We start from the raw sequence: 115,343 nt of genomic DNA, 5'->3' as shown, positions 1-115,343 counted from the left end.
CCCTGCGTTTCATCCCTCCGGAAAGAGTGATGATCGGTTGGTCTTTCTTTTCCCAAAGGGTTAAGGAGCGCAGGATTTTTTCCACATACTCGCTGTTCGGCGCCTTTCCGAACAGACCGCGGCTGAAATTGACGGTAGCAATCACCGTTTCGAAGGAATGCACAGCCAGTTCCTGGGGGACCAGTCCGATCATGGATCTGGTCCGACGGTAATTCTTCAGAATATCGTAGCCGCCTACCGTAACGGAACCTTCGCTCGCATTCACTAATCCGCAGACCAAGGAGATCAAAGTGGTTTTACCGGCCCCGTTCGGGCCTAGGAGGGCGATAATCTCTCCTTCTTTGATTTCAAGACTTACGTTTTTCAACGCCTGAAAACCGGTCGCGTAGGTTTTGGAAACGTTTTGGACGGATACGATCGATGGGTCGGACATGTATTTTACCTGTTATTACGGAAGCGTATATTAGAATTCCAAAGGTATCATTTTTCAATCGGCCCGGAGTTACGCGAGCGGATTTTTCCGTCTTCCGATCATTTGTTTTCCTTTCTGGAACTTTCGAGGATAGCCCGGAGTAGACCTGGAAATTTTTTTTCAAGATCTCGGTTGCGTAGGGATAGAAACTTCTGCGTTCCTTCCAATCTGGTTTTGGTAAGTCCCGCCTCTCTCAATTTTCCTATATGATAGGAAAGATTCGTTTTGGAAGCATATTCCAAAAACGCGGAACAGTTCGCTTCCTCCACTTCCAACAATTTCAGAAGGATTTTTCTTCGGATAGGATCGCTGACCGCCTCGAAAATCGTGGAGAGCTGGATTTGGTCTAAGGTCGGGTGCGGAGGGGTTTTTGACATAGGGAACTCTATTCTTTTTTGACGTAATAGTATAAAAATTCAAGAACTATTGAACTATTTATCGACCTGGACCGTCGGATTTTTTGAAGTTCAATAGTTCTTGAACTATAAAACTAAGAGGAACCGCCCTTTGGGGGGCGGTGGACTGAATTGTTTAGGAGACGACAATGAATCTAAATGCCAGAAGTATCCCGTTCAAACGGGTTTTTTCCGTTTTATTCCTTTCGATTTCTCTTCCGCTACAATTGGATGCGGACGAGGTTGTGTTGCGGTCCGGAAGAAGGCTTTCGGACCTGACTTTGGAAAAAGAAGGAACCGACGATTTTATTTTCAGTTTTTCGGAGGGGATTCCCATTCGGATTCCTAAGTCCGAAATTGTCCAGCATATCCGGAGTCAGAACGTTCCGACAAAAGAAGAGAAGTCCTCCGAAATGTTAACCAAAGATCAAATCATCAGTAAAATTTCCGTCTCTACGGGTCCGGAAAAAAAGAGGGATTTCGATCTGACCTGGAGCCAATCTTTGACCAACGACGTATTCATTAACGGAAATAGTTTCTTCGGAAACGCCTACGTAAGACGAGGAGACCTGAAATATTCCAGCCTTCCCAGATCGCTGATCCTGGACACTGCGGTCAATATCCCCACGAATCTAGAAGGATTGAATCTGACCATTCGGGAATTGTCTCCGCTGAACGGCCGTACGAATCGGGACGTGGATGGAGGATTCCAGGCCGCCCCGTTTGCACCCGACGTAAGCCTAAGCCAAGCTCTGCAGAATCCCGGTGTTTACAAAAAGAGAACGGAAATGAACGGCTTGAGAGACGCTCTGGCGGCGGTCTTAATGTACAGATGGAGAACGAACAGGCTCGGAGATTTCAGCACGGGAATGATCTATTATGCGAACACGCAACCCGATTTCGCTTTAGGGTTATTTACCGCGGGATGGAATTTTCCGTTCTTGACTTATCTAAATCCTTCCTATTTTTTTAATATTCGATTCACTTCCGAAAGGATCGGCGGAGCGTCGATAGGCGGCCAAAACGATATGGATTCGGGTTATCCTACGAACGCGTTCAACGGCAGCACGTTTCATCGGTTTTCGATCCATCATGAATACGATATAACCAAGGACTTCAAGGTGCAACCAGGGATCGATTTGGGTTACCAATATTATAACGATAATATAGACAGAAGATCCGGATTCAAGAATTTGGACTTCAAACTGATGGTACGTTATTTATCGTTTTTCGCGTCCTTGACCGACGTATATCGTCCGAACACTTATATGATAGATAACAACTATTATTATCCGAATATAGTCGGGGGACAGACGGTCGGAGTGGTTCCCGGAGCGAGTACTGTCCAACCTCTCACCGCCAATTCCAACGACGGGTTGACCGTAAATCCTTCCAAAAGTTACGGAACATCCAACGAGATCGTGCTCAATTCCATCACGAATTCGAATTTGGATCCGAACATCAAGCAAGCGCTAGTCAATCATCATCTAGCCCAAAGAATACCGCTTCACAGCGTGGTATGGTCCTTCGGTTACTCCATCCGTCTTTGATTCATTCCGAGAAGAAATGAGGAACTCCGTTCGTTGGCGGAGTTCCGAAATGCGCTATTTTTCCTGAGGAGACGGTGCCGAATTCCGCTTCTCGGAAATTTCCAATAGGAGCCCTTTCACCGTAGAAAAATTTTTCCAAGGTAGAAAATGGCCTTCTTCCGGTAAGTAAATTTCCCTTAGGATCGATCGCGACGGGAACATGCGCCGCGCGAAATCCAGATTTTCCGGAGAAACGAGGGTATCCTGTCCCCCTTGTACGATATAGACTTCCGCCTTCAATTTTTTCCAATCGGATTCGATAGCGAGCAACTGTTCCTTCATCGGAAGCATTTCCATATTGCTGGTAAGAAGATCGGCGGGTAGAATCGATCTTGCAAGTCCGGTATTCGCCGCACGATTGTACCATTTGAGTTCCTCTTTTTCCGGATCCAGCGCGGCGGCGAGAAGCACCAGATGAGTCACGCCGTTTTCTTCCAGTGCGGCGATCCTGGCGGCCACCGGTCCGCCGTAGGAATGCCCTACAAGTACGAGTTTTCTTTTAGGGGTTTTGGAAAGAATGGAATATAAGGAATTTAAAATACGCTTCGCCTGACCGTCGACGTCGGGTAATGGCCCCGGAGAAGATCCGAATCCGGGTCTGTCCAATCCGATCATGCAAAATGTGGAAAGTAGATCCGGATCCTTCATATATCTCCAGAAATGAATCCAGTTCCCCGGAGAACCGTGGATAAAAACCAGCACGTCCTTTTCGGTGTTTCCGGGACATCCTACCGAAACGGAATGGATTGCCGCCTCGCTCCCCTTGTTCGTATCGATTTCTTTGTAAGCCACGCCGGCTCGGGAAAAATCCTGAAGAGCTTCCGCTTCCGTCATTTTCCATTCGGGAAAGGAAGTGCAACCCGTAAGGAAACATAAGGATAGAACTAGAGGGAAGTGTTTAGTGTGCATCATAAAAAAATCCGAAAATTGCTTAACTTTTTCCAAAATAGATCGTTCTTAATAGAAGAGAGTAGGAGGATCGCATGGACCTGTCCAGACTTCCTAAAGGTTCCTGGAACGGAACGTTTCGAAACCATGTTTTGCTGTTGGAGAATTTTCTCAGTCCTCTATCTTCGAAACCGGAAGGGGAAATCTGCGTTTACCTCGCCGGTTTAGTCGCGAGAAGATTGGATGAAACCTATTCCAACGCCTGCCTTTCTTTTATCTTAGAAGATCCCTCCGAAATCGACGGCATTGTCCGTTCTCACCAACCGTACATCGGTCAAAACGCTCCCATCGTTACGATTTCAAAAATAAACGCGGAATTCCTTTCCTTTGCTCTGGCAGTCAAGGGAGACCAAGCTTGGCGAAGTTTAGAGATTCTCGCTCCCAAAAAATTATTCTCTCTCGCCTCCGTATTCTCGTACAGATGCGGCAACGCCGCGCTCGGAAATATTTTCGGAATCTTTTCCACGGAGTTAGACCTCCTTTTAAATATTCTAGGCGCTTATCTTCGTTACATCGAGGAGAATCCTGATCGCTTTCCGCCGGCTACTCTTTCCGAGAATGTATCGGAACGATTTTCGGAAGAGATTAACGAAAGAAACGAATACAAAGAAAGGAATCCCGGGGCCGAGGAATCGGTTCCGTACGACGCTCAGGTCGAACCTTCCCGGATATTAGGAGGCTGGAACCTTCCTAACTGATCCCTTGTTCCTCCTTTCCTTCAAGCGTGGAATAGAGATGCCAGAAGGAATGACTAGGAGTGTCCTTGGTTCCGGGATCCACCAGGTCCGGTCGGATTCCTTTGACCAGATACATCTCTATTTCTCCCTTGTTTTTCGCTTTGACTAGACCTCTCGGTTCGCAATCGAAAAAGCCCTTTACCAATTCGTACGTCTGTTTGGATATATTGACTTCTCCCGGGAGTCCGGAACTTTCCATTCTGCTCGCGGTATTTACGGTGTCGCCCCAAATGTCGTACGCGAACTTTTCGGTTCCGATCACTCCCGCGACCACGCTGCCGCTATGGATCCCTAGTCGCAGAGACCAGGACGGAAGTCCCGCTTGCTCCCTTTCGATCTTATTTTTCAACATGAACTCCTGAAATTCCAATCCGCACAGGACGGCATCCACCGCGTGGGTCGAGTTCGGGACGGGAAGACCTCCCGCCGCCATGTAGGAATCTCCTATCGTTTTGATTTTCTCCAGACCGTAACGTTTGGAGACGCGATCGAAGTATTTGAAAAAAAGATCCAGTTCTCCCACGAGTTCCTCCGGAGTCATACTTTCGGATATTTGGGTGAAGCCGGCCATATCTGTAAAAAGAACCGAAACGTTTTCATAACGTATAGGAGCCACTCGTTCGTTCTTTTTCAATTCGTCCGCGATCGTTTCGGGTAGAATGTTCCGGAGAAGATTCTCCGATTTGCCTCTTTCCACGTTCAGGTTTCTGGCCATGATAAAGATCAGGATTCCGGTCAGGATCTGCACGAACAAATAATTCCCGGCGAGATCGCTGTATCTCAGTTCTCTGGTATCGTTAGTCTGAACGATGAAGTTCGGATGGAGATACTCCAGTCCGTAGAGAGTCATCGTGAAAAGAGCATAAAGTCCGTACACCAGGAAAACGTTCTGGTCGCGGAGTAGAACCGTCGCTATCACTAAGGCGGGAATGAAATAATAATGATTTCCTCCTTGCGATCCTCCGTTCAGAAACCAAACGGAAGAGAGATAAATCAGAATCGTCAGATTGAAGGGCCAGTATAAGGAATAGTATATACTCTTTACCCGGGAAAGGTAATACATGGCCAAAAGCGCGATTCCCGAAACGGAATTTAAAAGCAGAATTCTTAAGTAATATTCGCTTGGGGGAAGAAAAACGGATCCGATGATATTCAGCAATCCGTTGATCAAGGCGACGGAATTAAAAAGCCTATGCTCCAAGGAGTTCTTCTTAGGATCCCCTACAAGGAAGAAGACGAAATTTAAAAACCTGAATTTCACGAGGTCGACCTCCTTACGATCGAAAGGTGTTTATATTCCCATATGCGCCCGGCGGAAGAAAGGACTTTTCCCCGGATTTTAAACGGAAAGATCGGAAATTTTTCTTCCTCCTTTATAAAAATTCCATAATGCCGCTATTATAGGAATTAGCCCTGCCTTTTTTCCTTTCGATTCGCGGCCGATTCGGAACAAAATCCCCCATTGCCTGAAAAGGATCGCGTATCGTTCCCGGACGCTGAATCTAGGATCGTATAAATTCGTGGACTCCGAAGTCACTCCGTTCAATTCCACGATCTTAAATCCTTTTCCTTGTTTCAGTTCCTGCGGAGAGGTAAAACGGACGTCGTATCTTCCGAAGTAAAAATCTTCGAAAGGGGCGGTGGCTTTCCGTATCGCGTCCTCCAAGTCCGGACTCATCCATTCTTTTCCGTCCAGGAAAAGGGTCCCTTGGCAATGGTTTCCGGCTTCGGCGAGAGGAAGAATTTCTCCGGAAGGGACCACCCGTTTCCAAATTTCGGGGAATCTTTTCCGAAATACATCCTTTTGGATTCGGAATCGCGGATGGGACAATATGAGATTTTCGAGAGTGGATTTGCCGTCTCCGGTCACTCTAGGAAATACCTTGCGGGTGATGGAAAAAATTTTTCCGGATTTTTGATTAGGGTATCTATAGTAAAAAATCCCGGCCTCGTACGGTCCCGGATGAAATTCCTGTACGAGTAAAGGAACGTTCGATTCCGCAAGGAGACTTCGGAGATCCTCCTTTGCGCGAGCGATCCGGACTCCTTGTCCGCGTTGGCCGGCATCCGGTTTTAAAATGACCGGAAATTCCAAACCCAGCCTCCGCATTTCGTTTTCTATACTTTCTTCGTTACGAGAATCCCCTTCTATTCGGAAATTTTTCAGGACGTATTCAGGAGAAAGTCTGGAAAGAATGTCGAACTTCGATTCGCCGACTAGCCCTCCCAAAGGAATTCCCGGATTTGCCGCGGCAATCGTTCCGAAGCCCAAAGAGGAAAAGGATCCCGGCCTTAGAGAACGAAAGCTCAGGAAGGCGATCCAAGGAACGACGGGAAGGTACAATTTCCAGGCGGGCCAGAACTCCATAGGATCGAAAAGTCTTAAAAGAGAAGTCTCGTTCGGGTCTTCGGGCTTCATTCCGGTCCTAAATCACCGGATCCCAGCCTATAGATAAGGCTCTCGAACGTTCGAACTGGATCGTGGAGAATGCGAATCCGAAGGCGCTAGGAATATTAGAAAAACCTAATCCATATTCCAGGCCGATCCGAATCATCGCGTCGTGATGTATGGTATGCTCCTGCACGTACAGTAGTTCCCTTTCCCAATACGTATCCGTCGATCCTTCCTGCGCCGTAAAGGGATCAGCGACGTAAGAAAGAGATGCCGGGCCGTTCCACGTCCAAATTCGTATCACGGAAGCCAAATCGCCGAGCCGATCGGAAGCGGCGGAAGGGGAGTCCTCATACAACGGGTTTCTTTCTCTCCGATCGTAAGAAATCGTTTCGTTTTCCCGTCCACTTAAAAGCGCTTCGACGAATTCTATGGAATGCCTAACGTGTTTGCCTACGGAAGAGCCGGAAAGGATGGGCAGCGGCCTAGTATAGGATTCGACGGGTACTTTCGAGACAATGTCCGCTAGTTGTACCAGGACTCCCGAGAGGGACTCGACTAAATGTGAAGATTCTATCAGCATCGAAACAAGATTCGTCCGAGCTAATTTATAGGTTACACAGCGCCGGTTGAAAAGCGATTTTCGTTCCGGTTCCGGAATAAAATTTAAAGGAATACGATCAGCCGAATTTTCCCGAAATGTAGTCTTCGGTCTCTTTTTTGGAAGGGTTGTTGAAGATCTTTTTGGTGGTGTCGAACTCCAACAGTTTTCCCATATAGAACAATCCGGTATAATCGCTGATCCTGGCCGCCTGTTGCATGTTATGGGTTACGATGACGATGGTGTAGGAATCCTTGAATTCGGATATGAATTCCTCCACTTTTTTGGTGGAAATCGGATCCAGAGCCGAACAAGGTTCGTCCATCAGGATCACTTCGGGATTCATCGCTATGGCTCTCGCAATACAAAGCCTTTGTTGTTGTCCCCCGGAAAGTCCCAAGGCGCTGTCGTTCAAGCGATCCTTGACTTCCTTCCAGATCGCGGCTTTTTTTAGGCTTTCCTCTATTACGCCGTCCATCTCGCTTTTGGAAAGTTTGAAATTCATTTTCAATCCGAACGCGATGTTTTCGTAAATGGATTTCGGAAACGGGAAGGATTTCTGAAATACCATACCGACGCGTTTGCGCAATTCCACGACGTTCATTAACGGATCGTAGATATTGATCCCGTCGATCTCCAGTTTTCCGCCGACGCTGGTTCCGTCGATGACGTCGTTCATCCTATTGATGGATCTTAAGAACGTTGACTTTCCGCAACCGGAAGGTCCGATAAAGGCGGTTACTTTTTTGGCGTGGATGTCCAGGGATATTTCATGCAGGGCCTGATTGTCTCCGTAGAAAAAATCGAAGTGGCGGGATTTTATTTTTACTTTATGACTGTCTTTCACCTGCGAATTTCTCCTCGCGTCGTCGTTCTTCTTTATATGATCGTTAAGCGCCCAGACGGCCCTTATTTTTTCGGATTCTGAATCGTATATAGGTCGCGAAAAAACTCATTCCGAACGTGAGAGCCAAAAGTACCAAAGTAGTGGCGTACTGCTTCGGTAGAGCTTTGTCCACGTCGGGTGATTGGGTGGCGAGCACGAATAAGTGGTAACCCAAATGCATAAATTGGTCCGTCAATTTCGCGGGCAGGTCGGGGAGGGAATAAACCACTCCCACGAACATGATGGGAGCGACTTCTCCGGCTCCTCTTCCGATTGCGAGTATGGCGCCGGTCAAGATCCCGGTAACCGAATTCGGAAGAACCAGGTGCCAGATCGTCTGCCATTTGGTGGCCCCTAACGCCAGACTTGCTTCACGCATCTCGCGAGGAATGCTTCTCATGGTTTCTTCCACGGAAATGATGATGACCGGTAGGGTCAGTATGGCGAGGGTCGCCGCGGACCAAAGAATGGCGGGTTTTCCCCAAACCGGAGCGGTGTGTCCCGTCACGGAATCGAGCCCTTTACCGACGAACTGGATGAAAAAGCCTACGCCGAATAGCCCGAATACGATGGAAGGTACCCCTGCGAGCGTGTTGATCGCAAACCTCAGAGTCGAGGTAAACCTGGAGTCGCGATCCGTGTATTCCGCCAAAAAGATTCCCGTCGCAGTTCCGATCGGAATGCTGAAAAGAATCATTATAAAAACAAGATATACCGTTCCGTAGATCGCTGGGAATATACCTCCTTCGAGGTTGTTGTTTTTCGGAGCCGCGCTCAGGAATTCCCAGGTTACGTTTAATAACCCGCGGAATATGAAATTGCCGAGCATGAGAAGGATCAGGGAAACGATCAGAATCGTCGAAAGCATCGGAATGCCTTCGGCTACGACCGTGGCGATTCTATCTTTCAGTCTTCGTTTGCGGTTTAAGCGGACTTTTTTCCATTTCAATGGGGTAACCGGATTCGTTCAGGATTTTCGTCAGGAGCCGTGGAATTTTTTCATTAACCGCTTTTTGACGTACAGTTCGGTGACTGCATTCAGCGAAAAAGTGAATACGAACAAAAGGACGCCTAATAAAAACAGAATATTATAATGATTTGATCCCCAGATGACTTCTCCCATTTCCGCTCCGATCGTTGCGGCGAAGGTTCTGGACGGATCAAAAACTCCGAAAGACATCAGCGGAGCGTTTCCGGTAGCCATAAGGGCAATCATGGTCTCCCCGAAGGCGCGGCCTATGCCTAAAAGAATCGCAGCAAAAACTCCGGGAAGGGCGGCGGGGAGCATGACCCTGTAAGCGGTCTGCCACTCGGTAGCCCCTAAAGCCAAAGAGGCTTGTCTATAGGATTGGGGTACGGTATTTAAAGCGTCTTCGGCTACGGTGAATATGATCGGGATCACGGCTATGGATAGACCGATTCCCCCCGTGATCGCATTCAGCCGAAAGTCCAAATCGAACACCGATTTTACCACCGTCGCCACGTCCATGAGGCAGAAAAATCCGATCACCACGGAAGGAAAACTGGCTAACAACTCAATTGTGGGCTTTATGAATTCGCGGATCCGCATGGGCAAAAAGAACGTTACGTTTAACGCGGCCAAAATTGCCAGGGGAGCACCGATTAAGATCGCAATAAAAGTTGTCTTGGCGGTTCCGACGATCAGAGGAAGGATCCCGTATTTCGGAATGGTGGAGATCGGCTGCCAAACGGTTCCGATCAGATTTTCCCATAGAGAAGGTTCTTCGCTAGGAGTCTCTTCTTTTGCGGAAGTTTTAGGGCCCAGGTGGATCTGTCCACCCCCGTCCGGATTGTATTCGCTCGGAGCATCCGATCCATAAGAGGTCGGGGCTTCTCCATAGGAAGAGGGCGCCTGGGGCTCGCTTGAGATTTTTGCTTTAGAAGGAGAAAAGAAGAGGGAAGAAGCTTCCTTAAAAACGAACAAGAAGATCAGAAAAATGAGCAAAATCGAAGTCGCGGCCACGGCCTTGATCGTAAATTCCGCAAAGATATCCACTCTTCGCTTTTGAGGATGGAGTAGATATCTCAAAAGAGATTCGAATTTGCTCATTAAACCTAACGACTATCTTATTTCTTTTTCAAAGGAAAGTAGCCGACATTGTGAACCACTTTCTGGCCCTCTTTGCCGATTACCCAATCCACGAACTTCTTGATATCGTCTTTCGGTACTTCTCTCAGATAAAAATATAGGTATCTGGAAATCGGATATTTGTTGGAGAGGATATTCCCTTCGGTAGGAAGTTCCGGCTTGGATTTATCATCCAACGCAACGGCGACTTCTTTTACTTCGGAAGCATAAGCCGCTCCGCCGTATCCGATTCCCCATTTGTCCTTACCGACAGCATTTACTAGAGCTGCGGTTCCTACCATATGCTGGGCAGCCGGATCGAAATCCTTCTTCTCCAGAACGTGTTCCTTAAAGTATTCGTATGTTCCGGAGTTGTTTTCTCTACTGTAGAGTATGATTTTATGATCTTCTCCGCCTACATCCTTCCAATTCGTCACCTTTCCGGTGAAAATATCCCGGATTTGGGCTAGGGTCAGATGGGAAACCGGGTTCTTTTTATTGATATAGAGGGACAATCCGTCTACAGCTACTTTGATTTCCACTCCGTTGGAGTTGTATTTTTCCTTCAATTGGTGGATTTCTTGGGGCTTTAAAGGACGGGAAGAGGAGCAGATGTCGGTGGTTCCGTTGATCAAAGCTGCGATTCCGGTTCCGGATCCGCCTCCGGTTACTTGGAACTGAACTTTTTTATCCGGATACGTTTCGGCCCATTTCTGGACGAGGATGACCATAGTGTCAGATCCCTTGATGGTGATCGTTTTTTTCTCTTCGGCAAACACTGAGCCCGAGACTAGGATTGCGGTGATTGCTACTATTTTTTGGAAGATATTTTTCATTTAAAAAAAGGGCTCTCCTTGATGGCAGTTAAACTTACATCGATTTTATTACAAACTGATTTCCGAGGAATTAAGATGATATTACGCACCGGAATTCTCGCAGAAATCGGCATTTCTTGCGGTTTTAAAGGAAAGGACGCTCGGGAGTACACCCGTTATCCGATCCGGTTTGACGTCAATCCGAAAAAGCAGGATCGACAAGAGTGGGCCAAAAATCGAGCCCCGAAGGGCTCTAAGTTTGGTCAGAAAATGAATCTGTTTTTTTTTCGGACTCCGAGAGCGCCCAATGGCGATTTTCAGGGAAATCCGGCCGCTCTCCATTGCGCCTGTTTGCAAGCGGAATAGTTCGGGTCGCAGTAATATACTTTAAACGCGAAATCGGATCCGATTGCAGGAATTCCTCCTCCCGTAAATCCGAGGTTGGAGGTTCCGGAAGCGCAGGTGCTAGAGCTCGTATTCTGTTTGTGGAAGTCGTTGTTTGCCGCGCTTCCTCCCAGGACGATATTGAAGTATGCGGTGGGAGAAATCGCAGGTCCGCTGGCTCCCCCAGCCGTAAAGGTATCGTAGCATTTTCCGGTGTACGAAATTCCGTCCGTGGTATCGAATACGACAAGGGAGTTTTTTCCGTCGGCAGTCTGCGCTCCCGCTAGGGCGAGCAAAAGTGAGCTGGTGTCCTCCTGGTGGCTTTTGCAAAAGGAGCTAGAAGCGAGAACCAGGGTCAACATTAGCAATTTAAGATATTTCATAAGTGTAAACCTTTCCATCTATTCTAAACGGGTGTCCAAATGATCGGGAGACGTGACGCCGGTCCAGAACGTAGCTTGTAGTTGAAAATAGACCGTCTGGTTGTTGATCCGGGCCGCAGAGCCGTTGTTCGGATTCACGCCCAATTCCAATACCGGGATCTGGTAAAAGAGTTGCGCCTTGAACAAATGCTTGTCGCCGAAAAAGTTCAACCCCGCCCAATAGTATCTTCTGTAATCGCTCGGATCCATGTGGCCGTTTCGGTTAAAATCTCCCTGCATGTAATCGTAACGGAAGACGGGCATGAGCCAAAAACGTTCCGTGATCGGGATATTGTAACCTATCGTTTGCTGCCATCCGATCATATTGTTAGAAGCGGCTCCGGTAAATTTCGTATATGCCCCGCTGAGATAAAAGCCTCTCCAGCTGAAAGTATAATCGACCGTATTTCCCGTCAGGTCCAGTCTACACCGACCGGGGGTGGTCTGGTTGCTTTGGACGTTGTAGTTTCCGTTGGTCCCGCAATCCGGAGTGGTTTGAGGAGTCAGCATGGTGACGTTTCCGTACCCGCGAGGAACCCCGCTGTCGATGGCGAGAGTGGATCCGGGGGAACTGCTGAAGCCCACGTTTTTGGTCTGCATCCTGGCCGCTCCGATGGAAAGCTTGGCATCTCTCACGAAGATTTCTTCGCCTTCCTGCCAACCCACGTTAGCTCCGTTCGGTTTCATTAATCCGCCGAAGACGTTCCATTGAGCCCTGGCATAATAAGTCGGCGAGGTGATCAACTGCTGGTTTCCGTCGAACGTATAGGTAAGATCTTGGCGGCGTCCGTTTCCGAAGTCCCCGCCGGCTCCTTTTCCGTTTCCTACCATTAAGTTAACGGTCAGGTGTTTCTCATACTTTCCGTCGAAATAATCCTTTAAAGGGGAGAGTTGGATTCCGACTCCATCGTCGAACTGTGGATAGGCCTGGGTAGTATAGGAACGCTCCAGCGCTATGAAGTTCGCCGAAGACATTAGGTATTCCCGTTGGAATTGCGTCGGCAATTGCCCAAGGCTGACTCTCGCTCCCCAGAAGGGTAGGTTGAAAAAGATGGCCGCCTCTTGGATAAATCCTCTGGCGTCTTTTAACGAAACGGAAGTGACCTGTCCAGCCGCGTTTGTGGAGCTGTTCAACTGAGGGTTGTTCAGCATGTTTTCTCCGCGGATGTTCAGGACGGCTCCCCACCAGGAACTTCCTTGGTACTGCATACCCAAGCGCAAGCGCCGGAAGTTCCAATCCACGGAACTGAAATCTGAATGCCCGTTGTTGAAATTCGATCCTTCCTGAGCGGAAACGCCTCGGAACTGGATCCGACCCGTGATGGTCAGTTTTTCCTTTTGAGGATCGACAGGTCTACTAGTCAGGTGGTTCGGGTACGGATTGAATTTAGGATCATGCTTGTTGATTCCCTTATTCAGCTTACTCGGAGTCCGTCCCACTCCCGGTTTCGTAAATAACTGTCCGTCCTGGTCTTCGTAGATCGTAAATTCTTCCTTTTCTTTCGGCTTCTCTTCGGGAGGTTTTGTCGGGGCAGGAACTGCCTGTCCCTCGGCCGCTGGAACTGGGGTCCCTTGGCTGAAGAGAGAGGAAAATCCTACAAAAACGGATCCTAAGAGAAGGAAATGGAGAAAGGAACGACTAAAAGACGGGAGGTTTCCTCCAGCGCTTCTTTTGTTTTTCATGTAGAGTTACCATTTGCTTTTTTTTTGCACTCCGTTTGGGAGGCGGTCTTTGATAAAAGGAGAATGGAAGCAAAGGGTTACGCTTGGATTACGAATGAGCTAGCATTCCATCACGAAGTCCAATTTTTTCGGAAAAAAATTCCAAATCTTGGACTTTTTTAATTTTCCAATATTTTTAGCCGATTAAAAACGGGAATTTTTAGAATTCCAAAAATAAAAGATGGAATCCTAAAAATACACAGAATTCCAAAAATCTTGGAATCCTTTATAAAATGCGCCGCCAAATAGGCTGGTTTTACCGTAAATTTTTGTTTGCTAAGAAAATGTAGATCGAAAAACTTTCTCTTGTCCCTGCCAGTCTTCCAAAATGGTTCCGCTCTGTGCTTCCAGACGGTGGAAATTGCCGTCGAAATGTGCCATTTAGAATATGAAAAATATTTATAAAATAGTTGTATGATTTTTTCTTTTTCCAAGTATGGCAAAAAAATGCGATCTATGGAACGGTTGGGTCTTTCCGAAAACCCGGCTGAAATTACGAAAAGATCCTGTAGATCCCGAGAAGGCGTTTGTTGGAATCGAAAAAATTTCTGGTATCTCTTTGCTTGGCGTCTTTTTCCGCTCTGACGGCGGAGGAAGGATCCTTCTTTGATAAAACGGGAGCGGTCGGATTTAGAATTACGGAAAATACAGTACATTCCGCGACAGCGGCCAACGCATTGGCAATGACAGCCAATAGCAGCCCTTGGGCAATCGCAACTAGAAATTATAGCGTAACGATGCCCACTTCCACCTCGTTTCGAGGGAAGGGGCTAGAGTGGGAAACTTCGGTTCGGCATACGGGGCTCTTACGGAGCAATTACCTGCTCTCGTATTCTACGCTCGGTTCTGAACATATACAATCTCCAGCTTACAGTTCCTCCAGATCAGGAGGTACTTTGTTCAGTCCCGGGACTCCAACGCTCTTTCAAGATTTAACGGTTTCTGACTATTCTAAAAATAGGCTAGATAGTATGAGAGCGAGTTGGGGAGGGGACTTCTTGATTTTTAACGATTCTAGAAACAGATTTTTGGAAAATTTCGCACTCCGGTTCGGATTGGAAGCGTACCAAAATCAAACACGCTTGGTTTCGAGTTTTAGTATGTCCTACGATTCCTTAACTATCGCAAAAAATCCTCCTATTCCTTCCGGCGGGGTGGATCCGGTTACGCGGGACCGGATCGACTATCGGGAATTCTTCGGTAGCGTCCTTGCAGGATTGAACTACGCGATCGTATTCGGGAATAGCAGAATCGATGTCGGAGCAGAATATTTTTCCAGCTTCTACGGAGACAATCGTTTCGACGATCATACTCGTACGTTTGCAGCAATCGGATCGAACTATTTGCCTCTTGGCGGTCACATCAAAGTGGTTTCCCAAGGAAAAATAGAAGGGAACAGATTCCAACTCGGCTATTTGTGGAATTTCAACGAATCTTCGTTTGTGCGTCTTTCCGGGGTAGTTAGTAGCGCAACCCATTCGACTACGCATGGGACGGCAACCCTGGATCCTTTTCTCTACTCAATAAATTTCCTGTCAGGCAATTTTATTTCAAATGTAGGGACTAAGACGAGCGCTAAAGATACGAGGTCTCAGATCGGGATCGAATTCGGTTTCAGGTACTGACTTAGGAGAGAAAGCATGAAAACAGGACCCAATATAAGCTATTTTGCAAGCGCATCCGCATTTATTTTTTTGATAGCGACATTCAACTGTGCGACCGTTCCCAGATACGACGAGGTCCATACATCGGCAAAATCTTCGTTGAACGATGCGGACGTATTTTTATCCCAGAAAAAAAACGCAGAGGCCGCGGAGCTGATCCGGGCGGTGCTGAAGATCTATCCCGAAAACGAGAGGGCCAAGGCCTTGTATGAAAAATTGCCCCCTCAGTACAAGGAAGCGGTTTCGGAAATCTACTATCTCGGGCCGAACCGAGGGAAACGAGAAGCGGAGGAAAGCGGTCTTTTGGCCAAGTTCGCCTGGTATCTTCCGGATAGAATTTTAGATTTTCTGGACATCTTCAGCGTGAATGTGAAAGTAGGGCCCCAGTTCGGAGTGAGCGCCTGGGTAACAAGAGGGTTTCAGGTCTCTCTTTACGCCGGAAATACGGTCCAACTAGGTTGGTTTCAAAAAAGAAATCTAGGTTATACGGAGGAATTGTCCGCAGAAGCTGGGCTTGGACCGATCGTTCCGATTTCCATTTCCGGCAGGTCTATGGGAACGGGAAATAAGGACGCGTACGAGTCTTTCGTCTTCCACAGTCCTCGCAAAAAGATCTATCAGAACTACAGAGATTATTGGGGCACGGGAGTAAAAGCCGGTGCAGTCGTAGCCGGATTGGAAGCGGAAGTGCATTGGGTGGAATTCTTCGATTTCCTTGCAGGGATCTTCACCTTCGACGTACTAGACGATGATATGGCAAAAACTCGTCCCCTGAATATAACCTCGGAACAGGAAAGGAAATTGTATCTCTTAAATACTGCGGATAGGATCCTGCATCCGGCGGAAATCCGAGAGATTCGCAGGGAATTTCCGGATTTGAAAGATTCTGAAAAGAAGGAGTTTCTCTCTCCGGAAAATCAGGTAGAGAAAGGTCCGGACAAAAATACGAAGAGAAGGTAATAAGTGTCTCGCCCTGCGGGACCGATAAGAGTTTTACTCTTGTTTGAATGATGATAGGGTTTCCAAAAGGTCGGGCTCTTTTTTTCCTATTTGTATTTGCGGGATGTACGTACCGATCCGTACAAAGCTCCGGCCAAATCCGAAAAGATTCCCCGGTGGGGAAGAAAAAGACGGAATTGGTCCTGCTCTTGAAAGGGGAGTATTGCTCGGAATTCTGCGGACAAACGGAGAGGTCCGACTTGTGTACTGAGTCTTCCGATTGCAAGCGAGCGGTCACGGGTTGGTTCCGAGCAGAGCAGTTCGAGGATCGGGTTCGGTTTTCCTTCCTCCGATATTATCCTAAGCGGAAGTGGGAATTTTTATCGGGTATATCGGGACGTTTAGCCGAATTTTGCCGGGAGGAAAGTAATGGCTGCTTGTATGGGACTTCGAAAAATTCTAGCGGGTTCGAAAAGGTTTCGAGCAAGGTGGAAATCAAAATAGACGGGTTCGATCGTGAGATGCATTGGTCCTTGGTTCTTTCCTCGTTTAGTCTTCTGGTACTTCCCGGTTATTTTCAGGAGAGGCTCGATTTCCGGGTCTTTAAAATGATGGACGAAAACGGAAAGATGCTCCTTCCTGCGGTCGACCGCGGGGATAGTCTAAGGCATTGGTTCGGTTGGATTTTCTTTGTATGGGGTCCTATGGTTTCGGACTCGGTCGAGGATCTCTTTTTTTCGGAATTGAAAAAGATCCTATCCGATCATTGATTCGCGAATTCTATCAAATTTTCGAAGGAGATCGGACGACTAAAATAGAACCCTTGGACCTCGTCGCAACCAAGATCCCGAACTTTTCGCAGCTGCTCCTCCGTTTCGACCCCTTCCGCAGTGATTCTTAATCCCAAACTTTTTCCTAGGGCTACGATGGTTCTGGAAATCGCAAGGGAGTTGGAATCCAAGAGGATCCTTTTTACGAAAGACTGGTCGATTTTTAAGGTCCTAAGAGGGAGCCGGCTTAAGTAAGCCAAGTTGGAGTAGCCTGTACCGAAATCGTCCAAAGAGATCGCTATGCCCCAGGAATGCAGTTCGGTAAGTAGTTCCATAGCGGAAGTCATATTCGTGATCAAGCTAGACTCCGTGATTTCCAATTCTACATCGTCCACTTCCAATCCGAATTTATCGATGGAACGCAGGACTTTTTTAGGGATCTGAGGGTCTTCCAGCTGTTTGGCGGAAAGATTGATGGAGATCCGAAGAGGGGAATATTTGGCCTTTCTCCATCTGGACAGATCCTCCAGGGCCTTTTCCAACACGAATTCTCCGATCTCCATAACGAACCCGGATTCTTCCGCGATCGGAATGAAGACCGACGGGGAAACGATTCCGAGATCTGGGTGCTGCCATCGTACCAAGGCTTCCGCGGAAACGGTTCTTCCGGTTTGCAGGTCGATCCTAGGTTGGTAATTCAGGAAGAGTTGTCCTTTCGAGATCGACTGCACTAGATCCTTTTCCATGAGATATTTTTCCTTCATCCTCGTTTTCCATTCCGAGGAGTAGGATTGTACTTTTGCGATTCCGGATTGTTTTGCTTGGTTGAGCGCCGCTTCGGATTTGAAAAGAAGTTGGTCCGATGACTTGCCGTCGAACGGAAAAACCGCGATACCGGCTTTGGTTTCGGAAGAAATCGTTTGGTTCAGGATTTGGATTCCGGTGGATGCGGTTTCTTGGATTTTTTTCGCCCATTCCTCTGCATCCAGCAGACTCTTGCAATCCGGAAGTACAGGGTAAAAGGAAAATCCTCCGTCGCCCGTTCTGCCGATCACCGTGTCTTGCCCGAGAAGTACTTCCAACTTTTGAGCAAGGGCTCGCAAGTATAGGTCTCCCGTATGAAGACCGAAATTGAATCGGATCTCTTTGATCCGTGTGACTTCCAGGGAAAGTACGGGAAGGCTCACGGCGTTTTCCCTTTCCGAGAGTTCCTTTAGCGCGACGGAAAAACGTTCCAGGAAAAGGTTCCTGTTCGGAAGTCCCGTTAGACCGTCGTAGTCCGTAAGATAATGTACGAGCTCGTCCAATTTCTTTACCGTTCTGCCGGTGTCCTTCATTAGGATTCCCAATTCGTCCTTGTATTGATTGGGGAGCTCCGGCAATATTTTTTCGGTTATGTACCGATTCAAAGAACGGGAAGTGTAAGCGATCGGTTCCAGCAATTTATTCAAAAGGAAGAGTACGACCAAGGTTCCGAGGAAGGTGGAAAAAAAAGTGGTAAGGAGCATCCGAACCGCTTCTTCCTCGTTAGAGGATCGGTACATCGCCGCGAATAGGATCAATGCGAATAACGGTACGTGCATGCCTAAAAAGGCGACGGACAGGATCTTGCTGGAATAGGATTTTAAAAAACGGATTCGACTTAAAAAAGAATAAAGACTGAAATCCCGAAAATGATTCACAAATACCTCGAGCGATTTGGTTTTGATTTTCGAATCGATTTTCTGGCTTTTTCGTTTGGCGGAACCGAACCGGTTCCGAAGCCATCGTTTTCGGATTTGATTCGATCACAAGATAAAAAATTTCCTGACCCGTCGAGTATGGCTTCCGGCGTACTCTCTTTGTGCTAGTCCGATCCGGGATTCTAAAAGTTAGAAGGCGTTCAAACCGTTCTTTCCCCCGGGGAGCGTTTCCGAGAAGGATGCCAAAATGACGGAATCATTTTAAAACTCGGACACACCTCTGATTGGGCCGGAGAGAATCTTCGAAAAATTCCGTGAAATTCCTTCCTCCTTGGATTTTTTTCTTGCGGGAGCTTGGGTTTTTAGATATAAATATCAAACGTTCGAAATAAAATAAATCCGCCCTGCTGCGGATCTTAGCGAATTGAGGTAGAGTGTATGAGTATCTGGAAGAGGTTTACGTTCCTTGTGGCGTTTACGGTGCCGGCGATGACTGTCGTCGGCTATTACTTGGGGGGAGGTTGGAACTTTCTCACCTTCGGGGTGGTATTCGGTGCTCTACCCATTTTGGACGTACTGCTGGGTTCCGACCCTTCGAATCCGGACGAAGCCGACGTTCCGGAATTGCAACAGGAATCTTATTTTCGTTGGATTACCTATGTCTGGGCTTGGGCTCAGATTGCATTGGTTCTTTGGGCCTTGTGGGAAGTCCAAACCAAAAGTCTTTCCGATTTGGAGTGGTTCGCTTTCGTTCTTTCGATCGGTCTCAATACCGGGGGGATAGGAATTACCGTGGCCCACGAGTTGGGGCACAAGAATACCAGGATAGAGCAATGGTATTCCAAATTCATTCTGATGACGGTATGCTATATGCACTTCTTTATAGAGCATAACCGCGGTCATCATGTGAACGTCTCCACCGACGGGGATCCCGCCAGCAGCAGAAAGGGAGAATCCTTTTATTCGTTTTATCCTCGTACGCTTTGGGGGAGCCTAAAGGACGCCTGGCTACTGGAAAAGAAACGTCTGGAAAAAAAGGGGAAATCCGTTTGGGTTTTGGAAAACGAAATGATCACTTCCATGATCGTTCCCGTTCTGTTCATCTGCTCCGTGATGGGGATTTTTTATGTCGTTACCGGCGAACTTCGCTGGAGTGTTTTGGCTTTCTTTTTGGTGCAGAGCTGGATCGCTTTTTCCCTGCTAGAGCTCGTGAATTATATAGAACATTACGGTTTGAAAAGAAAGGAGCTTTCCCCCGGGAAATTCGAAAAGGTGCTGCCGATCCATTCTTGGAACCAGAACTTCGCGGTTTCCAATGCGTTCCTATTCCAATTGCAGAGGCACTCGGACCATCACGCAAACGCAGGCCGTCGTTACCAAAGTCTGAGACACTTCGAGGAAAGTCCGCAGCTTCCGTACGGGTACGAAGTGATGGTATTGATCGCTTTGGTGCCGGCGCTTTGGTATAAGATCATGGATTGGAGATTGGAGGAGTGGGAGAATAAACATTACGCCGCAAAGGAAGTAGGTAAGGAAAACGGAAAAGCGACAGGGAGAAAGGCGGTTATCGCTTAAACGAATTCGTTTTTTATAATCCCGCCGAAAGGGCGAACGGCCCGAAATGAGGTCCGGAGAGGACCTCTTTTATTTCGCGAATTTTTCCAATATCCTAAGAGTCCGTACGAGGTCGTCCCGTTGTTGTTGCAGGTCCTTTTTCAGCAACTCCGGGAGTTTCGGGTGGGAGTCTAAAAAATCTCCGGTCTTGCGCAACAAGGCAGGATCGGGTTCGAAAGAGGGAAATAGATTGTGACCGAAGGCGCCCGAAAAATGGGGATCCCGCTTTTCATAAATCGAAATTACGGAACGAAAATATTCCTCCACGTAAGGTACTAACAAGTCCTTCTGGTGGTCCCACTGGAATCCTCTCATTCCGAAACGCAGAAAATCGGTGGAGTCACCTTCCTGCGGAGACAGAAATCTTTCCCAGGCTTCTTTTTTCGTTTTCGGATCCGGAAACGAAACCCTGGCTAGAAACGCCTTTTTGCTCCCTAGATCGGAACCGTCCTTTTTTTCCTCCTCCGAAAGTAGTTCGAAGGCCTCTCTGTCCCCGAATGCACTGAGCCTTGCTAGGATTCCCCATCTTCTTTCTTGGTCTATGGGTAAGCCCGGGAACCTTTCCTTACCGTTGAACAGAGATTTTAATGTGTCCAATTGGGAAGGGTTTCGGGAGGTTCCTTCCAGAATCCGGTACCAAAGGATCTGTTCCTGTTCCGAATTGGAGGTTTTGGCCAATTCTCCTTTGGCCACAGAATTCAATTTTTCCGACCAATTTCTTTTTTCCGTTTCCGGAAGATAATTCGAAATTACGGTCATCGCTTTGGTAAGTATATGACTGTTCCGCACCGAAAGATCCGGTTCCTTCAACCCTTGCTCGAAGACCAGATCCAGGAATTCTCTCGGAGATAGTTCCGCGTCCCGGACCATCTGCCAGAGACTCCCCCAAACGATCCTGCGGGAAAAACGATCGGGCAACGTGCTTAAACTTCTTTTGAGTAAAGGGAGAGACTCTCGCGGAAGGTAGGTCTTAGCGTACGCGAAATCTTCGGTGTTTAAAAGAAGTAGATCCTCCTTTGCAGGTAGGAGATCCTCCTCCATTACGGTTTCCTTTCCTTTGATCAGGATGCGTTTGCGTTTTAATTCCGTTAGCTTGCCGTTACTTTCGCGATAAAGGGCTGCTTGCAGTGCGTGGGTTCGGAAGAGTCCGTTCCCTTCCGAAGGGCTTTGTAGTAAAAACGCCTTTCCGGATTTTGCGGAGGGGATCAGAGTATTGACTCCAGTCGTTTCCAACCATTCCCGACTCCACCCTCGGACATCGATTCCGCTGACCTCCGACATGCAATTCAAGAAGTCCTCTAGTACGGTGTTTTTTTCCGCGTGCCGTTTGAAATACAATCTCATGGCGTCCCGGAATTTGTCCTCGCCCACATAGTACATCAGTTGTCTCAAAACGGACGCTCCCTTGGAATAGGAAATCCCGTCGAAATTACTGATCGCTTCCAGAGTATTTTCCGCTTTGCCGGCGATCGGGTGGGTCGTGGATAACTGGTCTTCCCTGTAGGCCCATTCCTCCCGTACATAAAAATGTTCCAGCGCATCCGAAAAAAGTTTTCCGTGGGACATGGAATAATAGGAAAGATAGTCCGCAAAACTTTCGTTCAGCCAAAGGTCGTTCCACCATTTCATCGTGACCAGATTTCCGAACCACATGTGCACCATCTCGTGGTAAATCGTGTTGGCTCGATTCAGGTATTCGGAATAGATTCTAGGACCTCTGAAAATGTAACTCTCCGAAAAAGTAACGGCTCCCACGTTTTCCATCGCGCCCATGTTGAATTCGGGAACGAAGATCTGGTCGTATTTTCCGTACGGGTAGGGGACGCCGAAATAATTCTGCAAAAAGGAGAAGGCCTCCTTCGTGATCGCGAAGACGTTCTGGGCATCCATGTATTTGGCGAGAGACTTTCTGCAGAAGATCCGGAGAGGAATATCTCCCGCCTTGTCTTCCCAGACCGCGTAAGGTCCGACGATCAATGCGAAGAGGTAGGTGGAAAATCTCTTCGTGGGAGCAAAGCGGATCTTCTTTCTTCCTTCTCCTAAAGTCTCCTCCTGCAAGGGAAGAGTGTTATGAATGTAAGTCCATTCGGAAGGGCCCGTCACTTCCAGGTCGTAAGTGGCTTTTAAGTCGGGCTGGTCGAAGGAAGGAAAAAGTCTATGGGCTTCGAAAGGTTCGAAATCAGTGTGCATGTATTCCGAGGAATCGGCGGGATCCTTGAATTTGTGAAATCCGGATCCGGTGTGGTCGAAGGAGTTTCGGTATTTGATCCTGAGTTCGTTCTTTCCCGACTGTAAAAGTTCGAAAGGGAAGACGAGACTGGATTCCTGTTTTTCGTAACCTGTTTCTTCCCGGCCGTTCAACCAAAGGACTTCGATCTTCTTGGAAACGAAATCGACTTTGAGTCTTCCTTTTTTTCCTCCGGAATATACGAAGCGAAGAACCGAGTCTCCGCCGTATTCCTGGGACCGGGACTCCAGTTCGAGTTTGAGGGAATAGGAAACTTCGGAGATCTGACTGGAGCGGAGAAGCGCTTCCTGCTGGGTCAATACGTTATCCATAAATTATCCCCTTTTTGATTTTCGTCCGGATGGAACTTTATCGTGTCTTTGCCTTAGCCGGTCACGTCTTTTAAATCCAGTTTTCGGAGCCTAGGCGCGATCGCGGCAACCAACCCCACGGTGAGAAGCGTCATGGTTCCTCCGAACACGACGGAAGGTGCAAGGCCCATCCATTTTGCCATGACCCCGGATTCGAACGCTCCGATTTCGTTCGAGGAGCCGATGAAGATGCTGTTCACTGCGGAAACCCTTCCTCTCATGTGTTCCGGAGTATATAATTGCACGATGGTTTGTCGGATGACTACGCTGACCATGTCGAAAGCTCCGCTAGCGACCAGTGCCAAAGCGGAAAGATAAAAATTCCGAGAAATCGCAAACACGATCATACTCAGTCCGAATCCGAACACGCAGGCCAAGAGCAGGATTCCGGAATCTTTTTGGGGAGGTTTTGCCGCGATGAATAATGCGCAGAGTACCGCTCCGACCGCCGGAGACATTCTCAGAATTCCGTATCCTTCCGGGCCGAGGGAGAGTATGTTTTCCGCAAATGCGGGAAGAAGGGCTACGGCTCCTCCGAACAAAACCGCGAAAAGATCCAAAGAGATGGCTCCGAGAATGATCTGGTGGCTGAAGACGAATTTCCAACCTCCTGCGAGGGAAGCCAAAATCGATTCTTTGGGGCCGCTTTCCGGTAAGGGCTTGGAAGGAATGAACAGTAGTAGACCCAAGGCCAGGAACATCAGGGCCATGTCCGTAAAATAGGCGATCTGGATTCCGCTGAATCCGATCAGGAGTCCTCCCAAAAACGGTCCCAATACGGAGGAAGTCTGCCAAGCGATTCCGCTCCAAGTCGCCGCGTTAGGAAAGACTGCTTTGGGTACCAATTGGGTTTGGAATGCGGCCACGCTAGGACTCAAGAAACCTCTGGAGATGCCCGAGATGAAGATGACTCCGTAGATAGGCAAGGTTCCGAATTTCGAAATCACCCATTCGAATTCTCCTAACGTGAAAGCGAACAGGAGCACGGAACAAAGAGTCAGAAGGAGAAGGGACCAAACGATCACTTTTTTGCGGGGAACCTTGTCCACGACCAGACCGGAAAAAAAGGAAACCGAAATGGAGGGAATGGCTTCCGTGAGTCCGATCAGGCCAAGGCTGAGTGCGTCTCCGGTGATTTTGTAGATTTGCCAGAATACGATCGTAGATTGTAGGATAAACGAAGTGGTGATCAGGAATTTTCCCAGTACGAAATTCCTGAAATCGGAAATCAGCAAGGATTCGAAAGGAGATTTAGAGAAGAGCTTTTTTTTCATATGCGATCCGTTTTATTTTTTGGGAGGGTTTTTGATGAAGAACATTCCGAGGGCGGCGACCATCATTCCGTGGTGGAGGATATTTCGTTCTATCAGTTCGGGAATCTTTTCCAAAGAATATTCAAAAACTTCGATGCGTTCGCTTTCGTCCAATTCCTGGCCGTGACCGTCCGGGTGGACGTTTTTTGCCAGAAAGGTATGGCACCAGTTGTCGAATACCGCGGGATTTCCGGAGACTTTTCCCAGATATTCCCATTCTTCCGAAACATGGCCGGTTTCCTCGCGGAGTTCCGCTTGGGCCGATTCCAATAAGGTTTTTTTTTCCGCGATTCCTCCCGGGATTTCCAAAGAGTAACGGTTCAGTCCGTGTCTGTATTGGTCTATCAGCAGGATTTTATTTTCCGGAGTCAGTGCGATGATGTTTACCCAATCTTTCGAAACCAAATGGAAGAAATCGCGGGAAACTTTCCCATCTAGAGATTCCGTATGACAGGAGACTAAATCGAAAATAGGGGTGTGAACCAAAGATTTAGGCCGGTCTCGCTTCCAAAGGTTTTGATCCGGGCGGTACAGGTCGGGTTGAAATTCTTGCATAGATTGGCGTTTCTTCCAGGATTCGGGAAACCCGTTTGATTCGCAACCTTTGCCTGTACGAGGTTGACAAGAAGCGAAACTCCCGAATTATGTCCCATGATTCCATGAAGCTGAACTCTGAACAGGAAAAAGCGGTACGGACCGTACAAGGCCCTCTCCTCATCTTTGCAGGAGCAGGCTCCGGAAAAACCAGGGTCATCTCGAACCGGATCTCCCACATGATCCAGGACCATTCCATTCCGGCTTCCAAGATCGTCGCCTTATCCTTCACGAATAAAAGCGCTAAGGAAATGGGGGAAAGGGTCAGAAAGCTCGTGCCTAGGAGCCTTCTCAAAGGAATCGCGCTTTCCACATTTCACTCCCTCGGTTTGGGAATCCTAAAAAAGCATATCGAAAAATTAGGATACAAACTTCCATTTCTATTATTGAACCAAGCCGACCAGGAAGGCCTCATCACCGGGATGTTAGTGGCTCAGAAAATCGAACCGAAACGCGCCCAGGTAAGCGAGATTTTGGGGAAGATTTCCCGGATCAAAAACACCGGACCGGAGTTGCTGGAGACCTTTCAAGGCTCGATTAACGAAGGGGATCTTTCCGCCGCTTCGCTTTTTCAACAGTACCAAGATGCGCTAAAAGAACAGAATTGTATCGATTTCGACGATCTGATTCTTCTTCCTTCGAGACTTCTGAAAGACTTCGAGGAAGTCAGGGAGGAATATCACAAGAAGTTCCAGTATTTTCTCGTCGATGAGTTTCAGGACACTAACCGGACTCAGTACGAATTCCTACGAGCACTGATGGGATCCTCCGACAATCTCTGCGTAGTCGGAGACGACGACCAGTCCATCTATGCATTTCGAGGTTCCGATGTGAGCCTGATCCTAGGATTCGAAAAGGATTTTCCCGGAGCTACCGTGATCCGCCTTTTAGAGAATTATCGTTCAACGGACATCATCGTTTCCGCAGCGAATTCCCTGATCCGGAATAACTCCTCGCGCAGAGAAAAGGAACTTTATTCCAGAGTTCCCGGAGCCAGGAAAGTGAAATACGTGGAGCGCTCGGATGAAAAGGACGAAGCCGAGTGGGTGGTGGAGAATATCCGGGAAGAGATCGTCAAGGAAGCTCGTAAAGGCAGTCAAATCGCGATCCTTTTCCGGACGAATTTTCAATCCAGACCTTTCGAAGAGGCTCTCCGCGCTAGAGACATGGCCTACAAGGTGGTAGGGGGCTATAACTTCTTCGACAGAAAGGAAGTTCGGGATTTGATTTCCTATATCCGTTTGATTGCAAACCAAAAAGATGACGCGTCTCTATTGCGTATCATCAATTATCCGAAACGGGGGATCGGTCCCGGATCCATTTCGCTGGTTCACGAAAAGGCGGGACAGAACAAGGAATCCCTCTACGAGACCTTGTTTAAAGTCTGCGAGACCCCGGATTTTCTTCCGGATCTGAATCGCAAGGTAGCCTCCGAAATCTATAATTTCGTGAATCTTATCGAAAAATCCAAAAAGAAATTTTCCACCTCTCCGCGTCTCTTCTTCGCCTTGCGGGAATTAATCGGAGATTTAGGACTGGAAAAGGAAATCATCCTTGAGGAGAAGGAGGAAAAAGTCGCCAAAGCTAGAATTTACAACATGTCGGAACTGGTGAATATGCTCGCATTTTTCGAGGAAAACAACGAAACGGGCGAAAAACCGACGCTTTTCGACTTTATCAACCGTTTGGCGATGTTGATGGAAGACGAGCCTTCGGACGAAAAAGAAGATAACCGGATACAACTGCTTACGATCCACCAATCCAAAGGTTTGGAATTCGAGTCGGTGTATGTGGTCGGATTGGAAGAAGGGATCCTGCCCAACGGCCGAATTTCTTCCGAAGAAAACTCCGTTGACGAGGAAAGACGCCTCATGTACGTGGCCATGACCCGGGCCAAGGTCCATTTATGCTTGACAGGGGCCGCAAATCGACGCAAATTTGGGGAGCAATTGAGTTCGGAGCCTTCCCGGTTCTTAAAAGAGATCTCTCCCGAGACCCTAGACTGGCTTTCCAACGAGGAAACAAGACAACAAGAGACGGAAGATTTCCTCCAAGAACTCGAAAAATTGAAAACGGGATAATAAAATGAAGAGATATCTCGCTATACTGGTGCTGGGGAGCATAGCTTCTTTTTCGTGTGCAACGACTCAAAGAGAAAGTGCAGTGTCTGCAAACCTTGAGTCCCAGGTCAGAGCAGAAATCAAAATCATCGATTCGCAACTACCAGGGATCGGTATGGAGGACAAAAGGCGTTCCGAACTCCTCCTCCAGAAAGCAAAGTTATTACTTAAAATCGAATCCTTTAAGGAAGCCTCCCTCGTTCTGAAAGAGCTCCAAAGTTCCAAGGAAGGTAAGAATCTTCTCCATTTGGACCATTACCTCGGATCCGCTTACCTGGGAATCAACGATTACGGAAATGCGATCGTTCACTTTCGTAAATCCGACAATATAGATAGGGATTTCGAATCTACGAACCGCAGAAAGATGTGGGCTAAAGCGTATTTCGAAGACGAGAAATACGGCCAAGCTCTCGGGATTCTCGGACGTGCGGCAAGAGATAAGAATTTCGAGAAGGATCTATTCTATTACGAAACCGTCGTCGTCAGCTTCTATCGGATTAAGGAATACAAAAGATGCCAGATGGTTCTGGAAGAAGGATTGCAGAAATATCCAGAGAGCGCCGTTCTACGGGAGACCTCGGAAAAGATCGCGCAACTCCTGCCGCGATAATCCGATTTTCTTTTCCGTTTCCTAAAAATCCGTTTATCAAAAGGGACCGAATCGAGTTTCAGATTCCGGTCCCATTTTACATTTATAAACATTCTAGATTATCGTATCTCCGTGCAAAGACGGTCGTGGAGCAGCCGTATTTCCGCAAGATATCCGCTTTGATCGTGACGCTTCTTCTTTTATCCGTGGCCGTTAAGGAAGGAGCGGAATGGTATTTTGTGCACCGGGTTTTGGATTTGAGAGGAATCAAGGAACTGTCCCGAAATTTCATCAACGGGGAACTCGGACGAGCCGTGGCTTTAGGTGTCGTGGAGTTCGAATTTCCGAACCATGTTTTTATAGAAGACCTCAAGATCTCGAGCGAGGGCGATTTTGCCGCGCAACATTTGATCTTAAGGGCGAATAAGATCGAATTGGTCCTGCGCGGGCTTTGGAAAGGAACTCCTTCGGTGAAGGCGATCCGAGTTAGAAACGCGCAGATTTACTTGGATTTGGAAGATCGTATTTCGGGAGAAATCCTAGGATATATCCATAAGATCAATATTCCGGAAATTCTGCTCGAAAACACCACCGTGACTTTGGTCAAAGGAGGAAAGGTGCTCCTGGAGGAGGTGAGGGGAGTGGACTTTTCGATACGGAAGGACGGAAATCGGATCAACGTCGGAATTTCGGACTCCGTATTTCCTTGGCCCGGGTTGCGTTACGTAAACGGTACCTTTTCCACCGACGTCGGATCCAAAGGGATGTCTTTGGCTTTGGATTTTAGGAACGCAAGAGCGAAAGCGATCGGCGGATTATATTCCGAGCTGTCCCCGCTTTTACCCCGAAACGGCCGCATTTCCGGCAAAGCGTTTCTCGAAGTGGAGGACGGAATTTTAAAGGGAAACGGAAAGACGGAATTTTCTACGGTAAGCGGAATCGTAATGCAGGAACTTCCTCTTAAGGAGGAACCGTGGGAATGGAGAAACGTATCTCTCGATCATGAATGGGCCCGTTCCTCCGGAAAAGACGGGACATATAAAGAATATCATAAACTTATAAATAACGAAGATTCATTGGAACTTTCCCGCGAAAAAGGAACCAAGGGATTGAGAAATTGGGAATTGAAACTGGATGTGTCAGACCTGGACAGGATTCGGGATTTTTTACCGATTTCCGAACAGTTAGAGTCTTTCGGAGGGAGCCTTAGGCTGCTTTGTAAGGGAAAAGAAACCGGCAATTCCAACGATTGGATTCAGCTAGAAAGCGGATTTACTCTGAAACATTTCCGTTGGAAAGATGCGGAACTGGACCTGGAGGTGAAAGAAGGAAGTCTAAATTGGGATCGGAACGGCTCTTTCCGTATGGAAATGATCGGTTCCCAATTCGGTTTCCCCGCTCGCTGGACTTCCCGCGGGAAAGCCGGGTTTCGCAGGGCTTTTAAGGGAGACGGGACTCCGTATTATCAGGTTCAGGGGGATTTCGATACGGAGTTGAAAACGGATTCGATCGTGCTGGAGAATTATCTTCCTTGGTACAAACGGACGAGGCAGGAAGTAAGGGAAGAAGTCCGGACCAGAATGGAGAAGCTGATCCCCGAAATTCATTTCGTTCGCACGCCGGTGTATAAATATTTCCTGGAATTTCTCACCGGAAACCTTAAGATCGATGCAAAGGAGTTGCGTCTGAAATCCGAACTTCCGAATTTGGGGGCTTTGGCTCTGAATCTGAAGTTCGCGCCTTCGCAATCGCGGTTGGAAGGAAAGTTATCGGGAGTCGGAGAAGGTAAGCTCTCTTCCTATTTTACGTACGGAAACGATAATCCGTATTTCAATTTCGAATTCGAAGGAGCCGATCTTCCGTGGAAGCTCGCTTCTTTCCGGTTCTGCGGAAAGGATCTGACTCCGGAAAAAATTTCCGCCAAGGGAACGGTAAGATTCTTCGGAAATAATTTCTTGGACTTCCGGGATCATTTTAATATGAATTTGCAGGAAGTCCTTTTTAAGGGAGTACATTGGAGCGGGAACGCGAATTTTCCTCTTCCTCTGCAACCGGGATTCGATATGCAATTCGAATACGGAGACCCCGGAAATCCCATGTTGAAAAACCTAGTCTGGAAATCCGGAAATTTCAACGGGACCGGAAATGCCTACGGAGAAGAGAATTCCGATTTGCGCTATTCCGTCACGGGTTTCACTCAAACCACTTCCGGAGATTCCGCGTTTACGATCAGCTCGGTTCCGTTCTATTCCAAGTTCCGGGAAACCAGAGAGATCTGTGTTCCGGAGTAATGCCGTTAACGTTCCTTAGTTGACGGTACGTTTTTCCTTGATGAAATGAACGACTGCTTTTGCCGCGTTTCTGGAAGTAGCTTCGTCGCCTAAGGATCGTTTTACCGAGGAGATCTCTTCTATCATTGCATGTCTGTATTTTTTGTTCTTTAGGATCGCTAAGGATTCTTCGAAGGCCATTTCCGGAGTACATTCCGCCTGTATCAATTCCCGCGCGGTTTCCCTACCGGAAAGAATGTTCACAAGACCGATGTATGGAGTTCGAATCACCTGAGAAGCGATCAAGTAGGTCAGAAAGCTGACTTTATAAAGTATGACCATAGGTTTTTCGAAATAGACCACTTCCAGAGTCGCGGTTCCGGAAGCTACCAAGACCAAATCCGAAGCTTCTATCGCTCTCAGTGATCGGTCGAAACTGTACTCCACGTTCAAGTTCGGCGTAAGCGCGGATATTTTTTCGATGGAACGAAGGATAAACTCCTCTTCTTTCGCGTTGATGTTCGGGAGCAGGAAACGAACGTGTTTTTTTTCTTTTTCCAAAGCTTCGTGTAGCAATTTTGCGGTCTGCAAAAGCGTTTGCAGGATGCGTCGGATCTCTCCGCTTCTGGAACCGGGCATAAGCGTGACGATGTACATGGAAGAAGGTTTGTTTTCTCCGGTTTCCGGAAAAACCGCTTCTTTCTTGATCTTCTCCTTGATTCTCTGGGCGATCGGATGGCCTACAAAAACGCTTCTCACTCCGTATTTGTCGTACAATTCCTTTTCGAAAGGAAAAAGCACGAGCATCAGATCCACGCATTCCCGGATCATGTAGATACGATTGAATTTCCAAGCCCAAAGTTGGGGAGAAACATAGAAGATCACTTTGATTCCCAACGCCTTCAGCCTGCGGGCCAATCTGAGGTTGAATCCGGGATAATCGACGAGAACCGCGTGAGTGCAGGAGCGGGCCGTAGCTTCTTCCACGATTCTTTCCATCAGCGATTTCAGGAACTTGTATTTGAAAAGTACCGCGGTGAATCCGATCACCGAGAGTTCCTCCATATTTTCGATGGAGTCGAATCCTTCTTCCATCATCCTCGGTCCGCCTACTCCGAAGAAAGGGGACTCGGGATAGGTCTTTTTCAGTTCGTGGATGAGTTCCCCTCCTAGTAGATCCCCCGAATGCTCTCCGGCTAAAAATAGGAAGGAAGGCGAAGAATCGAACTTCCATTCCCCCGCACTAGCTCTGGGTTTTACGGAGGACTTTTTAGATTTCGGGGAGTCTTTTTTGGGTGCTGTTGATTTTCGAGAGGTTACCACGGCCGATACTCAAAATATGTATTTTTAATTTTTCGGCAAGGCGAATAAATTCCGGAGGATCCACCACTATGGTTTCTCCTTCTCTCAAGGAAAGGATTTCGCAGTCGCTTTCCTTCATCGTTTTCAAGGTTTCCACGCCGACGGTAGGAAGATCGAACCGGTCATCCTGACTTGGTTTGGAACTTTTGCATACGACCGCCTTGTCTTTTTTGGCGAAGGAGCCTCCGCGCCGAATGGCAAGATCCGTTCCTTCCACTGCCTCCACCGCCAATACGGATTTGTCCAATACGACGACCGTTTGGCCTATGTCTAGATGAGCGATTTTTTCCGCATATTCCATTCCGAATTCCACATCCGCTAATTGCCTTTTGTCCAGGGCTTTTTTGGTGTACCTTCCCTGCGGGAGAAGAAGGGATTTCAGATACGTTTTTTGGGAAAGGATTCGGATCCCTTCTTTTTCGAATTCTTCCGCCACAGTTTTGAAAATGGAATAATCGTGACGGTTTACCATTCTTGCCAGTAACGCGATCGCTTTCAGATCGAAATTCATACTTTTGAATATGATTTCTTTTTTGACCTTTCCCAAGAGAAGGAGGCGGTCGATCCCGTTCGCTTTACAGGATTTTAGCAATCCTCCTATTTTGGCGATGCGAATGGGAACGACCCGGTCCGGATACTTGCCGGGTGTAAAATCCGATTCCGCAATGGAAAGAAACAAGGGATCTTCTCCGGCCGCTAGGGCCTCGCGCATTCCGATTTGCGGAAGGTCTCCTCCTCCCGCTAAGATTCCTAAACGGCCCAAGATCAGCCGGAGGATTCCGACGAACCGGACGAGGAATTGGAGGAGTTAGAGGAATTTCCGGAAGATTTATAATCCGTGACGTAGAATCCGGAACCCTTGAAGATGATTCCGCCTCCGTTCGAGATCAGACGCTCGACTTCCCCTTTACCGCAAAGGATGCAGGTTTTTATCGGATCGTCCTTCATGGATTGGAAGTATTCAAAAGTTTGACCGCAGTTTTTGCAGCGATAGTCGTAAGTAGGCATAGTTGAATCTCCTAATATAATTCCCGCCCTTAAAAATGAAATTCGAACCGAAAGGCCGCTAGATTGGAATCGGAACGTTTTTCCGGCTGAAGAAGGCAAAGTTTGTATCGGGTCTCTTCCTCCGGAGTAAAGTCCTCTTCCGGGTGGATCCCTTGCAAAGCCACGGTCTCTCCCACGAGCAGAGAAGCTAAGGCGGCTCCGGAATTCGAAGATGAAATCGCGATCCGAAAACGGCGTTTTCCGGATGAATTTCCCGTAACATATCTATTTCTGTTAATCGAAATGCTGTCCCGTTCGAGGTCGATCTGAAATCCGGATTTCCAGGATCCCGGTTGTCCGGCATAGAGTCGAAAGATAGGAATCGGCTCTTCTCCGCTCAGACTTGCGGAGACGAATTCCAGGTAACGAAAGGGTTCTTCCACCAACCTGCAGATCTCCGTATATTTTCCGTTTTGGGATCTATACAGTACGATTCCGTAATCTCCATCGAGTGCGATCTTATCGGTTTTCAAGTATTCTCCATGAAAGCCGGGTGGCGGTTTGTTCGGCTCCCAGAACGCAAAGTCCCAAGCAGTGCTTTTTTCCGATTCAGAAAATTTAGCCAACATTGTCTCCGCTTTTTCCGAAGGGTAGGGATCTTCCGTAGTAAAGGTGGAGAAAATCCAACCGGTGATGGAGAGTTCCGGAACATAGACTTGAAGCCAATTTCCTTTTTTTCCTCCGATCGTTTCCGAACGAGGGTCCCTGTCCAACACGTACAGAGTCAGATTTTTTTTCAATCGGGCGCGGCCCGGGTTCTCCGTTCCGGGCCCGGTCCGAAGATTGGTGTTTTCTCCGGTGTTCTTCAGTCTTCCCGTATAAAATACGGAATCTTCCTGAGAGCTCAAAAATCCGAGTCTCTCTTGGGCTTCCCTTTTATCCGATTCGGTTAGAGGAACTTCACGTTTGAGAGACTTCCTCAGTACGACAGAATATTTCGCGCCGAGAACAAGAGGATCGGATTTAAGGAATTCCTTCAGGTATTTTAGAAAATTCGATTCTTCTTCCCAGTCGGATGCGGATTCCAATCGGAACGCCAAAGCCTTTTCCCGTAAAAATCCGCCGCGTGGAAGTCTGGCCAAAAAAACATCTTCGAAGACCGGAAAGCCTGCGCCTTCTCCCGCGGAAAGGAATCCAATTTTTGTAATATTGGAAAATCGGGTCGCTTCCTTGTTTTGCTCCGCCGGGTCCAATTTTTTTAGGTCTGCGTTGAAGGAGACAAGGGATTGGGAAGCGTAGAATAGATCGTAAGGGGAGGGTTCGGAAAGGGTTCCCACGGAACGGACCACTTTTTCCCATTTCCCTTTTTTAAAATTCTCGTAGATCGTGTCCGAAGGCTTAGGCCAGAACTTCCAAGCCAGGACGATCAACAGGATCAGGACCGCGATCCCGAAGAGAGAAAGGAAAAATCCGCGCTTCAAAAGTGGTTTCGATTCTCCGGTTTATTGAAGATTCGGAAGCAGTTTATCCACGTCCAAATCGAAGCGTTCCAACAAAGTATTTTTCGCAATGTAATAACGCATCAGATCGATATTGAAGTTCACTTTCGCTTGGGTCAGGCTGAGTTGGTCTCTTACCAGAGTGTCCAACGCGTTTTTTACGGAGACGGCATCCATCCTTCCTTGGCGGAAAGATCTCAGAACCCCGTTGTAATAATTTTGGGATTCGCGTTCCGTGATGATTGAGTTCTTATAAATCCGATAGCTCGCTTCGAGAGAATCGATCCTAGTACGGACATCGTCCCGCACTTGGTTCTTGATATCCTGTTCCTGAAGGTTGGCTTGTTTTACTCCGATCTCGGAATCCCGACGACCGGCATAGACTCCTTTATCGAAGATAGGATAAGAAAGGGCCACTTTGGTCTGGTAATCCTTGTATTTTAAGGAGCCAACCCCGTCCGCCGGATCGGTATAGTTTTTTTCCGGAGAAACGAGGGTTTGCGCTTGGGATGCCGCATAACCGGAAACCGTCAAGCTAGGAAGCTGGTCATTCTTAGCGTTCTTTAAGAGAACTTCCGCAATTTCCTTTTGCCGAAGTGCGTTTTGGTAATCCGCCCTTTTTTGGTACGCGACGGTAAGGTCCGCCGCATAATCCGGCTTGGAAGGGATGTCTTCCAAGAGGTCGGTTTCTTCCGAGAGCTCGGTATTATCATCCAGTCTTAAGTTACGAGCCAACTTTCTCTTCGCTTCGTCCTTTTGTACGATTGCGGTTTCCAACTGGCTATCCGCTTGAGCCAGAAGGGAATTCCACTGGTTTACCTCGAAGGATTCGGACAATCCCAAGCTTTGCTTACGCATAGTGAGGTTGCGTATGTCTTTTACGTTTTCTTGAAGTTTTCTGTACGTCTTTAGGGAATGCAGTTTGATGGAATAATCCCAAAAATCCAGGAGAGCGTCCACGATCGCCTGCGAAATCTGTTGGGAAACCTGGTTTCTCGCGATTTCTCCCTGCTTGGTCAGGATTTTTTCCTCATTTCTGCTCTGTAATCCGAAGGAATTCTTCAACAGGTCTTGGCTAAACGTGAGACGGATAAAGCCGGTATACAGAGGAGGAAGACCTAATCCGGAGAAACTCGCGGTAAACGGGTTGCTCTTGTCCTCGAACGCGTTGGAGTCGAATCGGGTGTTTCCCGCTTCGAGTTTGAAATACGTCCCGGTGGTCCGGATGGTTTTTTCGATCCCGCCCTTGATCGTATCGTTGGAGATTTTGTTACCGGTAAAGACGTTGTTTTGGTTGAACGGCAATATGGTCTGGTTGAACGAGTTATCGCTCACGATTTTCCAAGAATACTTGGATTCGGATTTTAAAAAACCGGAGTCCGATTTTACCAATTCGAATCGGAGATTCTGTAGGTTGAAGTTGCTTTCCAAAGAGCGTTTTACCGTTTCCTCCGTGGAAAGCTTCAACTGCTTCGTGACCGTTTGGGCAGAAATCCCGAGTTGGGATAGGATCAGAATCGTTCCATAAGCGAACGCCCGACCGGCCAAGCCGATGGAAGAACGTTTCGAATTTTTTTGGCGCTGGTTCATATAGACCTCCGATTCTGATCCCGAATTTAGACCGGTATTAACCGATCGCTTTCTTCATTTTTTCGCCCACTTCAGCGATGGATTGGCAGACATGGATGCCCGCTTCGGTCATGGCTTTCATTTTGGACGACGCCGTTCCCATTCCGCCGCTGATAATCGCTCCGGCGTGCCCCATCCTTTTTCCCGGTGGAGCCGTTTGGCCTGCGATGAACCCTACGACAGGTTTTTTCACATTGTTTTTGATATAAGCTGCCGCTTCTTCTTCCGAGGTTCCGCCGATTTCCCCGATCATTACGATCCCTTTGGTTTCGGAGTCTTCATTCAAAAGTTTGATCGCTTCCGTATGATTCATTCCGGGAACAGGGTCTCCTCCGATTCCGATTACGGTGGATTGTCCGAGTCCATGCTGGCTTAACTGCGCTACGGATTCATAAGTCAGGGTTCCGGAGCGGGAAACGATTCCGATATTTCCAGGTTGGTGGATGAAACCGGGCATGATTCCCATTTTTACGCTATACTTCGGAGAAATGATCCCCGGGCAGTTCGGTCCGATCAAACGGGTTTTGGAACTGCGAAGAGCGCTGTATACCTTGAGCATGTCATGGGTCGGAATTCCTTCCGTAATACAGACGACCAAAGGGATTTCGTTGAAAATTCCTTCTAGGATCGCATCCGCCGCAAAGGGAGGGGGGACGAAAATAATGGAGGCATTGGCGCCTTCTTTTGCAATTGCGTCTTTAAGGCTGTTGAATACGGGAACCGCTTTGCCTACCAAATCGGTGGTCGTGCCGCCTTTTCCGGGGGTCACTCCAGCAACTACGTTCGTACCGTATTCCAGCATTTGGGTCGCGTGAAAAGATCCTTCTTTTCCGGTGATTCCCTGGACTACGACTCGGGTATTGTTATCTACTAATACTGCCATTCTTGATTATAACCTTTTTTGTCCGTTTCCTTATTGAATCGATTGGCCCACTTTCTTGGCCGCAGTGCGCAGGTCTTCTTCCGCGATGATGTTTAAGCCGGATTCGTTCAAGATCCGTTTTCCTTCTTCCGCGTTCGTTCCTTTTAGGCGCACTACCAACGGAACGTTGATGTTTACCGCTTTCGCGGCTTCTATGATTCCGTTCGCTACTCGGTCGCAACGTACGATCCCGCCGAAAATATTTACGAAAATTCCTTTTACGTTCGGATCTCCCAGGATGAGTTTGAATCCGTTCGTAACCGTGGTCACGTTCGCTCCGCCGCCTACATCCAAAAAGTTAGCGGGCTCCGCTCCGGCCAATTTTACGATGTCCATGGTCGCCATCGCCAATCCGGCTCCGTTGACCATGCAGCCGATGTTTCCGTCCAGTTTTACGTAATTGATATTGTATTCGCTGGCCTTTACTTCAAGAGGATCCTCTTCGGAGATGTCCCGGAAAGCCGCGTTGTCTTGGTGACGGAAAAGCGCGTTTTCATCCAGATCGATCTTACAATCTCCCGCAATGATTTCGTTTTCTTTCGTCAAAATCAGAGGATTGATTTCCAAGAGGGAAGCGTCTTCTTTGATGTACGCCTGGTATATGGAAGTCAAAAGAGCCTTAAAGGATTTGTGGGATTCCGCCGGCAAGCCGAGGTCGAAGGCGAGTTGGGAAGCCTGGTTCGGCTGCAGTCCGATTCCCGGATCGACGGCAATTTTCAGGATTTTTTCCGGATGGGTTTCCGCCACTTCTTCGATCTCCATTCCCCCTTCTGTGGATGCCATAATGATGGTTTTGCGAATGGAACGGTCCAGAAGGACACTTAAGTAATATTCTTTTGCGATATTAATTCCCTGCTCCAAATATACCTTCAGGACTTTTTTTCCTTCCGGTCCGGTCTGAGGGGTTACCAATTGCATGCCTAAGATTTTATCGACTGCGGCGAGGGCGTCTTCTTTGGTTTTGGTTACCTTGACTCCTCCGCCTTTTCCGCGCCCTCCGGCATGGATCTGAGCTTTCACAACAACGACTGGAGTTCCCGTTTTTCCAGAAACTTCGTCGTATGCTTTTGCTCCGTCTGATTTTTGATCGATAACTACGCCGAAGGGAACCTTCGCGTTATGGCGTCTCAGGATTTCTTTCGCCTGGTACTCGTGAATTTTCATGCATTGGCCTTTTTGTTGGGGTTGATGAATGGATACAAAATCGCTTTTTCTAAGGATTTTCGCCCGGAATTTCCTGTCTATCGTTATTAGGTGCCGGGAATCGAGGGTGAGAAGTTTAGGCAGTAGTCTGGGGTATTAGAGTGTTAGGGTTTTTTGTTTTCGGCCCCCGCCCAGGTTCGGGTGGAGGAGGTGGGCTCGTGGGCCAAGTCGACAAATGCCTATCATAAAAACGATTTTTTCGCAAGCTTTTTTGAGTATTATTTGTTGCAGGAGGTCCTGCAAGGGAATCGATTCGATTTCCATTGACATTCAGAAGTATTTCTGCTACTTCCGTTTTTTGCGAAACCACCGCACCGGCCCCCGCCCAGGAAGGGCGGGGAGACCTTACCCAGCAACGGAATTTTTCGAATCCTTTGCCCGAACTCTTCTCGTTAAAGCAATCCTAGAAGCCAGGTATCCAAGGAATATATCCCGCCACCGGTTATCCCGAGAGCGACTGCAATTCCGATTCCGAGAAGATGGTATTCGTATCCTTCTCCTTGTTGCGCCCCGAACCAGTTCATGAAAAATCCATGTTGTCTATGGACGAGGAGGGTGGCTCCCAGCAGAATGATGCCGATGCTAATCGCGGAAAAACGGGTTAAGAATCCGAGCAATAAGGCGACCGATCCGAAAGATTCTCCCAAAATCACCAAAACAGCTATGATTCCCGGAAGTCCGGCCTGCTGCGTCATATATCCGTATGTGCCTTTGAAGCCGTAGCCGCCAAACCATCCGAAAAGTTTTTGGGCTCCGTGAGGAAAGATCACCACGGCCAAAATAATCCGAAGCAAAAAAGGAACTAAGTCTTCCTTCGTGTAAAGAAGTGCTTCTAACATTGTTTCTTCTCCTGCCATTCCCTTAAAAAGAAAGGGAATGGTTCATGTTTTAATGCTTTAAATTTAAACTATTTTGTCAACCCATTTCTTTTTGTCTTGTCGATTTTTGAGAAGGGGGAAAGGGAAACAGAAGCTGAATTATGTCTCGATCATGAGTATTTTCGGTTGGGAATGATTCTGGAGTCTCGGTGTATCTATCAGAATTTGAGGATCAAAGGTTTTTTAAGATTTCCCGGATGAGTTCGCCGGTGTCGGTAAAGGATTGTTTTTTCAGGTGTTTTTCCACTTCTTTCGCGGCGGATTTATCATCGAAACCGAGCTGTACTAATGCTTGGATTGCAGTCTCCTTGAAGCGGTCCGCAGGAGAGGGAAGAATGTTCGATCCGAATTCCGAGGGGATGGGATCTGCAGGAGTTCCTTCCAAGAAGAGTTCCAATTTTTTCTTATTTTGTTTCACTTCGAAAAAGATCTTTTCCGAGGTTTTGGACCGCACTTTAGGAATCTTTTCCAGATCTTTTGCCTGACCGGAAGAGACGATTCCGTACAATTCCCAAGGGGTGAAGAAGGAAAGCACTTTCAAGGCTGTCATTTCTCCTATCCCATGCAATCCTTTAATGACTTTAAAAAATTCCTTGTCACGTTCGTGAAGAAAGCCGAAGAGACGTTGTCCCCGTTCGGTAATCGAATGGTAGATGTGCAGCCTCACGTCTTTTTTTCCGGCCGCAGAGTTCTCCTTCAATTCCAAATACGTTTTAAAGGAAATCGTAATTTCGTAAGTGATCGATTGCACATCCAAATGAACGGCATTCACTTCCAATTTGCGAATAGAACCTTGCAGGCCGGAAATCAAATCGGATCCCTCTCTTAAAAAGTGATACCGGCCGAGCCGATAATTTCCATAAAATCGAAATTCTGGGTCGCTCTGTCTTTACTTCTACCGTTTGTAAGGATATTCGTAAGATCTATGTATCCTCCTCTTCCCCCGATTTCGATAAAGAAGGAACGGAAGAAATCGAGTCTTGTTCCGACGTAGGCCGTGACTCCGTAACCCGACAAGTGGAAGTGATTGTTCTTTCCTTCTCCGAAAAGGCGAACATCGCTACGGCAAACCACCGGTCCGCCGCCGGCGGAACCTACCAAGCTGAAAGCGTGCTGTCCGTCTTTAGAAACCCAGAAGGAGTTCGTAAAACCGGGTTCGATGAAGAAGAAATTCAATCCGTCGGTGTGCTCAAACTTCAAAAAATCCGGAGTGATGTTGACCGTTTGTCCTCCTCCGTGGTATCCGGCGAATTGGTTCAGGTTGTTCGGAAATGCATAGAGATAAACGGCGGATTCCGGAGAAGTCCCGAATCTTGCCCGCTGGATCGCCAACGGATCTATGTATCCGGAAATGGTTCCAGCCTGACCGGGAGTCATCACGTATTTCATATGATCCTCTCCGATGGAGATGAAAAAATGATTCGTAATGTAATATGCGAATTTGAAGTTAAATTGAGGTGTTTCCCACAGATTAATGTTTACGTAGCTGGAATCCACGCTTTGCGGTTTGTCCCTAGCATCCACCCCTTTGAGAGTGAAATGGTATCCCGGACCCCGGAAGTTGATATCGCTTTGAGAGTATGAAGTGCGATTGTAACCCCATTGGAACGTCCAGGTTCCTTTTCGTTCATCTACTCGTCTTTCCGCCTTCTTCGTTTTAGATACGTCTTCCTCGGGCTTTTCCTCCGCGATTGCCATAGGAACCGTAGGTGCATCGGATTCCTTCGCATTTGCTCCGGGCACGCATATCAAAGCCCCTAGGAAAATCGCGCTTATATAATAAGCGAAATAAGGTTTCGAATTCGCTTTTGGGAAAAAAATATTTTTCATATCTTAAAACCGTCGTCTCCGTTGTGAAAATACCAGAATTCGGAGAAAGAAAAGGACGGCTATTTATTTTCCGAATGTCAATTATTCTAAATCTATCCCGCTGCCTATGGTCCAAGGTAGAACACGAACTCCGTTTTTGTTCCCCCAGGAAATTCCCGTATAGAGCGGGTTCAGTCCTTTTATGTCCGGAATTTCGGGAAAATTCAATTTTCCTTTCAGATCCATGAGGGGCTCCTGGGGAAGATCGTCTCCGAGAGGGAAGGTTCCCCAATGGATCGGAGCAAAAGATCTCGCGTTTAGATCTAAGGAGGCGGTTAGGGCTTCGTCCGGTCCGATATGTGCGTATTTCATGAACCATCTAGGCTTGTAGGCGCCGATGGGAAGAAGGGCTAAGTCGATCGGCCTTCCCAACATCTTTGCAATTTCTTTAAAATGAATGGAATATCCGGTATCTCCGGCGAAGTACAGAAGTTTTCCATTGGCTTCGATCGAGTAACTTCCCCAGAAATACTGGTTCGTATCATTGATTCCCATTCTGCTCCAATGATAGGCGGGAAGAAAGGTGATTTTTACGGAATCTTGCTGCGTTACTTGTCCGATTTCCTGCACTTGCACAAGGCCCAATTTTTCATCCGAAGAAAAAGCCTTCATGCCCGAAGGTAGAAGAATTTTTAATCCCGGATTCTTTTCACGAAGGTACCTGAGGCTGGGGCGATCCAAATGATCCCGATGAGCATGACTGACTACGACTAGATCCACGGGGGGAAGCGCTTCCTTAGGTATCGGAAGAGGAATCCAGCGATCCACTAATAGAGGAGATTCGAATATGGGATCGGTCAGGATATTTACCGTTTTCCCTCCCGAATTAACGGAAACCCAAACGGTGGCGTGTCCGAACCAGACAACTTTGACCGTTCCCTCCTTGGCCAAAAGGCTGGAAGGGGTTCTTTCCAAAACCATAGGGGGTTCTTTGTCTAGATTAGGAAGGGCGAGCGGGTCATGTGGACCGAGGAGTTTCCATTTGAGTACGGAAAAGAAAGATTTGCCGTTCAGTTCCTCATCGGGAGCTAGATTTCTAAATCGTCCGTCCTTGTAACTAGGGGATAGATTCCGGTCGGGATCGAGGGGAAAGCAACCCGACAGAAATACGGTAGAAACGATTAAAAAGACGGATTTCATTTTTATCATATTGCATAATTGGACGGGACGCTCGGAAAAAGGGAGAATTTTTTCCTTCGAAATGATTGCTTTGCAAAGCCTTTTTGCGGATCTAGATCGATAGATGTCCGTTTCGACCGTACTACCAAGTAGAGAGCTCCCGACTCGACAGAACATTCGTATCGCGTGGGGGTTAATCCTTTTTTTCGCAGGCCTGTATTTTCTGATTCCGATTTTGTTGAACCTCTTCCCGGATACGGTCGGTATCGGAGTCTTTTTTGCCGTGGTGAGCGGTCCTCTCTCTTATCTGCTTTGGAATTTGATCCATGAAAGTATCCACGGGAATTTTTCCAACGACCGCTCTCAAAGTCAATTTTGGGGAAGAGTTCTCGCAATCGTATTCGGAACACAGTTCGTCGTGCTGAAGGCCAGTCATTTGATGCATCATAAATTTAACCGAGAGCAGGGAGATCGGATCGAATTCTTCGAAGCCGACTCCGGTCGTCCCAGATGGATGCAAAGTTTGAATTACTATTTCAGAATCACGTTTGCTACGTATCTGTTCGAAGTAGGAATCGGTTTTGTCCTCTTTCTTCCCTCGGCTTGGTCGAAAAGAATCTCTGAGAAGACAGTTCGCTACCCGATCGAAGAGGCTTTTTTTAAATGGGTATTGAAACTAGAAATCCTTTCCGAGATTCGAAAGGATTTATTATTAACATTTTTATTATATTCCTTTTCTTTTTGGCTGTATGGACGCTATTTCTGGATTCTTTCGATTCTGTTGGTATTGCGCGCTTTCTTCGTTTCCTTTTTCGATAACGCCTATCATTATGCGAAGGAGATCGATAATAAGAATTCGGCATACAACCTATGGCTTCCGGATCGTCTCAGTCGCTGGTTTTTGCATTTCAATTATCACAGAATCCACCACCGATTTCCCGGTGTTCCGTGGAATCGTCTACCGAAGCAGATGGAGACTGTCGGCGAGTTTTGGGACAGAGGATTTTGGGGGCAAGCATGGAGCCAATGGAAAGGGCTGATTTAGGCAGTAGTCTGGGGTATTAGAGTGTTAGGGTTTTTTGTTTTCGGCCCCCGCCCAGGAAGGGCGGGGAGACCTTACCCTATCGCAACCCCTCTCTCTCGACTTCAGTCGGAATCAGAATTCCGACTGAAGGACAAGAACTGAAATTTCTTTCTCTTCCCTTGACTGGAGCGACAAGTTTCCGAAATTAGGCCTTTGGACGAAAGGCAATGCGAGATATTATAGAATCCTTTATTCGAAATCGGTTATTTTTGTATTTAGGGACTGCTTTCGTCTTTCTTGCCGGCTTAGTTTCACTATTGGGACTTAGGAGGGATACTTTTCCGAACGTGGACATGAAGCAACTCGTGATCACGACGAAATTTCCCGGCGCTTCCCCGGCCGATGTCGAATTGAGGGTCACATATCCGATCGAAGAGAAAATCAAGGAGATAGACGGAATCGATGAGATCCGTTCTTTTTCCCGGAATTCCGCTTCGGACATCGACGTACGCGTGAGTTTGGAGGAAAAGGATCCAGAAAAAATCCTAGATGAGATCCGCAGAGCGGTCGATAGCGCCACCTCCGAATTTCCCATTCAAGTCACGGAAAAGCCGAAAATCACGGAGCGCAAATCCAGTTCCTATCCTATTTTAGAATTTTCGGTTTTCGGAGGAAAAAACGAAATCGAACTGCATACCACCGCGGAGTTTATAGAAAGGGAGTTGGAAAAAATTCCCGGAGTGGCTCGCGTGGATGTTTTCGGTAAAAGGGATCGTGAGTGGCATATCCTAGTCAACGCGAATCGCCTCAAGCAGTACCAGTTGGATTTATCCGACGTTACGAATGCGATCCGGAACCGAAACGTAAACCTTCCCGCCGGCTCTGTCGAAACGCAAGTAGCCTTCGATCTCAGGATAGACGGGGAATTTCGGGAACCTTCGGACATTTACAAAGTCCCTCTCCGAACCAACGATTTCTTTTCCAAGATCCCTCTCGGAAATCTGGCACGAGTGGAAGATACTTTCGAATATCCCCGTTTTCTTGCGATCGCAAACGGCGAGCAAGGATTGATTCTGTCCGTTGTTAAAAAGGAAAGGTCGGACGCCATCGATACCGCGGACCAGGTGAGAAAGAGATTGTCCGAACTCTCCGCAACCGTCCCTCGGGAAATAAAAACCTTAACGTTAAGCGACGAGGCCAAACGGACATCCAAACGATTGGACGTCGTCTCCTCCAACGCTCTCATCGGATTCTGTATCGTTTTCGGAATCCTTTTCTTATTTTTGGATTTTAGAACGGCCACGCTGACTTCGCTTTCTCTTCCCATCTCCATGTTGATGACTTTCGCCGTGATTCCGTTCTTCGATGTTTCCTTTAACATGATCTCCATGATGGGATTGATCATCGCGTTAGGTATGTTGGTGGATAACTCCATCGTGATTTCGGAGAATATCTATACCTATTTGGGAAAAAATCTGGATTCCTTTTCGGCCTCCGTCAAGGGAACGATGGAGATGATGGTTCCGATTTTCGGATCCTATCTGACTACCGTAGCCGCGTTTCTTCCCATGCTATTTATGACCGGAATCATGGGAAAATTCGTATGGCAGATCCCTCTCGTCGTAATCGTCGCCTTGACAGCGAGTTTATTGGAGTCTTTTTTGTTTTTGCCGGCAAGAATCAGCGCCTTCGCCAAGACACCCGAAGAGCTGAAACGTTCGTCCCGCCTCAGGAAAAATCTGGATTCTTTTTTCCATAGGATGGAGGAGAAGTTCTCCGATTTTATCGCGTTTTGCCTTCGCCATAAATTTTCCTCCTTCATAATTATCGTAATCCTGATTTTTCTTTCCTTTTTCGCTTTGGGTAGAATGAAATTCATCCTTTTCCCTAAAGAAGACATCGAAATCTTTACGGTTAAGGCGGAGTTTCCCAGTTCGTACCGGATCTATCAGACGAGAGAGAAAATGAAATACATGGAGACGGTGATCCGAAAGATTCCGGCCAACGAACTCGTAAGTTATTCCATCAAGATAGGAGTACAACAAACGGATCCGGACGACCCTCTTTCCAGATTCGGAGAAAACTTGGGAGTCGTTCTAGTGTATCTGACTCCGGAGTCGGATCGAAAACGCAAAGCGAGCGAAATTCTGGCTTCTTTGGAATCGGATTTCAAAAAAACTCCCGGGTTGGTGGGCGTGTACATGGAGGAGTTCGGGGCGGCTCCTCCGATCGGTGCGCCGATCACGGTTTCTATTTTAGGAAAAGATTATGGACAGCTCGAAAAAGCCTCCCTCGAATTGCAGAACTTCCTAAAGACGATTCCGGGCGTCCATTCTATCCGGGACGATTATCGTTACGGAAGAAAGCAGATGCAGATTCGTTTGGATGAAGGATTGGAAAGTTTTACCGGCATTTCCAGTTTTGCCGCCGCAAATACTCTAAGGGCCGCCTATGACGGAGAAAGAGCCGGTACCGTTCGAAAGGGAAGGACTAAAATCTATCTGAGAGTCCAGTACGATCAGGATTTTAGAAAGGACCCGGAGGAAATCAAACATATTCCGCTACGGAATAAGGCCGGAAACATCACCCACTTGGCTAAGATTTCCAAAATGGAACTCGTCGATTCCCCCGAACTTCTTTCCCATAGGGATTTCGAGAGAGCGATCACGGTCAACGCGGACGTAAAAACGGAACAGATCACGGCTCACGAGGCTAATTCCAAAATCATCCAGGAATTCAAACCTCTCATCGAAAGGCAGTACCCCGGGATTTCCCTCGCATTCGGGGGAGAAGAGAAGGATACCCAGCGTTCTATGGAATCTCTAGGAAAGGCCGGAATATTGGCCTTATTCGGAATTTTTGCGATTCTCGCTTTGACGATGCAGAGTTTCTGGCGCCCCTTCCTGATTCTAAGCACGATTCCTTTGGGAATTACCGGGATCGTGATCGGTTTTCCTCTTTCGGGTAAGGCGATCAGCTTTTTGGCGATGATCGGGATCATCGGGCTTGCGGGGGTTCTCGTAAACGCTTCCATCGTTTTAGTGGATTGTATCGATTCCGTCCAAAAAGGATCCGAGGAGTCTCTGGATTCCATACTTTTGGAAGCCAGTCGCAGACGTTTTCGACCGATTCTTCTTACGACCTTGACTACGGTAGCGGGGATACTTCCTACGGCTTACGGATTGGGCGGAACGGATCCGGTTCTCGTTCCGATGACTTTGGCTTTGGGCTGGGGGCTCGGGTTCGGAACCTTGGGGAGCTTGATCTACGTTCCGATCATGCTTTCCGTATTCCAGAGATTTTCCAAAAAAAGAAAAATCCACCACTAAGTCGTTTTTTTCTCCGACGTAAGGAAACGGATCGGGAAGCGAGTAGAAAAATCGAAATCTCTTGCGTACCATTCGGCCCATCGCATCCTGGCCTTCGGAATGGCGTACGATCACAAGAATATTCTGGATACGGAACAATTCTCTAAAGAGGACTTGGATTTTCTAGTGGACCAAACCCGGGAAATGGAACGGTCCATAGAGGCAGGAAAGGCGTTCGGAATTCTGGAAGGAAAATTGCTGGCCTCGCTTTTTTTCGAAGCCTCCACTCGGACCAGACTTTCCTTCGAGGCGGCCATGGAACGTCTAGGGGGGAGAGTGATTTCGACCGTAGGTTTCCAATTCTCCTCCATCTCGAAAGGAGAAACTCTGTATGATACCATGAAAATGGTGGAAGCTTATGCTGATATAGCCGTGATTCGTCATCCAGTGGAGGGTTCTTCCAGAATCGCCGCAGGAGCAGTGAAAATTCCGGTCATCAACGCGGGAGACGGGGCAGGGCAGCACCCCACTCAGGCACTTTTGGATCTGTATACGATCATTTCCGAAAAAGGAAAACTGGACGGTTTGACCGTGGCCTTTATCGGGGATTTAAAATACGGCCGTACCATCCACAGCCTGATCAATCTTCTCCGACATTATAAGGTGCATCTTTATTTGATTTCCCCGCCCGAGTTGTCTCTGCCGGAATCCTATAAAAAGGGACTTTCCGGATTTCCGATCACGTTCGAAGAGAGTGAGGACATCAAGAAGGTCTGGGAATGCGACGTGGCTTATGTGACCCGCATCCAGGAAGAAAGATTTCCGGACCATCGGGAATACGAGAGATTGAAAGAATCCTTTAAGGTGAATAAGGAACTTATACTCGCTTCCAAAAAAAATACCACCGTACTGCACCCTTTGCCTAGAGTGAACGAGCTTTCCACGGACGTCGACGACCTTCCGAATGCCGCGTATTTTCGACAGGCTAAATATGGAGTGGTAAGTAGGATGACCTTGCTCTGTCTTTCTCTCGGAATAAAGCTTTAGTACGGCGATTTTAGTCGGGAATGTCCTCGTCGGAATTCTAATAGGGAATCGGATTCTTAGATGGAACGTAAAATCTGGACGTACGAAGAAGCCCGAAAAATTCTGCCTTATGTCCGTTCCATCACGGAAGAATATTATTCTTCCGTAAACGAGCTTCACAGAGAGCTCAAGGATGAGATCCTGAGAGAGAACGAACAGGAAGCCAAAGAGGCGCAGTTAGAGGAATTATTGATCGATTGGGCGGAAAAGATCCGCGATCTCGGAGTGGAAGTCAAGGGTTTGTGGCTCGTGGACTTCGACAACGGAAGCGGTTATTATTGCTGGCATTTGGGGGAAGAGGATCTTTTGTTCGAGCACGGCTACGACGAAGGCTTTTCCGGAAGGCGGCCTATCCGGGACAACGACGAGGAAAAGGAATAGCGGAAGGACTATGGCGAATATCAACGAAAATTATCTGAAATTGAAAGCGGGATATCTTTTTCCGGAAATCGGAAGGAGAGTGAAGGCATATTCAGAAAAAAATCCCGGGGCGAAAATCATCCGCTTAGGAATCGGAGACGTTACTCTTCCTTTGGTGCCGTCCGTGGTGGACGCGATGGTTCAGGCTTCTCGAGAAATGGGAACGTCCGAAGGATTTCACGGTTACGGTCCAGAACAGGGATATTCTTTCCTTCTAAAAGCGATCGCGGAAAACGACTATGCTCCCCTCGGAGTCAAGCTGGACGAAAGCGAAATTTTCGTTTCAGACGGATCCAAGTGCGATTGCGGAAACATACAGGAGATTTTCTCCAACGACGCAAAGATCGCGATCGGAGATCCGGTGTATCCCGTTTATGTGGATACGAACGTAATGGCCGGTCGTACGGGGGAAGCGGGACCGGACGGACGTTATGCGAATCTGATTTACATGCCTGCGACCAAGGAAAACGGATTTCAGCCCGAGTTTCCGAAGGAACGCCCCGACCTGATTTATCTCTGCTATCCGAATAACCCCACCGGTACGGTCGCTTCCAAGGAATCTCTAAAAGGCTGGGTGGAATTCGCCAAAAAGAACGGAAGCATCCTATTGTATGATTCGGCTTATGAAGCCTATGTATCGGAGCCGGGGGTTCCTCGTTCCATTTTCGAAATCGAAGGGGCTAGGGAAGTCGCCATCGAGTTCCGTTCCTTTTCCAAGACGGCCGGTTTTACCGGTTTGCGTTGCGCCTACATCGTAATTCCGAAGGAATTGAAGGGCAGAACCAAAGGAGGGCAGGAGGTCTCCATCGCTTCTCTTTGGAGTCGTCGCCACACTACGAAGTTCAACGGGGTTTCCTATGTTACGCAAAAGGCGGCGGAAGCCGTGTATTCCGCAAAGGGAAAAAAAGAAATCCAGGAAAGCATAGCGATCTATATGTCCAATGCAAAAGCGATCCGGGAAGGGTTGCAAAAAGCCGGCTATGATGTGTTCGGCGGAGTCAATGCGCCTTACATTTGGTTAAAGACTCCGGAGGGATTGAGCTCTTGGGATTTTTTCGATCGTCTGCTGGACAAGGCCCAGGTGGTCGGGACCCCGGGATCCGGTTTCGGACCGGCGGGAGAAGGATATTTCAGGCTTTCCGCCTTCGGTAAAAAGGAAGACGTAACGGAAGCGATCCGTCGGATCTCTTCTCTTTGACCCAAAAAAAGTAGGCAATTTTTTCGTTCTAACCGATAGTCTAGATGGAAGTACGCCATGGGTCCGAATCGTTTTAGAATCTTTGCCATCCTCCTTACCGTTTTTCTAGTCGGCGGATTGTCCGATCGGGTCTTAGGGGTTTCCCCGGACCAGACCAATTTGGCCATTCTGATCGACGAGAATAAGCTGAATTTGAAATTCATCAATATATGCGCGAGCAATCTTTCCCCTCCTATGAGCGAAGAGAAAGGAGTCAAACCGCAAGCGAATACTCCTACTGCCGCGGAGAACGCCCAAACCGGGCAAAAACCCGGGGGAACCGCTCCGGCAGGAGAGGAAGAACTCTACAAAAGACTGAACACGCTGGACAATTACCGTTCCTTCAAGAAATCCAACCAAGCGGATTTTAACGGGAATATGTGGTATTTCCAGGGGAATTATAGCCTTTCCTACCGAAATTTGAAATCCGCTCAGGCGGAAATGAAGGACCTCTTTCAGGTGATCCATGAGAATTATGTACGTTCGGCGCGGATCCTACTGGAAGCGGCTTCTCCGTTGATCATCCGTTCCAACGATAAAATCGCGCAGCACCTTTTAAAATTGGGCTTCCGGGATCTGAAATCCTCAGAGGACAGTTTTACTTCCGCTTATAATTCCTCTCCGTACCAATACAGGGTCAAATTAGTACTCCACGGGGAAGGAATCAAGGTCGCGAGAAGGGCGAAGAGATTCGCCATTCTTGCGATGATTTCCGCTAAGACTCCGAACGACGACAAATCCGAATATCGTTTCGTGAACTTAGACGAAATGAGAAACGCCGCGGAAAAAGAGAATATCTCCGACTACGATCGGATCCGAAATACGTTGATCGACTATATTGATAACGAGCTGATCAGTCAAAAAGTGGCTCCTCCGGGAGAAGTCAAAACGAATCCGATCGACTTGCTGGAGACCCATGATGATAATTATAGTTTTATCACTAATGGGCGGGTTTCCTTTTTGGAAAAAAGCAACGAGGAAATCCGTCTAGACGACATGAACCGCAAGGAAGCTCTTCCGCCGATTCCTTCTTCCGACTCGAATGCCGGCCCGGCATCGAATTCCGGAAAGTAAAAGATTTCGTCATGGATCTGCCTACTCCTGCGGAGATCAGTTCCTTAAGGAGCGGGCGGAAATTCCTGAAATGGACCGCTTGGACGGTAGGGATCGCCTTGGTCTTCCTCGTTTGGGGTAAGATCGAATCCAACCAATCCCTGACGTTCCGTGAGAGAAAAAAAAACGTAGATTCCAAAGTCCGCGTCCTCCGAGAAATGAGGCGTTCTTTCGCTTTCTCCGAATTGGACAAAGATATGGATAGATTGGAAAACTTCATATCGGATCTGGAGGCGGCTTCCAGAGCCGGTTCTGTTCAGGAGAGAACGGAAGCGTTAGTTAACATAGAAAAGAATCTACCCGAAATTTTAAAGCGTTGGTCCGAATTTACGGAAGTTTCCTCGGACAAATTATTGCAGTACGTGGTTCGGGAAAGTCAGCTCTCCAAAATGGATCCGGAAGAAAGGCATCCGTTAAAAGCGAAAGAGAAGGAGCTAGCGCAGAATTATTTTCGGATGGCCAGAGAGGAATGGTTGGCCGGAAACAAGTTCCGCAGAGACGGAAATCATCTTTATTCTCTAGTACTTTATAAACGTTCCTTAAAATATTCCCTTTCCTGTCTCAAGGCTTCCAAGTTGCCCTATCCGGAAGAGTATAAAAAAGCGGGCGATCGTCTTTTGGGACAAAACTCATCTCGCTAGATTCCCGCGCGAAAATTTTTCTCCGGAGAAAAAAACTCCTTTCAAGAAGGAAAAAAAGGGAAGAATTTTACCGGTAAATCGGGAATAGAAGTCATTTCAGGGAAACTCTTTTTCCCGAAATCCGCTGATGAAAATCGAAGGTCTCTACAAACATTTTCTGTACACTCCGACCGGGTTTCTTCCGGTCTGGGAGGAAGGCTCCGGATTGCTCGGACTTCTTCCCAAAGAAAGAGTGCTTATGGAGTTGGCGGACCTTAGCGTTGCGGATCGGGAATTCACTCGCATTCCGGAAGAATATCTGATCCGGGAAATTCCGGAAAGCCTCCTCGGTTATTTTCAAAAGCAAAGGACCATTCCAGTTCTGAATTCCTTCGGAGAAAAAAAGGACGAGTGGGACAAACCCCGTTTGATGGCGGAGCTAAGCCGTTCTTCCTGGGTGGTGGAGCAGGAGGAAAAACGGACTTCTTCTCCGGAAAATTCCGCGGAGGATCGAGCCAAGCAAAGCCAATGGTTTATGGAAGTGATTCTCCAGAATTTTCCCGACGGGCTTTTGGCCACGGACCTGGACGGACATACCGTTTTTTATAACGAGACGTTCGAATCGGAAGTGCTCCCACGGAAATGGTTCCGGGACAGCATTCTGCAGGCCGAAAAACTTCTGAAGGAAATGTCGAAGGATTTATTGGGAAATTATCTGAAGGCCCATGAACTCCGATTGGACGAGGGTAAAATTTCCGTCCAAACTTTCGTAACGGATCTGGAATGTCTGGTTCGAGTCTCGGTTTTGAGACAAAAGGGGAAACCTCTCGGATACCTGTATCACTTCTCTTCGGTAGGCACGAAACTGAACGGAGCGGACGGGGAAGGGTTGGAATTTCCCTCGGTGACGGAGGCCTTCGGCCAAAAACTTCCTTTGGAAACTATGTTAAAGGAAGTGGAAGGAAGCTATATCTACCATACCTTGAAACGAAACCAGGAAAACGTGTCCCACGCGGCATTAGACCTCGGCGTTCCCCGAACCACATTGCAGAATCGAATCAAGTTTTTGGATCTGGGGAGTCGATTTAAGTTGAGCAAGGACCAACCGATCCCTCGAAAAAAAGTGGGAAAATCCGCTCTTCCCAAAAAGCCCCAACCCGTTCCGAAAGCGGTCGTACCGGAACCGAAGTCTAAATCCTCGGCCAAGAAGAGGACTCCTAACCCTAAGAAGAAAAGCGCCTCCAAAAAAAAGACCAAAGGAAAATAATTTCATTGACACGGCGGGATGAAAGGGAATTCTCCAGAAAGAGAGCTGACCTTCGTTCCTTTCTCTGAGTCTATCCCCACATAGAAAGTAGATGGGTTTTCGGAGCGAATTTAAATCCGATCATTGCGGATCCTCTAAAATAACCCGCTCTTAATCTTAAAAATAAATCTGAAAGGCGTAGCTCCTTACACCTTTAATAAAAAATCTAACGGTATCCTGATGGCTAACCCAAGACGAGATTCCAAGCCCAAAATCAATCTAGACAATCAAAACGAATCCAACGAAGACGAACCGAATTTTCCGGAAGACGATCCGGAAACCGCAGAGATCCGAGCCCGCAAACGTCGTAGAGGGGCTTATGACGGACCTAGTCCGGCTCCCATAGATTTGGTCGCTTTAAAAAAGACTTCGATCAACGAACTCATCGAAGTGGCAAAGAATTTGGGGGTGGAAAATACGGGAGGCTTGAAAAAGCAGAACCTGATTTTCGCCATTCTCCAAGCTCAGGCCGAACGGGAAGGACAAGTACATGCAGCAGGAGTAATGGAACGACTCCCTGACGGATACGGGTTCTTGCGCTCTCCGGACTATAATTATGTTCCCGGTCCGGACGATATTTATGTTTCCCCCTCCCAAATCAAACTTTTCGGTCTCCGAACCGGAGATACGGTAGAAGGGCAGATCCGTCCTCCGAAAGAATCCGAACGGTTCTTTGCCATGCTCCGAGTGGAGACCGTCAACGGTTATACTCCGGACGTGGCGAGCAAGCGCGCCCTCTTTGACAACCTGACTCCTCTCTATCCGAACGAAAGGCTGCGCATGGAGCACGATCCTTCCCAATTGGATACCAGGATCGTGGACTTGATGTGCCCGATCGGAAAAGGCCAGAGAGCTCTGATCGTCGCGCCTCCTCGTACGGGGAAGACCATTCTGATGCAAAACGTGGCGAATGCCATTACCCGTAATCATCCGGAAGTGACTCTGATCGTTCTATTGATCGACGAGCGACCGGAAGAGGTGACGGACATGGCCAGAAACGTTAAAGGGGAAGTGGTCAGTTCCACGTTTGACGAACCTGCAACCCGGCACGTTCAGGTGGCGGAAATGGTCATCGAAAAGGCAAAACGCCTCGTGGAACACGGACGCGATGTTGTGATCCTGCTGGATTCCATTACCCGTTTGGCCCGGGCCTACAACCAAGTCATTCCGACTTCCGGAAAGATCCTCTCCGGAGGGGTGGATTCCAATGCTCTTCATAAACCCAAGAGATTTTTCGGGGCTGCCAGAAACATTGAAGAAGGCGGTTCTTTAACGATCATCGCTACCGCTCTCGTGGATACCGGTTCTAAAATGGATGAAGTGATTTTCGAAGAATTCAAGGGAACCGGTAACATGGAGATCCATCTGGACAGAAAGCTTTCCGATAAACGGATCTTCCCCGCCATAGACATCAACAAATCCGGAACTCGAAAAGAGGAGCTCTTGCTTCCTAAAGAGATCCTGCAGAAAGTATTCGTGCTTAGAAAAGTGCTTTCTCCCATGAGCATCACGGAAAGCATGGAATTATTGCTGGAGAAAATGAGGCAATCGAAGACTAACGAAGCCTTTTTGGCCAGCATGAACGCCTAATTACAGGGGACTGGAGGAAATTATGAAAACGGACATTCATCCAAAATACGCAGACGCCAAGATCCGCTGTGCCTGTGGAGCGGTGTACGAAACCCGTACCACAGTCGGTGATATCCATGTGGAGATTTGTTCCGCTTGTCACCCGTATTTTACCGGTAAATCCAAGGTTCTCGATACCGCGGGCCGCGTAGACAAATTCAAGAAAAAATATAAAATGAAGTAATCGTCCGGATTTCCCGGACGGTTTCCGTGTTTTCCCAGTCTAAGCTATTGCCGGAGGCGCATTCATGAAGGTAATGGATTTCGACAGATATAAGGAAATCAACGACCAGAGATTGAATTACCGTGAAATGGAGGACGCCACCGTCGTCTCCAATTACCGGAACGTAGGTTGCGGCGACGGTTACAGAATCTATCTCAAGATCGGTGAGGATCGGATCGTGTCCGACGCGAGTTACACTACGACGGGTTGCGGTTTCGGAATCGTTGCCTTGGCCATGGCAACGGAGATCGCCAAAGGAAAATCCGTGGACGAACTCAAGCAAATCACTCCCGAAGATGTGGAAAGGCTGTTCGAGTTTCCGGAAAGAAGAAAGAATTATCCTGAGTCTGCGGTCGCGGCGCTCCAGCAGGCGATCCGTGATTTCGAATCCGGTTCGGGAGTTCCGAAAGAAAGAAGAATCACGGCTTCCAAAGCGAAGGAACTCCTACAAACTAATGGAACTCTGAAAGGAGAGGATCTTTCCTCCATCATTCTGGAAAAAGAAGACCTGCACGGAGTGGATTTTTCCGGAGCCAATTTGAATAACGCATTCCTGACCAATTGCAATTTCGAAGGAGCGAATTTCGAAGGAGCCCGTTTGAGAGGCGCTTTCTTAAATTCCGCCAATCTGAAGGGAGCCAGCTTGAAAGGCGCCGATTTAAGATGGGCCAAACTTGCCGGCGCGAAAATCGACGGCGCGGACTTTACCGACGCGATCTACGATATAGGCACCCGTGTGGACCAAACCCAAATTCATATCTTTTCCAAAATGAAGAAGGAAGGAAAAGACGTTTACATGGAGAAAGATGAAGTCGGGAGATAAGGTCAAGCTGACCAAGAGAAGCTTTTTGCTGAAAGGCGTCATCGTCTTGACCGGGGCCCAGGTGGAAATCCAGGAGATCGACGGAGACAAGGTTGTCGTCCTGTACAACGATAGGGAAGGATACCCGCATACGATTTCCGACCTGAGCCTTTCCGATCTGGCTCCTTTGGATTAAAAGACATTCGGGTTTTGGGAGTCGCCGTTTTGGTGAAGCGGAGTTTCCGACCTTCTTTTCCGCTTTTTCTACTGCTTCTATTTGCGGCGGCTCATTGCGCCACCTATTCCAAGAAGACCTATTCCCAATACGAACAGGAAAACCTGGTCCGATTGAACGCGGTAAACCACGAAGGTTTGAGCGAACTCACGAAGCAATTTCTGAAAAGTAACGATCTTTACGAAAGTTATTCCGAATATCCGAGGTTGGTTATTTACGACTTGGATAATCGCCTGACCGCTACCAAGTCGCGTAATCTTGCCTATTATTTGTCCGAGCTTTGTTATCATTCCGGAACTTCCCTTGATCCGGAAGACCCTATGTTCTCTCGCATGTTCGCGTCAGCTTTGGTGTACTCGTACACTTATTTGTTCGATTCCAATGCGGTGCCTTCCGAGCCGGATCCGTTCGCGATGGAATTCAGGTTTGCATTGGACACCTACAATCGTTCCCTCACGCAGCTTGTCCGTTTTGCGAAGAGAAATCGGAAATTGGCAAGAGTAACCGATCTGAACGTCCATTTGGTTCGCGGGACATTGACGATGGTGGACGTCAAAGTGGAGACAGCCTGGACTCCCAAAAGTTTTTTGCAGGTAGAAGTTGCGTGGGATTACAAAGTCTCGGGTTTTTCCAATCATATCCGAAGGGAAGGGATCGGAACTCCGTTGATTTTGGTGCGGAAGTATCCCGAACTGGAGGCCGCGGAAAGAAGAAAGTACGAATTCGTGGGTGGAGTGGGCCAAGCGTATCCCGGTACTGCTTTCCTGAGTCTGGAGGAATCCTATCTTGAAAATCGGAGCTTGGAGTTGAAGGCTACGATCCATCTTTACGATCCGGTTTACCGGAACCGCATCGAGTTTTCCGGCTTGGATCTTCCGATGGAAAGCGATACCACGACTCCTTTGGCGTATATGCTTTCGGCCGCCCAAAAAAAGGACGGTTTTTTATCGGCATTCGACGGAGAAGCGGGTCGAGAGAAGCGCGGGTTGTATTTCGTTTATCCGTACCGTCAGGATAAGATTCCGGTCGTCTTCGTACACGGATTGGCGTCTTCTCCCTTCGTATGGTTTCCGATGATAAACGAATTGCTCGCGGACCCGGAGATCAACGGTAAATACCAATTTTGGGTGTATTGGTATCCGACAAGTAATCCGATTCCGGTTTCCGGCGCGGAATTCAGGGAAACGTTGTACGATCTTCGCAAAGTCTACGATCCGAAGTCCGAGCATGCCGCTTTCGATAAGATGGTCTTGGTAGGTCATAGCATGGGCGGAATCCTCGCGAAGCTGATGGTGATTCGGAGCAGGAAGGAGGAATGGCTGCGGGAATCGAAAGTGGATCCCGCTGCATGGGCCGCCGCCCCTGCCGATTTGAAAAAACAACTAGCAAGACTTTTCGACTACGACCCTGTGCCCTTTGTGAAGCGGGCGATTTTTATCGCGACCCCGCACAGGGGCTCCTCTTTGGCGGAAGGATTCTTGGGAACCGTTGCACGGCTTCTATTCGTTTTACCGAAAGGCGTCGCCGACAATTTGGGGAAGGCGTACCGATTCCTGACCATGGATAAAAATCAGGACGATTTCGTTTCCGAAAAATACGGCGTCGACAGTCTTTCCCCGCAGAGCGTTTTTATGAAAGTGACTGCGGAGAAAGTTCCGGCGGTAAAATTCCATTCCATTATCGGAAATTCTAGGTTACGGGATTTGGATTGGATCAACGATTCCGTGGTTTCCTATGACAGTTCCCATCTGGACGGGGCAGAATCGGAATTGCTCGTCCCTTCTGAACATTCCGTTCAAAGTCATATCCCCACATTTTTGGAAGTGAAAAGGATCTTAAGGGAATACGGCGGGTCGGAATCTAAAAATTGAGATTTTTGTCCGTTCCTTCCTTTCACAAAAAGGAACGGACAAAGAGTTATGCGGGATCAATCCAGAGGCAGGATTTCTCCATCCAGTTTTTCGCTCGGTCGGATCCCTAGATATTTTGCGAGAGTGGGTGCGATATCCGCCACCCGAGCCGGCTTCAGAATTTTTTTGGCGGACCAGGGACCCAGAAACAGAATAGGAACCTTACGATCATAATCGTGAGGGCTTCCGTGGTGGACCAGGTATTCGAATTTATCCGTATCCCCTACGACGGTGAACGGTTTGAAGGCGACGAGAATATCTCCGGATCGTCCCGGCACATAGCTCAGCTTCAGTCTCTCTTTAACGGAAAATTGTCCAGGATCGTTTTGGGTAGGGAGATTCGTTTTTTGGAGTTCCTCTCCCGAGTAAGCCTCTAAGACTCCCGGCATGGTCTTCAAAGTTTCTAAGGAAACCTCGAGTAACTTTTCCTTGGAAACTCCGGCTTTTTTCAGATCGTATGCAGGGCGAACGTATATCTGAGAAGGATCCCGTATCTTCCAGAACAACTCAGCTTGGCCCGTTTTCAATTTTGCGGAGACTTCCCGAACGAATCTTCTCCTCCAGACATCCGGATCGATCCGACTTGCGTCCTTTCCGGATTCCATCAGACGCTCCGCCAAATCGGGAGCTCCGTGATCCGCAGTGAGTATGATCCAAGCGTCCGGATGTGAACTACGGATCTTTTCAATAAACGTTCCGAGGATTTCGTCCAGATGAAGCAATTGGTCCCGCATTTCGGGGCCTTGGTTTCCGAAGCCGTGACCGATATAGTCCGTGGCGGACAAGCCGATAGCTACGAGATCCGTGGTTTCTCCTTCTCCGAGTTTTTCCTCTTCTATCAGTCGGGTCGCACCTTCTAGAATCGCATCGTCGAAAAACGGAGTGGCTCTGTATCTTAGATATAGGCCCTTATCCAGCGCAGCCCCCGCTTTGTGGATCGCCTTGTTGTTTCCGGTGTATAGCGAATAGGTGCCGACCTGATATTTGCCCGCATTGAAATTTCGGTGGGCCGGAAGCTTCCAATTGATGTCTTCGGAGAATTTACTTAAAACTTTTTTGTTATAGTTCGTCAGCCAATCCGGTAACTGTTTTCCGTAATATGTGGAGGTCGTAAACGTAAAGGTTTCCTCGTCGAACCAGTAGGCCCCCGTGGGCTTTGCCCCGCCCATCAGCACGGCCGCTCTGTCTTTTCCGGAAAAAGCGAAAGCTCTCGAATTCGGAACCTGGGATTGGAGCCAGTCTCCTAGCGCGGTTCCGGCGAAATGTTTCGGACTGGCGCCGTTTGCTTTTTTCTTGGAGTCCAACAGGTCCGTGTCCTTGTCCGTGACGCAGTAGATCTCCTCTCCCGTTTCCGGGTCGGACCAGCTATTCTGGGTGATCTTCGTGCTCGCAGGGAACCTTCCCGAAAGGATAACGGAATGTCCCGGACCGGTTTCGGTAAATCCGTGCGCATGGTAGGCGTTCGTAAAATACACGCCTTCTTCCTGGAGAGTCTTGAAGCCCCGGGTAAATTCCCCTCCCCAGGTTTTCATCGATTTGGATTCGATTAGATTTCCTGCAAGTTGGTCCACGGAGATGACCACGATCAATTTCGGTCGCCCGGAAGAGGGTGCGGAAAATACGGAACCGACGGCGATCATCGCCGCCAAAAAGAATAAGATCGATCTGAGTCGTCGCATGCTCAGAGACTAAACGGGACTTCCTGCCGGAAAAGAACTTTTTCCCCGTCTGACGTTCGGGAACCGAATCAATTCGGTTACAATTTAGATTCGATCAGAAGGTCTCCATCGATTCCCGTTCCACCCACATTCCGGATGATTTGATCAATTCCACCAACTTTTCATCCGCTTCCTCGTAAGGCACGTTCTTGAGAACGATCTCTTTGCCTCTATAAAGATGCACTTTTCCCGGGCCCGCTCCCACATAACCGAAGTCCGCATCGGCCATTTCTCCGGGTCCGTTCACGATACAACCCATGACGGCAATCTTGACTCCTTTGAGGTGTCCCGTTCTTTCCTTGATTCTGGCCGTCGTAGATTGTAGATCGAATAGAGTTCGTCCGCAGGAAGGACAAGAAATATATTCGGTCTTCGTTAACCTCAATCGAGTCGCTTGGAGAAGGTCGAATCCGAGCTGTAGGACGCTTTCCGCTTCCGCGGAAAGAACTTGGATCCGAAGAATGTCTCCGATCCCGTCCGTCAAAAGTCCTCCGATACCGATGGAAGCGTCGTAGAGGGCCGTTTCCGCCTCCTGGAATTCTCCGTTTAAAACGATAGGATAGTCCCAGTCGCTCAGTATTTTCGCGAGTTTCCGATAATCGTGGAGGATATGCGAAGAGTGCAAGGAAAAGGCGACGGATTCGATTCCGTTCGATTGGAGCATTTCCGGCAATCCTTTGAGACTTTCGATCTGATAGGATTGGACTCGGAGCTCGGTCATTCCTCTTCCTTCCCTGGTTTTTAGGAAATCCATGAGCAGGTCGCCGTTTTGGAAATGATGGAAAGGATCCACCACAACCTTCGCAAACGGTTTTAGATCCTCCGTATCGTCCGCGTATAAGAGCTCGTTTTGCTCCACCAAAACTCCGATCGGAATCGGAGAATTGCCTGCGGCCTCTAGTAATTCTTCCCGCAAAGCAGGATCTTCGGGAAAAGGAACGGAGACGAGTTCCACATCCAAGGATAAGGTTTTTGCAAAATTTCTTAAGTTGGAGAGAGCGGAGTTGAATTCCGAAGAGGAAGAGAACGGGAGTACGGTTTCCACCCGTACAGGATGAGTTTCTCCTATCGGAACGTTCGCGACGTTTATGGGGCGACTGTAAAATCTCTGGTACGTATAAGGATTTCGGAATTCGGAATAGGTGATTCCGTCCGCTTCCGGAGGGATCTTGGAGTTGAATTTGTCCGCCAATACTCTCGCTACGGGAATTTCGTGAACCGGGTCCTCCGTCAAAGAGACTCGGATCGTATCTCCGAGTCCGTCTTCCAAAAGGGAGCCGATCCCGATCGCGGATTTGATTCTTCCGTCCTTACCGTCGCCCGCCTCGGTAACTCCTAAGTGAAGAGGGTAATCCATCTGCAGTTCCAAAAATCTACTACAAAGAAGTCTGTAGGCCTGGATCATCACCTGAGGATTCGACGCTTTCATACTGACTACGATATCCTTGTAGCCTACGCTTTCCGCAATGCGTATGAATTCCAGCGCCGATTCCACCATACCCAGGGGAGTATCCCCATACCTGTTCATAATCCGATCGGAAAGGGATCCGTGGTTGGTCCCTATTCTCATGGACACACCCAATTCCTTGCAACGGGAAACCAAAGGTAAGAAGACATCGGAGATCCTTTCGAGTTCCTCTTTGTATTCCGTGTCGGAATAATCCCGGACGGCGAATTTCTTTTTGTCGGCGAAGTTTCCCGGATTGACGCGGATCTTTTCGACCCATTCCGCACATTTTAGAGCGACGCTGGGAGTGAAATGAATATCCGCCACCAACGGTACCTTGCTTCCGAATCGTCTTAATTCTTTTCTAATATTCGGGAGGTTGTCCGCGTCAGGTTGGGAAGGAACCGTCAAACGTACGATTTCACAACCGATCTTTTCCAATTCCAGAATTTGCCTAACGGAGTTTTGCGTGTCCCGGGTATCCGCCGTGATCATGGACTGTATGCGGATCGGATTCTTTCCTCCTATGCCTATGTCTCCCACTTTCACTTCCCTGGTGCGTCGACGTTTATAGGAAAACGGAGAATAGTTGTATCGGAAATTCATAGGATAGGGGTCTCCGATAACATCCTGGAATGTCTCGGGACTTCTGTCATGTAGGATTTTGAGAGAAAAAATCCCCTGCGGATTTGAGATCGAGGGGGAGGGTTACCGATATTTTATCTGTCGGCGGCGGTTGTTAGCGAAAGAGGCCGGTTTCGGAAGCATGGTTTTTCAAGATAAGAAAGGGTACGAAGAAGAAAGGGTTTATAGAATCCGACTTACGGTCGCGATCTATCGGAATAATATCCTATCCTATAAAAACGATATCGTAGTTCCTTCGATCTATCGCAGAAGGAACGAAGCCAGATCCCATATCCGAAAAGAAGTAACGGACAGGCTGATACATTCCTCCTTTTTCCGTTCCCCCCGGCCGGACTACGACTTGGTCCGTTATTCGGAAGAGGCAAGTTGCAATACCTTCCTCAGATACCGGATCGTGAGCGCCAGCCTAAGCGGGGAAGAAATTTCCAAAACCGCCTAATCCTAGAACGATCTCTCCTTCTTAATTGTCTTGAAGTTTGACCCGGAACGGGAAAAACTTGACGGCAAATCCGTTTTATGGAAACGAAAAAGGTCATAGAGAGGAATGCGGAAGGCGAATTCGTTCTGACCGCTTACGGGGAATTCCTCAGCTACTTTCACGCCCACATCCAATTGTTCGGGAGCATCGTTTCCCAGAAGAAAATTTCGCCCAAAGAACAAGAAGCCCTAAAAGGCAAAATCAGATCCTATATCGTCGGCAATATCCAAAAGACGGATCATTTCTTCGATCAGCTTCCGCAGTTCGCGCAATTCCTAGGGATGAATACCCAGGACCTTTCCGCGTACATGAATCGGAATTTTTTAGGGACCTTAAATAAGGTCAAAACGAAACTGATCGAGCAGGAGTCTGCCGCAGAGCAGAATCCGAAAAAGAAAAAATTCGGACGGATCACCGATGAAATCATAGAAGGGCTCGGATTTATGCTTCCTAAAGGGCATAGATTCGAGCAAGAGGAAGGATTTCTCTATCTCGTGGATCTTGCCACAGGAAAGAAAACCGAAGCATTAGGCATCGCGGAGGTCGCGAGGGAAGGAGCGAAGGCGGCCGTAGCGGAAGCCAAGCCGGTGGCCGTTCCCGTGCGAAAAGGTCCGGAGATCCCGATATTGAAGGAGATCCTTTCCAAATACGGGGATGTTTTCGTAGGAACTCCCATCGTATTGAAGAAGGAGGAGTTGGAAGAGGACGATATTCCGATCCAGACCAATTCCAACGAAATCCTTTCCGACGTGGACGACCTAAATTTCGACGGAGGATTTGCGTTCGAAGAGGATTCGCCCGCTCCCGTCGAGGAGCCGGTAGTCATCGCATTTTCCCGTTATATGGAACAGGTGAACAAGGTCCGGGCATATCAAAAAGCCGGCCAATTGGAAGAATACAAGCGATGGGTCAGCACTCTTCCTGTAGAAGAAAACGCTCTCGTGCAATTGCAATCTTTCCTGTTGAAGGAATCCAAAGGGGAAGTGGTGGACTGGACCGGAGTTCTTTCGCAACTGAACGGAAGAATCGGCCTTTCCGATCCTAGATTGAGAAAGGTTTTGGAATTGGGCCGGGATTTTTTCCGGATTCGGAGCCAATTGGAATCTTCCTGGAATCGGGCCAGAACCGCCAGCCCGGCCGTTTCGGAATTGGTAAAGAGAGCCTGGCCGCATATTCTGAAGGTCATGGACGAATATCCGGACATGGGTCAGTTAAAGTTAAAGATGGACCAATTACTTTCCAGAATACCGGACGTAAGTCAGAGAAAGATCGTTTCGGACCTATTTTTTTCCCCCGTACTATCCCTCCGAAAGAATTAGAAAATTCAAATACGATTTCCGTTATTATCGAGGGAAATCCGAGATAAAGCGCTCCCGAAAGCGGGTTTTTCTGATAAGCGACATCCGAAAGGCCTCAGTCTCCCTGATTTCGATCAAGTCGGGTTGCTCGCGGGAGCCGAGGCACCTTTCAAAGAAAGCCGGACGGTAAGGGTGGCGGGAATTCCTCCAAAAAGATCGTTTTCAATATAGGCAACCGCCAATTTACTGGTCTTAGAATCGAGAAATTGCCGGAAAATTCAGCCTTCGAGCGCAAATCCGCGGCGGTACCAACGCCGAGAAATGAAATCCGCGCAACGCCCTCGAATTCATACCACCCGAAAGGAAACCTCGCGAATGTTAAAACTTGAAGAACAGTTGCGGATCCAAAAATACTTGGAGGAAAACGGTCTCTATGAGCGTTCCTTCGAGCGTGACAACTGCGGTGTAGGTTTCGTCGCTTCTTATGCGGGCGAATCCAGCCATCGTATCGTTTCAATGGGATTGAAGGCAGTCGGATGCCTGACCCATCGTGGAGCCGTAGACGCCGATATGCAGACCGGCGACGGAGCCGGAATCATGATCCGGATTCCCAAAAAACTGTTCGCGAATTATATCCAGGATATGGGTCACCGTCGCCCCGAAGAGGATTCCATAGGCGTCGGAATGGTCTTCCTTCCCCGCGAGGACATAGACAAACAGGATATCTGCCGCAGTCTCATCGAATCCGCGCTGATGAAATTCAATTTCAAACTTTACGCGTGGAGATACGTACCCGTGAATCCGGAAGTACTCGGACCGAAAGCCAACGCGTCGCGTCCTCAGATAGAGCAGGTGCTCATCGGAAAACCGGAAGGGATGTCCAACGAGGATTTCGAGACCAAGCTGTTTTTAATTCAGAAAAAAGTAATGCGTGACGCTCTGAAGCTTTCCATGAGCGAAGACTTCTATATTTGTTCGTTTTCCTCGGAGAGGATCGTGTTCAAAGGTCTCTTTAACGGGAATCAGGTGTCGCAATTTTACGAAGACCTGAAGAGCGAAGAGATGGCGTCTCCATACTGTATTTTTCACCAGCGTTATTCCACGAATACGTTTCCGAGCTGGGCTTTAGCTCAGCCGTTCCGTATTCTGGCGCATAACGGAGAGATCAATACTATCGTAGGAAACCGGATCTGGATGCTTGCCAGGGAAGAGGAATTGGAATGTGAAAAATGGGGTGAAGCCCAGAAGGAGATCCACCCGGTCATCCGTCCCCATTTGTCCGATTCCGCCAGCCTAGACAATGCGATGGAAGCGATCGTACGCTCGGGTAAAGACGTGCTCCACGCCAAAGCGATGCTTATCCCGAACGCCTGGAGTAAGAACTTCCAGATGTCCGAGGCGTTAAAATCCTTTTACGAATATAATAATACGTTAACGGAACCTTGGGACGGTCCTGCCGCCTTGGCTTTCGCCGAAGGGGACTGGGTGGGAGGAGGTCTGGATAGAAACGGACTCAGACCCGCTCGGTACGTCACTACGGAAGACGGCCTGGTGGTCATGGGTTCCGAAGTCGGACTAGTTCAGATCGACGAGGATATTATCACGAAAAAAGGGCGTCTCGGTCCGGGAGAGATGCTCGCGATAAATCTGAAGGAAGGCAAGGTTTACTTTAACGAAGATATCAATTCTCTCTTCGAGAAAAAGTACGACTATCGCGAATGGTCCAAGGAAAACGTGGAATACCTGGATCAGACGATAGACGATTCGATTACCGATGCGGTGAATTACAAAGGAGACGATCTGAGAAGAAGGCAGATCCTATTCGCGTATTCGCCCTATAAACAAAAAGCGGTGATCAAACCTCAGGCGATCGCCGGAAAAGAGGCGATCGGTTCGATGGGAGATGATACGCCCCTTTCGATTTTGATGCTTTCTCGCATCGGCTTGTATACGTATTTCCGTCAGAGATTCGCTCAGGTAACCAATCCTCCGATCGACTACCTTCGGGAAAAAGGGGTGACTTCCCTTTATACCCGTCTGATCAAAAAGATGAATCTTTTCGGAAACGAAAAACCCCAGAACTGTCTGGTACTGTCCCATCCGTATCTCACGAATCTAGGCTTACAGAGGATTCGGGAAAAGGACGGCAAACAGTACAAGATCCTGACTCTGGACGCGACTTTTGAGGCGCATCACGAGCCGGGTACGGATCACAAATATCTGGAGAGAGCCCTGGATGAATTGCTTGCAAAGGCGGTCAAAGCTGCCAACGAAGGTGTGAACATCCTGATCCTTTCCGATAAGAAATTGGATAAGGAAAGGGCGCCGATTCCGATGGAGTTGGCCGTCTCCGCCGTCCATAACCATTTGATTCGGAATAAGAAGCGCTCCACAATGAGCATCCTCGTGGAAACGGGTTCCGCTTTCGAAATTCATAATATTGCCGTCTTACTCGGGTACGGAGCTTCCGGCGTAAACAGTTATCTGATCTGGGATACCTTGTACGACCTGTGGTCAAAAGGGGATTTCGATTCGGAAGACGGTAAACGTCCGTCTCTCGCGGAACTCTGTAAGAATTACCGCGCCGGCGTGGACGACGGACTTTTAAAAGTCATGTCCAAAATGGGAATTTCCATCATGTCCTCTTATATAGGCGGACAGGTATTCGAAGCGATCGGCCTTTCTAGAACGTTGATTTCCAAGTATTTTCCGGGTACGTATTCCAGGATTTCCGGAATCGGAATCGGAGGGATCGAGCAGAATATTCTCAGGAATCACGATCAGGCCTTCAATAAGGAGATTAATCCGGAGGATTTCATTTCCGAAAAGGACGATCAACCTCACCGCTGGTCTCCGAAAGTGGTCAAGTTCATTCGAAAAGCGGCGGTGGATAACGACTACGAGGCGTTCTTGGAAGCCTCTAAAATTTTGCGAGAAAGCGATCCGATTAATATCCGGGATCTATTCGATTTCGTGGAAAGAAAAGCGGTTCCGATCGAGGAAGTGGAAACCGTTTCGGAGATACAGAAACGCTTTTTGACTCCCGGTATGAGCCACGGGGCCTTGTCGATCGAGGCACATACCGATCTTGCCGTCGCGATGAACCGCTTGGGAGCAAAATCCTCCTCCGGAGAAGGAGGGGAAAATCCCTCCCGCTTTGTGGTGGATTCCAAAGGGGACCTGGCCAATTCTTCCATCAAACAAGTGGCTTCCGGTCGTTTCGGAGTTACTTCGGAATACCTGAACTCCGCCCAAGAACTGGAAATCAAGATCGCTCAAGGGGCCAAACCGGGAGAAGGCGGTCAGTTACCTGGTAAGAAAAACAACGAGGAAATCGCTACGAACCGTCACACTCCGATGGGTATCGATTTGATTTCTCCGCCGCCACACCACGACATCTATTCCATCGAGGATTTGTCCCAGCTGATCTACGACCTCAAGCAGGCGAATCATAAGGCTCAAGTCTCGGTTAAATTGGTATCGGAGGCAGGCGTCGGCACTATCGCGGCCGGGGTCGCGAAGGCGAACGCGGACATCATTCTGATCTCCGGCCATGCCGGAGGAACAGGAGCAGCTTCCTTGACTTCCATTAAACACGCAGGGTCTCCGTGGGAACTCGGACTTTCCGAAACCCATCAAGTTCTTGTAATGAACGGATTAAGGGATCGGGTGGTTCTACGGACGGACGGAGGAATCGTTTCCGGTCGGGACGTGATCATCGCAGCGTGTTTGGGTGCGGAAGAATACGGAATCGGCACGGCCTCTCTTGTCGCTTTGGGTTGTATCATGGCCCGAAAATGTCATTTGAACAATTGTCCGACGGGGATCGCGACCCAAGATCCTAAGTTCCGCTCTAAGTACAAAGGATCTCCGGATCAGGTCGCGAACTTAATGACTCTGCTTGCGATGGAAGTAAGGGAATATCTCGCAAAATTGGGATTCCGCTCCATGGACGAGATCATCGGTCGTACGGATCTTCTGAAACAGATCACCCGTTACGAGCAGGATCGATTGGATTCTCTGGATTTGAATCCGATTCTGGTTCGGCTTCCTCTACTTTACGATTCCATAAAGAAAAAGAACCGCATGGAAAGAAGAGAGCCGGTGGGCGAGGTGCTGGACGATCGGATCATCAAGGACGCGGAACCTGCTCTGGAGGGAAAAACCTCTATGTCTCTTTCTTATTCGGTCCGAAATACGAACCGGACAGTCGGAGCTAAAATATCCGGTTTGATTTCCAAGAAATACGGGTCCAAAGGATTGCCCGGAAAACTGGAAGTGATTTTGGAAGGTACCGCCGGTCAATCTTTGGGTGCATGGTTGGCCAAGGGAGTCCAACTCACTCTCCACGGAGACGCGAACGACTACGTGGGTAAAGGACTTTGCGGAGGAACCATCGTAGTACGGAAACACCGTCGGTCCAAATTGAAGGCGTACGAAAACGTGATCATCGGCAATACCTGCCTGTATGGTGCGACTTCCGGAAAGCTGTTTTGCTCGGGACGTGCCGGAGAAAGGTTCGGAGTTCGGAACTCCGGTGCGGATGCGGTGGTCGGTGGAGCCGGAGATCACTTCTTGGAATACATGACTAGCGGAACCGTCGTATGTTTGGGACCGGTAGGTAAGAACATGGGCGCCGGGATGACCGGTGGTAAGGCCTACTTCCTCCAGAAAGGCTGGGAACTCGAACCTTTGCTGAACAAGGAATACGTGAAAATCGTGGAACTGGAGCACGAGGATACTGATGCGATCAAATCCTTGATCACGGAGCATACGAAATTGACGGGTTCGGAATTGTCGGACGAGATTCTAAAGAACTGGGATGCTTCGAAGAAGTATTTCGTGAAAGTGGTTCCGAAGTAAGATGGGTCTCCCCGCCCTTCCTGGGCGGGGGCCGGTGCGGTGGTACCCTTCGAAGTCCGTATCACAAAGCCTTACACTCGGCAAGCGTTTTTATCGGGTCTTTTCTTGTGGGAGCTCCTGCAGGAAGGACGATCGAGTTTCCCAGTGCTGACTGCGCTAACAGATCAGTTCTTCGATCGATTGGAGAATCTCTTCCGTCCCGCTTCTTTGCAATCTTGGATCTCCGATCGGAACGGCGGCTTCCGCCTGTTCCCGAGCTTCTTTCCATCGAAAAGAGTATAAATGGTCATGGTCGATATAAGAGGATTTGAAACTGTTTTCCAGCGCCTTCACCAAATAAGGATATTCTGGAAAATCTCCTCGGTCCGTATAGAGCACCGGAGTTCCCGCCAAAAAGGATTCGCTTAATATTCCGTAACCCGGTTTAGTCAGTACGAAATCGCAAGCGGCTATAAGGTCCGGATAATGGCAGGGAGGAACGGAAACGACTCCGAGAGAATTCGGGGCCGGACCCTTTAGCTCCGTTCCGCTGGTAACGATTCTTTCTTTTGCGGGATTCCAATCCTTCCAGCGGAAACGTCCCGGTTCTATCCCGTACGCCCCGAAGGAAAAAAGATAATAGAGTACGTCTTTTTCAAAACCGAATTGCAATCGGGCCGCCTCTTTGGAAAGCCCCGGCTTTCTTCCCAAGAGTCCGATTTCCCGAGTTTTGGGTAGGCAGGAAATAGGGCACGAAAAGGGAAGGATCAGGCCCAGATCGCAAAAAGAATATTCCCGTCGTATCTCCTCTGCAAAGGAGTCTAACGTATGTTTTTTATAATGGGAATAAATAAAGTCCCAGGTAAAATTCCCGAGAAAGACGGATCGAATCCCTAATTCCGAAGATAACACAAAGGGAAGGGAGGAAGCATCCGACCAAAGTAGATCGAATTTTTCCGCTTTTACGAATCGGATTTCCTTTTCTAACCACTCGGATTTTGAGTCGCGAAAGTTCCGAATTTCCGCTTCCGTGGCTTCCAAATCCATCCCTAAAGAATCTTTCTGCACTATGCCTACGTCCGTTTTGGCCTTTCTGAAAACGATCCTTTCCCGAGAGGCGATCCAATTGGGATTCTTTACGAGAGTTCGGGAAAATTCCTCCGCTCTTTCCGAGACGATCGTCGCAGACCATTCGGGTCGGGTCGAAAGAAGGAACGTGATCGCTTCCAGACTACGACTGATATGTCCGAATCCGTGGCTGCCTACGTATGCAAGGATACGAATTTTCGCCATTTAGAGATTCTGCCTTAAGACTTCGTACATTAAGATTCCTGCAGACATTGCCAAGTTCAGACTGTCGGCCTTACCGTTCATCGGGAGGGAAGTTGATAGGTCGCAATTCGAGCGGGCAAATTCGCTTAACCCGTATTGTTCACTCCCGAATACCAACGCTATTCTTCCCTTGAGATCCGTATTCCAGTAGATAGTTTCCGCTTCCGGCGTGACCGATATCGTCTTGTAGCCGGAGTTCTTTAAGAAAGGGATGGATCTTTCTATCGTCGTTTGAAATACGTTAAGAGTAAACAAGGTCCCGGTAGAGGAGCGGATCACGTTCGGATTCAGAAGATCCAATCTAGGATCCGCCACCAAGACAGTATCGAATCCGGCACCTTCGGCAGTTCTCAGAATGGTCCCTAAATTTCCGGGCTTTTCGACTCCTTCTATCACCAGCACGCGAGAACCGGTCAAAGTCAGATTTTCCGGAAGGGAGAAATCCGGTAGAAAGGCGGTGGCTATCAATCCGTCGGGTCTGTCCCGATAGGAAATTTTCTCGAAGATTTGCTTGGGGACGATGATCGTTTTGGCTTGCAAGGATTCGACTAACTCGTCCTCGTTTTCTCCCAAGTAACAATCGGGACAAGTGAGGATGTATTCGAACTTCAACTTCCCGGAAGCCTTTGCACGAGAGATTTCCCTGTATCCTTCCAGAAAAAAAGCGTCCGCTTTTTCCCGATTCTTTTTTTCCTTCAGGCCGGAGATGTACTTTAGCTTCTCGTTGGAAAAGCTGGTGATCTCCAAGTAATATCGTTTTCCCGTCAAAGCTCCAGCCTCTTGGAATAAAAAATGCAATTGGATCCTGCGGGGTAGGACCTGCCGGCGGTTTCCGGTATAGACAATTCCTCCGTAAGATACGAACCTTCGTTTCGGACCCTACCTTCCAGGATCCTTCTCAAAGCAAGAGGGCTGAACCCGGTAGAATGACAGGTGAGTACCACGAATTCGGGTTTTCCATCGCAGAGTTGCATCAATAGATCCATCATCTCCGGAAGATCCCGTTCGATTTTGAAGACTTCTCCACTAGCTCCTCTTCCGAACGTAGGAGGATCCAAAATGAATCCAAGGTATCTTTTTTTTCTCCGGATTTCTCTTCCTAAAAATTTGATCACGTCTTCCACCATCCAGCGGACTTTCTTATCGGCCAGATTGGAGGCTTCCGCGTTTTCCCGCGCCCAATCCACCATCCCTTTAGACGCGTCCAGGTGGCAGGCATTCGTTCCGCCGGAGAGAGCGGACAAGGTGGACAAGCCGGAGTAGGCGAACAAATTCAATACTTCTCCTTCACCGGAAAGTTGGGAAGAGAGAAGTCGAATTCGATTCCAATTTTCCATTTGTTCGGGAAATAGCCCGAGGTGTCCGAAAGGAGTAAAACGGATCTTTATCGTAAGAGGCCCCACTTCGATATAGAATTCCTCTTCCGGGCGAATGTTCCACTTCCAGTTGCCTCCGCCCTTGTCGTTCCTGTGGTATTCTCCGTCGGCGTCCTTCCAAAGCGCGGGTTTTGTGGGCGGCCAGGCGCTAACGGGGGAAGGGCGGACGATCTTATAAGCGCCGATACGTTCCAGTTTTTTGAAATGGCCGGAATCCAAAAGTTCATACGTTCCGCTAAAAACGTTTCGTTTCATTTTTCTTTCTCGAGTCGTGCTATCGGATTCATTTCCAGATAGAGATGGACCTTAAAGTATTTGCCTTCCGGAAATTCCCGCAAGACGGGATGGTCCGCTTCGGGAGGAAGACGAACCATAGATCCGTACTTCCATCCTCGGGAACGGATCGTTTCCCGGCCAATCTTTTCAAATTCCGAGTCGGAGATCCTTCCGGAACAGGATAACAGAACCAAAACCCCTCCCGGTTGCAACCTCTCTAGACTTTTGGAAATCAGGCTTTTATAAGCTTTTTTTGCGGAAGGAAGGGCAGCCTGGTTCGGGGCTAAGTTGGGTGGATCCAGAACCACGAGTCCGAATTTTCGGTCTCCTAAAAAATTCCAATCCCGAAACAGATCGGAGCGAATCAGCTCGTGGTTCCGAAGGAAAACGGACCGGTTTTTCTCCCGAAATTCCCCTTGCAAAGTATCTTCCGTTAATTGGGAAGCGAATTCCTCTAAGACATCTTCCGAGCCGTCTATGGAAGTCACGGACAAGGCCCCTGCTTGTTCCATGCATAAGGATGTGAAACCGGTATGGCAGAATAAGTGAAGGCAATGTTTGTTTCGAGAGAGGCTCTCGTTTTCCAAAAGATAAGAGCGGAGATTCCGAACATCCAGGAAGAAACTTCCTTTTTGGCCCGGAATCTTTGCGGCGAATCGGAGGTCTTTCAGGCGGACGGCCTCTCGGATCGGAAGCGGGCAATTTCCTCGTAGGAACCTCGTCTTTACGGATTCCCCTTCTCCCATTCTTTGCGGAGACACCAATAGGATCCTAAGAGGAAGAGCGGACGGATTTTCGGAAGCGATCGAAAACAGAATTCGAACAGCCAACCTTGCGAGTCCATACAGACCCTTGGAATACGTTTGCACGACCCAAGTCTTCGCATATTTGTCCACGGTGATTCCGGGGATTTTGTCGTTTTCTCCGTGCAAAAGTCTATAGGCATCCGTGGTGTCTTCGAGGCTCTTTCGTTTTTCGAAAGCATCGGCGATCGTTTTCCGGAGAGTTTCGAGTGAAAATTCGGGCCCGCGTTGCAGGATTCGAATAGCAATCGGCCCCCTAGAGGAATAGATTCCGTAACCGATAACCTCGTTTTTTCCGGAAACCAACCTGAGCCGATCTCCCTCCCGAAAAACGGAGGCGGCCGAGGATACGTTTCCTCTTAAAATCCAAGGATGGCCGGATTTCAGGATCGCTTCGGAACTTTTATTGAGTTGGTAGCGACGCGCTTTACGAAAATTTTGCGGGAGTTGTTGAGACAAATCGTTTGCGGAGTTGGGAAAGCCAATCCCCGAGTTTGCACCCGGGGATTGGGGAAAGAAAGTTTCCTAGGCAAAGAAGAGGTTAGGACTTCTTCTTTGCGTCGTCGTAGGAGGTATCCGTAGTTCCGGTATAGATCTGTCTAGGACGACCGATCTTCATATCGGGGGACTCTATCATTTCCTTCCACTGGGCGATCCAGCCGGGAAGACGTCCCATCGCGAACATTACGGTGAACATATTCACCGGAATGCCGAGAGCGCGATAAATGATCCCGCTGTAAAAGTCCACGTTCGGATAGAGTTTTCTTTCCACGAAGTACGGATCGTTGAGTGCCGCTTCCTCCAATTCCTTCGCGATGTCCAAGAGAGCATCCTTGACTCCTAAACGGGAAAGCACCGAGTCGCAAGCTTTCTTGATGATCTTGGCTCGGGGATCGAAGTTTTTATAAACACGGTGTCCGAATCCGGAAAGGCGGAAGGCGTCGTTTTTGTCCTTGGCCTTCTCCACGATTTTTTTCACAGGCAGTCCGGAGGCTTGGATTTCCAAAAGCATTTCCAGAACTTCCTGGTTGGCTCCACCGTGACGAGGGCCCCAAAGCGCGCAGATTCCTGCGGAGATAGCTCCGTAGAGATTCGCCAAGGAGGATCCCACGAGTCGTACCGTGGAAGTGGAACAGTTTTGCTCGTGGTCCGCGTGTAGGATCAAGAGTAGATTCAGAGCCTTTACGATTTCAGGATCGATGTAATATTCCTCGCTAGGAACGGAGAACATCATGTTCAGAAAGTTCGCGCAATAATCCAGATGGTTCAGCGGATGGATGGTCGGTTGCCCCAGGGATTTTTTATAAGCGAAGGCCGCGATGGTCGGGAACTTCGCTAAGAGGCGAATCATGGAAATATGTCTGTGTTCCGGGTTTTCCGGATCGTAGGAATCCTGGTAATATGTGGAGAGAGAACCGATCATAGAGGACATGATCGCCATCGGATGTCCGTCTTTGGGAAATCCGTTGTACAGTCGTTTCAGATCCTCGTGGATCAGAGTGTGCATGGTCAGTTCTTGGTTCCATTTCTGCAATTCCGCTTCGTTGGGGAGATGACCGTAGATCAAAAGATAAGCCACTTCCGTAAACGTGGACTTTTCCGCGAGTTGTTCGATCGGAATCCCGCGATAACGTAAAATTCCCAGTTCTCCGTCCAGGAAGGTCACCGCACTGGTACAGGCACCCGTATTCAAGTAGCCATTATCCAGGGTGATATAACCGGTTTGCTGTCTGAGTTTGGATATATCGATCGCTTTCTCGTTTTCCGTCCCGACGATGATGGGAAGTTCATATTCCTTTCCGTCGATCTTGAGGATTGCGGTGTTTGCCATTTTTTTCTCCTGGGATATTTGTCTCTAACTACGATCTCCGAGTGAATTTCCCGTCGAAGTTCGCGAAAAAAAACGGGGCTCGGGTTCGATTTTCCGTGGGCAAGATATAAGACCTGTCTCGCTTCGAAACTTTCCGCAAGTACTATCCTATGGATCTGAAATTCTAGACAATCCAAAAAGAGAGGGAAAAGCCGGAGTTCAGCGGTTTTTATACAATCTCAAGTTTTGGTAATTGTAATAGTTCGAAGTAACGATTCTGCAATAGTCGCGAGGTTCCTTTACCGGAAGTTCCTCCAAAAAATGGTTAAAATCTCCCCTGTAATGATTGCGTTTCCATTTTCTCAGGTTTCCCGGGCCGCCGTTATATGCGATGGAGGCCCATTTCAGATCGTTTTGATTGGAGGATAAAAGATATTTCAGGAACCTTGCTCCCATCTGGATCGAAATTTCCGGATCGAATAGGGAGTAGGGTCCCAAGCCCAGTCCTTGGGCAAGTCCTTTTCCCGTCGAACCCATGATCTGCATGAGTCCTCTCGCATTGGAAACGGAGACGGCGTTTTCCTTAAAAAAGGATTCCTGTCGCATCACCGCATAGACGATATCCTCTTCTATTCCGAAGGATTGGGAATATTTAGCCACAAGATCCCTGTGAGGGCGAGGGTAAATCCGGGAGGAGAGTTTCGCCGGGAGTAAGATCACGTCGTCCGGAATCCGACGTTTTTTCATCAGATTTCTGGTATGGTACACGGTTAGGTATTGGTTTCCGGTCAGTTCTCCCAACGCGGCGAGGATTTCTTCTTTTTCGTCTTCTCCCGTTCCGTTCTGCGATTTGTATTTCTCCACGAGGGAATACGCGTAGGCCATCTCTCCGATTTCCAGATATTCTTTCGCACTCTGCAAAAGATGATTCCCGCGGATTCTACTTAGCGCGGAATCGATCCGCACATCCAACTGGAACGCGTCTGAAAAATAGGCGAATTCCAGATCCCGTCCCATGATTTTTCCAGCGTAGGCAGGATCCCCCGCCGTCAAGGAAAGATATTCGAAAAGGCTCTCCTTATTTCGGAGGGGATTTTCCGGCATAGCCAAAGAGGATATCTCCGGGGAAAATTCTTCGCGTATCACTCTCGTATAATAGGAGCCGGGAATGAGAGGGTAATAGGATTTCAACCAACCGCGGAGCTCCTCGGTTCTACCTAAACGCTTCAGGTTGCGTAGGTGCCAATAGACCAATCTCCCTTTGACGGGTAGGTTCGGAATCCTACGCAAGGCTTCTTTCCAGTACGAATCCCCCAGAAAATGCTTTTGGTCTCCGGTGATGAGATCGATCAATTCGTCCTGTCTAGTCAGGTTGTACGGGTTGCGTTCCAAAGAGGAAAGAAGTCGGAAAAAATACCTGTCCTGGTTTCCGAGTTTTTTGTAGGCCCGGGCATACGCATATTCCACTTCGTCCGTGGCAGCCGGATCTACGTTCTCCAAGATTTTCAGAGCCTGCACTCCTAAGTTTTGGTTGGAAACTTCCCTGGAAATTGCGGCGGTAAAATCCGGATTGGATTGGGCAAACGTCCTGTGCCTTGCCAGGAAAGGCGCGGCCTTTTCAGGGTGGAACTGCGCGATCATTCTCGCCGCGGTTTTAAAACTTTCCGGTTTTTGGAAAGTTACGGAAGCGAAATCCCCGTGAGAGGACAAAAAGGATTTTCGGTCTCCGGTAGAAAGAAAGGGAAGAAAATGTACCGCGGTCTCGATGGAAAGGGAACGATAAAATCCGTCCCCCTTCCAGGTTTTGAGGTCCGTTAGGATGTCCTTCTTGGTGTAGGAAGGAACGTAAGGGTCCTCCACCAAGGAATAAAACAAGGCTTCCGATTTTTGGACCTCTCCCGATTTATAAAGAACTTTCCCGTAACGGTACTTCGCCATGGGGCCGAAATATTCCGTCCTCTCCTGCTCGGAAAAGGATTCCGCGTACTCTTTGGCCTCCTTGAATTGGCTCGCTTCGTATTGGACTCTGAGAATTTCGGAAATCGTATTTCGGTAGATCGGATCGTAACTCTTCGGAAATTTTTTCAAATAGGAAACGAATTCGGAAGGAGAAAGGCTTCTTCTCTTCACCATTTCCTCGTAGAGTTTCCAATAGGTCACTTTCGTAATCGCGCTCGTGGATGGGAGAGGGTTGGCGATCAGTTCCAGGAGATCGTCCTTGCTTACGCTCGCCACCATTCTTCCTTTTAATAGGGATACCAAATACCGCAACCTGGCGTGCTCTTCGCCGTCCGGGTGGCTTTCATGAAAGCGGACCATCGCGAAGACTTCGGACTCCGTGCTAGGATGCCTTTCCCGAAAGATCCTCCTGATTTTTTCCAGACTATAGGATTTGGTCAGGTATTTTACGTCGTCGTTCCCCCGGAGGCTGCCGACAACTAGTAGCAGGGGAACTGCAAAGAGGATCTTTTTCATGCTATCTTTCAGTCTTTCCTAGGTTAACGTAGCTTCAACTCCAAAAAAGGGATCGGACGGACATGCAGGTTTCAATTTCACAGACGGAATGGCCCGAAATCACTCTCGGCCGTCCTGCGCCGACGCCGGAGCGACAAAACGCTTCCTCTTCCAAACCTTCCTCCGAAGTACTGAGGCTGAAGACCAAGATTCTGGAGAATTATAGCGGAAGCATCCTCACTCACCTGAAGCCTTCGGACTGTTTTCGTTCCGACCTATTCGGAGGTTTCCGATTTCTTTCCCCCCGCACGAATTGGATCCGAGAGGAAGGGATCACGGAGAGGGAAGAGAAACTTCTCCGCCTTTTTTTCGAGGAACTTTTGGAGGAGTTGGAAGGGCACGAAATCTGGGACGGCGAATTGTTTTCCCTCTGTTCGGCGTTTTTATTATGCGAAGAAAGATTACAAGATTACGGAAAACTGTTGGATTCCTTTTCGGCGGATCTTCCCGAAGCCAAGGACGGCCGGACTCTACTGTATTTTTTGGGATTCTCCGCACAAACTCCGGAGCAAATGCCGGAGGAAACGGAGGACAAGGTCCGACTGGTTTCCGCCCACAAAACTTCCGGACTTTCGGAAGAGCAAAAATTCCGGCTCTATGACCTGGTCGTTTCGGGAAAAGAGCCGAATCTTCTAGGACTCGCCTACCATTATTTCAGAACGAACCCGAGCGGACTCAGAAGCGTGACGGTGTTAGACGCCATGCTTTCCAGAAGATTGCAGGAATTCGAATTGGGGGAAGTGGATTCCTTCCTGAAGGACTACGAAACCAGGCATTCCATCCGCGACCGGTTTTTCCTACTGAAGCGCAGCATATCCAGGGATCTTTTGAAAGATTGGATCCTGGAGGAAAAAAGAAGGAACGGAAGAGAGGAACTCTCCGAATCCCTAAGAGAGACGGTCTCCGGATCGGAGGATGAAAGTCTTTTTGAAAGATACAAGATCCTGAAAGAGCAGGGACTCGCCCATACATTACGTCCTTTCGAGTTGCTGCTTCTCTGGAACTCCACCGCAGCATCGGAGCTGGAGGTTAGTTTGGTCGACCTGGAAAAGTTGTATCCCGATTCTTATCTTACCCATAGGGCGATCGCGGTAAAGGAATTCAAGGAGAGAAAATTCGACGCTTTTCTGGATCGACTCGCCCGGACCGGAAGGTTCCAATACTCTTCCGAAATGCTCTATCTAAAGGCGGTCACCTTACTCGAAATCGGAATGGCCGAGGAAGGAACGAAATTATTGGAGTCCCTGGTCTACAAGTTTCCGGACTCCGACTTTCTGAGATTGGCGCTGGAGAGATATAGGAAGAAGTCCGGGTAATCTACTTGCAATCGGACCCGATCCGGTTAGAATCCAAGGAAAACTATGGCCGTCATCACTCAAGAACAGATCCTGGAATTGCAGCGTTATCAAAAGATGATCAACCAGTTGGAAAAGATTCTTAGGCTCTCCAAAAACGACGAGCAGAAATACAGAGTCAGTCGGGATCTGGACAAGTACCGGAATAGGATGCGGGAAATTTCTCCGGAAGGAATTCCGGACAACTTGGAAACCGCCGCCGAGCAGATCCGCTTGTACAGGGAAAATCCGGACGCAGCCGGAAGGCTCTTGGCAAAATATCCGGTGATGAAGATTTCCCCAAATTCCAACGATACCGAAGTCAATCAGATCGGAACTTGGATCAACGTCCTGGACCGGGAATACCTTCCGATATTAAACGAAATGCATATCAAATTCGATTTTTCCCACGGAAACGAAAAGGACGGCGTGGTAAAACACATGGAAAATATCCGTAGGAACATCAAGGTGCTTACGGAAACCATAGAAGAATACCAGGCCGCGGAAAAGCAGGAGTTCCGGGAGCAGTTGAGTCGGATGAAGAACAAGCAGACTCGGATTTTTATCGCCGAGGCTTTCGAAATGTTCCAAAAATTTAACGAATTTCTGAACAAGGTTTTGGACGGACTGAAGGCGGGCGGGGGAATCATCATGAACGTGGAGGACAAGATCTCTTTCAATCCTCGCTTCGAAAAGGCCACGGAATTGGAAGGATTTGCGATTCCGAAAGCGTTAGGGGAGTTTCGGGATTTCACCGCCGAAGTCTTGGACCGCATCAACGTTCCGAATATCAAACATTAAGATCGGAAAGAGGGAGGGGGAAAGCCTTCCCCCTCGGAAAAGCCCGGGGGTCTTTTCCGACCCCCTTCTCCGGGGCGACCTTTTCGTTTCCGTCAGCCCCGGACCCCGAGTTACACTCTTCCAAAAAACCCTGGGTCCGTTTAAAAATTCCTTTCCGGAACAAATAGGACTTATACTTTGTGCTTACATCCGAACCGCTCAGCGATTCGGAATCTTATAGGATTCAATATTCATGGCACTTGTTAAGAACTCTTCCGAAGTAACCAATTCCACGATCGGCGAAAACTCTTATTTTAGCGGGAAATTCTTTATCAACGGATCTTTAAAGATAGACGGAAAGTTCGAAGGAAAATCCCTCCAAGCCGAGCAGTTGTACATCGGAGTTTCCGGAAAAGTCAAAACGAATATCACCGCGGCCAGTGTCATCGTCGAAGGGATCGTGATCGGAAACATCACCGCGAGAAACCGGGTCATGCTTCTCCCCACCAGCTTGATTTTGGGGGACATCCGCACTCCGGAATTGATCATCCAGAACGGAGTGACTTTGGAAGGCCGTTGCATGATTTCCAGCGATCTGAAACATTCCAACAAGGAAAGGATCGAATTGGAATATTCCAAAGATTCTCTCAGCCTGGAAAAACTCTTCGGCAAACAAGGGGCCGGGGCAAAGGAAGCCTAATCTTCCGGGACCGAAAGGGCCTTGGACCGCATTCTCATCACCGAAGGAGATCCTTGCGGGGTCGGGCCCGAACTTCTGACGGCCGCCAAGGCCAAGTTAAAATCCCTCGCGACAAAGTTTTCCGTTTTACTCATCCATTCCGGTGTTTTTCCTCCCGCAAAGAACTGGAAGGAAGTCTCCGATCTCAGCCAGACGAGCGCCCCCGGATTGTACTCCTGGAAGACTCATGCCTTGACTTCCGAACAAATTGCCGGATTGAAGCCGGGATCTCCGTCGGAGGTATCGGGTAGGGCGGCTTATTCGAGTCTGGTAGAGGCGATCCGAATCCAAAAAGAAGCGGGCGGAAACCTGGTCACTCTCCCTTTGAGTAAGGAATGGGTGCTCAAGGCCGGGGTCAAGGGTTTTCGGGGTCATACGGAAACACTTGCGGAGCAGTACGATACGAGAACGTACATGCTGATGGCCGGAAGGGAATGGAGCGTTCTACCTTTAACGACTCACGTACCTCTTGTGGAAGTCCCTTTCTACTTGAAAAAAATTCATCTTCCCAGTTTCATCTCCGCTATCCGTTCCGCTCCAGTTTCCAAGGGAAAGCCCATCGCGTTTTTAGGATTGAACCCGCACGCGGGAGAAGGCGGAAAGATCGGAAAGGAAGAAAAGGAAATTCTGGAGCCCATGATTTCTTCTCTACAAAAGGCGGGGTTGGAGGTAATCGGACCTCTCTCCGCCGACGGCGCATTCGCCGAACCTTCCCGGAGCCGATTTTCCCTTTTTCTTGCATGCTACCACGACCAAGGATTGATTCCCTTTAAAATGTGGGAGGGGAAACATGGAGTCAATCTGACCTTAGGGTTGGATTTTTTACGGGTCTCACCGGATCACGGCACCGCTTTCGATATCGCCGGAAAAGGAAAGGCGGACCCGGAAAGTTTTTACCATTGTCTGGATTGGGTCTCCGGTAGGTTGCCTAAACCGGATCAGAGTCGGAGACACAAATGATTTTTTTTGCCCAAACCAATTCCGCCGGCCTGCTGGAGCAGATCGTCTTTCCTCTTTTCTTATTATGGTTCGTGGGTCTGACTCTGGTTCTGTTGCGGAACGATATCGAAGTCATCTGGAAGGTCGCGATCTTTTTCGTTTTCGTCTTTTACTTCTTTCAATTCTTTCCGGAACTCAAGGAATCCTACGAACGATTGACTAGATCCTATCCGGCGGAAATCCTGAATTGGGTTTACGGAATCCCGCGGGCATTTTATTTCTTTCTACTTTTCTTTTGGCCGATCGCAGTATTTCGGATGTTTTATTCCGCTTCTCCTTTCTTGGCGAATTCCACCGCCAAAGTGTTGTTGGGTTTTACTCTCGTGTATTGGATTCTATTCTTGGGATACCACCAGTTCTCGGTACCGATAGACGAATTTCTGAAAACGAAGTTCGTCGATTGGATTACCGTGGTCCCTCCGAAGTGATATGCTTTTTATCCGAAAGGAAAAAGATGACGGAATGCGACCGGAAAAATGGGAAGCGCACAATTCCGAAGAACCTAAATTCACTCGGGAGGAAAAGGAGGGTCTTTATAAGGCCATCCACACTCGGAGAGATATCCGCAGTTATTTGAGCGATCCGATCGACGACGAGGTTCTTTTCCGACTATTGAACGCGGCCCATCACGCACCGTCCGTCGGTTTTACCCAACCTTGGAATTTTCTGCTCATCCGCGAGAATTCCGTAAAAAAAGCATTTTATGATCATTTCGTCTCCGTAAACGAAGCCGCTTCCAGGAACTACGAAGGAGATCGGAAACTAAAATACAATTCCTTAAAATTGCAGGGCATTCTGGACGCCCCGGTCAGCATTTTGTTTACCTGCGATCGGAATCGGGATCCGGAGAACCTTCTCGGTAGAAGTACGAACCGAAATACGGATCTCTATAGCGCGTGTTTGGCGGTGCAGAATTTCTGGCTCGCGGCTCAAGCCGAAGGATTGGGCGCCGGATGGATGAGCATCTTCGAGCCGGAATTCATAAAGAAATTACTGGAAATACCGGAAACGGTGGAGCCGATCGCTCTCATGACTTTAGGTAAACCTGTATGGGTTCCGAGAAGTCCGATTCTAGAGACGGTGGGGTGGAAGGCGAGGCAGAATTTATCCGATCTTGTTTACGAAAATCGATGGGGAGTCTCCGCTCACTTATCCTCCGATCAGGGGCCTAAGGATCGGATTCTCCCGGATCCCGATACGCTTAAGCGGAGAATGGATTCCCTGACGAAACCCGTAGGATCTCTCGGCGTTTTAGAGGATTATGTATTGAAGATATGTAATATTCAAAAAACTTCAAGACCAGTTTTCGATCGGAAAGCGATCCTTCTTTTCGCGGGGGATCACGGTATCGCTGAGGAAGGAGTCAGCGCTTATAACCGACATGTCACGGCTCAGATGACGTATATGTTTTTGTCGGGAGGTGCAGCGATCAATTCGCTTTGTCGGGGAAACGGCATAGATCTCCGTTTGAACGATTTGGGAGTGGACCATGATTTCGGAGATACCGTCGGATTGAATCATGCGAAAATCCGCAGAGGTTCCAGAAACTTTCTAAAAGAGCCGGCAATGACGGAAGAAGAGACTGAACTTGCGATCGAATCCGGAAGGCAGAGCGTCAGAAAGCTCGAAAATCGGTACGGCTTACTCGGAATCGGGGAAATGGGAATCGGCAATACAACTTCCGCAGCGGCGATCGTCTGTTCCATTCTCGGAAAGTCCCCGGAGGAATGCGTGGGCGTCGGAACGGGAATCGGACGGTCCACATTGGAAAAAAAAATCCGAGTCATCACGCGGGGCCTGGAAAAATACGCGGATCTTCCTCGGAACGAATGGAATTCTCTCGTCTGTTTCGGAGGATATGAAATCGCCGCTATGGTAGGAGCGATAGAAGAGGCTGTACGTTGCGGGATTCCGTTAATTTTAGACGGCATGATCACCGGAGCCGCAGCTCTGATCGCGTTCCGCAGAAATCCCGAAGTCGTTTCCGGTTGTATTGCCGGACATATTTCTTCCGAGCCGGCTCACAAATGGATTCTGGAGGAGTTGGGTTTAAGACCCGTACTGGATCTGAATCTTGCATTGGGAGAGGGTTCCGGAGCTGCTTTGGCCATGGGAATTCTAGAGTCCGGTTGCAGGATGTTCGCCGAGATGAAGACGTTCGAAGAGGCGAATATCCGCTTTGCTAAAAACGAAACCTCCCTTTTTTGATTTTTGCCAGCTTTATACGACTGCAATCTTGTACGGATGTTTTGCGTAGTTTGCAAGTAAGAATGTGTTCCTAGTCTCGATTTGTTTTTACGGAAAGATCCGACTTCTATCTTAAAATCCTGAATCGAGTATTCCTGAAAAAACTCCAGATTGATACCGTTTCTATATGTGAAATAATTGCGGCAATGAAAGGTTTGCGAGAACATTTTTTATCCTTTGAAGATAGCTTCCAATCTAAGTTTCGAATCCGGATTTTAGCGGGAAAGGAAGATAAAATCGGATTGAACCGATTGAAAGAGTTTAACGATCAAATCCACAAATCGGGGGGATACGATTCGAATCCCTTACTCTGCATCGATTTTGATCCTTGGTCCACTTGGATTTATGTGACGGACGAAAAAGATAAGATTTTATCCGTCCAAAGGATTGTGGAGAAAACTAAGGAGAATCTTTTGCCGGTGGAATTAGCCGTCATTTTAGAAGAGGGCCAGCCTAAAAGATACGCCGTACTAGAGGAGGGTGTAGCCGATTGGAATTGCGTTTCTTTTGAAAGGAGTGCGACGGGTTGGAAGGCAGCAGTGAAAAATTTCTCCGCGATCGCGAAATTATGTCTCTATAGAAATTATTCGAAAGTGTACGGTTTCTATAATAAGGAGGTCCCAGCTATAGAAAGGATTTATAAATCGAACGGAGCGGTAGAATCTCGCGTTTTGTCCGGAGACGTTTATTTGCCGAATTATCATATCAACGGGAATACGGTTTCGGCCCGGATCATAGAATTGGATAAAACGGCTTTACAGTCGGTAGCGATGCGACTTTGATTGAGGAAAGAAACCGAATTTGCCATGGATCTTCCTCTTCTAATTTGTATAGCGATCGGTTTGTACATCACTTTTCTTGGGATTTATATCAATAATTTTAAACCCGTAAAACCCGTTCAAAAGTATTTTCTGGTTTTCTGTTTATCTACCGCCGCTTGGGTCTTATGGTTTGCGCTCCGGTTGTATTTTCCCGATTCTTGGAGGGCCCAGGCGATCAATTGGACTGCGATTCCGGCAATGCTGATCCCGTTCAGTTTCTATTTTTGCGCAAAGTCCTATGTAAATTCCGATTACAAACCGTCCTTTTGGATCATCTTTCCTAACGCCGGACTAGCGGGGTTTTTACTTTATAAGGCATTGCGTTGCGAGTTGGTGGATGCCGTGGGCTTGAGCCCTACGGGAGGAGTGATATATTCCTTTACGCCTTATTATCATGTATTTGTAATATATCTTTCTGTAATCGTATTGCTCGGTTTCTTTTTGATTGCCAGGAACGCTTATCTTCATAGAGGGGCGGTTCGAGTAAATTCTGTGATTTTCGCCGTAGGCGGGATCGGCGGATTGGTCATCGCGGTATTCTTTATTTATATCCTTCCGCTGCTCGGAATATTCGCCCAGTATTTGGCTTCGATCGGAATGTTCTTCACCATCTCATTCTGGGCGGTGGGCATTCTGAACTTTGACGCCTTTGAAATCAAATCGCAGTTACTTTCCGGCGAGGAGATTCCGTTTCTTTTGCGAGCGGCCCTGCCTGTGCTACTGGCTCTTTACAGCGTGTTGGATCCGGTAGGATACAAAGATCGTTTATTGTCCGATCATGCCGATGTCACTTTTTACATGCTTTTGCGAGGTCACGAGCTGACTTTGGAAACTAGCCTTGAGCCGGAAGAAAAGGCCAAATTGATCGCCGAGAAGTTCGAAAGATATTTGAAATAAGGCCTTACTTTTTCTTCACTAAGACTTGGATGAGGGTAATGACCGTGTCCCGCTCCACCGGGGAAAGATCTGTAAGCAACTGGCGGATCGGTTCCTTTAGGTTCCATTTGCTGATTAGATGCCAGATTTGTTCCTTATCCTTTAGGTCCTTCGTGATCGGATCCGACGAAATCCTCTGGGGTCCGCGACCTAACAGCAACCATTCCGCGCGGTAGCCATATACTTTTTCAATGGCCCAGGCATTCTGCTCCGAGAGTGGTTTTTTCCCGATTTCGATCAAACTTAGCAGGCTTTGCGAGATTTTGATGCTTTTTGCAAAATCATTTTGGTTGATTTCGAACCCTTTGGCTTGAGTTCGAACATACTTTACTCTTTCTGCGGTATTTTGCGTCATATTACTAAGTCATATAAATTTCTTGTCAAAAATTACTCATTTTTTCAAAATGCATTTAAATAGATACATTTAAAACGAATTTATTCATCTATTTGATAGTTTTCTCGTCCAAGACAACTTAAAAAACATGATTTAAGCGTAATTACGCAAAAAATATTTTACTGGGGAAAAAATGGCATTCATCACTTTTTTGATTCTTTCTATCTCGGGATTCTTTTTTTACAAGAATTCGACTAGGAATTCCATCTGCAAAGCGTACGCACTCATCGCCGTTTCCTCCGCTATCTGGGCGCTGTTGAAATTCTTGGCCCAATTCGATTTTCCCTTCGGGCTACAGTCAATATTGGTGGATTTGATTCCTATCCCGACCTTGTTCATTCCGATCTTACTTACGTATGTAACATGGAATTACACTAGTCCTACGGACTCGACTTTTCCTTTTTCCTTTTTGATGGTACTGCACGGAGTCGCGATTCTTTCCTTTCTCTATCTATCTGTAACCGGGGTTTTGACTCCTTTTCGTTTGGAAAGCGGAGAAGTGATATATAGGGGAGGAATTTCATACTTTGTAGCCTGTTTTTATATTTATTTTTCCGTACTATTTTGCCTGGGAGTACTTGTGAGAAATATATTCCGAGGAGATTATCTCCTTCGATTGCGTTCCATCTATATGTTCGTAGGAATCTTTTTAGGAGGGTTCTTTTCCGCGATTTTCGTGGTGGTCCTTCCTTTGACCGGGCTTTACGAACTTAGCCACTGGGGAGTCCTGGGGCTTCTTCCTTTTCTTTGGTTTTCCTGGGTTCCCATCGCAAAAGAACATCTGTTCAACACGGAACTGTTGGATTTTAAACAGGATTTAAGAAATCCTAAATTTTCAAATTCGATCATATTCATCAATCGATGTTTTCTAAACTACTTCGATGAGAAATCCTTTAAGGAAGTATGCGACAAATACGAAGCGGAACAGAGAAAGATCCTGCTGGAAATGACCGCAAAGCTTTCCGTCGAACAATTAGCGAATCCTTCCGGATTCAAAGGAAAGATGAATTCGCAAGTGGAAAAAATCATGAATTTATTTCTTCGCTTTTGATCGCGTGGAAGACTGGGGACGCTCTTTTTCGATTTTAACCAGATATTTTTTCACTCGGACCAGTTCTTCCGGATTGTAACCCGTGAGTCTGGTTAGGATGTCCTTGATTTCTATGTTTTGAACCACTTTATTCAAAAGCACCATCTCCAAGTGTACCAAGTCCAATTGCTCATCGATGGTGGCTAACGGTTCTCCTTCTCCCAGGAGAACGAATTTTTTGGAAACGCCCTTGTTCAAAAGGAGTAGGTCCAACCTGAATTCCGGAATCTCTTTTTTATTGGAAAGGTACAAGGAAAGCATCGTCATCGTCACGTTTGCCATAGCCGCCGCCGCGTCCTTCCATTTGATCCCGAGAGTATGGAGAGCGTAATTCATTCGATCTCCGGGAGTAAGTGCTTCCGATCTTGCGATTTTTTTATGTTTCATTTTTAGATTTTGAATTGAAAAATATTAAATTATTTAATAAATTGAAATCGTCTTTCTATCCACAGCTTCCTTTTAAGGCCGTAGATTCATTGGATCGGAAGAAAAGGTTTATGGAAATTCTTAAATGGTATAGTATCGAAAATTTTGCGCGCGAAATCGGAGACCCAAACCCATGCGTTCGTGCTTTAAAAAAAGCTACAATGTTGCGTGATAGATTGTATGTCACAGAGAAAACTCCTCGTTCGGTAAAAAACCTTCTCTTTATTTTACGTCTTTTGTGCAAGCATAGAGTCAACCGAACTCTGCTTGTTGTATTAAGGCAGGAAATTCGGGAGCTCAAATGGGAATTGGGCAGGACAAAGGCCTCTTTATCTCTTGCAAGAGATGCCATTACCTTCTACAAAGAAACTAGTTGGGTCGAGGTCGAATTTCCGAAAGAAAACTCTAAAGATTAGAACGAGATTTGATTTCGGTTTCCGATTTTGGCATGTAAAACATTAGAAAAGGGTCGGTTTGGTCTCCCGCTTAAAAGGAAGGGCGGCTCCCTCGCTTTGCTCGGGCCACGCTGCTCCAGGCTTCGGTCGCTTCCATCCTTTTTCTTCATTTCAGTCTATTTTTCTGACGAAGCGACTGCTTCGCACCTTACGCATCGTTGCCGCGCTCGTAAGCCATGGATTCTTTATTATATTCTAAATTTCTCCCAATGGTTCTAAATCCTTTTTTTTACCAAGGCTCCGCCCTCCCTAATCGTAGGTTCGGAACGGTCGGTAGGAAGCGGGCATTTCCGGACTTCGCTTATAAAACGTCTATGCTGATCTTCTTTCTATAATTGAATCCGTAATGTTCGATGAGCTGGAGTTCCAGCTCGTTGTTAAAACGAATCACGTTTTGCGCATTTTCTTCCAGCAAATCCCTCATTTTCCCGTTTTTCTCGGAAAGAAACTCCTTTTGCAATTCCCAGAAGTACTTCGTATTTAGATGTGATTGCTTTTTGGAGGCCAGCTTGCTCTGGGTTTTTCTTTCTCCGGCGGCAGAGAGTTCTGCGGAAATCCGGATCGAAAGTTTCAATTTTTTCAGTTCGTATTCTCCTCCGTTTTCGGAAGGAATTTCCGGAGACTTGACTTTACCGATGACGTTCGGGAGCATCTTGGAAACGTCTTCGTAGATGGGAAAGGAATCCAAGGTAAAATCCAAGAGATGGATCGCTCGCACACGGTTCGGTTGCCGTTTATACTCGTTCCAGATCTCCTCCAAAAGATCGGAGTGCAGGTAGAAAAAGAGCAGGGTTTCGTGGTTGTTTTTCTCCTTCATGCGGAACCTGGGAGAAAAGTGGGAGTTTTGCGGTTGTATTTTATGCAAAATGTCGCGGTTCTGAATCGATTCTCCCGGAACTTCGGAATGAATTTACCGCGAAACTGCACCATCTTTGTTTGGATCCGTTCTAAAGGAAAGGAGGGGCTCGGTTCGGCCGAAAATCTCTCTCTCCGGCCAAAGACTTGACGTTTTTCCGTTCCTACTTCCTTTGGAAGTATAGATTACGTTAGGATTGGCGTGAAAATTGCAAGAACTTTGATATGCAACCCGTAGAAACCTTTCATACTACCTGTTCTTACTGCGGGGTAGGCTGCGGTCTTCTGGTTCATAAGTCCAGCCCCACGGATTTTAGCGTTCAAGGGGATCCGGATCACCCTACGAATCGCGGAAATCTTTGTTCCAAGGGGATGAACCTGCACTATTCCGTGATGGACCGATCGGATAGACTTTTGCATCCGATGGTGCGCTCGAATCGCTCCGAGGATTTGATTCGAACCACTTGGGACGGCGCGTTGGATAGGACCGCGAAGGAATTCAAACGATTGATCCGGAAATACGGTCCGGATTCGGTGGGTTTTTACGTTTCCGGACAGCTCCTCACCGAGGAATATTATATTATAAATAAGTTAACTAAGGGGTTTCTGGGAACGAACAATATAGATACGAATTCCAGGCTCTGTATGAGTTCCGCAGTCACCGGCTATAAGATGTCGTTGGGTGAGGATTGCGTCCCGGTCGGGTACGAAGACATAGAGATCGCGGATTGTTTTTTGATCGCCGGATCCAATCCGGCTTGGTGTCATCCGATCGTATTCAGAAGAATAGAAGAGAGAAAGAGATCCGATCCGAGCGTAAAAGTGATCGTCGTGGATCCGCGTAGGACCGAAACCTGCGAAAACGCGGACCTGCACGTGCAGATACGTCCGGGAACGGACGTATATCTATTTCATGCGATCGCCAGGATCCTCATCGAGAACGGGAAAATAGATAAGGAATTTATAATATATAATACGGAAGGATTCGAGGACCTAAAAAGAAAATCTTTCGAAATCGAGGTGGAAACCGCGGCGGAAATATGCGGAATCTTGTCAGGGTTGATTTACGAGGTCGCGGAAATCATCGGCAAGTCCAAAGGATTTATCAGTCTCTGGGCGATGGGCTTGAATCAAAGCGTGGTCGGGGTGAATAAGAATCTCGCTTTAATCAATCTTTCGCTTTTGACTGGAAAAATCGGGAAGCCCGGAAACGGACCTTTTTCCCTGACCGGACAATCCAATGCAATGGGGGGTAGGGAAGTCGGGGGATTGTGTAATCTTCTACCGGCTCACCGCGAATTGGAGAATCCGGAACACAGAAGGCAGGTGGCGGATTTTTGGGGAGTAAAGGACATCCCCTCGGAGCCGGGCCTCAGCGCGGTGGAAATGTTCGAGAGCTTGAAATCCGGAAAATTGAAGGCCGTTTGGATCGTATGTACGAATCCCACGGTAAGTCTACCGGACGCTAGGGTGGTGGAGGCCGGACTGCGGAGCGCCGAATTCGTGGTAGTTCAGGATATCTCTTCAGATTCGTCCGCTTTGGCTTACGCCGACGTAGTGCTTCCCGCGGCCGGTTGGGCGGAAAAACAAGGTACGATGACGAGTTCCGACCGTAGAATCACCCATCTTTCTAAGATTCTAGAATCTCCCGGAGAAGCGAAACCGGACGTTTGGATCATTCGGGATTTTGCATATAAAATGGGATTCGGAGCCTCCTTCGATTACGAAACCGAAGAGGAGATCTTTTTAGAGCACTGCGGATTGACGGAAGGTACGAAAATAGATATTTCCGGTTTGGATTACGAGCTGATCCGGAGCAGAAAAGGGATCCGATGGCCGTATCCGAAAAACGGGGATAAGGCCGATTCACGTTTATTCGAGGATCGGATCTTTTATAGACCGAACGGAAAAGCAAAACTTCACGCGGTGGATCCGGAGGATGAATCCGAAAAAACGACTCCGGACTTTCCGTTAGTCTTAACCACGGGAAGGATCCGCGACCAATGGCATTCCATGACCCGCACCGGAAAGGTCAGAAAGTTACGGGAACATAGGCCCGAGATGCATCTGGAAATCCACCCGGAGGATGCGCTGAAATACGGTGTTAAGGAAGGGATGATCGTGGACATTTCCAGTCCGAGAGGATCCGTCCGAGCCAAAGCGACCGTCACTAGATCGATCAAACAAGGGGTCGTGTTTTTACCCATGCACTGGGGGAGAAAGAACGGATCCGACCAGGCAAGATCCAATAACCTGACCAGTTCCGCTTTCGATCCTTTTTCGAAGCAGCCCGGTTTTAAGTTCTCCGCGGTCCGAGTCGCTCCCTATAGAAAGAAGAAGGAAAAAATTCTGATCGTAGGGGGAGGGAGTTCCACATTAGCTTTTCTGAAACGGTACAGAGAGATGGCTCCGAACGACGAGATCACCGTGATCTGTAAGGAGGAAAATCCGTTTTACTCCAGGGTTTTACTTCCGGATTACATAGGCGGAGAAAAGGAATTTTCCGAACTTTTGCAGACGGACGCGGAGGAAATACTTTCCTGGAATTTGGAATTGGTTCCCGATACGGCCGTGACCAACGTCTATCCGGAAGGGAAGAAAGTACGCGACTCCAAAGGAAACCTGCACTCTTATAATAAACTGATTTTGGCTTTGGGAAGTTCGGCTGTTCCTCCGTCGGTGCCGGTTCCGAAGGAAATGCAGGGAATTTTCAATTTGAGAGGTAAGTCAGACGCGGATCGGATTCGCGGCTTCTTCGTTCCGAACACCAAAGCATTGATCGTAGGCGGGGGGCTTTTAGGCTTGGAGATCGCGGCCGTATTGTCCGCTGCTCAGGTCGAAGTCACCGTTCTCGTTCGCTCGAATCGTCTCATGTCCAGAAAATTGGACTCGACGGGAAGCGAACTTCTCAAGGAAGAAATCGAGGCGAGAGGGATCAAGCTGCTATTCGAAACGGAAATTTCCAAAGTAGAAGGTACTGAAAGAATCTCAAAGGTGAAATTAAGCGACGGAGTCTCCGCCGATTTTGACGGGATCATCTATGCGATCGGAACGAAGCCCAATTTCCAAATCGCTTCGGAGGCCGGTTTGGACTGCGGCGCCGGCATCAAGGTGGATTCGTTTCTCCGGTCCAGCGATCCGGATATCTACTCTTTCGGAGAAGCGGCGGAGCACAAAACCGGTACGTACGGGACCGTGACCGCGGCGGAAGAGCAAGCTAGGATTGCGGCCCAGCATATATTCGGTTATTCCTTCGAAGAGTACCCGGGCTCAATACACGCCCATATTCTCCGGATCAACGATTTGGAACTGGCCTCTCTAAGATTGCCCTCTACCCCTCTGGAGATCACGGAAGATCTCAAGAAAGAATATGAGGAAATCCTGTTTTTGGACCGTAAAAACAGGATATATAAGAAATGTATTATACGTAACGATAGATTGGTCGGCGCCGTTCTTGTGGGGGACAGGTCCGAGTTCGGCAAGTTCCAGGAATGGATCCTTTCCGGAATAGAGCTAGGCGACCGGCGGAAAAAACTCCTTTCCGGAGGAGAATTCGTGAAACCCTTGTCGGGTCGGGTTGTATGCTCCTGTTACGGAATCGGAGAAGGAAACATCCGGGAAGCGATTCTCGACGGGGAGCACACCTTGGCGGGAATCGGAAAAAGGACGGGGGCCGGAACCGGTTGCGGAACTTGCAGAACGGAAATCACGACCATTCTAAAGAATATTATACAAAAATGATGCGATTTTTCGCTTTCCGGAGAGGCCGGTACGGCTGGAGATTGGAGAAGGAAGCTCGGGAAACCGAGCCTTAGCGCGCACTTAACGTTTTTCGGATCCTTTCTTTTAATTCCTTCGTTTCCGTATAATAACGGACGATATCTCCGATGATAATGAGAGCCGGAGATCGGATTTTGGCGTTCTCCGCCGCTTCTAAAATGGAGCTTAAGTTTCCCGTAACGATTCTCTCCGTTTCGAGGGTGGCGTTCTCTATGATCGCCACCGGAGTGTCTTCGGAATTTCCTCCGTTCAGGAGCTCTTCACGGATGGTATGTAAAGAGTTCAAGCCCATGTATACGAGTAAGGTCTTACCCGAACAGGTCAAATTCCGGAACCCTTCCGAATTTTTACCGTCCTTTTTGTGACCGGAGAGAAGCACGATTTCGCTTGAATAATCCCTATGTGTCAACGGAATTCCCAATCGTGCGGCTACAGCGGAGCCTGTGGTGACTCCGGCAATGATTTCGCAATCGAAACCTCGGGAGAGAAGATAGGAATATTCCTCTCCGACCCGTCCGAAAATCGAGGGATCCCCTCCCTTCAATCTGACTACGATCCGAAATTTCACGGCGGCTTCCGCGATCTTAGAATTGATTTGATCCTGCAGGCAACTATGTTGCCCGGATCTTTTTCCCACATAGATCAACTCCGCGGATTTTTTGCAGACTCTCAGGATCCTAGGAGAAACCAGGTCGTCGTACAGAACCACCTGCGCCTTTCTCAGAGTTTTTACCGCCTTTACCGTGAGTAACTCCGGATCTCCGGGACCGGCACCGACCAAATAGATTTTGCCTTTTTCACCGTAGAGGTGCGGGGTTTCTTCGTTCATAGATTCTCGCCTTTATGGACCATAGCCGAGTCCACTTCCAAATACACGTTTCCGTCTTCGATCACTACCGGATAGATTTCGACCTTATAGTGAGACTCGCCGCCTATGCATTCCCCTGTTTTCAGGGAAAAATTCCGCTTGTGAAGGGGGCAGGCCACCTTCGGTTCTCCCTTGGAATCTCCTAGGATTCCTCTGGACAATACTGGATCTCCGGAGTGGGGACAGAAATTATCGCAGGCAAACCATTCGTCGCGGGTAGCGGAGCGGAAGACTGCGATTTGATAACTTCCTATTTTTACGCAAACTCCCCCGTCTTCCGGAAATTTGGAAATCGGAGCGACTAAAAATCTGCTTTTTTCCATGGTCTTGGTCGTCATTTGGACTCCTATTTCAGGACCGCTTCCGTGCGGTGCGTTCTACGTTCGGCGGGGCGTTTTTGTCCCCTTTCTTCCTGAAAGCGAACGGTCGGATCGGAACTTTCGCTATTTATGAAATGCTTAAATTTATCCCTTTTTTCGGGATTTTCCACGACATCCTTCCATTCGCAGACGTATGTGTCGACTAAACGATCCATCTCCCCTTCGAGTTGAGAATTGATTCCCAATCGATCGTTGATGATTACGTCTTTCAAATACTCGATTCCTCCTTCCAACTGTTCCAGCCAGGTGGAAGTACGCATCAGTCTATCCGCGGTGCGTATATAGAACATGATGAAACGATCGATGTAACGGATGCAGGTATCTTCGTCCAAATCCTCCGCCAACAGGATCGCGTGTTTAGGGTTCACGCCTCCGTTTCCGCCTACGTAAAGGTTCCAACCTTTTTCGGTGGCGATGATTCCGAAATCTTTTCCTCTAGCTTCCGCGCATTCCCGGATACAACCGGATACCGCAGATTTCATTTTGTGAGGAGCTCGGATTCCTCTGTACCGTTCCTCTATCCGTATCGCGAATGCGGTACTGTCTTGGACGCCGTATCTGCACCAGGTGGAACCTACACAGCTCTTTACGGTCCGCATCGCTTTTCCGTACGCGTGCCCGCTTTCGAATCCGTATTTCACGAGGTCTTCCCAGATGGAAGGCAAGTCGTCCAACTTCGCCCCCAAAAGGTCTATTCTTTGGCCTCCGGTGATTTTGCAATAGAGATCGTATTTCTTCGCCACTTCTCCGATTCGAATCAGGTTTTCCGGAGTGATTTCTCCGCCCGGGATTCTAGGCACGACGGAATACGTTCCTCCTTTCTGAATGTTCGCGAGGAATTTATCGTTGGTATCCTGGATCTCTCTGTGCTTTAAGATAGGTTCGTTCCAAGTGCTTGCGAGTATGGAAGCCACGGCGGGTTTGCAGATTTCGCAGCCGTCGCCGCTTCCTTCGGAATGCAGTACGTCCGCATAGGATTTTAGGCCTTTGACCTTGATGACTTGGAATAATTCCTGCCGCGAGAATTTGAAATGCTCGCAGAGGTGTTCGCTTATCACTTTCCCTTGCGCTTTTAATTCCGTTTTAAGAAGGGAATTCACTTGCGGGAGGCAACCGCCGCATCCGGTTCCTGCTTTGGAGCATTCTTTCAAGGATTGTACGTCCGAGCAATTCTTCTCTCGGATCGCTTTCAGAATATCCCCTTTGGAGACGTTGTTGCAGGAACAAATCTTGGCATCGTCGGGCAGGTTATCCGCGCCAAAAAGGTTTTCCGCAGAGACCGAACCTACGATCAAGGTTTCCGGCTCCGAAGGTAGTTCGATCCTGTTCAGATACAACGACAATAGATTCCCGTAGGATTTGACGTCACCGACTAGGATTCCCCCTAAAAGGGTCTTGCCGTCGGGAGAAATTACGAGTTTCTTATATACTCCGCTTCTCGGATTTTTGAATACGATAGGGATATGTTCCGATTGTCCGAGTCCGTCCCCGAAGGAGGCCACGTCCACGCCGATCAGTTTAAGCTTTGTGGAAAGATCGGATCCGGTATAGGATTTAGGAGCGTTGATCGGACTACAAAGATTGTAGGCTAGGGTTTCCGCCATTTCGTATCCCGGCGCCACTAGGCCGTATACGAATCCCTTGTGTAACGCCACTTCTCCGATCGCATAGATTCCGTAGACGTTCGTTTTTAGGTGATCGTCGATCAGGATCCCTCCGCGTTCCCCAGTTTGGATGCCGCTTCGTTTCGCAAGTTCGTCCCGAGGGCGTATCCCGGCGGAGACGACGAGCATCTCGACATCCAGAGAACTTCCGTCCTTGAATTGCAGTCCTTCCAGTTTAGATTCGCCCAGGGCTTTTTCCGTCTGCGTTTCCAAGTGGATCCTGACTCCGAGTTCTTCTATGCGGGATCTCAGGATGGAAGAGGCGGATTCGTCCAACTGTCTAGGCATCAGTCTTTCGGCGAATTCCACCACATGGGTTTCCTTGCCAAGATCCAATAGCGCTTTTGCGGCTTCTAGTCCGAGTAAGCCTCCGCCCATCACTGCGGCTTTCCTGATTCCTTTTCCGTAAGTAAGGATGTTTTCCAAATCTTCGATCGTGCGATAAACGAAGATACCTTTCTTATCTATACCTTCGAGGTTAGGAACAAAGGGAGCGGATCCCGTCGCGAAAATCAATTCGTCAAAAGGAAGTTCCGTTCCGGCGGAGGTGGTCACGATTCTGCGGACGGAATCCAAGGAGACGGCGGGCTCGGAGAGCAGGAGTCGAATTCCGTTTGCCCGATACCAGTCGGGTTGGCAGAGATACAAATCCTCCGCGGATCTGTTCGAAAAATATTCGGAAAGATGGACTCTGTCGTAGGCCCTCCTAGGTTCCTCTCCGAGCACCGTGATTTCGAATTTATCCGAGCCTCCGAATTCCACTAATTTTTCGGAGAAACGGTGACCCACCATCCCGTTTCCTATGATGACTAACTTCCTTTTGTTCATTTCTATATCCTTTTATCGAAGATTTCCCGTTTACAGAGTCGGGGTTAAGTCGCTTCCATTTCCAAATCCGATTCCGTCGAATCGGAATTTTTCCAAATCAGAATGTTCATAAAGAAAACCAAAGCGCAAGCGGAGATGGAAGCGATGGCTACCGCAAGGAATCCGAAGGAGAAACTTCCTGTTAGGGATTTTAACGAACCCAAAAGATTCGGGATCAAAAATCCTCCCAGGCCGCCGAAGGCCCCTACAAAACCCGTGACGACTCCTATATCCTTTTTGAATCTAAGAGGAACCAATTGGAATACGGAGCCGTTGCCGATTCCGAGACTAGCCATCAGGAGTATGAAGAGAGGAAGCACTAGGGCGACCGGAGGTAGAAAGGAGATTCCGATGAGAACGGTTGCGAGGAACAGAAGTACGATCGTTATCATGAACACCCCGCCGAATTTGTCGGAGAGATAACCGCCTAACGGGCGTAATAGGCTTGCTCCGAGAATGCAATAAGAGGTATACAAACCGGTGGTCAGTTTACCGATTCCGTACTGGTCGTAAAAGAATATAGGGAGGAAGCTGGCGATTCCGACGAATCCTCCGAACGTGATGCTGTAGAGGATGCAGAAAGTAAGTGCATCTCTGGATTTGATCGGAGCCAAATATTCCTTCAGACTTTTCTTGGAGAGCGAGCCCGGACAATCCTTGGCGGTGAACAAAAAGAAGAAAAAGACGCAGGCCATGGGAATCATCGCCAATCCGAAAACCGCATGCCATCCGAAGTTTTTCGCCAAAGCGGGTGCAAACAGGGTAGCCAAAACGGATCCGCTATTTCCGGCTCCGGCAATACCTAATACCAAGCCTTGGTATCTCGCAGGATACCATCTGCTCGCAAGAGGCAGTGCGACCGCAAAGCTTGCTCCGGCGACTCCTAATAAAAGGCCGATGCATGCGACTTCCGAAAGAGTTCCCGCAAAACGCCAACCCCAGAAAAGGGGAATCATGCTGATCGTCATTCCCCAAAGGGCGACTTTTTTGGATCCGAATCGGTCCGAGAGGATTCCGAGCGGGATTCTCATAAGCGTTCCTCCTAAGAGAGGAATGGAGACGATAAAACCTTTTTGGGCCGGGCCGAGAGAGAATTCCTCGGAAAGGAAGACTCCTAAAGCCGCCAGCAGCATCCAGATCATGAAGCTACAGTCGAAATATAAAAACGAACTGATGAGCGTGGGGAAATGTCCCGCCTTTAGAAATTCCTGCATTTTTTTCATTTGATTCAAGCCTCTTTGGTTTGGTGAATTTGCGTCTATAGGTTTTATAGCAAATGTTGTGCCAACTATCTGATTATTTTTTGAAAAATGAAATTTGCCAGAAACTCCCTCTTTTTGTGAGGAAGTTTCCAGGAATTGCCTGGGAGGCTCTTTTGCTTTTTTAGTCTAAAATTGTATCAATACCACTAGTATTTGCTTTTTAAAGAACGAATATGCTTATAATACTATCATTACGGAGAATTTTGAATCTTTGAGTCTGCTAGAATTTTCTGCAGAAGCTTACAGATTTGCGGCTTTTATTGACTGCTTGGGAGATTGAATTCTTTTTGGGACTTCTTCTTAATTAATTTTTTCAAAACGGCATGATAATTGCTGATAGTCTTGTGTGACCAGTACAGACTCCCTATCGACTACCTGTTCCTATTGCGGTGTCGGATGCGGCGTGATCGTCGAAAAGTCCGGCCCCGATCGGATTAGCGTAAAAGGCGATCCCGACCACCCTGCGAATCGCGGAATGCTCTGTTCAAAGGGATTAAACCTCCATTACTCCACCATGGATCGTTCCGATCGTATTCTTTATCCCATGCAAAGAAAAAGGAAAGGGGGTGATTTGCAGAGGGTGGATTGGCAAACGGCCTTGTCGGAAGTCGCAAACGAATTTAGACGGATCATTTCGGAGCACGGGCCTAACGCGGTGGGTTTTTACGTATCCGGACAGCTTCTAACGGAAGAATATTACATCATAAACAAGTTAGCGAAAGGCTTTTTAGGAACGAATAATATAGATACGAATTCGCGCCTGTGCATGAGTTCCGCAGTAGTCGGTTATAAGATGGCATTAGGCGAAGATAGCGTTCCGATCAGTTACGACGATATCGAGATCGCCGACTGTTTTTTGGTCGCAGGAGCGAATCCGGCCTGGTGCCACCCCATCCTTTTTAGAAGGATAGAGGCTCGAAAAAGGACGGATCCGAACGTTAAGTTGATCGTAGTGGATCCTAGAAAAACCGAGACTTGCGAAGACGCGGACATTCATTTGCAGATCCATCCGGGAACGGACATATACCTGTTCCATGCGATCGCTAGGATTTTGATCGAAAACGGATGGATTGACGAGGAATTCATCAGGAATCATACCGAAGGATTCGAAGAATTGAGATCCAGGGTATTTCATACTTCGGTGGAAGCCTCCGCTGAAATTTGCGGCGTTCCGACGGGACAGATCGAGGAGGCGGCCAGGTTGATCGCTTCTTCGAACGGCTTTTTATCCCTTTGGGCGATGGGATTGAACCAAAGTGTGATCGGGGTGAATAAGAATCTCGCCTTGTTGAATCTATCCTTGATTACGGGAAAGATCGGAAAGCCGGGTTCCGGACCTTTCTCCTTGACGGGGCAGCCGAATGCGATGGGCGGCCGCGAAGTCGGCGGACTTTGTAATTTATTGCCTGCCCATAGAAATTTGAACGACCCGGAACACCGCAAGGAAGTGGCGGATTTTTGGGGCGTGTCCGAAATCCAAAGTCGACCGGGATATAGTGCCACCGAAATGTTCGAGAATCTTCGCCAAGGAAAGATGAAGGCGATTTGGATCGTGTGTACGAACCCGACCGTAAGCTTACCGGATGCGAGAACCGTGGAGGCAGGCTTGCGTTCCGCCGATCTGGTCGTCGTTCAGGATATTTCCAAGAGCGCCGGGGCGATTCCTTTTGCGGACGTGGTTCTGCCTGCGGCGGGATGGGCGGAGAAGCAAGGCACGATGACCAATTCCGACCGTAGAATCACGTATTTACCCAAAATATTGGAACCTCCCGGCGAAGCAATGGCGGACACTTGGATCATTCGGGACTTCGCGCATAAGATGGGTTATGCGAATTCCTTCGCTTATCAAAATGAAGAGCAGATTTTCGAGGAGCATTGCAGACTTACGAAAGGGACCAGAATCGATATTTCCGGCTTGGATTATTCCGTACTGAAGGAAAAACGCTCGGTCCAATGGCCGTTTCCTTTTAAGGATCACGGTGGTACGGAGCGTCTTTTTACCGATCGTATTTTTTATCGTCCGGGAGGCAGGGCTAAACTGTCCGACGTGACGGCGGAAGACCCGTCCGAAAAACCTACGCCGCAACATCCTCTGATCCTAACCACAGGCCGGATTCGAGACCAATGGCATACCATGACGAGAACCGGTAAGGTGCGGAAATTAAGGGAGCATAGAAAGGAACCCGTCCTGGAGATCCATCCATCGGATGCGGAAGCGAGAGGAATTTCGAACGAGCAGATCGTGGAGATTGAAAATTCCCGAGGAAGGGTCAGGGTCAAAGCGTCGATCACGGACACGATCAAGGCCGGAACGGTTTTCTTGCCTATGCATTGGGGGAGAGTGTTCGGAAACGACGAATCAAGATCGAACAATCTGACGAGTTCGGAATACGATCCGAACTCTAAGCAGCCCGGTTTTAAGATCTCGGCCGTGGAGGTCCGCACTTATTCCAAGGCAAAGGAAAAGATTCTCATCGTCGGAGGAGGGGCGGGAAGTCTGGCTTTTCTGAGGCATTACCGCAGCTTGGCTCCGAACGACGAGATCACCGTCATTTGTAAGGAAGAACATCCGTTTTACAATCGTATCCTTTTACCCGATTTGATCAGCGGAGAAAAAGATTTTCAACAGTTGAGAGGCGCCGACCCCGAGGAAATCGATTCATGGGGGATTCAGTTGTTTCCGGGGCGGACGGTCGCCGAGATCTTTCCGGAAGGAAAGAAGGTAAAGGATTCTCTCGGAGTCGTTCATTCGTATCATAAACTTATAATGGCCACCGGAAGTTCCGCTTCGATTCCGAAATCGATAAAGGAAGGGATGGAAGGGGTCTTTAGTCTCAGAGCCAAAGAGGACGCGGAAAGAATCAAAGGTTTTTTCGTCCGGGATTCCCACGCTTTGATCGTAGGTGGGGGCTTACTCGGATTGGAACTCGCGGCAGCTCTCCGGTCGATCGGAGCAAAGGTAACCGTGTTGGTGCGAACGGACCGATTGATGTCCAAGCAGTTGGATGTAATCGCATCGACGATCCTAAGGGAAGAGATAGAGGAGAGGGGAATTAGGATCGTATTCGAAGCGGAACTTTCCAAGATCGTCGGTTTTCCGAGAGCGGAAAAAGTGAAGTTGAGCGACGGCCAAGTGCTGGAGGTGGATGGAATCGTTTTTGCTGTCGGTACTTCCCCAAATATAGCTCTCGCGAATCAAACCGGACTGCAATGCGGGACAGGAGTCAAAGTAAACGAATATCTTCAGACTAGCGAGCCGGACATTTACGCGATCGGAGAAGTGGCGGAACATTCGTCCGGTATGTACGGAACGGTTTCCGCGACGGAGGAACAGGCAAAGATCGCGGCTAGCCATATATACGGTTATAGATTAAACGGCTATACCGGTTCGTTGCATTCGAATCTTTTGAAGATTCCGGGCTTGGATCTCGTTTCCCTCAGATTGCCGGAAACTCCGATGGAGGCGGCCGAATCGGAATATGAAGAAATCGTATATCTGGATCGCAAAAAAAGAAAATATAAGAAATGCATTATTAAAGGGGACCGCCTCGTCGGCGCCATCCTAATCGGAGACAAGGATAAATTTTCCGAATTCAAAACCTTGATTTCTTCCGGCTTGGAATTGGGTGAAAAACGGGACCAACTGTTGAGCGGAGGAACTCCTTCGCGTCCCGTTCTAGGCAAGTTGGTCTGTTCCTGCAACGGGGTCGGGAGCGGAAATATGGAGGAAGAATTTAAAAAAGGCGCGAATACTCTGGAAGCGCTGGGGGTTTCCACCGGAGCGGGAACCGGATGCGGAAGCTGTCGTCCGGAGATGTCGAAATTGTTGAAAGGATATTTGCAGGAAAGCACTTAAGCCGTCCAGAAATTTCCGAAGTAAGAAAGTTGAGCCGATCTCGAAGTGCTTGTCCTACGGGAAATTCCCTCAAATGCCTTCCGGAAATTGTCCGGTACGGTAGATCATCTCCTTTACTTCCTCAACCAATTCTTTCTTCAGATCGTTTCGTATCTGACTTAGTTTTTGTCTATACTTGAGGCGTTCGTTGAGTTGCTTGTACTGGATATCCCCCAGTTCGTTCAAAATGCTGGAAATCATAGATTCCCTTAATCCGATCGCATAAGCGAATCTTACGAACCATGGCAGTTTTTTGGAGACGCAGGAGAGCGCCACATTACAGAACGCCTTCTTGAAATTCGGATCCGAAAGATAGAATAACAGTTTGTTTTTGTATTTGTTCAGCATAAGAATAAAACCTAGGCAGGTCGGGTTCTCAAAGGAATATCTCAACGACAAGGCTGTCGCCACCTCTCTAACTGTCGTAACATCCGCAGGGCATACGAACAATTCGGGAAACGATTCGTCGTAATGCACGTAACTCAAAAGGGAAGTATCTTGCTCGCTGTTTCTGATGATGGAGGAATCGTTGGGTATATCCTGGCCGATCCGGAAGGTAAGAAATCTTTGGAGCGGATCTTTTCCTTTCGAAATGATCGATTTCAATTTTTTGGAATTTACTTTCTCGTTCGTTTCTATCAGAAAGTCTTCGGCTTCTACCGCTTTAGCGGTGATTCTTTGGGCGATAAAGAAGAAATCCCTCAATGGAGACGGCTTTAAGGTATGGGAAAGTTTGGCGAATTCCTCCAAATAGATTTTCTTCCGTATATGGGAGAGGTCCCCGCTCATCAATTCCTCTTCGTTCGCCAAGAGAGCTTCTCGCACCGATACGAGATCGATCGCCGAATTCGGGCTTATTTCGACGAGGGATCGTATCGCTTTGGAGGAGAAAAGACGCTCTATCAGGGAAAATGTTTCATCGTTCGATTGCTCCGGAACGTAGATATATCCGGCAAAGTCGGTAGCGATTAGGAACCCGTCTTCTTGTATATAATGTAATATCAGGCTCTTTGCATCCTTTATGATCTGCGGATTGCAAAAGCCGGTTCTTACGAGAGAATTTAGACATTTTGTAAGTTCGTCTTTTTCCTTAGGGTTTTCGGAAGGCGACGTGTTCTCGGCAAGAAGTTCCAAAAGTTCCGGTACGGCGATCTCCTTGTCCTGGCAGTGGGCGATCTCGTAGTTGCGGATGGCCCAAGCTGATCTTCGCATGATTTCCATAAATAAGGTTTTTACTTGAGTCGGATCCATCGCACTGGCTTTATTTAGGGCGACAATATAAAAGAATTGAGATAGCTCCTTCGTGTCCGTACTGAACATAATTCGCGGAACGAAGACGATCAAAGAATCGGAAGCGAGTTTTAGGAGACTTTCTTTCACCCTATGGTCCGGAACATCCGAGTCCGTAATGATGGGAATCTTGGAATTTTTCAAACCTGCAAGGGTGGAATGATCCGTCGCTAAAACCAGCAATCTTTCCGCTTCAGGATCGTAGTAAGGACGCTCTCCTTTTTCGAAGGAATCCTTCGATTTTAATTGGAGATAAGGTAGATTGATTTTAGGAATGATCGGTTGGATCGGTTTTGCGGCGCTGGACTCCGTTTCGTTCATGCAAAAGTGTCATTCTGAATAATATTATAATAAATAAAATATCAAAATTACGGTATTTGTCCACAGTATTTGTGAAAAAAAGAATAAATTATGAATATATTTATTCGTAAATAACGGATTTGTCCGCGTTCTTTCATTCGTCGCAAAAATCTTCCTTATTCGACTTGCTAAAGGTATCCTTTTGAAAAATCCGACTTTTCCAAAAGTGAAATTTTGCTTTCTTTTCGGGAAGCTGCTGCCATTTTAATCCTTTCCGGTTTTATCGGTTCGGGAAGTTCGCTTATCATCTGCGTCCTTGATTTCGAATTTTGGTTTTCATGATCTCCAGCACGGTCTCCGGGACGAAGAGAAGCTTTTTTATTCGTATAGCGGTATTTCTTCCCGTCGTCTTCGGGCTAACTGTAACCTGTTCTTCTCCCGAGCTTAGAACGGTACCCGATTCGAATAAGCGTTTTAACGCGGTTATTCGGGATCCGTTCATTTCTCTCCGAATTTCGAGACTATCCACGCTTACGGAAACTAACCCCGACAAGGTGGAGCGGAGGGAAGAGATAGAAGCGGAAAAGCGTTCCATAGAAAAATGGATGAAATTGAATTTAAGCAATCTATTGAGGGCCCAGAACGTCGCGGTCGATCCGAGCCGCCCCGCAGATTACTATATCTATGCTGAAATAAAGGATTTGGGGGAAATTCGAAGTTCCGTGATCGTATGGAGTATCGTCACCGGTATCGCCACCGGATTGCTTTTGGCGGTAGCTACGGGGCATTCGGAGTTGGGTGCAGGACTTTTCCTGTACGAGATAGTTGAAGAGAGTCTTTATCCGATCATCGCTCTCGCTTTGCTACGCGAATATTTATGCTTTGCGACGGTGGAATATATCGTGGAGGATTCCCAAGGACGGATCGTATTCCAGGAAACTTTCAATTCGTTTTCAAACGACGAATTCCTGGAAAAGAACGGTATTCCGAAGAAGAAGAGAAGGGATATGGTGGTTCGGGCGAGCTTGGACGAAACGGACCGGGAATTCATGAGTGCATTTATCAAATCCGTAAAAGCGAAATAACCGGACCAAGAGCCGTATGCCAAAGAAAATTCTGATATTGCTTTTTATAATATGCGGTTGCAACACCACGATTCAGGTAAAAGAGACATACTTCGGAGGGCAGTATTGTTCCGTCGGCTCCGATGCAAAGAACATTCCCTTTAGTCGTCCCCTTCCTTTTGCGAGAGTGGACCATCTTCTCCGTTCCCACGGCCATTTTTCCTTTAAGTCCCTGATGATCGCGAACGCGTACGGGATTCTTCCTTTGATTGAAAAAATGGAGGAGTTGGAAAAAAAGCCGGATTACAAGGACATCAACAGCCCGACTCATCTCGAGCTCATATTCACGAAGAATAAGATTCATGAGATCATCTTTCTGGTCAGCACCGATCTTACCGGCACAGTTTCCGAATTGAACTGTTATTCGGATCGGATAGACGACATCATCAAGCATCTTAGATACAGCGAAAATCAAAGAGTGACCCAATTTTATATCGCCGCCATCGTAGTCGGGGGAATTTTCGGAATCCTCTCCGGAATTTTACAATGGGCTTCGGCCACTGTCCAAGCGACCGATAGCATCATCGGCGGTTTGGCGGTCGGTTATATATCTTACCAGGCCTACCAAGTGGAAACGCAGGTAAACTACGTGGACGCGAAGAACGTTCTGAAAGATATATGGTACCGTCCCCACGAAACGGAACTTTTTTCCGCTCCGGTCTGGTATCTACTGAATCACCCGACGGAGAGAAAGCGTCGTGTTCCTCTAAAGCAAATGAGCACGATTCTCGACATCCTAATCAGCAGATGGTTGGAGAACGGTTATCTTGGCGCGGACGGAAGCTCCGAACGGGAAAGTCTCATTAAACTTTATTTTAGTCGGGGAGGAGTTCACACGATCGAGCAACTTGAAACCAGAAAGCAGATGGTCAAGCAGGCGGGCGTCACTGTGAATCTTTTCTTTCAGGATCTTCAAAATTTCGGGCAAGAACTCTTGCGTCACAATTAAAAGACCGATTTAGTTAGACCATGTTTTATTTGTTCGATCGACGGGATTCGGAAGTAGGTTCTTTATTTTCTTCTTAAGCTGCCTTGCTTTTTTAGTTCAAACATTTGTAACGTAATTCTAACCTTTGATTCCTTCCGATTTTAAGATTACAATCTCGGGAGCGATTTAAAATTATTTGACAATGGTACCTGCTTGGATATCGTCCATGCCTCGACTCGAAGGATTGCCTGGATGAAATTTCTTCTTTCCGTTTTAAACAATCTAAAGATTCGAACGAAAATGATCATTTTCGTTTCGGGCATCGTTCTTCTCTGCGTGCTTCCTCTTTCCATCATCGTTCTGTATAGAAACCAGGCGATCGTCCTGGAGAAGACGTTCGAAGTGTGTCAAAACTTGGCCAACAATATCGCGAATATCGCCGCGGAGGAATTGTTGATCAACGAGACGTTCGATGCCACGAGAACGAGTTTGGCGAGATTACATGAAAGCAACATTTCAGGGCTTACGGATTCCTACGTGATCAACGTGGACGGAAAATATGTCGCGGAACTGAACGAAGAAAAGATAGGTTCGGACGTACCGGAAGTGGACTTCGAAAAATTTTCCTCGTTAAAAGAATTAACTTTAAGCGAAATTGTGGAGGGGGGAAATACGCTTCTCCGATTTTCCTATCCGATCTTCATCCAGTACCAGGGACAGAAATTATGGGTCGGGATGGCGATATTCGAATTCGATAAGGAAAAAGTCTACGAGCCGGTTTTCGCGATCAGGAGAAGTATCATCAGCGTCGCGAGCGTATTGTTCGTGCTCGGAATTTTCATCGCGATACTGGTCGCTGTGAACTTTGCCCGACCGATCGACACCTTATCCGAGGGCGTTAAAATCATAGGTGAAGGGGATCTGAATTTTCAGATCGCGGTAAGAGGAAAGGACGAGGTCGGAATGCTTGCGCTTCAATTCAATCGTATGACCTCTCAGATCCGGGATTTTACGCAGAATCTGGAATCGATGGTGGCGCAGAGAACCGAAGAACTGAATCGGACTTTGGAAAAAGTCCAATCCTTGAAGGTCGCGCAGGACGCGGATTACTATCTGACTTCCGTCCTCTTGGAGCCGCTTTTGCTGAACAGCAATCTTTCCAAGCGAGTTCGTACGGAGTTCTTTATAGAACAAAAGAAGAAATTCTCCTTTAGAAGATGGAATTCCCAATTAGGAGGAGATATCTGCATTACGGATACGATATGGTTGGACGGAAGAGAATATACCGTATTCGTAAACGGCGATGCGATGGGAAAGTCCATGCAGGGAGCAGGCGGAGCCCTGGTGCTGGGGGTGGTATTTAATTCGGCGATATCCCGGTACAAGAGATCCAGGAGCCAAAAGGTTTTTCCGGAGACTTGGTTGAAAGAAAGATTTCTGGACTTGCAGAACGTTTTTTTATCCTTCGACGGTTGTATGTACATCTCGGTCTGTATGGGACTCGTGGATACCCAATCCGGACTTTTGTATTATATCAATGCCGAGCATCCGTGGACGGTATTATACCGGGATTCCGAGGCTTCCTTTTTGGAAACGAATCTTAGCTTAAGAAAGTTAGGAATGCCCGATCAGGAGGATAAATTTTACGTCCGCTTGTTTCAGATGAAGCCAATGGATGTGGTCATCATGGGATCAGACGGTAGAGACGACGTGATGGTTTCGAATGACGGAGACGCGGAAACCGTCAACGAGGACGAAACCCTGTTTCTGAAACACGTTTCGGACGCGAAAGGGGAGCTGTATAGGATCAAAGAAGCCGTGGAAAGTTCCGGAACTTTGATCGACGATTTTTCCATATTACGTATTTCTTTTTTGGAAAAAGAGAATCTGAAATTGATTTCGGACGGGATTCCCTTCGAAATCAGAGAGGCAATCTCGGAAGGACAAAAATTATTGGACCTGAAAAAATATCCGGAGGCGGCTATTTTAGCGGATTCCTTTCTGCCGAATCTGGAACAACCGGCTCCCGAGCTGTTGAAGATCGCCGGCTTTGCGCTTTTTAGGAGCGGGGATCTCGATAACGGAAGGGACCGTCTGCAGGAATACCTGAAGATCGTTCCGTCGGATAACGAAGGTGTTTTGGAGCTTTCCTCTTGTCTTTTCGCTTCGGGTAGGCTTTCTGAGGCCGCGGATTACGGAGAGAGATTGTATCTGCGAGATAAATCCTATTTTTATAATGTTTTAAATCTGGCAAAAATTTATCTGGAAATGAACGTTTTGGGAAGAGCCCGGAAGATGTCGGAAGAAGCCGCGGCTTTAGGACCTGAAATGGAAGGGCTTTCCGAGGTCCGAGAGGCTATCCTAAGGGCGATTGCGGAAACCGGATTTTCCGAAGAAGAGGAAGTGGAGGAATTTTCCGGTCATAAGTTCGTGAACGTGGACGATGTCCTGGCCAAGGCCGATTACCTGTATCACAAGAAGGATTTTGTAGCCGCGTTGGAATCCTATGAAAAGGCGAACCGCTTAAGCGAAGGAAGGAATCCATGGACTCTTTTTCGGATCGCGAATTGTCATTCTTTGTTGAACCAATTGGACGAAGCTGAGAAATTCTACCGTCGGTCCATCGAAGTAGCGCCGAAAAACCATCATGCCTACAATAACCTAGGAAGCGTATATTACAGAAAAGGGAATTACTCTTCGGCAAAAGAGGAATGGAAAAAGGCGCTGGAAATCAAGCCCGATTTTAGGACGGCTTCGCTTAATCTGGATAAACTCGAATCTTGGGAAACTAGCCGAATTACGGCGGACGTATGATTCGCTGGAATCGAATTTTGACCGGTCTGAGTCGGAACGCGTATATCCTTTTTGCCGGATTCGCGATTTGTATCGCGGGAGCGGCGTCGCAATTCGGAGAATTAAATTCCTCTCCTAATTCTTCGAAGGCAATTTCCGGTAACGTAGAGATCCTTCTATCTTCGGATAATTCGATTTTGGAACAGGCGCTATTCGGTCTTCAGTCCAGTCTGGATTATCCAGTAAGGATTTCCTACGTGGATCTTCTGAGATCTGAATATAAGGATGTACCTTCTTATTTTAAAGAAATAGAATCTTCCGATACGAAACTTTTCGTTGCGATCGGTTCCGCGGCTTTTAAATTAGCCAGGGAAAACCTGAATCGGACCCCCATCGTTTTTACCATGGTAAGCCATCCGAAGTCCATCGGAATCGATTCGGACAACGTATGCGGAGTCGGAATGGATGTTTCCATATCGGAATTTTTCAAGGTGCTGAGGGAACTTTCTCCGAAAGCCAATCGAGTCCTCACGTTTTATTCCCAGCCGGAAGGGGAATTTTTTGCGACGGAAGGGGATTACTTCGATCTGAAATACAAATTGAACTTTGCGAAAAAAAAAGTGAGCGAGGAGAATTTTCGGTCCTCTTTGGAAAAAGTAAGAGGGGAATATGACGCTTTTATCATAGTCAAGGACTCCCTTTACAATCGTGAAATCTTCGAGGAGTTGTCCGAATTCTCGAAAAAGAACAAGATGATTTTGATGGCTCCTTTTCCCGCCTTGGTTCGCGCGGGTGCGACTTTCGGCATCAGTCCCGAATACAGCAAATTGGGGATAGAAACGGGGGAATTGGCGAATCGGATTCTGTCGGGAAAGAGTTCCTGCAAGGAAGAGAAGGTGAGTCTATCGGACAAACCGTCCTTTTTTCTAAACGAGGCCTTCGCCTCGGATTCCAATGTTATCGTACCTGAGGAGTTAAAGGAAAGGGCCAAGCTGACCCGCCTTTTTACCGTGGGTTTGAATCTTTTGAACGAAGGAAAACTCAAGAGCGCAAGGATCGTTTTTGAGAACATATTGAAAAAGGATCCGAACAACCAATCCGTCGCCTCCTATCTTCAGTTGGTCATCGAAAAGATGACCGGAGGAAAGACAAAGGAGCTGTTGGAGGCCGCCGAGGACTTTTATAAGAAGGGGAATTATTCCAGAGCGAGGGCCGAATTCCAAAAGGTGTTGTTGTTGAATCCCAATCTTCGGGCGGCGAAGGAAGGGTTATCCAGCGCGACTCTCGCTCAAAGCGAATCGGAACGGATCAATGCGGAACAATTGGTCAGGAGCGGGAAAGTCTTTGACGGAATCAAGATGTACCAATCCTCCTTAAGAACATTTCCGCAAAACGCCAAATCCAGCGTAGAATTGAATCACGTTCGTTCTTCCGAATATTCGAAAATACCGGAATATTTAAAGGAGGGAATCGAGCTCTATTCCCAAAGGGATTACGAAGGATCCATTCGGATCTTCGAGAACATTCTTTTGATCGATCCTGCGGACAAGCGCGCCCAGGAATACCTCCGCCTTTCCACGAAGAAAAAGGACGCTATTCGGGTCCTTCTGGATAAGACCGCAGGATAGGCGCTCTCCGGATCTACGTAAGCTTTAGGAGGATCGGATTTTCGCTTAAAACGAAGCGTTAAGATCCACCAGGATCTGTCTTTGTTGGTTGGAGTAATCGAACGGAAAATTGTTTATTTTGATCAGTTTCTGCTGGTTATTGAGCAGGTTGGACGCGAATAGTCCGACGCTGATCTTTTCGGTAAGATGATACGCTATACGAACGTCCACGTTCGTCCAGTTCCTCACGTAATTGGGACGGTATTGGGGGTATTGTAACCTGGAATCTGATTGCAAAATCCCTGTGGTAGTATCGATGGTTCCGAAGTCGGAGGCCCTCCGATAGACGGTTCCCTGAAAGTGGGCTTGGATGCTTCCCTCATACTTGGACGTCTGGTACCGAATTCCTCCGTTTGCGATATGGGACGGCGCCCAGGTCATTTCGTTCTGGCTGGCGGAAACCGTCTTATCCAACATTTTTTCGCTTAACCTGTGCGCATAAGAGTAGTTTATAAATCCGGAAATCTGATTGTAGGTGAAGTTTATTTCCGCCTCCGCACCGTTCGTAACCGCCGAGTATATGTTCGTGCTTAGGTTGTTGTTCTGTAAGCTATAAAAAATCTGATTCTGGAAATTTCGGATAAAATAGTTCACCCTGAAGTTCACGTATTGATTGAGATACCAGTCGATGGCGGCTTCGTAGTCTCGTACGATTTCCGGCCTCAATTGTCTGGGGTTGGAAGCCAAAGAGAACGTATTCGCTCCGAACATTTCAGTGATCGAGGGTGTCCGGAAGGCTTGCCCGCCCATCAGCTTTAAGTTCAGATTTCTCGTGATCGTATATACGAGAGCCGCTTTCGGACTGGTTTTTCTAAAGACCCTTTTTGCGTGCGGAGCATAAGGAAAACCTAAAAAACCGCTGTAAGGATTGTCGATTCCGAGATAGTGCTGTACGGTTTGGTCGTTCCTTACTCCGACCGTCAACTGGAGTTTATCGTAGAAGAATTTGGGCGATACCATTTGGCCGAAGACCCCGACCGTCCAAACAGGCTTATTCTTGATCCAAGCGAGCCAAGGACCTAGGTTTCCGTTCGCGTTATTCGGAAAAGGAGGATAGCTATCCGCCGCGTCCGTGAGGTTCGCGTTCGCATAGTGGCTCTTGTCTCCCGTATATAAAAACCGGGTCGTTTCTACCCCTGCCAAAATACTTCCGGAGTTTCCGAGATCGTACGTAAGCTGAGCCCTCCCGAACATACTCTGCCCGTTGGTTTTGAGATATTCCGTGACTCCTGCGGGGTAGAATCCGGCGGATCCTCCGTTTGGTTCGTAACGCGTATTCCAATCTATGCTGTGATTTTGGTATTGCAGAACGTATTCATGAGTCAGCTTGGAGGTGATTTTGTTTTTGTATTTCATAGAACCGATGTCCCTGTATTCGCTCATCGGCCCGTTGTAGTCCGGAATGGCCCAGAGCCATCCATGCCCGGTTTGAAAGTTCCAATACTGTCTATGGTATTGAAAGGAAAGTCCTTCCAACGCATCCTTTCCTTCCAATTTTGTGAAGAGATAATAGTTGGACCTCGCGTCTTGAACCGCAAATTTCGCGTTCGCTCCCGTTATATCCGTCCTACCGGAGCCGTCGTAATCCTTGTAATTATTCCCGTTCGTTTGGTAGGAATTATAGCTTAGGACGTAATCGAATAATTTTCCCGTATTCCCCGTTCTGAAATCGTAGATCTGAGTTCCTCCGGTTCCGACCCGAGCGCGCGTCTGCATTTCCCCGTTTAAGTCCTTGCCTGAGATCGTGTTCAGAGAAATGATCCCGTTCATCGCATTACTTCCGTACAATGCGGAACCGGGTCCTCGGACTACTTCGACGGATTTCAACATATTCAACGGGGTAATTTCCGAGGTATATGCGGAACCGTACAGGTTATCGTTGAATTGTACTCCGTCCACCAGCATCAAAAGGTGGTTGTTGTTCCAACCTTCGAACATCCCCCTGTAACTGACCGTTGACCGATCGTAATCCTGAGAAGGGGCGTAACCGGGAAGATTCCCGAGTACGTCGTTGAGGGAGATCCTTCCGAACTGGAGCAATTCCTTATCGGAAATCACGGAAACCAAGTCGGGAGCGTCGTGGGTCCGTACTTCCGTCTTTGTGGAAGCGGTCGACACCTGAGATTGCAAAAGGTTAAAGACCTGCTCCGTGGATTTTTTTATATCCTCTTTTTGTACAGGAAAGCTGAACCTTTTACTGATCGGATTAGAAAGAACGTACTCGTTGATGTTTTCCCTCCGCTCCAATTTGTTCTTATTGATCCGGATCGACAGAACGATTTTTTGAACAAACTGTTCCAGTACGCTTTCGTCGGATTGGTGCCCTTCGTCTTTCGGAAGGCTGTCCTTGATTTCCTCCAATCCTTGGACTTCGTTGTAACTATTGTAAGCGTCGATCAGAATTCCCTTTTCGGAATTGTAAATGTGACCGTACAACACGAGTTTTCCAGTAGCCTTGTCCCTTCTATAGAAGCCGGAAATATAAAGATTTCCTTTCGAAACTCTTTTCAGATTTTCTTCGGGACTGGAAGCGGGGAGAATTTCGACGGAGTACTGGAGCGACTCCAATCTAGCTTTTAACCGATCCACCGCCTTTTTGGATATTTCAGGTTCTAGTTTAGAATCGTAAGAGAGAAATTGTCCTACATAAACGTGTTCTAATACGCTTTGAGCTCTTGTAGTCGTCGAAAGGAAGAATAGATATATTACAAATAAGTACCGGCATATCTGATTCTGACCCATTCGGAAATTCCAAGCTACAAGATTGGTTTTGCGGAGCCCGGTTTAATTAAACAATACTAACGGATTGTCAATATAAAATTTCTACCGAAGGATAAATGGCGGATCGTTCTCTCTTCCTTCGGATGGATGCGTTTTTAATAAACGAAATTAAACGACACCGATCGGAAATTCTAGGACCATCATTTTTCCGGAATTGTCCAGCGTTTCCACTTTTCCTTTCAATTGTCTCGTCAAGATGTCGATCAGGACAGAACCGGCATGACTCGCAGCGTCCCGGTCCGCTTTTCCCAATCCTCCGACCGAGTCGATGAAAGAGAGTCTGACTTTCGAATCCGATCTCTCCCAACCCACGGTCATCTGGGACGGAAGGTGGGGGCTCGGATCCCTATGGATCGCAGTCAGAACGATTTCGTTGAATACCAAGGACAAGGGAAGTGCCAAGTCGATAGACAGATTCGTGTCCTTCCATTTCGGGTAGAACAAGATCTTCTTCCGGGCATCCGCGGTCAAACGGGAGGAGATTTCCTCGAGCACTAATCCGCAATCCACTCTTAGATAATTCTCCGACTGGTAGACAAGATCATGGACTTTGGCGAGGGCGGAGATCCGATCCTGAAATTCCACGAGATGAGAGAAAGTCTCTTCCGACACTTCGTTTTTTTGCAACTCCACTAATCCGGAGAGTATCTGCAGGTTGTTCCGGACTCTATGATGGACCTCTTGGATAAGAAGGTCCTTTTCCTTGATGTAGACCTGGATCACATGGACCGTAAGAATGGAAATAATGGCGAACGTGGAATACATCACCAGAGTGTCCGAAAAAGAGATCAGGTTGGCAATGTTCGGATTGTCGGTTAACAAAGGACGTAAAAGTAAGAGGCAGAAACAATAGACGGAGACAAAAATCGTCATCCTGATATTCGAAAGATACAGAAAAACGATGATCAACGTGGAGATGGAGAAGATCACGTTCCCTTCCTTCGCGCCGAAGAACCATCCTGCGGTCACGGATACCAGGCCGAAGAATAGATTCACTTTTACCGCCCAGCCGAACCTTTTTCTTAGGATCAACAAAGCGGAAACCAAGGAAGAGGAGAATATGATCACATAGCCGGGTCTAAGGCCTTTGTTCCAGTATAGGGCGGTAGCAAAAACGCTTAATAGAATCGTACAAACGTTAAGTATGAATATATGTTGGGCTTTTTTGGACGTTAAATAGTCCTGATTTCGGTAAATATTCGCTATCTTAGATAGAAACATGAGTCTGCCGCGGATTCAGAGCGGAATAAAACGAAAAAGCAATCTAGCCCGGATCGAATTCCGTGTAAATATATTTCCTAATTCCGATTCTATATAAAATTTCCTATTTTGTGTCCGATAGAACGGAATCATCCGAAGAATCCCTTATTTTTGACGAAATGACATCGATTCTTAATTGTCAAAAAACGCGATAAAAATTGAATGTTCTACGAATTTATAATGTAAGCGATCGGGATCCCCGGAAGTTTGCGGAGCAAGGAATTTCGAATGAAGCGGATTTTACAGATCGATGGAGGCGGTATTCTGGGCATTATGCCTGCATTGGTGCTGGTTAAGCTGGAGGAACTTCTTCGGCAGACCAAAAACCGGACGTTGGCCGAATCTTTCGATCTAATTACCGGTTCTTCGACCGGAGCCATCATAGGCGGCGCCATCGCCGCGGGAGTTCCCGCTACGACGATCGCGGATTTTTACATCAAAAAAGGAGCCGACTTGTTTACCCCCAGGACGCGCTGGAATCCGGGAAACTGGTTAAGAGCGAAGTACGATCGGAATCCTTTCATCGAGCAGATCAAGGGCACGACCACTGCGGCGGGATTACGATTGGAGTCGCTGTCGATGAAAGATGTAAAAACGCATTTCATGGCTACTTCGTTTAACCTTTGTTCGAAACGGACGCATTTTTTAAAATCCTGGGAGGAGTACGACGGAGGTATGAAGCTCTGGGAAGTCATCTCTTGGTCTGCTCTTTCCGCAGCTTATTATTTCGGAAAAATCAATGTCCCGGATTACCAATGGACGGCCTATTTACCCGACGGGACGAAAGATACAAGAAAAGGGGGAGTGTTCCAGGACGGGGGCCAAGGAGTGAATAATAATACGATTCATTTCATTTTGTCCGAAATCGCCGCCAAGAATTGGTGGAAGGAAGGAACCTTTCTATTATCCCTGGGAACCGGGAACCTCGACATATCCGTTCCTTATGAAACTGCTTCCAAGGAAAATTTCATGGAACAGATCGTTCATTATCCGTTCGAAGCGAGGACCGAGTCCACGATCGGTCAGGTCCTGGCGGCCAAGTATATAGCCGGGGCCAACGACTCGTTCAAATTCAGACGGTTCGACACTCTATTGCAGGAAAAAGAAAACGAATTGGATAACGTGCAGTATATAGATCGGTTCGTAAATTATGGAAAAGTAATGGCCCAATCTCTGGATTCCGGGTTCGTTGCAGATTACTTTTAACGTTTTCGACTAAACGAAGATTTCAATCCGATTTTTAACTAGGAGGGAAGATGAAAACGAGCGACTTTATGGATAAACTGATGAAATACGGCACGGATAAATACGGCCTAGAATACGAGGGTTGGGTTATTTTCGGGGCCAGGGGAATCACGACCGAAAACAACGATGATATTTCTTCGAATAACGACGATATCAACGAATACAACGACGCCCTCTATCTGATCCGTAGCGTCGGCGGAAAACCGGAATATAAATCCTACGTATGCACCATTGATCCAGGGTTGTATTGGCTCCAACATCCGATGAACGTCAACGGAACCGCAAGGATCGCCCAAGGGATCTATAAGTATAAGGTCGGAATCCATCGGGGCCACCAGGCTTTGACTCAGTATTCCAAAGTGACCGTCAACAGATACGAGCCTCATTCTTCCGATAAGCCTTGGTTCCAATGGAAAGACGAGCCGATCGCCGGCAAACAAACCGATTTTCTCGCAGTGGACATCCATGCCAAGAGTAGTACCTCCAAATTCGTGGACAAGGCCAGTGCGGGATGCACGGTCATCAATTCCACTTGGACCGATCCTCCTTGGAAGGATTTCTTTTCGACGGTGGAAACCTATTTGGCGACCGAGCACAAGCCTTATATCTGCTACTGCGTTCTGGACCAGGATACTGCGATTTCCTTAATCCAATCCTAGCAGCGGGATAAAGGGAATCGTGTCGAAAAAAAAGAAATCGGGGCGGATTTCTTCGTCAATATTCCCGGTGTCGTTTGTTATTCTATCCTGAAGAGTACTGGGGTTATTTTACTTCCGTATCCGAAGAATTACGGGGGATCCCTAATCTAGAGATCCTTGACGGACTGTAATTTTGGCGGTCGTACAAAAGGGATTTTTGGAAAGAAATTTATTATTGATTTGCGAACGAACTGTTTGCAAATCTGTCCTTAGAGGGGTGTTTATGGGCAATGCATGGAAAAAACTGATTTTTTTCGCTCTGCCGATTTTGGTCTGGAATTGCAATAACGCTCAAAAAATTTCAGTAGATACCTCTCAGGCGAGCGGAATGATGCTTAGCCAAGCGCTTTCCTTGATCCAAGCGGCAGCGGCCAGCGCAGGAACTGCCGCCGCGATTCCGGTGAGCACTCAGACCATTAGCGGAGATTCTTGGACCTGTAATCTTGCCTTGTATCCGAATTGCGAAAACATATACGATGTGCCTGTTACCGCAGCGGACACTCTCTCAATCGCCGTTACTGCGGTAACCGGAACTTCCGTAGTGCGATTGGCGGTGTACGCACCCGGAAGTGCCCTAAGCGGTACGAATGTATTGAACGGAGGCACGACCGATCATACCTGTCCGTCTCCTCCCACAAATGCGAACCAAAACCAATCTGTGACGATCTCGCAAGCGCTTTCAACTCTTGGAACGTACCGGATTGCGGTAGGCAGGGATTGGGGATCCAGCGCCGGAGGTAGCGGGACTTATACTCTTACTTTGACGACGACCCAAAGCAGCATGACTGCCTATACCAAAACCGCTAGTAACGTCAACTCCCAAGCGACGGGAATGTCCTGTCCTTGATTTAGGACTTATTCCGGACAAAATTTCTGCTCTCGGTTTCTCTGAAGAGAAACTTTGCATCCCGTTTATTTGAATTGATCTATTTCGTTTGCATAAAATATTTTCCATAAGTTTAGCGAATGGAAGTGCAGATGCGTTTTTTACGGGGTTTTCTTTTCTTACTCTTATTGAATTCCTGTGCGATCAAGACCACTTATAATCCCGGCATTCTATATTCAAAAGCATGGTGGGATACCTGCCTAATCAACCCCGTCTGCATCGCAACCTTGACCGGAAACGGGATACACATCTTAAATCTTCCGAAAACGAACAATGCTCTATTGCAATCCGGTTTTTTGGTCGGAACGGCGGTGGGTTCTTTGAGCAGGGTAGAGGTCAGCTTGGATGGCGGTTCATTCTCTCCTGCCGTCGGGACGAATTCTTGGCAATTCCAACTTCCGACAGGAGGATCGCTTTGGAAAAGAGGAAGTATCCATTCTATCCAAATACGAAGTGTGGACCTTTCAGGAAACATCGTCGCGAATGCGAATCAGAGCGTACAAAAAGGAACGAATAAGGATATAAACGGAGACGGCTTTGTGGATCTTCTGGCAGGGGCCTCTTTGTATTCCGGAAATTTGGGACAGGTATATGCGTTTTATGGAACCGGTACGGCCCCTTTCACCGGTACCACCGCGGCACAGGCAAATGTAACGATTTCGGGGGCCTCGACGAATTCGTATTTCGGAAACGCTCTCGCTTTGGGAGACATTAACGGAGACGGTTATGCGGATATCATCGTAGCCGCGGACGGAATTACCGGCGGCGGGACCGGATATGTCTATATATTTCATAGTACCGGTTCGGCAGGCGTCACCGCTACAACCGTTGCCGGGGCCAGTACCGCAATCGCCGGTCCTGCGGGCGCTTTGTTCGGTTATTCTCTGGCGATCGCGGACGTGAACGGGGATGGGTACGAGGACATAGGCGTAGGCGCTTACGCTTATTCGGTGTCGACAGGTCAGGCATTCGTCTTTCACAGCACGGGCTCTTCCGGGATCGTAGCCGCAAGTTCGGCAAGCGCGAATACCACTATCACGGGAGTCACATCCAGCAATTTCGGCGCTTCGGTCGCTTTGGGTGATATTAACGGAGACGGTTATGCGGATCTAGCGGTGGGCGGAAATTTGGTTTCGACCTCTACCGGGCAAGTATACGTATTTCATAGTACCGGTGCGGGGGGTATTACCGCTACTTCGACCGGAAGCGCCAACACTTCCATTCCGGGAGAGACTTCGTATAACGATTTCGGAATCGCGGTCAATATCGGAGATCTCAACGGGGACGGATACGGAGACTTGCAGGTCGGCGCGACGCGTTATAATAACACGTATACCGGTAAAGTTTACATATTTAATTCTTCCGGTTCCGGAGGAGTCACGGCCACTGCGGCGGCGAGCGCCAATGTTTTTTTGAACGGAGTAAATGGCGGAGATACGTTCGGCATATCCCTTAGCACAGGCGATGTAAACGGTGACGGTCTATTGGATCTCGCCGTCGGAGCCAATGCGGTTTCTTCTTCGACCGGAGCAGTCTACGTATTTATGGGAAACGGTTCTGCAGGAGTTTCCACTACCGCTGCTACCGTCATTCTCGGAGAATCCACTTCCAACACATTCGGCAATGCCGTAGTGTTGGAAGACAGAAATGCGGACGGATTTGCGGATTTATCTGTCGCCGCGAACGGTTTCTCCAGTTCCATCGGAAAAACATACGTTTTTCTAAGCGCTGGGTTCTTCGGTTTGCCTTTTTCCGGTGCAGCCTCGGCGAGTTATTCCTTTACCGGAACGTCGGCCGGAGGAATGAGTTTTCTTGCGGGACTTTTTAAAAGTCGGAACGAAATCCCGGACACTTCCGATTATTTTGCGTTCGGCGAAGTTGCCCTCTTTTTCCCCTCAAATTAGAAAATAAGTCCCGATTCATTCCGTTTTCGCATAAAAACGGATTGAAATCCGAATTACAAATTCGTATATTCAAGAGGACTAATGGTTTCCTCATGAAACGTTTTTCTCTTCTCTCCGAAGTTGGCAAAGAATACGGATCGAACGACGAAT

General features: G+C 48.0%; 92 protein-coding genes (2 of these 92 running past the window's edge). 46 read left to right on the top strand and 46 right to left on the bottom strand.

All coding sequences use genetic code 11. The features are described 5' to 3' along the window. Positions 1 to 433, bottom strand: the start of a protein-coding gene (locus tag EHO61_RS08020; RefSeq protein WP_135813108.1) for an ABC transporter ATP-binding protein. The gene continues 500 nt to the left of window position 1, outside the view; the window shows 433 of its 933 coding nt (coding positions 1-433); the start codon lies at positions 431 to 433; its stop codon lies off the left edge, out of view. Between the two features lie 98 nt (positions 434 to 531). Further along, on the bottom strand, positions 532 to 849 hold the full coding sequence (locus tag EHO61_RS08015) for an ArsR/SmtB family transcription factor (RefSeq protein ID WP_135766467.1): 318 nt from the start codon (positions 847 to 849) through the stop codon (positions 532 to 534). 167 nt (positions 850 to 1,016) lie between these two features. Here EHO61_RS08015 and EHO61_RS08010 point away from each other — a divergent pair, with 167 nt between their 5' ends. After that, positions 1,017 to 2,417, top strand: coding sequence for a hypothetical protein (locus EHO61_RS08010; protein WP_135813107.1), 1,401 nt, complete (start codon positions 1,017 to 1,019; stop codon positions 2,415 to 2,417). A gap of 54 nt (positions 2,418 to 2,471) precedes the next feature. Here the strand turns inward: EHO61_RS08010 and EHO61_RS08005 are convergent, their stop codons facing one another. Next, positions 2,472 to 3,368: an alpha/beta fold hydrolase gene (locus EHO61_RS08005; protein ID WP_246032049.1), complete on the bottom strand. Its 897-nt coding sequence runs from the start codon at positions 3,366 to 3,368 to the stop codon at positions 2,472 to 2,474. A gap of 71 nt (positions 3,369 to 3,439) precedes the next feature. Here EHO61_RS08005 and EHO61_RS08000 point away from each other — a divergent pair, with 71 nt between their 5' ends. Next, positions 3,440 to 4,102 (top strand): hypothetical protein, encoded by a 663-nt coding sequence (locus tag EHO61_RS08000; RefSeq protein ID WP_135813106.1) that lies wholly within the window; start codon positions 3,440 to 3,442, stop codon positions 4,100 to 4,102. On the opposite strand, the gene EHO61_RS07995 is transcribed toward EHO61_RS08000, so the two are convergent. The 10 genes from EHO61_RS07995 to EHO61_RS07950 all read right to left on the bottom strand — a co-directional run bounded on the left by EHO61_RS07995 (position 4,095) and on the right by EHO61_RS07950 (position 14,146). Further along, positions 4,095 to 5,402, bottom strand: a complete 1,308-nt coding sequence (locus tag EHO61_RS07995; RefSeq protein ID WP_135813105.1) for an adenylate/guanylate cyclase domain-containing protein — start codon at positions 5,400 to 5,402, stop codon at positions 4,095 to 4,097. The genes EHO61_RS08000 and EHO61_RS07995 overlap by 8 nt on opposite strands. A gap of 78 nt (positions 5,403 to 5,480) precedes the next feature. After that, positions 5,481 to 6,560 (bottom strand): ATP-grasp domain-containing protein, encoded by a 1,080-nt coding sequence (locus EHO61_RS07990; RefSeq protein WP_135813104.1) that lies wholly within the window; start codon positions 6,558 to 6,560, stop codon positions 5,481 to 5,483. Between the two features lie 7 nt (positions 6,561 to 6,567). Beyond that, positions 6,568 to 7,116: a hypothetical protein gene (locus EHO61_RS07985; protein ID WP_135813103.1), complete on the bottom strand. Its 549-nt coding sequence runs from the start codon at positions 7,114 to 7,116 to the stop codon at positions 6,568 to 6,570. A gap of 97 nt (positions 7,117 to 7,213) precedes the next feature. Then, positions 7,214 to 7,981 carry a phosphate ABC transporter ATP-binding protein PstB gene (pstB, locus tag EHO61_RS07980; protein WP_246032048.1) on the bottom strand — a complete coding sequence of 256 codons (768 nt, stop codon included), beginning with the start codon at positions 7,979 to 7,981 and terminating at the stop codon, positions 7,214 to 7,216. 43 nt (positions 7,982 to 8,024) lie between these two features. Continuing rightward, positions 8,025 to 8,969 carry a phosphate ABC transporter permease PstA gene (gene pstA, locus EHO61_RS07975; protein ID WP_135813101.1) on the bottom strand — a complete coding sequence of 315 codons (945 nt, stop codon included), beginning with the start codon at positions 8,967 to 8,969 and terminating at the stop codon, positions 8,025 to 8,027. A 30-nt stretch (positions 8,970 to 8,999) separates the two neighbouring features. Continuing rightward, a complete protein-coding gene (gene pstC / locus EHO61_RS07970; RefSeq protein WP_135813100.1) occupies positions 9,000 to 10,091 on the bottom strand; it encodes a phosphate ABC transporter permease subunit PstC in 1,092 nt (363 codons plus the stop codon). Positions 10,092 to 10,108: 17 nt separating this feature from the next. After that, positions 10,109 to 10,945, bottom strand: coding sequence for a phosphate ABC transporter substrate-binding protein (locus EHO61_RS07965; protein WP_135813099.1), 837 nt, complete (start codon positions 10,943 to 10,945; stop codon positions 10,109 to 10,111). A 296-nt stretch (positions 10,946 to 11,241) separates the two neighbouring features. Then, positions 11,242 to 11,691, bottom strand: a complete 450-nt coding sequence (locus EHO61_RS07960; protein ID WP_135813098.1) for an LA_3150 family lipoprotein — start codon at positions 11,689 to 11,691, stop codon at positions 11,242 to 11,244. Between the two features lie 18 nt (positions 11,692 to 11,709). Next, positions 11,710 to 13,413 carry a hypothetical protein gene (locus tag EHO61_RS07955; RefSeq protein ID WP_135813097.1) on the bottom strand — a complete coding sequence of 568 codons (1,704 nt, stop codon included), beginning with the start codon at positions 13,411 to 13,413 and terminating at the stop codon, positions 11,710 to 11,712. Between the two features lie 532 nt (positions 13,414 to 13,945). Next, the gene (locus tag EHO61_RS07950) at positions 13,946 to 14,146 is read right to left on the bottom strand and encodes a hypothetical protein (RefSeq protein WP_135813096.1); all 201 of its coding nucleotides are present in this window, start codon (positions 14,144 to 14,146) and stop codon (positions 13,946 to 13,948) included. Between the two features lie 277 nt (positions 14,147 to 14,423). On the opposite strand from EHO61_RS07950, the gene EHO61_RS07945 reads away from it, so the two are divergent. From EHO61_RS07945 to EHO61_RS07935, 3 genes are all read left to right on the top strand, one after another. Further along, complete coding sequence (locus EHO61_RS07945; RefSeq protein WP_135813095.1) at positions 14,424 to 15,077, top strand: hypothetical protein; 654 nt, start codon at positions 14,424 to 14,426, stop codon at positions 15,075 to 15,077. A 15-nt stretch (positions 15,078 to 15,092) separates the two neighbouring features. After that, positions 15,093 to 16,076: a hypothetical protein gene (locus EHO61_RS07940; RefSeq protein WP_135813094.1), complete on the top strand. Its 984-nt coding sequence runs from the start codon at positions 15,093 to 15,095 to the stop codon at positions 16,074 to 16,076. 467 nt (positions 16,077 to 16,543) lie between these two features. After that, positions 16,544 to 16,825, top strand: a complete 282-nt coding sequence (locus EHO61_RS07935) for a hypothetical protein (RefSeq protein ID WP_135813093.1) — start codon at positions 16,544 to 16,546, stop codon at positions 16,823 to 16,825. Here EHO61_RS07935 and EHO61_RS07930 read toward each other — a convergent pair. Beyond that, positions 16,819 to 18,507, bottom strand: a complete 1,689-nt coding sequence (locus tag EHO61_RS07930) for a putative bifunctional diguanylate cyclase/phosphodiesterase (RefSeq protein WP_210415319.1) — start codon at positions 18,505 to 18,507, stop codon at positions 16,819 to 16,821. The two genes, EHO61_RS07935 and EHO61_RS07930, sit on opposite strands and share 7 nt — an antisense overlap. Positions 18,508 to 18,945: 438 nt before the next feature. Here EHO61_RS07930 and EHO61_RS07925 point away from each other — a divergent pair, with 438 nt between their 5' ends. Continuing rightward, a complete protein-coding gene (locus tag EHO61_RS07925) occupies positions 18,946 to 20,082 on the top strand; it encodes an alkane 1-monooxygenase (RefSeq protein WP_135813092.1) in 1,137 nt (378 codons plus the stop codon). Positions 20,083 to 20,151: 69 nt separating this feature from the next. Here EHO61_RS07925 and pepN read toward each other — a convergent pair whose 3' ends face one another. From pepN to EHO61_RS07910, 3 genes are read right to left on the bottom strand one after another with little or no spacing between them, the layout of a single operon-like run. Further along, complete coding sequence (gene pepN, locus EHO61_RS07920; RefSeq protein WP_135813091.1) at positions 20,152 to 22,680, bottom strand: aminopeptidase N; 2,529 nt, start codon at positions 22,678 to 22,680, stop codon at positions 20,152 to 20,154. 53 nt (positions 22,681 to 22,733) lie between these two features. Then, a complete protein-coding gene (locus EHO61_RS07915; protein ID WP_135813090.1) occupies positions 22,734 to 23,993 on the bottom strand; it encodes an MFS transporter in 1,260 nt (419 codons plus the stop codon). 12 nt (positions 23,994 to 24,005) lie between these two features. Then, a complete protein-coding gene (locus EHO61_RS07910) occupies positions 24,006 to 24,587 on the bottom strand; it encodes an NUDIX hydrolase (RefSeq protein WP_135813089.1) in 582 nt (193 codons plus the stop codon). A gap of 104 nt (positions 24,588 to 24,691) precedes the next feature. Here EHO61_RS07910 and EHO61_RS07905 point away from each other — a divergent pair, with 104 nt between their 5' ends. From EHO61_RS07905 to EHO61_RS07895, 3 genes are all read left to right on the top strand, one after another. Further along, a complete protein-coding gene (locus EHO61_RS07905) occupies positions 24,692 to 26,707 on the top strand; it encodes an ATP-dependent helicase (RefSeq protein ID WP_135813133.1) in 2,016 nt (671 codons plus the stop codon). Between the two features lie 4 nt (positions 26,708 to 26,711). Next, complete coding sequence (locus tag EHO61_RS07900; RefSeq protein WP_135813088.1) at positions 26,712 to 27,356, top strand: tetratricopeptide repeat protein; 645 nt, start codon at positions 26,712 to 26,714, stop codon at positions 27,354 to 27,356. A gap of 125 nt (positions 27,357 to 27,481) precedes the next feature. Then, entirely contained in the window at positions 27,482 to 29,626 is a 2,145-nt protein-coding gene (locus EHO61_RS07895; protein WP_135813087.1) for an LIC_12586 family protein, read from the top strand. A 15-nt stretch (positions 29,627 to 29,641) separates the two neighbouring features. On the opposite strand, the gene lpxB is transcribed toward EHO61_RS07895, so the two are convergent. From lpxB to EHO61_RS07840, 11 genes are all read right to left on the bottom strand, one after another. Further along, complete coding sequence (lpxB, locus tag EHO61_RS07890) at positions 29,642 to 30,928, bottom strand: lipid-A-disaccharide synthase (protein WP_135813086.1); 1,287 nt, start codon at positions 30,926 to 30,928, stop codon at positions 29,642 to 29,644. Beyond that, the gene (locus EHO61_RS07885) at positions 30,876 to 31,730 is read right to left on the bottom strand and encodes an LpxI family protein (RefSeq protein ID WP_135813085.1); all 855 of its coding nucleotides are present in this window, start codon (positions 31,728 to 31,730) and stop codon (positions 30,876 to 30,878) included. Before EHO61_RS07885 ends, lpxB begins: the two co-directional genes overlap by 53 nt. A gap of 2 nt (positions 31,731 to 31,732) precedes the next feature. After that, on the bottom strand, positions 31,733 to 31,975 hold the full coding sequence (locus EHO61_RS07880) for an FmdB family zinc ribbon protein (RefSeq protein ID WP_135813084.1): 243 nt from the start codon (positions 31,973 to 31,975) through the stop codon (positions 31,733 to 31,735). A 29-nt stretch (positions 31,976 to 32,004) separates the two neighbouring features. Continuing rightward, entirely contained in the window at positions 32,005 to 33,435 is a 1,431-nt protein-coding gene (locus EHO61_RS07875) for an SH3 domain-containing protein (protein ID WP_135813083.1), read from the bottom strand. Between the two features lie 21 nt (positions 33,436 to 33,456). Next, a complete protein-coding gene (locus EHO61_RS07870) occupies positions 33,457 to 35,043 on the bottom strand; it encodes a TolC family protein (protein WP_135813082.1) in 1,587 nt (528 codons plus the stop codon). 37 nt (positions 35,044 to 35,080) lie between these two features. Then, positions 35,081 to 35,965 (bottom strand): succinate--CoA ligase subunit alpha, encoded by an 885-nt coding sequence (gene sucD / locus EHO61_RS07865; RefSeq protein WP_135813081.1) that lies wholly within the window; start codon positions 35,963 to 35,965, stop codon positions 35,081 to 35,083. Between the two features lie 30 nt (positions 35,966 to 35,995). After that, on the bottom strand, positions 35,996 to 37,168 hold the full coding sequence (gene sucC / locus EHO61_RS07860) for an ADP-forming succinate--CoA ligase subunit beta (protein WP_135813080.1): 1,173 nt from the start codon (positions 37,166 to 37,168) through the stop codon (positions 35,996 to 35,998). A gap of 431 nt (positions 37,169 to 37,599) precedes the next feature. After that, a complete protein-coding gene (locus EHO61_RS07855) occupies positions 37,600 to 38,046 on the bottom strand; it encodes a DoxX family protein (RefSeq protein WP_135813079.1) in 447 nt (148 codons plus the stop codon). A gap of 211 nt (positions 38,047 to 38,257) precedes the next feature. After that, positions 38,258 to 38,896: a Holliday junction branch migration protein RuvA gene (gene ruvA / locus EHO61_RS07850; protein ID WP_135813078.1), complete on the bottom strand. Its 639-nt coding sequence runs from the start codon at positions 38,894 to 38,896 to the stop codon at positions 38,258 to 38,260. A 14-nt stretch (positions 38,897 to 38,910) separates the two neighbouring features. Continuing rightward, positions 38,911 to 39,915: a hypothetical protein gene (locus tag EHO61_RS07845; protein ID WP_135813077.1), complete on the bottom strand. Its 1,005-nt coding sequence runs from the start codon at positions 39,913 to 39,915 to the stop codon at positions 38,911 to 38,913. A gap of 81 nt (positions 39,916 to 39,996) precedes the next feature. After that, positions 39,997 to 41,094, bottom strand: coding sequence for an MBL fold metallo-hydrolase (locus tag EHO61_RS07840; protein WP_425460338.1), 1,098 nt, complete (start codon positions 41,092 to 41,094; stop codon positions 39,997 to 39,999). Positions 41,095 to 41,197: 103 nt separating this feature from the next. Here EHO61_RS07840 and EHO61_RS07835 point away from each other — a divergent pair, with 103 nt between their 5' ends. The 13 genes from EHO61_RS07835 (at position 41,198) to EHO61_RS07775 (ending at position 55,947) form a co-directional block, all read left to right on the top strand. After that, a complete protein-coding gene (locus EHO61_RS07835) occupies positions 41,198 to 42,118 on the top strand; it encodes a fatty acid desaturase family protein (RefSeq protein ID WP_135813075.1) in 921 nt (306 codons plus the stop codon). Between the two features lie 206 nt (positions 42,119 to 42,324). After that, entirely contained in the window at positions 42,325 to 45,426 is a 3,102-nt protein-coding gene (locus tag EHO61_RS07830) for an efflux RND transporter permease subunit (protein WP_135813074.1), read from the top strand. 99 nt (positions 45,427 to 45,525) lie between these two features. Next, the gene (gene pyrB / locus EHO61_RS07825; RefSeq protein ID WP_135813073.1) at positions 45,526 to 46,452 is read left to right on the top strand and encodes an aspartate carbamoyltransferase; all 927 of its coding nucleotides are present in this window, start codon (positions 45,526 to 45,528) and stop codon (positions 46,450 to 46,452) included. A 60-nt stretch (positions 46,453 to 46,512) separates the two neighbouring features. Continuing rightward, a complete protein-coding gene (locus EHO61_RS07820; RefSeq protein WP_135813072.1) occupies positions 46,513 to 46,872 on the top strand; it encodes a DUF2203 domain-containing protein in 360 nt (119 codons plus the stop codon). 10 nt (positions 46,873 to 46,882) lie between these two features. Then, on the top strand, positions 46,883 to 48,109 hold the full coding sequence (locus EHO61_RS07815; protein WP_135813071.1) for an LL-diaminopimelate aminotransferase: 1,227 nt from the start codon (positions 46,883 to 46,885) through the stop codon (positions 48,107 to 48,109). A gap of 57 nt (positions 48,110 to 48,166) precedes the next feature. Next, entirely contained in the window at positions 48,167 to 49,222 is a 1,056-nt protein-coding gene (locus EHO61_RS07810; RefSeq protein WP_135813070.1) for an adhesin OmpL37 family surface protein, read from the top strand. Between the two features lie 11 nt (positions 49,223 to 49,233). Beyond that, the gene (locus tag EHO61_RS07805; RefSeq protein ID WP_135813069.1) at positions 49,234 to 49,902 is read left to right on the top strand and encodes a PROCN domain protein; all 669 of its coding nucleotides are present in this window, start codon (positions 49,234 to 49,236) and stop codon (positions 49,900 to 49,902) included. A gap of 127 nt (positions 49,903 to 50,029) precedes the next feature. Next, positions 50,030 to 51,148, top strand: coding sequence for a helix-turn-helix domain-containing protein (locus EHO61_RS07800; RefSeq protein WP_135813068.1), 1,119 nt, complete (start codon positions 50,030 to 50,032; stop codon positions 51,146 to 51,148). 219 nt (positions 51,149 to 51,367) lie between these two features. Next, positions 51,368 to 52,777, top strand: a complete 1,410-nt coding sequence (gene rho, locus EHO61_RS07795; RefSeq protein WP_135813067.1) for a transcription termination factor Rho — start codon at positions 51,368 to 51,370, stop codon at positions 52,775 to 52,777. 22 nt (positions 52,778 to 52,799) lie between these two features. Continuing rightward, complete coding sequence (gene rpmE / locus EHO61_RS07790) at positions 52,800 to 53,000, top strand: 50S ribosomal protein L31 (RefSeq protein WP_135813066.1); 201 nt, start codon at positions 52,800 to 52,802, stop codon at positions 52,998 to 53,000. A gap of 64 nt (positions 53,001 to 53,064) precedes the next feature. Then, the gene (locus EHO61_RS07785; protein ID WP_135813065.1) at positions 53,065 to 53,862 is read left to right on the top strand and encodes a pentapeptide repeat-containing protein; all 798 of its coding nucleotides are present in this window, start codon (positions 53,065 to 53,067) and stop codon (positions 53,860 to 53,862) included. Continuing rightward, the gene (locus tag EHO61_RS07780) at positions 53,846 to 54,037 is read left to right on the top strand and encodes a hypothetical protein (protein ID WP_135766423.1); all 192 of its coding nucleotides are present in this window, start codon (positions 53,846 to 53,848) and stop codon (positions 54,035 to 54,037) included. Before EHO61_RS07785 ends, EHO61_RS07780 begins: the two co-directional genes overlap by 17 nt. Before the next feature lie 32 nt (positions 54,038 to 54,069). Continuing rightward, a complete protein-coding gene (locus EHO61_RS07775) occupies positions 54,070 to 55,947 on the top strand; it encodes an esterase/lipase family protein (RefSeq protein ID WP_210415317.1) in 1,878 nt (625 codons plus the stop codon). A 56-nt stretch (positions 55,948 to 56,003) separates the two neighbouring features. Here EHO61_RS07775 and EHO61_RS07770 read toward each other — a convergent pair whose 3' ends face one another. Next, positions 56,004 to 57,665 (bottom strand): alkaline phosphatase family protein, encoded by a 1,662-nt coding sequence (locus EHO61_RS07770; protein WP_135813064.1) that lies wholly within the window; start codon positions 57,663 to 57,665, stop codon positions 56,004 to 56,006. Between the two features lie 94 nt (positions 57,666 to 57,759). After that, a complete protein-coding gene (gene ispG / locus EHO61_RS07765) occupies positions 57,760 to 59,757 on the bottom strand; it encodes a (E)-4-hydroxy-3-methylbut-2-enyl-diphosphate synthase (RefSeq protein WP_135813063.1) in 1,998 nt (665 codons plus the stop codon). A gap of 160 nt (positions 59,758 to 59,917) precedes the next feature. Between ispG and EHO61_RS07760 the strand changes: the two genes are divergently transcribed. The 3 genes from EHO61_RS07760 (at position 59,918) to gltB (ending at position 66,435) form a co-directional block, all read left to right on the top strand. Further along, entirely contained in the window at positions 59,918 to 60,235 is a 318-nt protein-coding gene (locus tag EHO61_RS07760; protein WP_135813062.1) for a hypothetical protein, read from the top strand. A 77-nt stretch (positions 60,236 to 60,312) separates the two neighbouring features. Then, on the top strand, positions 60,313 to 61,593 hold the full coding sequence (locus EHO61_RS07755; RefSeq protein ID WP_135813061.1) for a hypothetical protein: 1,281 nt from the start codon (positions 60,313 to 60,315) through the stop codon (positions 61,591 to 61,593). 354 nt (positions 61,594 to 61,947) lie between these two features. After that, entirely contained in the window at positions 61,948 to 66,435 is a 4,488-nt protein-coding gene (gltB, locus tag EHO61_RS07750) for a glutamate synthase large subunit (RefSeq protein ID WP_135813060.1), read from the top strand. Between the two features lie 156 nt (positions 66,436 to 66,591). On the opposite strand, the gene EHO61_RS07745 is transcribed toward gltB, so the two are convergent. The 6 genes from EHO61_RS07745 to EHO61_RS07720 form a co-directional block, all read right to left on the bottom strand. Further along, a complete protein-coding gene (locus tag EHO61_RS07745) occupies positions 66,592 to 67,707 on the bottom strand; it encodes a glycosyl transferase (RefSeq protein WP_135813059.1) in 1,116 nt (371 codons plus the stop codon). Continuing rightward, positions 67,708 to 68,514 (bottom strand): TrmH family RNA methyltransferase, encoded by an 807-nt coding sequence (locus EHO61_RS07740; protein ID WP_135813058.1) that lies wholly within the window; start codon positions 68,512 to 68,514, stop codon positions 67,708 to 67,710. It abuts the gene before it with no gap. After that, entirely contained in the window at positions 68,511 to 69,377 is an 867-nt protein-coding gene (locus EHO61_RS07735) for a class I SAM-dependent methyltransferase (protein ID WP_135813057.1), read from the bottom strand. Before EHO61_RS07735 ends, EHO61_RS07740 begins: the two co-directional genes overlap by 4 nt. Next, a complete protein-coding gene (locus EHO61_RS07730) occupies positions 69,374 to 70,660 on the bottom strand; it encodes a class I SAM-dependent rRNA methyltransferase (protein WP_135813056.1) in 1,287 nt (428 codons plus the stop codon). Before EHO61_RS07730 ends, EHO61_RS07735 begins: the two co-directional genes overlap by 4 nt. A gap of 82 nt (positions 70,661 to 70,742) precedes the next feature. Continuing rightward, a complete protein-coding gene (locus tag EHO61_RS07725; protein WP_135813055.1) occupies positions 70,743 to 72,032 on the bottom strand; it encodes a citrate synthase in 1,290 nt (429 codons plus the stop codon). A gap of 198 nt (positions 72,033 to 72,230) precedes the next feature. Next, positions 72,231 to 74,486, bottom strand: coding sequence for a lytic transglycosylase domain-containing protein (locus EHO61_RS07720; protein WP_135813054.1), 2,256 nt, complete (start codon positions 74,484 to 74,486; stop codon positions 72,231 to 72,233). 62 nt (positions 74,487 to 74,548) lie between these two features. Between EHO61_RS07720 and EHO61_RS07715 the strand changes: the two genes are divergently transcribed. The 8 genes from EHO61_RS07715 (at position 74,549) to EHO61_RS07680 (ending at position 82,342) form a co-directional block, all read left to right on the top strand. Beyond that, entirely contained in the window at positions 74,549 to 75,841 is a 1,293-nt protein-coding gene (locus tag EHO61_RS07715) for a tetratricopeptide repeat protein (protein ID WP_135813053.1), read from the top strand. Positions 75,842 to 75,886: 45 nt separating this feature from the next. Continuing rightward, on the top strand, positions 75,887 to 76,660 hold the full coding sequence (locus EHO61_RS07710; RefSeq protein ID WP_135813052.1) for a hypothetical protein: 774 nt from the start codon (positions 75,887 to 75,889) through the stop codon (positions 76,658 to 76,660). 232 nt (positions 76,661 to 76,892) lie between these two features. Beyond that, positions 76,893 to 77,339: a bactofilin family protein gene (locus EHO61_RS07705; RefSeq protein ID WP_135813051.1), complete on the top strand. Its 447-nt coding sequence runs from the start codon at positions 76,893 to 76,895 to the stop codon at positions 77,337 to 77,339. 21 nt (positions 77,340 to 77,360) lie between these two features. Beyond that, the gene (locus EHO61_RS07700; protein WP_135813050.1) at positions 77,361 to 78,338 is read left to right on the top strand and encodes a PdxA family dehydrogenase; all 978 of its coding nucleotides are present in this window, start codon (positions 77,361 to 77,363) and stop codon (positions 78,336 to 78,338) included. Next, on the top strand, positions 78,335 to 78,805 hold the full coding sequence (locus tag EHO61_RS07695) for a hypothetical protein (RefSeq protein WP_135813049.1): 471 nt from the start codon (positions 78,335 to 78,337) through the stop codon (positions 78,803 to 78,805). Before EHO61_RS07700 ends, EHO61_RS07695 begins: the two co-directional genes overlap by 4 nt. A gap of 1 nt (position 78,806) precedes the next feature. Beyond that, positions 78,807 to 80,585: a nicotinate-nucleotide--dimethylbenzimidazole phosphoribosyltransferase gene (gene cobT / locus EHO61_RS07690; protein ID WP_246032047.1), complete on the top strand. Its 1,779-nt coding sequence runs from the start codon at positions 78,807 to 78,809 to the stop codon at positions 80,583 to 80,585. A 185-nt stretch (positions 80,586 to 80,770) separates the two neighbouring features. Further along, a complete protein-coding gene (locus EHO61_RS07685) occupies positions 80,771 to 81,406 on the top strand; it encodes an LBL_2463 family protein (RefSeq protein WP_135813047.1) in 636 nt (211 codons plus the stop codon). A 24-nt stretch (positions 81,407 to 81,430) separates the two neighbouring features. After that, positions 81,431 to 82,342, top strand: a complete 912-nt coding sequence (locus EHO61_RS07680) for an LIC10906 family membrane protein (protein WP_135813046.1) — start codon at positions 81,431 to 81,433, stop codon at positions 82,340 to 82,342. Positions 82,343 to 82,346: 4 nt separating this feature from the next. Here the strand turns inward: EHO61_RS07680 and EHO61_RS07675 are convergent, their stop codons facing one another. Beyond that, on the bottom strand, positions 82,347 to 82,736 hold the full coding sequence (locus tag EHO61_RS07675) for a helix-turn-helix domain-containing protein (protein WP_135813045.1): 390 nt from the start codon (positions 82,734 to 82,736) through the stop codon (positions 82,347 to 82,349). Positions 82,737 to 82,908: 172 nt separating this feature from the next. On the opposite strand from EHO61_RS07675, the gene EHO61_RS07670 reads away from it, so the two are divergent. After that, the gene (locus tag EHO61_RS07670) at positions 82,909 to 83,826 is read left to right on the top strand and encodes a histidine kinase N-terminal 7TM domain-containing protein (RefSeq protein ID WP_135813044.1); all 918 of its coding nucleotides are present in this window, start codon (positions 82,909 to 82,911) and stop codon (positions 83,824 to 83,826) included. On the opposite strand, the gene EHO61_RS07665 is transcribed toward EHO61_RS07670, so the two are convergent. After that, positions 83,809 to 84,252: a hypothetical protein gene (locus tag EHO61_RS07665; protein WP_135813043.1), complete on the bottom strand. Its 444-nt coding sequence runs from the start codon at positions 84,250 to 84,252 to the stop codon at positions 83,809 to 83,811. The genes EHO61_RS07670 and EHO61_RS07665 overlap by 18 nt on opposite strands. Before the next feature lie 110 nt (positions 84,253 to 84,362). Between EHO61_RS07665 and EHO61_RS07660 the strand changes: the two genes are divergently transcribed. Then, positions 84,363 to 84,707 carry a hypothetical protein gene (locus EHO61_RS07660; protein ID WP_135813042.1) on the top strand — a complete coding sequence of 115 codons (345 nt, stop codon included), beginning with the start codon at positions 84,363 to 84,365 and terminating at the stop codon, positions 84,705 to 84,707. Between the two features lie 340 nt (positions 84,708 to 85,047). On the opposite strand, the gene EHO61_RS07655 is transcribed toward EHO61_RS07660, so the two are convergent. Next, positions 85,048 to 85,563 (bottom strand): hypothetical protein, encoded by a 516-nt coding sequence (locus EHO61_RS07655; RefSeq protein ID WP_135813041.1) that lies wholly within the window; start codon positions 85,561 to 85,563, stop codon positions 85,048 to 85,050. A gap of 263 nt (positions 85,564 to 85,826) precedes the next feature. On the opposite strand from EHO61_RS07655, the gene EHO61_RS07650 reads away from it, so the two are divergent. Beyond that, positions 85,827 to 89,342 (top strand): nitrate reductase, encoded by a 3,516-nt coding sequence (locus EHO61_RS07650; protein ID WP_135813040.1) that lies wholly within the window; start codon positions 85,827 to 85,829, stop codon positions 89,340 to 89,342. A 70-nt stretch (positions 89,343 to 89,412) separates the two neighbouring features. Here the strand turns inward: EHO61_RS07650 and cobA are convergent, their stop codons facing one another. The 4 genes from cobA to EHO61_RS07630 are packed head-to-tail and all read right to left on the bottom strand — an operon-like array spanning position 89,413 to position 94,383. Then, the gene (gene cobA / locus EHO61_RS07645) at positions 89,413 to 90,210 is read right to left on the bottom strand and encodes a uroporphyrinogen-III C-methyltransferase (RefSeq protein ID WP_135813039.1); all 798 of its coding nucleotides are present in this window, start codon (positions 90,208 to 90,210) and stop codon (positions 89,413 to 89,415) included. After that, complete coding sequence (gene nirD, locus EHO61_RS07640; protein ID WP_135813038.1) at positions 90,207 to 90,587, bottom strand: nitrite reductase small subunit NirD; 381 nt, start codon at positions 90,585 to 90,587, stop codon at positions 90,207 to 90,209. Before nirD ends, cobA begins: the two co-directional genes overlap by 4 nt. Positions 90,588 to 90,595: 8 nt before the next feature. Next, complete coding sequence (gene nirB, locus EHO61_RS07635) at positions 90,596 to 93,121, bottom strand: nitrite reductase large subunit NirB (RefSeq protein WP_135813037.1); 2,526 nt, start codon at positions 93,119 to 93,121, stop codon at positions 90,596 to 90,598. A gap of 44 nt (positions 93,122 to 93,165) precedes the next feature. Beyond that, positions 93,166 to 94,383 carry a nitrate/nitrite transporter gene (locus EHO61_RS07630; protein WP_135813036.1) on the bottom strand — a complete coding sequence of 406 codons (1,218 nt, stop codon included), beginning with the start codon at positions 94,381 to 94,383 and terminating at the stop codon, positions 93,166 to 93,168. A gap of 385 nt (positions 94,384 to 94,768) precedes the next feature. On the opposite strand from EHO61_RS07630, the gene EHO61_RS07625 reads away from it, so the two are divergent. Continuing rightward, positions 94,769 to 98,278: a nitrate reductase gene (locus EHO61_RS07625; protein ID WP_135813035.1), complete on the top strand. Its 3,510-nt coding sequence runs from the start codon at positions 94,769 to 94,771 to the stop codon at positions 98,276 to 98,278. Positions 98,279 to 98,347: 69 nt separating this feature from the next. Here the strand turns inward: EHO61_RS07625 and EHO61_RS07620 are convergent, their stop codons facing one another. Further along, positions 98,348 to 99,928 (bottom strand): exonuclease, encoded by a 1,581-nt coding sequence (locus EHO61_RS07620; protein WP_135813034.1) that lies wholly within the window; start codon positions 99,926 to 99,928, stop codon positions 98,348 to 98,350. 317 nt (positions 99,929 to 100,245) lie between these two features. Between EHO61_RS07620 and EHO61_RS07615 the strand changes: the two genes are divergently transcribed. The 4 genes from EHO61_RS07615 (at position 100,246) to EHO61_RS07600 (ending at position 106,380) form a co-directional block, all read left to right on the top strand. Then, on the top strand, positions 100,246 to 100,992 hold the full coding sequence (locus tag EHO61_RS07615; protein ID WP_135813033.1) for a hypothetical protein: 747 nt from the start codon (positions 100,246 to 100,248) through the stop codon (positions 100,990 to 100,992). 16 nt (positions 100,993 to 101,008) lie between these two features. Then, the gene (locus EHO61_RS07610; protein WP_135813032.1) at positions 101,009 to 101,980 is read left to right on the top strand and encodes a hypothetical protein; all 972 of its coding nucleotides are present in this window, start codon (positions 101,009 to 101,011) and stop codon (positions 101,978 to 101,980) included. Between the two features lie 231 nt (positions 101,981 to 102,211). Continuing rightward, positions 102,212 to 104,773: a SpoIIE family protein phosphatase gene (locus EHO61_RS07605; RefSeq protein WP_135813031.1), complete on the top strand. Its 2,562-nt coding sequence runs from the start codon at positions 102,212 to 102,214 to the stop codon at positions 104,771 to 104,773. Beyond that, positions 104,770 to 106,380 (top strand): ABC transporter substrate binding protein, encoded by a 1,611-nt coding sequence (locus tag EHO61_RS07600; RefSeq protein ID WP_135813030.1) that lies wholly within the window; start codon positions 104,770 to 104,772, stop codon positions 106,378 to 106,380. Before EHO61_RS07605 ends, EHO61_RS07600 begins: the two co-directional genes overlap by 4 nt. A 45-nt stretch (positions 106,381 to 106,425) precedes the next feature. On the opposite strand, the gene EHO61_RS07595 is transcribed toward EHO61_RS07600, so the two are convergent. Both EHO61_RS07595 and EHO61_RS07590 read right to left on the bottom strand, forming a co-directional pair. Then, positions 106,426 to 109,161 (bottom strand): TonB-dependent receptor plug domain-containing protein, encoded by a 2,736-nt coding sequence (locus EHO61_RS07595; RefSeq protein ID WP_135813029.1) that lies wholly within the window; start codon positions 109,159 to 109,161, stop codon positions 106,426 to 106,428. A gap of 147 nt (positions 109,162 to 109,308) precedes the next feature. Beyond that, positions 109,309 to 110,421: a sensor histidine kinase gene (locus EHO61_RS07590; protein ID WP_135813028.1), complete on the bottom strand. Its 1,113-nt coding sequence runs from the start codon at positions 110,419 to 110,421 to the stop codon at positions 109,309 to 109,311. 267 nt (positions 110,422 to 110,688) lie between these two features. Between EHO61_RS07590 and EHO61_RS07585 the strand changes: the two genes are divergently transcribed. The 5 genes from EHO61_RS07585 to EHO61_RS07565 all read left to right on the top strand — a co-directional run. Then, entirely contained in the window at positions 110,689 to 111,666 is a 978-nt protein-coding gene (locus EHO61_RS07585; RefSeq protein WP_135813027.1) for a patatin-like phospholipase family protein, read from the top strand. Between the two features lie 50 nt (positions 111,667 to 111,716). Further along, positions 111,717 to 112,364, top strand: coding sequence for a hypothetical protein (locus tag EHO61_RS07580; protein WP_135813026.1), 648 nt, complete (start codon positions 111,717 to 111,719; stop codon positions 112,362 to 112,364). Between the two features lie 262 nt (positions 112,365 to 112,626). After that, entirely contained in the window at positions 112,627 to 113,250 is a 624-nt protein-coding gene (locus EHO61_RS07575) for a hypothetical protein (protein ID WP_135813025.1), read from the top strand. 131 nt (positions 113,251 to 113,381) lie between these two features. After that, positions 113,382 to 115,193, top strand: coding sequence for a beta strand repeat-containing protein (locus EHO61_RS07570; protein ID WP_167884829.1), 1,812 nt, complete (start codon positions 113,382 to 113,384; stop codon positions 115,191 to 115,193). 92 nt (positions 115,194 to 115,285) lie between these two features. After that, positions 115,286 to 115,343 carry the beginning of an ATP-binding protein gene (locus EHO61_RS07565; RefSeq protein ID WP_135813023.1) on the top strand. The gene runs 1,607 nt beyond the window's last position, so only the first 58 of its 1,665 coding nucleotides appear in the window; the start codon lies at positions 115,286 to 115,288; its stop codon lies off the right edge, out of view.

The sequence above is a fragment of the Leptospira fluminis genome (assembly GCF_004771275.1).
GTDB classification, from domain to species: Bacteria; Spirochaetota; Leptospiria; order Leptospirales; family Leptospiraceae; genus Leptospira_B; species Leptospira_B fluminis.
This window is presented reverse-complemented; position numbering and strand designations above follow the sequence as displayed.

Excerpts from the sequence above, each read along its gene's own strand:
- EHO61_RS07585 (WP_135813027.1), top strand. The coding sequence starts at position 110,689 with ATGAAGCGGATTTTACAGATCGATGGAGGCGGTATTCTGGGCATTATG.
- rpmE (WP_135813066.1), top strand. The coding sequence starts at position 52,800 with ATGAAAACGGACATTCATCCAAAATACGCAGACGCCAAGATCCGCTGT.
- EHO61_RS07990 (WP_135813104.1), bottom strand. The coding sequence starts at position 6,560 with ATGAAGCCCGAAGACCCGAACGAGACTTCTCTTTTAAGACTTTTCGAT.
- EHO61_RS07835 (WP_135813075.1), top strand. The coding sequence starts at position 41,198 with ATGTCCGTTTCGACCGTACTACCAAGTAGAGAGCTCCCGACTCGACAG.
- EHO61_RS07855 (WP_135813079.1), bottom strand. The coding sequence starts at position 38,046 with ATGTTAGAAGCACTTCTTTACACGAAGGAAGACTTAGTTCCTTTTTTG.
- EHO61_RS07600 (WP_135813030.1), top strand. The coding sequence starts at position 104,770 with ATGATTCGCTGGAATCGAATTTTGACCGGTCTGAGTCGGAACGCGTAT.
- EHO61_RS07785 (WP_135813065.1), top strand. The coding sequence starts at position 53,065 with ATGAAGGTAATGGATTTCGACAGATATAAGGAAATCAACGACCAGAGA.
- EHO61_RS07925 (WP_135813092.1), top strand. The coding sequence starts at position 18,946 with ATGAGTATCTGGAAGAGGTTTACGTTCCTTGTGGCGTTTACGGTGCCG.
- gltB (WP_135813060.1), top strand. The coding sequence starts at position 61,948 with ATGTTAAAACTTGAAGAACAGTTGCGGATCCAAAAATACTTGGAGGAA.
- EHO61_RS08000 (WP_135813106.1), top strand. The coding sequence starts at position 3,440 with ATGGACCTGTCCAGACTTCCTAAAGGTTCCTGGAACGGAACGTTTCGA.
- nirD (WP_135813038.1), bottom strand. The coding sequence starts at position 90,587 with ATGACGACCAAGACCATGGAAAAAAGCAGATTTTTAGTCGCTCCGATT.
- EHO61_RS07575 (WP_135813025.1), top strand. The coding sequence starts at position 112,627 with ATGGGCAATGCATGGAAAAAACTGATTTTTTTCGCTCTGCCGATTTTG.
- EHO61_RS07655 (WP_135813041.1), bottom strand. The coding sequence starts at position 85,563 with ATGAAGGAGAAAAACAACCACGAAACCCTGCTCTTTTTCTACCTGCAC.
- pepN (WP_135813091.1), bottom strand. The coding sequence starts at position 22,680 with ATGGATAACGTATTGACCCAGCAGGAAGCGCTTCTCCGCTCCAGTCAG.
- sucD (WP_135813081.1), bottom strand. The coding sequence starts at position 35,965 with ATGGCAGTATTAGTAGATAACAATACCCGAGTCGTAGTCCAGGGAATC.
- EHO61_RS07755 (WP_135813061.1), top strand. The coding sequence starts at position 60,313 with ATGGAAACGAAAAAGGTCATAGAGAGGAATGCGGAAGGCGAATTCGTT.
- EHO61_RS07620 (WP_135813034.1), bottom strand. The coding sequence starts at position 99,928 with ATGAACGAAACGGAGTCCAGCGCCGCAAAACCGATCCAACCGATCATT.
- EHO61_RS07695 (WP_135813049.1), top strand. The coding sequence starts at position 78,335 with ATGATTTTTTTTGCCCAAACCAATTCCGCCGGCCTGCTGGAGCAGATC.
- EHO61_RS07615 (WP_135813033.1), top strand. The coding sequence starts at position 100,246 with ATGATCTCCAGCACGGTCTCCGGGACGAAGAGAAGCTTTTTTATTCGT.
- EHO61_RS07840 (WP_425460338.1), bottom strand. The coding sequence starts at position 41,094 with ATGAAATCCGTCTTTTTAATCGTTTCTACCGTATTTCTGTCGGGTTGC.
- EHO61_RS07650 (WP_135813040.1), top strand. The coding sequence starts at position 85,827 with ATGCAACCCGTAGAAACCTTTCATACTACCTGTTCTTACTGCGGGGTA.
- EHO61_RS07905 (WP_135813133.1), top strand. The coding sequence starts at position 24,692 with ATGAAGCTGAACTCTGAACAGGAAAAAGCGGTACGGACCGTACAAGGC.
- EHO61_RS07670 (WP_135813044.1), top strand. The coding sequence starts at position 82,909 with ATGGCATTCATCACTTTTTTGATTCTTTCTATCTCGGGATTCTTTTTT.
- EHO61_RS07985 (WP_135813103.1), bottom strand. The coding sequence starts at position 7,116 with ATGCTGATAGAATCTTCACATTTAGTCGAGTCCCTCTCGGGAGTCCTG.
- EHO61_RS07760 (WP_135813062.1), top strand. The coding sequence starts at position 59,918 with ATGGTTTTTCAAGATAAGAAAGGGTACGAAGAAGAAAGGGTTTATAGA.
- EHO61_RS07595 (WP_135813029.1), bottom strand. The coding sequence starts at position 109,161 with ATGGGTCAGAATCAGATATGCCGGTACTTATTTGTAATATATCTATTC.
- EHO61_RS07770 (WP_135813064.1), bottom strand. The coding sequence starts at position 57,665 with ATGCGACGACTCAGATCGATCTTATTCTTTTTGGCGGCGATGATCGCC.
- cobT (WP_246032047.1), top strand. The coding sequence starts at position 78,807 with ATGCTTTTTATCCGAAAGGAAAAAGATGACGGAATGCGACCGGAAAAA.
- EHO61_RS07685 (WP_135813047.1), top strand. The coding sequence starts at position 80,771 with ATGAAAGGTTTGCGAGAACATTTTTTATCCTTTGAAGATAGCTTCCAA.
- EHO61_RS07610 (WP_135813032.1), top strand. The coding sequence starts at position 101,009 with ATGCCAAAGAAAATTCTGATATTGCTTTTTATAATATGCGGTTGCAAC.
- EHO61_RS07965 (WP_135813099.1), bottom strand. The coding sequence starts at position 10,945 with ATGAAAAATATCTTCCAAAAAATAGTAGCAATCACCGCAATCCTAGTC.
- EHO61_RS07870 (WP_135813082.1), bottom strand. The coding sequence starts at position 35,043 with ATGAACCAGCGCCAAAAAAATTCGAAACGTTCTTCCATCGGCTTGGCC.
- EHO61_RS07830 (WP_135813074.1), top strand. The coding sequence starts at position 42,325 with ATGCGAGATATTATAGAATCCTTTATTCGAAATCGGTTATTTTTGTAT.
- EHO61_RS07735 (WP_135813057.1), bottom strand. The coding sequence starts at position 69,377 with ATGAAACGAAACGTTTTTAGCGGAACGTATGAACTTTTGGATTCCGGC.
- EHO61_RS07705 (WP_135813051.1), top strand. The coding sequence starts at position 76,893 with ATGGCACTTGTTAAGAACTCTTCCGAAGTAACCAATTCCACGATCGGC.
- EHO61_RS07590 (WP_135813028.1), bottom strand. The coding sequence starts at position 110,421 with ATGTTTCTATCTAAGATAGCGAATATTTACCGAAATCAGGACTATTTA.
- rho (WP_135813067.1), top strand. The coding sequence starts at position 51,368 with ATGGCTAACCCAAGACGAGATTCCAAGCCCAAAATCAATCTAGACAAT.
- EHO61_RS07570 (WP_167884829.1), top strand. The coding sequence starts at position 113,382 with ATGCGTTTTTTACGGGGTTTTCTTTTCTTACTCTTATTGAATTCCTGT.
- pyrB (WP_135813073.1), top strand. The coding sequence starts at position 45,526 with ATGGCGTACGATCACAAGAATATTCTGGATACGGAACAATTCTCTAAA.
- EHO61_RS07665 (WP_135813043.1), bottom strand. The coding sequence starts at position 84,252 with ATGAAACATAAAAAAATCGCAAGATCGGAAGCACTTACTCCCGGAGAT.
- EHO61_RS07915 (WP_135813090.1), bottom strand. The coding sequence starts at position 23,993 with ATGAAAAAAAAGCTCTTCTCTAAATCTCCTTTCGAATCCTTGCTGATT.
- EHO61_RS07960 (WP_135813098.1), bottom strand. The coding sequence starts at position 11,691 with ATGAAATATCTTAAATTGCTAATGTTGACCCTGGTTCTCGCTTCTAGC.
- EHO61_RS07710 (WP_135813052.1), top strand. The coding sequence starts at position 75,887 with ATGGCCGTCATCACTCAAGAACAGATCCTGGAATTGCAGCGTTATCAA.
- EHO61_RS07725 (WP_135813055.1), bottom strand. The coding sequence starts at position 72,032 with ATGGCAAACACCGCAATCCTCAAGATCGACGGAAAGGAATATGAACTT.
- EHO61_RS07955 (WP_135813097.1), bottom strand. The coding sequence starts at position 13,413 with ATGAAAAACAAAAGAAGCGCTGGAGGAAACCTCCCGTCTTTTAGTCGT.
- EHO61_RS07805 (WP_135813069.1), top strand. The coding sequence starts at position 49,234 with ATGGATCTGCCTACTCCTGCGGAGATCAGTTCCTTAAGGAGCGGGCGG.
- EHO61_RS07945 (WP_135813095.1), top strand. The coding sequence starts at position 14,424 with ATGAGAGCGAGTTGGGGAGGGGACTTCTTGATTTTTAACGATTCTAGA.
- EHO61_RS07800 (WP_135813068.1), top strand. The coding sequence starts at position 50,030 with ATGAAAATCGAAGGTCTCTACAAACATTTTCTGTACACTCCGACCGGG.
- EHO61_RS07780 (WP_135766423.1), top strand. The coding sequence starts at position 53,846 with ATGAAGTCGGGAGATAAGGTCAAGCTGACCAAGAGAAGCTTTTTGCTG.
- EHO61_RS08005 (WP_246032049.1), bottom strand. The coding sequence starts at position 3,368 with ATGATGCACACTAAACACTTCCCTCTAGTTCTATCCTTATGTTTCCTT.
- EHO61_RS08010 (WP_135813107.1), top strand. The coding sequence starts at position 1,017 with ATGAATCTAAATGCCAGAAGTATCCCGTTCAAACGGGTTTTTTCCGTT.
- EHO61_RS07820 (WP_135813072.1), top strand. The coding sequence starts at position 46,513 with ATGGAACGTAAAATCTGGACGTACGAAGAAGCCCGAAAAATTCTGCCT.
- EHO61_RS07715 (WP_135813053.1), top strand. The coding sequence starts at position 74,549 with ATGCAGGTTTCAATTTCACAGACGGAATGGCCCGAAATCACTCTCGGC.
- EHO61_RS07660 (WP_135813042.1), top strand. The coding sequence starts at position 84,363 with ATGGAAATTCTTAAATGGTATAGTATCGAAAATTTTGCGCGCGAAATC.
- EHO61_RS07815 (WP_135813071.1), top strand. The coding sequence starts at position 46,883 with ATGGCGAATATCAACGAAAATTATCTGAAATTGAAAGCGGGATATCTT.
- EHO61_RS07675 (WP_135813045.1), bottom strand. The coding sequence starts at position 82,736 with ATGACGCAAAATACCGCAGAAAGAGTAAAGTATGTTCGAACTCAAGCC.
- EHO61_RS08015 (WP_135766467.1), bottom strand. The coding sequence starts at position 849 with ATGTCAAAAACCCCTCCGCACCCGACCTTAGACCAAATCCAGCTCTCC.
- EHO61_RS07910 (WP_135813089.1), bottom strand. The coding sequence starts at position 24,587 with ATGCAAGAATTTCAACCCGACCTGTACCGCCCGGATCAAAACCTTTGG.
- EHO61_RS07720 (WP_135813054.1), bottom strand. The coding sequence starts at position 74,486 with ATGAAAAAGATCCTCTTTGCAGTTCCCCTGCTACTAGTTGTCGGCAGC.
- EHO61_RS07630 (WP_135813036.1), bottom strand. The coding sequence starts at position 94,383 with ATGAAAAAAATGCAGGAATTTCTAAAGGCGGGACATTTCCCCACGCTC.
- sucC (WP_135813080.1), bottom strand. The coding sequence starts at position 37,168 with ATGAAAATTCACGAGTACCAGGCGAAAGAAATCCTGAGACGCCATAAC.
- nirB (WP_135813037.1), bottom strand. The coding sequence starts at position 93,121 with ATGAACAAAAGGAAGTTAGTCATCATAGGAAACGGGATGGTGGGTCAC.
- cobA (WP_135813039.1), bottom strand. The coding sequence starts at position 90,210 with ATGAACGAAGAAACCCCGCACCTCTACGGTGAAAAAGGCAAAATCTAT.
- EHO61_RS07900 (WP_135813088.1), top strand. The coding sequence starts at position 26,712 with ATGAAGAGATATCTCGCTATACTGGTGCTGGGGAGCATAGCTTCTTTT.
- EHO61_RS07940 (WP_135813094.1), top strand. The coding sequence starts at position 15,093 with ATGAAAACAGGACCCAATATAAGCTATTTTGCAAGCGCATCCGCATTT.
- EHO61_RS07810 (WP_135813070.1), top strand. The coding sequence starts at position 48,167 with ATGGGTCCGAATCGTTTTAGAATCTTTGCCATCCTCCTTACCGTTTTT.
- ispG (WP_135813063.1), bottom strand. The coding sequence starts at position 59,757 with ATGAATTTCCGATACAACTATTCTCCGTTTTCCTATAAACGTCGACGC.
- EHO61_RS07580 (WP_135813026.1), top strand. The coding sequence starts at position 111,717 with ATGAAAACGAGCGACTTTATGGATAAACTGATGAAATACGGCACGGAT.
- EHO61_RS07605 (WP_135813031.1), top strand. The coding sequence starts at position 102,212 with ATGAAATTTCTTCTTTCCGTTTTAAACAATCTAAAGATTCGAACGAAA.
- EHO61_RS07680 (WP_135813046.1), top strand. The coding sequence starts at position 81,431 with ATGGATCTTCCTCTTCTAATTTGTATAGCGATCGGTTTGTACATCACT.
- pstC (WP_135813100.1), bottom strand. The coding sequence starts at position 10,091 with ATGAGCAAATTCGAATCTCTTTTGAGATATCTACTCCATCCTCAAAAG.
- EHO61_RS07845 (WP_135813077.1), bottom strand. The coding sequence starts at position 39,915 with ATGAAAAATATTTTTTTCCCAAAAGCGAATTCGAAACCTTATTTCGCT.
- EHO61_RS07745 (WP_135813059.1), bottom strand. The coding sequence starts at position 67,707 with ATGGCGAAAATTCGTATCCTTGCATACGTAGGCAGCCACGGATTCGGA.
- EHO61_RS07880 (WP_135813084.1), bottom strand. The coding sequence starts at position 31,975 with ATGCCTACTTACGACTATCGCTGCAAAAACTGCGGTCAAACTTTTGAA.